The following is a 115,343-nucleotide window of genomic DNA, read 5'->3' on the forward strand; positions in this document are numbered from 1 at the left end:
CGCCAGAAGCGGTTACCCCCCCGCCATTAGGCATGATGAAACTTTTGTAAGTAACGATCTCTTTCATCAGTTCATCAACAGTGACTTCACGGCCAGCTTTTAAATCCCAAGTATCACGGTTGTGGCAGTACAAGCAACGCATCAAGCAACCCTGAAAAAAAACAATGAAACGTATACCCGGCCCATCTACAGTGCCAAATGACTCATAGGAGTGGATGCGACCTTTGATTGGTTGCTTTGTTGTCATAATAATATTTTGTTCCATAAAAATTCTCTAGTGCTTGCTCATATTACTTTTTTATTGTTTAAGATATTTTAACTCATATGATACTTTCTTACACCAATTGTATTAATTGGATAATCGCTTATTAAATTAATGATGAGAATAACAGTTGAAAAACGTTCTTTTTAATAATATTGATATGGAATCAATAAATCTTAATCTTATTCTGATAAAAAAATAGCGCCTCAAGTAGGCGCCATTTTAAATTAGTATCAGTTAACTAAAGTCGGGTAGCAGCGGCATATTTCTATGCCGCCGCCCCCTAAGAACTGTACGAGCGAATTTCTCCGCATACAGCTCAAGCCTTTCTATTAACTTATTGCTAAGTCGGTTTCAATACTTCTAACTTCAGTGCATGAACTTTAATGTGACATACTGGATGTAATAATATTCTGTTTTTCAGTTTATTATCTCCGCCCTGTATGCGGTATATGATATGGTGGTCGTGCCATCCCGTCTCTTTTGTGATAGGGAGATGACATAGTCCACACCGTCCTTTTTGTTCCTTATACAACCTTTGCCATTGACTTCTGTGCGAATAATCTTCGTACATCCGTTTTTGGTATAGTGTTTCGCCGTATAATTCCCATTCTGGTAAAAAGGGATTATATTCCGATTTTACCTTTATATGACGTCTAATTTCTGTCTTACTGCAACACAGTAATTCAGTCCATATCTTTTCTCCATGCCGATTCGTTGTATGTGTACCAAATATCCAGTCCCTGCTTTGTATCCTTGTGAAGTATTTCTCCTTAACAAATCGTTTCCGCCTGTTACTGTGTCTTCGGCAACACCATCGCCAAATCGCTTGCCAGATTAAATGGTCTACTTTACTGTACGTTTCTTTAGCCACAATGTTACGGTGATAGTTTGCCCACCCCCTTAACATCGGATTTAATTTTGCTATGAGTATGTCCTGCTTAACCATCTTCATTTTGCTTATCGTTTCTTTTACCTTGCGATAGAATGATTTCACATTCTTTTTACTCGGTTTAATCAACAACTTGCCTTTAAATGACCTCACAGTCCAACCTAAGAAATCAAACCCTTGCTTAATGTTCACAATGCGTGTTTTCTTTTCCGATAGGGTTAGTCCCCTCTCTTTCAAAAATTCTCGCATTACCGGAACAACTTCATCTTCAAGCAATACTTTCGAATTCCCCGATATGATAAAGTCATCCGCATATCGAACCATGTATACTTTGTTGGCACGCCGTTGTCTATTTCCAATTACACCAAAGTGTTTAGTTAATAGCTCGTCAATGCCGTCTAGTGCCATGTTTGCTAAAGTTGGTGAAATGATACCCCCTTGTGGTGTACCCTCTTCCGTCCGTCTAACCTGTCCCATATCCACTACGCCAGATTTTAACCATTTTGCTAATATTCTTTTATTCATTGGAATATTTGCTATTAACCAATCATGACTAATATGGTCAAAACAACCCTGTATATCCGCATCTAATACCCATTGCGCCGTTTGTCTCATTTGACGCCCTTTGCGTGAGAATATTTTATGCACGTGGCTTATCGCATCCGCCGTTGAGCGATTGATTCGAAAACCATACGAGTTTTTATCCGCCGTTGTTTCTGCAACAGGCTGTAAAGCAAATAAATGTAACGCTTGCATTGCTCTATCTTTCATGGTCGGAATGCCTAAAGGGCGCTTCTTTCCGTCAGACTTAGGAATATAAACCCGCCTTAATGGCATCGGTTTGTATCCTTTACTTGTCAACGTTGCAATTGCTTCCCATTTACTTTCAGGTGTTGACCATGTTACTTTGTCAACCCCTGCCGTTCTTTTACCTCTGTTTTCTGTCACTCTTCGTACTGCTAATTGCTTAGCGTACGTTGAGCGTGTTAGTAACCGTTGTAAGCGTTTAACCTTACGGTAGTCACCTTCAATTGTTGCCTTCGCAATCCGTACCTGCAATCCCTTAACATGTTTTGTTACTTTGACCCAATCAATATTGTGCCATTGCTCATTCATGTCAGGAGTCGCTGGAGCTGGACCACTTTCAACTTTTTCGTTAAACTTAGTGTACTCTTTCATACTTACTCCTGTAATAACAGAAATAAGCAGAAATCTACTTGGTGTTGTATGAATAATTTCTTCATCTGTGAAGGGAGGAAGAATTATTCAGTGTACCAAATAAATTCTACTTCTCTGTCACATGGTGAATTGTTAGAGTTGGGAAATGAGCTTGTTTTCACTTGCCTGTTTCCTTTCCCCATCCAATCATTCCCGAAGAAATGACCATAAAGGATTAGCCAACATCTTACGATGAAAGACCAGTTAAAAGTCTGCACCCTTTCGGATTAGGTCATGTTTCATACCCTATATTAGCCATTACAGCCAATCATTCGCTTTCTCTAACCTCCTTTACCTGCACTCCCAACAGCATCACTTACGCTTTACCTGCCCTAAGGCGGAAATACGGGCTTACCAAGTTCCATTATTATCACACAAATAGTTAAGATGTTGTCTTTTCGCCGATAGTGTTTATGATGACGTATCCCCAATGTAAAAAAGAGATAACCCACTATATACCTTTTTGGTTAGAGCTTATCAGTAGCTTAAGCTCTTTACAATTCACGACGTTTATCAACAATTCACTTACGTTCATCTTTCTATTTAGCCTAGCCCCTCATGACATGCTACTTGCCATTACTTAATGTTACCTCACGATACGCATTAACCTTGCTGTTCCTCAAGGGGGTACATTGTCAGGAAGCTCCACACCAAACCGTTGCCAGTTTCGCATTATCCCTAGGCTACTGTTAGTCATATAACAGGTTGACTCGCACTTTTACCTAATCTATAGGTAATTGTACTTCAACAATGATAATAACAGCTTATGCACTTATAAACTTCACAATAGGTCAATTCTAACTTAAACTATATACTGATGAATTCTTTCGTTTCCTTGGGCGATTCAATAATTTTATTGAATTCCTTGGTATCTTCCAGAATATCAGATAGGATTAATTGAATTGTCCAAAGAATTTTGTTCTTTAGATATGAGAGGTGCCTCTCACAGACTAAGATATATTCTTTACCGAATACAGGTTATACAATATCCTTTCGGACATGTGTAACGCCCTACTCGGATATTGTGAGGATGGCTAATTAAAGTTGTTCACTTTAATTAACCCACCTAACTTTTGATTAAAATCAAATAGTTAGGAGCATAAGTGCGCTCTTGTCGCACTTACATTGATTGTGTGAAAGTACGTGTAATAACGTCTTTTTGTTGTTCTTTAGTTAGTGAGTTGAAACGTACTGCATATCCAGAAACACGAATAGTTAATTGTGGATATTTTTCAGGGTGTTCCATCGCATCTAATAATGTTTCACGATTTAATACGTTAACATTTAAATGTTGACCACCTTCAATAGTAGCTTCGTGATGGAAGTAACCATCCATTAAACCAGCTAAGTTACGTTTACGAACATCATCATCTTTACCTAATGCATTAGGAACGATTGAGAAAGTATATGAAATACCATCTTTCGCATAAGCAAATGGTAGTTTAGCAACAGATGTTAATGAAGCAACCGCACCTTTTTGGTCACGTCCGTGCATTGGGTTAGCACCTGGTCCAAATGGCGCACCAGCACGACGACCGTCTGGAGTGTTACCTGTTTTCTTACCATATACAACGTTTGAAGTAATGGTTAATACAGATTGTGTAGGAATCGCATTACGATAAGTTTTAAGTTTTTGAATTTTCTTCATGAAACGTTCAACTAAATCAACTGCAATATCATCTACACGTGGATCGTTGTTACCGAATTGTGGATATTCACCTTCGATTTCAAAGTCCACTGCTAAACCATCTTCATCACGAATAGTTTTTACTTTTGCATATTTGATAGCTGATAATGAGTCAGCAGCAACAGATAGACCTGCAATACCACATGCCATTGTACGAATAATGTCACGATCATGTAGTGCCATTAATGATGCTTCGTAGCTGTATTTGTCATGCATATAGTGAATTGCATTTAGTGCAGTTACGTATTGTTTTGCTAACCAATCCATAAAGTGATCTAAACGAGCAAATACTTTGTCAAAATCAAGGTATTCGTCAGTGATTGGATCTTCTTTTGGTCCAACTTGCATTTTAAGTTTTTCATCCACACCGCCATTGATTGCGTATAGAAGAGTTTTAGCAAGGTTGGCACGCGCACCGAAGAATTGCATTTGTTTACCAACGATCATCGGGCTTACACAACATGCGATTGCATAGTCATCGTTATTGAAGTCAGGACGCATTAAATCATCATTTTCATATTGTAATGATGAGGTATCAATAGATACTTTAGATGCGAACTCTTTGAATCCACTTGGTAACTGTTCTGACCAAAGAATAGTCATGTTAGGCTCAGGTGATGGACCCATTGTATATAGTGTGTTTAAGAAACGGAATGAAGTTTTAGTAACTAAAGTACGTCCGTCAACACCCATACCTGCGATTGATTCAGTTGCCCAAATTGGGTCACCAGAGAATAATTCATCATATTCAGGCGTACGTAAGAAACGAACCATACGTAATTTCATAACGAAATGGTCAACAATTTCTTGAGCGTCTTTTTCAGTAATTAAACCTGCTTCAAGGTCACGTTGGAAGTAAATATCAAAGAATGTAGAAGTACGACCAAGAGACATTGCCGCACCATTTTGAGATTTAACTGCAGCTAAGTAACCGAAATATGTCCATTGCACTGCTTCTTGAGCTGTTCTAGCTGGTCCAGAGATGTCGTAGCCATATTTAGCTGCCATTTCTTTGATTTGACCAAGAGCACGATGTTGTTCAGCGATTTCTTCACGACGTTGCATAGTCATTGCTAAATCAACACCATTTTCAAAATCAGCTTGTAATGAATTGAATTGAGCAAATTTATCTTGCATTAAGAAGTCGATACCGTAAAGTGCAACACGACGGTAATCACCAATGATACGACCACGGCCATAAGCATCAGGAAGACCAGTGATAACACCTGATTTACGACAACGAAGAATATCAGGAGTGTAAATATCGAAAACACCTTGGTTATGAGTTTTACGATACTCAGTAAAGATTTTTTTGACTAAAGGATCAAGAGTTCGGTTGTATGCTTTACATGAGTTCTCGATCATTTTGATACCACCAAACGGGATAATCGCACGTTTTAATGGTTTTTCAGTTTGTAAACCAACAATCTTCTCTAAATCTTTTTCGATATAACCTGCATCATGAGCAGTAATAGTAGAGATTACACTTGTATCAAAATCTACAGGAGCATGAGTAGCATTTTCAATTTTAATGCCTTCCATGACTTTATCCCATAATTTAGTTGTAGCATCTGTTGCGCCAGCTAAAAAAGATTCATCACCTTCATATGGTGTGTAATTTTTTTGAATGAAATCGCGAACATTGACATTACTTTGCCAATCACCCTCTTTAAATCCTTTCCAAGCCGTTGCTTGTACTTCGTTTAAATTACTCATAGTTATTAACCTCAGGTTTACAAAAATATCTATCTACTCTTACATAAGGGTAAATATTATAAAATCAATGTGGCTTACGAAGATGTAAAGCCCAATTAGGGATAGCGACTAACAAGCCTCCTAAAATATTCCCGATAGTAACAGGAATTAAATTATTTACAATAAAATGCTCAACGGTTAATGCCTTAAATGAATCAGGAGATATTCCAACAGTAGTCCAAAACTCAGGTGATGCAAAATTATTAATTACAATTCCCATAGGAATCATAAACATATTTGCAATACTATGTTCAAAACCACTTGCAACAAACATTGCTACAGGTAATACCATAATTAGCATTTTATCAAGTAGACTGCGACCAGCATAACTCATCCAAGCAGCTAAGCAAACCATTAAATTAGCTAATAAACCAAGAAATACAGCTTCGATGAAAGTATGATGTAATTTATGATCTGCGGTTTGTAATACATTCAATCCCCACAAACCATTGGCTACCATATATTGCCCAGAAAACCAAATAATTCCTACAAATAGTATAGCACCGATAAAGTTACCAATATAGACCAAAATCCAATTACGGAACATTTTTATCCAACTAATTTTATGTGTCATTTTAGGTAAAATGGTTAAAATAGTTGAAGTAAAAAGATCTGTTCCACAACATACAACAAGCATCAAACCTAACGAGAAGCAAATACCGCCAACTAATTTAGCCAAGCCAAAAGCAACGGTTGAAGTCCCTGTTGTAGCAGTAATATAGAAAACGAATGCGATAGAGATAAAAACACCGGCAAGGATAGCTGATACTATAGTACTAGTAGGGTTTTTATTTACTTTATAGTTGCCAAGTTCCTCGGCGATTTGGGTCATTTGCGCGGGAGAAAACGAGTCCACAAGCTTATCATTACTCAAGTTGACATCCTCAAAAAAACTATGCTTTTATGAGGCGCATAGTATACTACTAATTTAAGTCAGATCATCAATTTTTTAGTTAAAAAAAACATTTTTTTTAACCAATTGTTTTTTTTAGTTACTTTTCAATGTTTTTTTTCTGCACTTAAATAGTTAATATTTAGAGATAAACAGTTATAAATCAATATAATTATCAGTTAGAAATAAAAAATTCCGCCCTTTTCCTAATAAATCAGAAAAGGACGGAAATTAAGGTGGTTTAAAATTTGGATCTTACGATCCAAATTCATTTGTTATTGACTCTTTTCCTCTGAAACTGTGAAGTCAACTTTACTTGGTAAGCCTGGTGATACTCTCACTACTTTAGGATTACGCCCAATTACTTCATAGCCTTTCGGTAGTGATCTTGTATCTAATTTAAGAACAAAATTCGCACCTCGTTCCCAACGTCCACCAGATACACCGACTATGTGATAACGACCACTAGCATCAGTTGTAATAATTTCACCACGTACAGTAACTAGTTTTACACCACCTAAGCCTTCTTCACCTTCGTCCTGAACACCATTACCATTTTTATCAACATACACTTTTCCGAAGATTAGTGCATCATCAAATAATGGATCAGCAGTAACAGTTACTGTTGCCTGAGAAGTATTAGATACAACTTTTCCATTTATTGAATTAACTGCTACAGCTGTATTAGTGTATTCACCTTGAGTGACACCAGCACCAACAACAAGCATATAGGTAAAGGTTAATTCACCTTTTGGTTTTAATTGAATAAGTTGTGAATTTACTGTTCTTCCTCCAGTAGGATCTTCAACTTTTTTACCATTAAGGCGAGTGGAGCCTTTAACAAATTTAAAGCCTGCTGGTAAAACGTCTTTGATCTTAATAGTTGAAACGCGTGAACTATTATTCGTTATTTTAATAGAGTAAGGAACAATATCACCAACCGTTACCTTATCTTTTAATGCAATTTTAGCAATAGTTATATCAGCATCTGAACTACGATAACCTAATAAAATTCCATATGCTAAATTACTTGTTCCATCATTTACCATAACTGGTACAGTATGTTCACCACCTACACCATTAAAGTTTATTGTAGCCGGTGGGTTAGAGAGATTAATTAAATCATGCTCTACTAAATTACCACTAGCATCTCTATACTTATCAAATGATGGTATTAGATCATATAAAGGATTACCTCGACCTACACTAACAGTTCCATCATTATAATCGCCATAAAGAACACGGATAAAGTAACGTGCGCTTGTACTACGAGTAGTATCACTGATTAGATTACGGAAATTAAATTTACCATTGTCATTGCTGGTCGAAACAATTGGACGACCATTTCTATCCATTATATGGTTTTTATTACCATCTAATAAGTAAACTTTAACTCCAGATAAACCTTTATAACCAGATACTCCAGTTAAACCAGCACCTTGATTATCATCTAGAACTTTACCTTCGATAATACCACCATTGATATAACCAAAGTTTTGATCAGATAACTTACCTGTAATATTTATGACGGCAATATTCGCAGTTTGCGGTAATTTTAATTCACCACTTGCATTATGATGGGCATCATCAGGGTCAAAGCTAGCTTTTAGTGTTGATGGTACGCCAGCAATTTCAATACTCCATTTGCCCGGAATAAGATTAGCAACATCATAATCTATATCACCAGCAGCTAAATTACGTGTGAAGTTAATTGACGGATTATTCACATTTTTAAAGGTAATTGTTATTGGAGCATTAATAGCTGTATCTATTGAAGGATTATATTCTCCATCATCATTATTATCCAAGAACACTTTACCTTTAATGCCACTAATACCACTCCAAGCAAATGTAACGTTTTTAGCTTGATCTGTTGCACTAGCAAACTGATAGGTTTCTTCCATCAAGTTATCTGTTTTATTGATTGTTGCGGCAATATTACTATCAGTAAGCATGAAGCTACTAATGTAACTATTACTTCCCATACTAACTTTAACTTTATAACTAATACCAGAAGCTAAATTGTCAAATTGATATTTACCAAGCTCATCAATATTTGTTCCAGTAGTAGTTGCGGCTTTCTTATCAATTAAATTATCGTCTACAAATAACTCAACTTGATAATTTGGAATTAGAGAATCAATACCGATATCCCGAGATGAAATAGCATTACCATCTTGAGTATCAACATCAATTACAACTTGACCGCTAATACTTGCTTGTCCCTTCAATCCAAAATCAACATTCGTGACCAAATTAGAAGATGTTGCTTCAATTTTAATTCTTGTTCCATTTGTTATAGATGTTGAATTTGAACCTTGAGGCTGAATCACATAACTGTAACTATAACCTGCAACGGCTGTTGCGTTTACAGTTACATCCCATTGACCTTCAGCTATATTATTAATTTCATATTGCCCATTAGGATCACTAATTGCAGTTAATACTATATTATGATCATTAACATCTCTTGCCTCAACGGTAACTCCCGCTAAAGTTGTATCGTATGTTTGATGCACACCTTTTCCAGAAACATCTTTATAAATAGTTCCTTTCAAGGTTTTTTGGCTCTTATAACCATAGTCAATCTGAGCAAGATCTTGAGTAGCAGATGTTAATGCTAATGTATCATGATTAATTGCAGACCCACCATTTATCATAGCTGGACTGAAACTGATTTGATAGCCAGCTCCAGTCAAGTTACTATCATTAACAGTCAATTCATAATCATTATATGCGGTAAGGTTTTCAAACTTATAACTACCGTCACTTCCTGTAGTTGTTGAAATAGCCGTTGTACCGTTTAAACCATTTGCTTTAAGGGTAACCTCTACACCGCTTAATGGTCTATCAATTGATGCTGCATGATAATTTAAACCGACATTATCATTTACATCCACGTCAACAACAACTTTACCTGATATTTTTGCACTACCTTTCAAACCGAAATTAATATTTTTTCCTACCGTATCATTTGACGCGATTATTATTTTCAATTCGCCAGGGTTAACTTCGCTAATAGTTGCATTACCTACGGCAGCATCAAAATAACTATAATTCCAACCTGACGGTGAATTTGAAATTTTAATTATCCAAGTACCAGCAATCAGATTGTTTAGTGAATAACTACCATCTGCAAGAGAAACTGCATTAATAGTTAAATTATTACTTTGATTAACTGCGGTAATTCCAACACCTGCTAGCGGAGGATAGTTAGTATTATGCTGACCATTACCCATAATGTCTTGATAGATATGTCCACTTATACCTAAATTAGATTTATAACCAAAGTCATTCCTATCTGATTGCGCAGCATCGCCTGAAATAGAAATTGTCGCAATATCCGAAGCAGTATTTGATGATGCTTGACCAGAAGGACTAAAGCTAATGACATAACCATTTAATTTATTAGATGGGTCAGTCACTCTAATTCGGTAGCTACCATTAGCTAAATTATCAAAAGTAAATTCACCATCACTATTCGATACCGCTTCCTTATAAATAACGGTATCACTATTTGGGTCTATCAATTTTATGGTTAAACCATCGACACCAGTATCGAATGATGACAATTGCTCATCCGCATCATTATCAAACACGACTTTACCAGTAATCTTAGCTTGGCCTTTCATACCTAAATCAAGTTTGATCTCATTGCCAGTATTTGAATCTACTTCATAAGTGATACTATTATTATTGACAGCAGTTGGGGTTACCACTTTTTCAACAAAATAACTATAGGTTAAATCAGTTCGTGTCGGATGAGAGACAGATACTGTCCATTTACCTTCAGTAATATTATTGAAGGTAAATTCACCGTTACTTCCTACAGTTTTAGTATGAGTTACATGCTTATTGTTACTCAATTCGCCTTCAACTTTAACTACCGCCCCATCTAGTTTTGGATTAAATGTTTTTTCAGACTCATTTCCACCGATATCTAAATAAACATTCCCTGATAATTTACGATCAAACTGATACCCAAACACTCTTGTATTTGGATTTGCTTCAAAACTTGTATCATTTGGTCCATTTACATTAAAAGTTGCTGTCTCAGATACAGGTGATGGATTTCCAGGACTAAAGACTAATTTATAATTAGAATCACTCACATTACTACTTATTTCATAATTATAAGCGCTCAATCCTGTTATTTCGAAAAGACCAGTTGATGCATCAACAGTAAATTCTTTTGTTTTAAATCCAGCTTTATTAGTTGCCGAAGTTAGTGTTATTTTCGGCGTTATAGGAGTAGCTAGCTGACCAAAGCTTATATCGTTAGAACTATAAACTCCATCACTATCACTATCAATAACGACATAACCGGTAATCTTACTATTACCTCGATAACCAATATCAATGTTATCAACAACATTTTGATCAGCTGTCACTTCAACTTCTAACGATAAATTATTACTTTGTTGTATTGGAACAACATTATTTCCAATAGCCGTATAATTTAGAACATAACTATTCCAATCAGTTATTGTTTGTGAAGATGCTGTTGAAATAGCCCATGTTCCTACTGGAATATTATCAAATACAAAGTTACCATTTGGATCAGTTGTTGCTTCAAATGAAGTTTGTTCACCACTGAAAGTTGAACTTGATACTTTCGTTAGAACCAGTTTAACACCTGCAAAACTAGTGTCTGCACCGGTTCTATCTTTGCTATCATCAACATCAATAACAACTTGTCCTGATACTCGTCCAGTATATTTGAAAGCTGTACTGCTATTAAAATCATTATCAGTTAAAGGTTCAAAATTGAATGTATTAGTATTATTCGGTATATCAGTCGCTGGTACTAATACAGTCGAATTAGGAGTACTAACCTTAATTTGATAATTATAATCTTTTGGTAATTTATCAAACAAATACTGCCCATTTTTCGATGCATTACCATTCAATGCAATGTTAGCCGTTTTTGTCTTCTTAAGCGTTTTAAAAGTATTTGTATTTGGTACTTGATAAGATAATTCAACCTCAACATCATTAGTCAGTTTTTGATCAGTTTTAATCTTATCATTATTATTATCTATCCAAACATCACCACCTAGTTGTTGTTTACCTAAAACTACATAGTGATTATCTAATGATCCCTCTTCTTTCAATGCTTTTACAGGAATAACAATATCTTGCGCCCTATTACCTGCTTTACTGAATTTAAAGTCATAGTCCGGAAGAGTGTTCATTTCAATTTTAACTGAGTAATCAACATCATTTCCATATAAAAGATCTGCAAAATGATAGTGCCCATTGGTTGTCAATTGTGTCATTAACAACTGACCTGTACCATTTAAACCATCATAAAGCTTAACTGTTACTTGGTGTGAACTATTGATTAAATGTGCATACTCATTCAATTGACTTGTATCAGTATTAGTATCATTAAAATCAACATAAATATCACCTTGGATACCATCATGGCTTGCTTTGCTATAGAAGAAGGTTTTATCCGTTACCCCTGAATTAGTAACAGTAATACCTGAAATAGTATCAATTGGTTGAGTAGTGCTCACACTATTTCTAACAACAACATAATATGCTGGTGGATGTTTCACGTTAACTTTATAATTTCCACTCGGTAAATTATAGAAATGATATTCACCATTAGCATCGCTATATTGGCGAGCCATCTCTTTACCGTTTTCATCAATCAAACTCAATAAAACATCTTTCAATGGTTTATAGTTTGTAGGATCTGGATCATCAATTAATGTTTTACCAGAAATACCACTATTTATTGCTGTAGGGCTAGTAATCCCTGCTGAAGGATTAGGGTTTGTTCCACCAGCTAACAAGAAGTATTTACTTTGTTGGTTTTGCCTTCCCGAGCTAAAGCTAATTGGCGATAAAACTGTATTGGTATTTTTATCGGCATTAGAAATAACACCATACCCACTAGGAGGCTCAATTTGAACAACATAAGTATCATTAAGTTGATTTTTATCTAAATCAAAACTATAAACACCAATTTGATTAGTTTTTACGGTCTTAAATGGACTACCAGTTGCCGTAGGTCCTTTATATAAATTGATAGTAACATTTTGTACTGGCACATCACCTGTTTTATCGAAACTAATATCTGCTTCACCATTATTATTAATATCAATTAACACATAACCATAAATAGAGGAATCACCTTCTTTTTTATAAAGAAAATCTAATGCTCCATTTGGTACAGTTGGATTGCTTTGTGTAATTTTAATATTAGAAATTGTGTCAGATAAACTTTTCAATTCATAACGACTTGTATCTAATCCTTGAGCTGTGACTTTAACTTTATAGTCATCATATAACAGGTTTGTAAACTTATAATTACCATTACTATCTGTCGTTGTGTATGAGTAAACATTATTAGAACCATTACGATATAACTCTACTCGAACCCCTGTCATTGGCACGTCACCATTATTAGGTTCAAAAATACCATTGTTATCATAATCGTAATAAAGTTTTCCACCAATTTCAGTGGTTTCTCTTAATCTTAGTAACCAATATTGATCTGGAGTACCATTTTGCAATATTTCTACCTGCATATACTCCAAACCGTTTTGTACTTTACTCGGTAAATAGTTGCCTTTCGTTTGACCGCTATTACCTACTATTTCGAATGCATTATCCAACCCTTTTAGTTTTAACATCATGTTGGAAATATATAATTTATTTCTGAACCTTGAATTTGTCTTGTTATAGACAAATCTACCGTTGTCTTTTACTCCCTTATCTATAAAATCTGGTGTATCGAATAATGATTCAAAATTTCCACTGTAATGATTATTATAAAGACGAGGAGTAAATACCCCTTCAACAGTTATTTTGGAAGGATTATATTTTTCTAGTTCTTCTTTAGTTAACAAAATTGACTGTTCATTCTTAACATTTGAACCAGTAACATCCAGATAGATATTACCTGAAACAGCTTCAGTTAACGCTTCTGGAGCTTTATTTGCTTGCATAAACCACTGTTTATCAGCTTGCATCCCATTAGCTAAAGATCCATCAGCTTGAACTTCAAACTGCAATGTACCAGGTTGAGTTGCAGGATCTTGATCGGCTATATCAATATAATCACCAGTGCTAGTCTTATGCACAATTTTATATTTACCTTTCGGTAAAGATTTTAAATCGAATGCATGATAATAATCACCAATATCTGCCCAATATTCATAATGATCTTTATCCCAATAATAGAGATCAAAATTTCCTTTACCTAGTTCAATTGTTTGATAGCCTGCATATTGCGTGTCACCATTTATATCATTAATTGGTGCACCAGAAATAGTACCTTTACCTTGCATAAGGAAGTTTCTAGTAATAGGCGCATCAAGTGTTGTAAATTTAACTCTATAAAATGGATATAAATTCTCACTCGCGTTCGTAACTGTTTTTATTCCATCATATTTTACCTTAATCATATAATCTGTATTAACAGTTACATTATTAAGTTGTCCATTAAATACGTAGTCACCTTTACCATCTGTGATTTGCTTATCAAGAAAGTTTATACCATTTTCCGTACAATCGCTTTCATTTCCATCACGGCAAAGTAGAACTGTTGCATATTTCAATGGCAAATCATTAGAGTTATAAAGTTCTCCTGTTTGGAGCTTACTGTCAGCTAACCATGTATCAAGGTATACTGTACCTCGAATAACATAATCATTGACTTTCAACTTATACCAAAAATTGGTATTAGTATCAAATACTCTACCGCCATTAACTGATAATTCAATTTGTGATATGGTTTTTTTGTTATTACCTGGATCTATACTAAACCCTTTATTTTGGTCATTATTTTCAAAAACTAGATCCCCGTCTTTTATATTACTTGCCAAACCATATGTTTGTTTAGCCGTAATTCGATAATCACCATTCGGTAAATTAGTAAATTCATATTTACCATTTTCATCAGTAGAAAAGTTAGTAAATTCGACCCATTCACCGTCAACTTTCCTATCCAAAACAACTCGATTATATTTAATAGCTGTATCATTATTAGGAGCATAACTACCTAAAGTACCTGGATGACTATTATTTAAATAAACATAACCTGAGATAGTATTTTTCTGTTTAGGTGCAAAAATAAGTCTATCGTCCCAAACTCTACCAGGGGTTAGCATCACCGTGAAATTCTGTAATGATGTAGGTTTTTCCAGAAGATTAGTATCATAATCTTCAACCGAATAATTAAACAAACCACAACGGTCAATATAATAATTCTGAAGGTCTCTTAAACCATAATACCCTGGTCTTTTATAAGTTACTTCAAGTTTATTATTTTGAGAGTCAGTTGCTTGGGTAACACCATCTTCTTCGTAAAATACTATCTTAGTATAGGTACTGGCTGAACTTGCCTCTAGTCCATTGTAAGTTGTACTCCAACTCCAATGTCCTCCAGCTGTTTCTAAATAGTTAACAACCATTAAATTACCTATAGCTTTTTGTACTGGTGAATACCAGAAGTTTTGATATTCTTTCTTATTATTTAAATTAGGTATAATAATTTCTTTTCCAGCAATATTATCTTTAGTATTGTTGCTTAATGTGACTTTACCTTTATGACTACTTCTTGAATTTGGAGAAGTACTCGTTGATTTTCCATCAGTATCATTGAGGAAATAGAATTTAGTCTGATCAATACCTGATTCAGTCAACGAAACTTTGTAATCTTTACCTTTAGTAAGACCTATAAATTGGTAGGATCCTGTTGTACCATCTGTTTTTGTAGTGGAAATTTTTTTCCATTCTGAACCAGTATGTTGATAAAGTACAACTTTTGTTGACATTCCTCGGCTACCAACCCTAGTATCATAAATATTATTATCCGATTTACCTGAATCGGGACCACTGCTAAGATATTGTTGTGGTCCGATAACAAAAACATTACCTGATATACTAGATAGAGTTGTATCATATGGGTCAATCTGAAATACGAAATTAGGACCTACTGGATTACCTAACTCATTAGGTATTTTCGCTTTCTTTCTCAGATCGCTTGGTAAGTATTTAAATGGAGGTGCAGGAACATTTGAAACTACAATATCATAAGTTGCTACAGCTAAATCACTGAAACCATAAAAACCATCATCTCCCGTAGTAACTGGATTTGTACCCATAACAGGGATAGTAGTATTCTCATAATAAATATCAACTCTTATTCCTTCTAATCCTGGATCGGTACCGACTGTGTAAAGTCCATCATTATCCATATCAAACGCAATGACACCATCTAGCTTATTCGGATTTCGCTTTTTGAGATTAAAAGAGCCACTTTGTTCAGCTCCTTTCATTGTAAACTTAATTTTATCATTATAGGTATTAATACCATTTAAAGTAACATCCCATAATTTATACTTTAAAGCCTTTAAAAAAGTATCAACATCAGAATCAAAGTAAACCGCATATTCATCATTCAATAATGTGTTTTTTATCTCAACATCACCATTAGAATTAGTATTTAATACTATTACATTTTTTGTTGATGCATTAAGCAATTTAACTGGAATACCATTAATTCCCTGATTATTATCATCTTTAACTTTAAGGTGAACAGTTCCACCATTACCTTTTAAAAATAGATTTTGACCCAATTCACCAGTCATACCATTAACTGAAACTGACTTGGATACACTTTCATTATTGCTTGTTTTTACTTCAACTTTATAAGAACCTAATGAGGATACATCAAATTCATAAGCCCCATCTTCATCGGTGTTTACACCAGCAATTTTCGCACCTGTATAATCCTTTAGTTCAACAGGTAAGTTTTTTAATGGGAAGTTGACATTATTAGAGTTACCATCATAATCCAGAAAGACTTTACCTGAAATCGGTATCGCATTTGCTACCGATAGAGCCATAAACGAAATAAAAAATGAGAACAACACTAAATTAAAGTGTTTTATTATCGCTTTATAATTAAAAACTTTTATTAATGATCTTCTTTTAGATTTTGTGTTATGCTCAGTTCGCATTATCTTTTCTCCTGATATGCGTAAATTCTTTTTAACGTTTTCGACTTTTTGATCTGATTTCACTTGCATTTGTAAATGCGGTTGACCATTTTTAACTTTTTGCCAACTGTTCATTAGAAACTCCCCACGACATTTACAAACCAACCATGTGAACGGTAATTCAGGTGTGTTAAGTTATCGTTATAATCAGTAAAGTTATAACCTACACCCATCTTGATATTGTCACCAACATTGCGATAAACACTGGTAACTAAACCATCTTTATGGTCATCGGCTAAACTTGTGCGTAAGGTTCTTCCTTCTACTTGATATTCCCAATCGCCAAGCTTGTAATTGACTCTTAAGGCATATAAGTCTGCGCCTGATGAGTACCAATTACTTTCGCCTTTGTAACGTAAATGCCCTTGACGGTGCGCCGCTTTAAACGCCGTTTCCCAATTTGCATTCCATTCATAAACCCCTTCTAACGACCACACCCAGCTCTTCTGATCATATAAGCTTGATGTGTAACTTTTACTGCCTGATGAGGTAGAGTTTGCGATTAGCTGATCGTCAGGATCTAATCCATATACATAGGTTAGTTTTCCAAACAGATTTAGGTTATTAATGACTTGGGGTCGATAAGCAAAACCAACCATAGATTCAGTATAATTGCTCACAACTTTATCATCGCGTTCACCTAATGTTTTAGCAAAATCAAACTGAGTAAGCCAACTTAAGTTCTCACTTACGATAGTTTTAGCACGGTTTGTCGTGACCCATTGTTTGATACGCTCACTTGCTTCATCTATACGATATTCAAGGCGGTTACGCATTTGAAATTTTTCATTTTTAAAGCCATAACCTACTGCATATACATCTCGGCGAGTTTCATCATTTCCTGTCAAACTGGTACTATTTCGATTACGGTTATTTACTCGACCTATAGAGTAAGACCCTTCGACATATTGCGCTTCAGTTGGTTTATAATTGACACCATAGATATCTGAAGTAGTGTGATCAATTTTGCTGGTTTTAAATTGACGCTCAGAATATAACTCCATTTTACTTGTCGCGTTGGTTTTTCCACCAAAAACAGTAGTTATTCCCCGACCTGAAGTTGAATCGACATCATTTAATAATTTAGTGTATAAACTGGTTCGTTCATTAACATCCCAGCTACCTTGTACACCACCTCCTGCACCTCGGTTAGAACCAAAAACTTCAGCACCGATATTGATGTTTTCTGTCACTTGCGAGTTATAACCTAGCGTTGTGCGGTTATCATCAGCAACATCACCTGATTTATTTAAGGTTAATTGTTGGATGATATAACCTTTATCTCGGCCATCAAAGAATGAACGTTCTAATTTTGCCGCTACTAATGTTTCTTTAGTTGAATCACTACCATAATTATGATCATTTCGTTGTTGTAGCTCTAAAGCGGTTTTATATAATTCACCTAAGGCAGTGTAATATTGTGCACGAGTAATTCGTTCAACGTAATTTGCTTTATCTTTTTCTTGGCTATGACCAACCAATACACCTTTTTTATCTGGTTCAAAGTCATAACGCAATTCACCGCCCCATTCTTCTAAATCACTACTACGTGCTTTAGCAAAAGATGAAAAACCTTCTTGTTGCATCGAGTAATAGCCTTTGAAACTTAGTGGAACATCTTTTTCGGTAAAATCATTAAAATCGATTTTTTGTTCTATTTTCCAAGCTGCTCCACGAGTATCACCTGATAGCACAGTTTCAGTAAATGATAGACCACCATTGCTCGATACAAATATATCATTCATTTTCGCTTTAGTTTTGGCGTATTCTAATTGAGTGTGTGTTCCTTGCGTTGGTCTTACAATTAAATCCACACCTTTCAATTCATAATTATCACCACTAGCCTGATCTTCACTTAGGTAAGTTCCCCCAATACGTAGATAATCGTTTAACCAGTGATAAGCTCTTCCACCAAAAACTTTCTGACCTTCAAGGTCAAATCCATCCGAGTAATATTCATATTCAGCTATAATCCAAACTGGATCACCACCAACTAAGTTTCCACCTTCGATAATGGAACTACCCGAGCCACCACTGGAGGTCATTGGTAATGGTTTAGTTAGCATTATACGACCTTGGAATTGGTTAACTTCATAATCCACACCTTCGGTTAAGGAACTGGTACTTAATACTCGTCCAGTGTTACGATCGCGTACTTCGACCGAAAGTTTTAAACTACCTTGAGTTACACGTTGATGTTTCAAAAAGTATAAGCTACCACCAGTTGAGGCTAATTCATTATGACTACCTCGTGTTTCACCATTTGATAAAAATATGGTAGCTAATGTACGAGTATCGCCATATTTTGTCGTCTGCTCACTTTCATGGTAAAGCTTAGCACCGTATAGACTTCGGTTAAAATTTGCAAATTCATTGCCAGTAATTTGGGTATTATAATTACCCCATAACCCGTAATTTTTTCCTTTCTCTAACTTAACATAGAATTTACCTTCGGTATCAACATCACTTTCAGTGGTTGAGTCATCACCATAAATTGGATAATAAGCTTGAGGATCGATTTCTCGAACAAAACGCGTTGGGTCTTTTTCACCTAAATGACCAAACGCATTTTTTAATTTGGTTTCGGTGGTATCTAAATGAGCTGTTAAACGATAATCTTCTTTATTGGCTTTTAAATAAAATGCGACTCGACCATCCCAACTACCTTTACCACTATAATGATGGCTATCAGCATCTTCCACTATTGATTGACCTTCACCACTAACATTATTTTGAGCATAAGTGACATCAACAATACCGACATAAAAAACATCATTTTCTTTTTGAACAACTAATTTTTCGTTTTGTGAATGAGTTTGACCAAATTCATCTTTCCAAGTTAAATCGAACTGATATTCTCCTGGCGATAAGATCATCTCTCGCATAGCACGACCACTATTATCCACCACCAATCGTTCACCATTTAACATCACATCTTTTTTATCTTTTAGTCCCGCCATTTGAATGACAACTTTACGATCCTGCGCACCACTGACAATGCCTTGATGATCGATCCGACTTTCTCCAAAACCAGGAATAGTACTATCTGATTTTAATTTACCAAAGGTCAAGTTAGTGGCTGGTGAGAAAGAAACATTAGATTTGCTATATGAAATAAATTCACTCTCTTGTTTTATACCACGCCCTAATGTACTAAAGTTAACGGCATGAACGTTATCTTTTAAACCGTCATGACTAGTCGTGGTTAAAATCGCTTTATAATCACTATCAATTGACAATGGTTCTCCATTGTCGGTATCACCTTGCCACAATAGTGCTTCATATGGGCTAATTTCATTAAACTTCAATGTTTTTATTGGATGTTGGTTATCGACATCAGATTGGCGATAAATAGTGATTTGATATTCTGCTATTTTACTCGGATAGTTGGTATAAACATAAAGCCCCATTGGGGTATTGAATAAACCTTGGGATGTTAATTTAAGTTTCGGATTATAGATACTTAAATTTAGTTTTTCCGCTGAATTAAATTCATCGCGGATAATATTTAATTTTGGTACGGTCTCTGTACTCGCATAAACACTATTTGAACCAAGTAAAAATGCAGCACTTATACTTAGATAAGAAATGTTACGGAAACGATTAAATTTGACCATGAACTATTATTTCCTTTCACTTAAATACATCTTGTTGTTATAAAAATAGAGCTGAAGAAATTTCAAAATTAAAGAAATGAAAATTTTCTATATGTTCATTTACAAACATATAAATATTAGAAATTTATTATAAAAATGTTGATATATTCTAGATTTGCCATTGATAGCCAGCAACTTCATATTTGATAAGAGTTGTAAGTCAAAATATTATTATAAAACAAATTATTATGCGTTATTTACAACTCTTGTGGTAAGCTATTTTTAAGAAATGAAAGGGGAAGGTTAAAATATTAAATTTTGCATAAGAAATTTAATATTTGTTAAAAGGACCATCACAATATTATTTATTTAAAATAATGTGATAGTCCTATAAAAAATAGATACTTTTTATTTATTATCTAGAATTCTACTAACTTTGATAAGATAATTTCGTGACTCTTGAGAAACATGTGAAGTCACTAATTTGCGATAAACTTGTTGAGGTGTCATGGAGTTAATTATATTGATCGCCTCATTTCGGTCATCAGAAAAAGTACGTAATACACTTCCAGCCCCACCATTATAAGAGGTGATCATTGCATATCGTAGTGATATTGGATTATTTATGCCTGCTAAATACTTCGTTTTTAGTAAAGATAAATAGGCAGTTCCCATATCAACATTATTACGAGGGTCAAGTAAAAACTGACGACTCGGTTCACCTGGTTTTCCACGCAACTTGAAGATGTCTCGACCAGCAGTATGTTGTTGTACTTGCATTAATCCTAATGCATCTGTACGACTTACCGCAAATGGGTTAAATGCTGATTCAACTTCCATAATAGCTAAAATCAATCGTTCATCAATAAAGTAACGATTTGAGGCTTCAGTCACTAAAGGTAAGAATTTTCTTGCACGTTGATTAATGTGGTTTGGAACAAGTTTGATTTCAACATAAGTGATTTTATGAGCTCCAGAAGAGCGTACTTTTAAATTATTGGCAAGCAAATAATCGGCAAAGCTATTTGCCCTACCACTCCAACGAATTGGTTGTCTTTCTTGATCAAGAACCTGGTTATATAAAAAAGGTTCTTGTGATAAATCCTGACTTATTTTATCTCGCCTGATAATATCAACAGGTTCTGGCATAAGTAATGTAGATACAATTGCGTCCTTCAAATTATTGATTGGTGTATCAGATAAAGTTTCAATGGTAATTATCCCAGAAACAAAATTGATATGAACTCGAGTTTGTAGATTATCTTCATATTGAACATAATCTTTAGGACCAGCAATAAGAACCTCTTTAGGTCCCCAGATTTGTTCTATATTATTAGCGTACTGACTTATTAAAATATTAAATGCATTAGTATCTTTTATATAATAGTCTTCATCAGTTTTTTTGTTATTTGAGCCAGGACAGGCTGTTAATAAACTTACTGAAATGAGTAATGTTAGAATTTTAAAATTGTTTTTCATTGTAATCTCTCAATTTTCAGGTTTATATCCATCAATAACCACATCTTCACCTTCAAACAAAAACTTTATCATTTCGGTTTCAATTTTTTTACGATGTTCTAAATTCATCATATTAAGCTTATTTTCATTAATTAACATTGTTTGCTTCTTAAGCCATTCTTGCCATGCTATTTTAGAAATTTCATTATAAATACGCTTGCCTAGCTCTCCTGGGTAAAGCTGAAAATCTAGACCTTCGGATTCTTTTTTTAAATAATGGCAATAAATAATACGACTCATATTTATTCCTATTTTATTAACGATTATTAATTAATCGCTAATTATACCCGAAAATAATTGCAGAAAAGAATAAAATATACAAAATATCCAACTTTTTTAAATGAATATAAATTCAGTATTTATGAATAAATATTTACTTTACTATCTTTATAAATAACATAAAATAGAAAAATACTGTTAGATAAGATAAGGATCGTATAATGCAGCCAGAAATAACACGAGAACTGTTTGACAAAGTAATCCTACCCGTTTACTCACCAGCTAAATTTATACCTATTAAAGGGAAAGGTAGTAGAGTATGGGATCAGCATGGTGAAGAGTATATCGATTTTGCAGGAGGGATTGCGGTTAACGCGCTTGGTCATTGCCATCCTAGGCTAATTAATGCCTTACACCAACAAAGTGAACAATTATGGCATGTAAGTAATGTTTTTACCAATGAACCGGCTTTACGCCTTGCCCAAAAAATTATTAATAATACCTTTGCTCAGCGCGTTTTCTTTGCTAATTCAGGCGCTGAAGCAAATGAAGCTGCTTTCAAATTAGCAAGATACTATGCGGCTCAAAAATATACTCCTTATAAAACTAAAATTATCTCGTTTTATCAATCGTTTCACGGTCGCACCTTTTTTACAGTATCAGTGGGTGGACAAGCTAAATATTCCGATGGTTTTGGTCCTAAACCTGCTGATATTATTCATGTCCCTTTTAATGATTTAAATGCCGTTAAGGCAGTAATGGATGATCATACGTGTGCAGTGGTGTTAGAACCAGTACAAGGAGAAGGTGGATTAAACGCAGCAACACCAGAATTTTTGAAAGGTCTGAGAGCACTTTGCGATCAATATAAAGCTTTATTGATCTTTGATGAAGTTCAATGTGGAATGGGGAGAACGGGTACTTTATACACTTATCAGCAATATGACGTGGTTCCAGATATTTTAACTTCAGCAAAAGCACTTGGCGGAGGATTCCCTATCAGTGCAATGTTAACAACCGATGACATAGCATCAGTAATGCACCCAGGTGTTCACGGCACGACTTATGGTGGAAACCCTCTTGCTTGTGCTGTTGGTTGTGAGGCATTTGATATTATCAACACACCTGATGTACTTCAAGGCGTTCAAAAACGCCGAGCAATCTTTATTGAACAACTAGAAAATATAAATGATAAATTCAAAGTATTTCGAGAATACCGTGGTAAAGGACTACTTTTAGGTGCTGAATTACAACCAGTGTTTCATAATAAAGCACGTGACTTCTTGAATGTTGCCTCCGAATTTAAAGTAATGATCCTTAATGCAGGACCAAATGTGCTTCGTTTTACCCCTTCGCTAATTATATCTGAAGACGAAATAAACGAAGGAATGAACCGACTTAGCAAAGCAGTCGAAAAAGTTGTCAATTCCTAAGTTTTTCTATACAGTAACGGCATTTTAAGTGATTAAGTGCCGTTAATGCACTTAAAGGACATTTTTTATGACCGACATTCGACCATTAAACTATGCTAAAACGCATTTTATTTTAAGTGCTCCCGATATTTCACATTTACCAATTGATAGTGGCGTTGAAGTTGCCTTTGCCGGCAGATCTAATGCCGGTAAATCAAGTGCACTTAACACATTAACCAATCAAAAATCTTTAGCAAGAACTAGTAAAACACCGGGACGAACGCAACTTATTAACCTATTTGAAGTGGAAGAAAATTGTCGTTTAGTCGATTTACCGGGCTATGGTTATGCACAAGTTCCGGAAGCGATTAAACGCAAATGGCAAAAATCATTAGGCGAATATCTGCAAAAACGAGAAAGCTTAAAAGGCTTAATTGTATTAATGGATGTTCGGCATCCGCTTAAAGATCTCGACCAACAAATGATTGAATGGGCTGTATCAGTTGATATTCCTGTTATGCTACTGTTAACTAAAGCCGATAAACTCGCTTCAGGCGCATTAAAAAAACAGGTTAACATGGTTAAAGAAGCTATCTTACCTTTTCAAGGTGATATTACTGTTGCACCGTTTTCATCGCCAAAACGTATCGGCTTAGAGCCTTTGAAACAGAAATTAGACCAATGGTTCAGCCAGCAATAAAGGAACGCTAAAATGGATAGTTCAGCCTTTTCATTTCAATCATTATCACCCGACGTTATTTTTGCTAGTTTGGCAACCGTTGGTATTCGGGTTGATTCCGGGCTGACTGCTTTAAATAGTTATGAAAATCGTGTCTATCAATTTTCTGATGAGGATCGCATACGATATGTCGCCAAATACTATCGCCCTTATCGTTGGAATCAGGCACAAATTCTTGAAGAGCATCAATTTACTAAGCAACTATCAGAAGCTAATATTCCTGTCGCTGCACCATTAACCTTTAATGGTCAGACTTTGCATGAATATGAAGGCTACCTATTTGCTCTGTTCCCAAGTGTAGGAGGACGGCAATATGAAAGTGATAATATCGAGCAAATGGAATCGGTAGCCACTTTGCTGGGACGTATTCATCAAATTGGTGCAAAACAACCTTTTATTTATCGCCCCACAATTGGACTGGAAGAATATCTTTATCAGCCTAAAGAAGTTTTGTTAACCTCTAATTTGATCCCTAAGAAAATCCATGACGAACTCAAGACCAGTTTAACCCACTTAATACAGATTGTTGAGCAGCATTGGCATACCGATTGGCAACCAATTCGCCTTCATGCTGATTGCCATGCGGGTAATATATTATGGCGTGATAGTGCCATGTTTGTCGATTTTGATGATGCACGTAATGGACCAGCGATTCAAGATATTTGGATGTTACTCAATGGCGATCGAAAAGCGCAACAATTGCAACTTGATAGCATTCTTGAATGCTATCAAGAGTTTTATAATTTTGATATGAACCAACTGAGTTTAATTGAACCACTTAGAGCAATGAGAATGGTGCACTACCTGGCTTGGATAGTTCAGCGTTGGCAAGACCGAGCTTTTCCAATCGCATTTCCTTGGATAATCGATGCTGATTTTTGGTATCAGCAATTAGCTGAATTTAATCGGCAAAGTCAAGCCATTAAAGCGCCACCGCTACAATTGATGTCAATGTTTTAAATTGAGCAGTATCAAGAATAAATTACGCCAAATAACCTCTATTGCAAATCAGGACAATAATATCATTCAATATTCTGCAATTGAGCAAATCATCGATTGATCAAAGTTAATAAATTCACTAAGTCGGGGGCGTTTGCCACCAGTTGCTCTTTTTTCTGTTTAGAAAGCTGTTTTATACGATACTCAAGTTTCAATGCGGTTGATCTGTCACCTACACTGATTTGATAAACAACGGTTAAATTATGATGCCCTTTAAGGTGTTTAGCTCCTTTACCATTTTGATGCTGGCGTAAACGCCTGGCGACATCAGTTGTGATACCGGTATATAAAGAGTGTTTAGCCGTTCTGATAATATACAAAATCCAAATAGCAGAATGATTACCCATAACCAAATTTAAAACGTAGATGTAATTTAGATGGATATAATACGCTGTTTAACCAATTTAATCAGTAAAGTCCTGTTCTATTATTAGAGATGATCGGTTTGGTAGATCGACATCTTTGTCAAAGAGCCACATTAATGTCATATCATCCTTTTTATATTTGACAATGCTAATACAAGGATTTAGCCTAATTTGTATAATTCTATCAACTGATAACAATAAACTCATTTGTATTTAATCGCTAAGCTAAATTGCATAATAGAGTAAAGATTGATTTAACTTTATTGACAATAAATACACTGAGACATAGCAAAAATGCTTTTGTAGTAAACGTTACTTGCCCGCTTTTTGCCAATTTTATGTAAAATAAACATCAGCTAACTAGTAACCAATATTTTTTCGCACGCATCACCTGTTAATATTGACTGTTTCATTTACTTTAAGCTTGATAGTGTTTAAGATAAACTCATTTTTTGATGTATCTTAGGACTTTAAAACTTGAATAACTTTGCAAACATTATTGAAATCGAGCGCGGCAATATGAAGTTCGCTTACGTACAAAATGATGAGATAAATTATTTGGAACTTTTTGACCAATTTTTGGCCGAAGAAGGACATCATGAGCTACTCGATCCAAGTGATAAAATTGAGAGATATACTTATCTAATTAATCACAATCAATCTAAATTTATTTTCAAAATAGATGGCGGTGTTGAGCATCGTTTAGAACGTCGACTTATTGCTAAAATAACTGGTGATTTTTATTTTAATCTAATCCGTAAGCTAGCTAAAATTTCGTTGGATAAATGCGATATCGCTTATGAACTCTATTTAGTTGCTTTTGATAAGACCACCAATCGCCACTATATGATCTTTAATTTTTTAGAAGGACGCTCATTAACATGGGATGAAATGCGTGAATATGGAGAGCAAGTTAAAGCATGTATTGAAAAACTGCATAGTTATAATCTTGTTTCAAACGATGTTCACGGTGGTAACTTTATTTTAACTCCAGAGGGTAAAATCAAAGCAATCGACTTAACTAACTCCGGTTTTATTTGGTTAACTAAAGCCAATGATGCAATCGAATTACGTGAACGCTTTGGTATTAAAATTAATGTTCCTTTCATGGCTATGGCAATTAAAAAATTTACTCACGGATTTAAACGTTTATCGCGTAAAATTCGCGGTAAAGAAGATTAATAAATTAAATGAGAGAAAGACAAGCTTCTCTCATTTTATTGCAAATAAATATAATTAATTCAATACATTAAATCATACATTTTAATACTTTTCAGCTCTAAAAAATATTTAAATCCTTCTGTTCTAAATACTGGTAAATACTTTTATAACCGTTTAGAATAAAACTAATCATGCAAAGAAGGATGAGTTATGAGAAAGTTAATTGGTTTTACTGTTTTAGTTGCGTTACTAACTGGTTGTTCTTCTCAGAAGATGTTGTCAATCTATCAAACAGAAGGTGTAGAAATTACTCAAAACACGTTTGGTGAGGATATCATAAATAAATACAGTACTTCACGACCTATCCTTCATTCTTCATTATCACTCTGTATTGCACAAGAACTTGATAATAGACCAGTAGTTTTGAACCGTGAAAACTATTTAAGTTCGGCATGGTGGCCATATTATAATATGCCTTCTCAACAAGCAATTACGATAAATGGTGGTGATACTATCAAATTAGTTGAAGGTAATAATGTTGTTGCTAACGCTGTTACCAATTATCAATCACAATCTAAATACTTTGTTAGTTATACATTAACCGCTACTCGCAATGCCAAAAATATCCGTTATCTATTTAGCAATATCAAACAAGCTCAACAATATACTGGTTCTATTGGCAATGAAGGGTTTGAAAATGTAAAAACCTTAGAAAGAGCCCACCCAGATTTAGTTATTGATGCACTCAATAAAGAGGTCGATAAAATTCAAGCTTGTTTATTACATTAATACTGCATCCTCAAAAAAATTACAGTTGAGGAACGGGGGTTTTGAATCTAAAATTGATACAAAATTCTTATCACAACATTTTAAAAAGTAAAACTCATCATGAAAAAAATTCTTTTTTTATTCTTGCTTCCATTTTTTTGCTTTGCACAAAATGACATAAATGACTTTTGGAAAAATGATCTTTGGCAAATTAATAAAGTAGTAAATCATGAATTGGATTTATTTGAGTTATCCAATCCCCCCGCTGAAAGATTACATATAAGTTCGGATGGAACGAAATATATTTACGGTAACTCGCTAACTTTTAATACTAATGGTACTTTCTTATCAAAATACTCTGCCTGGTGTGGTAACGATTGTTTTACCCGTTCAGAAGGTACTTTTGAAAAAATTGATGAAACACATCTTCGATTACAAATCAATTTATTCCATCGTTCTGGCGACTGTGAAGGCGTAGAAGATAAAACAGTTCGAGATTTAGGAACCTTTGAAATTAAACCAACTGAAAATGGCTATCAATTAGTTAAATTAAAGGATGAGTGAAGACTAGCTATAAAATAATAAACTAAGAAGCTAATAAGCAAGTAATATCCTTCTTTTCAGTATATTAATTAAACTAACTCCTTAATTTATTATTCCCTAAATTATTTGTTATCTATTAGATAAACAATACAAAAATTGTTGATTCATTGATGTATAAAAAAAGTTGAGGAGCGGGGTTTTTTAAGTCTAAAAATAGTCAAAATTTGACATCAATCCATTCTTTAATTAGATAACTGATAAAAGTCTTTCTAATAAATTAGTCATTACTAATTCTTCCATTTTAAAGGTGACTTTGTCATAAAAACCTATATAAATCAATCATAAAACTATTAAGATACTTACATTAGTTACAAAACTAGTTAGTTAACTTTCTTATTCTTCTGATTTCTTTCTGCATAACTATACTGCATATGTGCTATAAAAAAATAAAGAGGTTTAGTTATGAGTATGTTACAAGATATAAAAGAAAACAAAATGTATATAGGTTCACTTCCCCTCCCCATATTTTTAGTTTGTTCGATTATCGTTATTATTGCTGCACAATTAGATATGCTACCTAAAAGCCTTATTGGTGGTTTTGCTGTGATATTACCTTTAGGTTGGTTTTTAGGCACTGTCGGGCAGAATATTCCATTTTTCAAAAAATTTGGGGCGCCTGCCATTTTGTCACTTATCGTTCCTTCATTATTGGTTTACTACAACGTTTTTGATGAGAATACTTTATCAGCAACAAAGATGTTAATGAAAGACTCTAACTTTTTACTCTTTTATATCGCCAGTTTAGTGTGCGGTAGTATTCTTGGTATGCATCGAGTTATTTTAGTTCAAGGCTTTATTCGAATGATGATTCCGATGCTATTAGGTATGTGTTTAGCTGCGTTTGTTGGCGTCTGTGTCGCCGTAGCTTTTGGTGATGATTGGGAGCACGCCTTCTTTTATACAGTTTCACCAGTAATGGCAGGAGGAATTGGTGAAGGTGTTTTGCAACTTTCCAATGCCTACAGCAATATCCTTAATCAAGATTATAATGTTTTTGTTAGCGCATTAATTCCTGCAACTGTTGTAGGTAACTTTTTTGCAATCACTTTTACGGCGATTATGAGCCGAATTGGTGAAGTTAAACCTCACTTAAGTGGGCACGGTCAATTAGTAAAAATTGAATTTGATGGCTTAGCTGAAGCGTTAAAAGATGATAAGACACCTCTTGATGCTCGTGCAATGAGTGGCGCAGTTATGATTTTAGCTACACTATTTATCTTCGGTATGATTTTAGAAAAAGTAACTCATTTCCCTGGTCCTGTTTTAATGATTATTGCTACCGCTGTAGTTAAATATTTTCGTTTATTACCAGCGAGTGTCGAACGAGGAAGCCAACAATGGTACAAATTTATCTCAGGCAACTTTACCTTTCCATTAATGGCAGGACTTGGTCTACTTTATATAGATTTAAATAGCGTAGTTAAAGTATTAACTATCCCATACTTTATTACCATTATCTCTATCGTCTTCACTGTTTCAATGACAGGATTTGTTTGTAGCTTCTTCTTAAAAATGTATCCAGTTGAGGCATCTATTATTTCATCTTGCCAAAGTGGAATGGGTGGAACTGGTGATGTAGCAATACTTTCAACAGCCAACAGAATGAACTTGATGCCTTTTGCTCAAGTTGCAACACGATTAGGGGGAGCTTTAATGGTGATATGCACCACGGCACTGATGCGTTATTTACATATGTAGTTTTATAAACATTAAAGAATGAATTAGAAGTTTTAAAAGCAGTTTGAGATAAATATTGGTTTGATCTCAAAAAATATTAAATATAGTTTTAAGTATTTAAAAAGGTAAGCATTATGACAACAGTACAAGAAAAAGCGTTAGCAATCAGTAAACAAATGCACGGTAAATTTGAAACCCACTCGAAAGTCCCTGTTAATTCAATGGCAGATCTTAGTGTTGCTTATACACCAGGAGTTGCGGCAGTTTGCACAGAAATTGCTAAAAATCCCGATTCAGTTTATGAATATACCAGTAAACGTAATTTAGTTGCGGTTATCACTGATGGTTCAGCTGTTTTAGGGTTAGGAAATATTGGGCCAGAAGCAGCAATTCCAGTAATGGAAGGCAAGGCAATTTTATTTAAACAATTTGCAGATGTTGATGCAATACCTTTATCAATTAATACTCAAGATCCAGATGAGTTAGTTAAACATATAGCAGCATTAGCGCCCTCATTTGGCGGTATCAATCTAGAAGATATTAGTGCACCAAGGTGTTTTGAGATTGAAAAACGATTACAAGAATTATTAGATATTCCTGTATTCCATGATGATCAACATGGTACAGCAATCGTTGTATTAGCAGCGCTTTATAATGCACTTAAAGTTGCAGGTAAGTCGATCGAATCGGCCAAGGTGGTGATTAACGGTGGCGGAGCAGCTGGTTTAGCAATTGCCGATATGTTATTAGCCGCTGGAGTAACCGATCTTAAAATTGTCGATAAGATTGGTATTTTATCCGAAGATGATCTTTCTTTACCACCTCACCATTTGGCCATGGCGAAGAGAACCAATAAGAACAAACAAAAAGGTACATTACAAGATGCGGTTAAAGGTGCTGATGTGTTTATTGGTGTTTCAGCCCCAGGAGTATTAAAAGCAGATTGGGTTAAAACGATGGCAGAAAAATCAATTATTTTTGCTATGGCAAATCCAACACCAGAAATATTCCCAGACGAAGCTAAAGCAGCTGGTGCTTATATTGTCGGTACTGGGCGTAGTGATTATCCGAATCAAATTAATAATGTTTTAGCATTCCCTGGCATATTTAGAGGCGCTTTAGATGCTAGAGCAAAAAATATTACATTGGCCATGCAGCTTGCAGCAGCAAAAGGATTAGCCAATATCATTACACCTGACAAACTATCAATTGATTGTATATTGCCAAATGCATTTGAACCTAATGTAGCCAAGGTGGTTGCTGAAAGTGTAAAAAATGCAGCAAATAATCTTTAATAGTCGATTAAATTAGCTAAAAACCTGCTAATACGAAATTTATTAGTAGGTTTTCCTCCCTAATAAGTTATGATAGTAAGTGATCGCTTTTTATACAGTAAATGAGAATGAGATATTTATTTAATAAATTACCACTCAAAGTTAAGTTAATAAGCCTGATTTGCTTAGTGTTTATACTTTCAGTTATTGCACAAAATATTTATATTGTTCATGTAGTGAATAACGAATATCTTATCAACTCTCGCCAACGAGTTGAGAATATCGCAAATATTATCTCTACATCACAAAGTATCATTGACGAAATACAAAATCCAACACCACAAAATATTGCTTCCATTCAAAAAACAACAGAACAATCCAGAGTATTAACACAAACTGATTTTATTGTGATATTTAATATGCAAGGCGTTCGATATTCGCATCCCGATGAAAATAAAATAGGTCAAACTATAGTCGGTGGAGATGAACAGCGCGCATTAAATGGTGAGTCCTATACTTCAATTGCGAAAGGCACATTGGGAGATTCTGTTCGGGCATTTAAGCCAATTATGAATGATAAAGATCAACAAATTGGTGTAGTTTTAGTTGGTCAGACCTTGCAAAAAATTAATCATTTAGCCTCAAGAACAAGTCAGCCGATTTGGCTATCCTTGTTTGCTTCATTATCGATAGCTATTCTTTTGGCCTATTTGTTATCTCGCAATATAAAGAAAATTTTATACGGCCTTGAGCCAGTTGAAATGGCGCAGCTATTTGCTGAGCGAAATGCTATTATCCGAACGGTAAAAGAAGGTATTGTGGTTATCAACCGAGATGGATTAATTACACAGATCAATGATGAAGCAATTAGAATTTTGCGCATAAAAAAAGATAAAGAAAATATTATAAGCTTACCTATTGGTGACTTTATTCCAAATACTCGACTGCACGAAGTGATGATGAGTGGAAAAGCTGAATATGATTGTGAACAAAATATTAATGGGGTGGTGATACTAACCAATCGAACTCCATTATTTGTTAATGATATTTTAGTTGGAGCTATTGCTTCATTTAGAGATATGACAGAAGTACGTAGATTGGCAGAAAATTTAACAGGAGTTAATCGTTATGCCGATGCTTTACGTTCACAATCTCATGAGTTTAATAATAAATTACATGTTATTTATGGGTTAGCCTTTAATGACAATAAATCTGAATTAATTGATTATCTTGAAGAAATTATTGGCAATCAACAAGCGGAATCTAAACTTGTTAGTCAATATATTAAAGATCCAATTATTGCAGGATTTTTAAATAGTAAATTTAGCCGAGCACGTGAGCTAAATGTGACATTAACGTTTAATATTGATGGTATTTTGGCACCAATAACAGATACATCTGTGACACATGGTTTAGTTACAATACTTGGTAATTTAATTGATAATGGACTTGATGCAGTACAATTTTTAGATGATAAGCAGATAAAGGTGAGTTTAGTTATTGATAATTCTAATTTTCAGATTGAAATCAATGATAATGGTGAAGGTATTTCTGAAAATGATATTCAATATATTTTTCAAAAAGGCTATTCGACAAAGGGCGATAATCGTGGTTTTGGGCTTTATTTAGTGTTAGCTAGTATTGATGAGTTAGATGGGCAAATACAATTATGTGATTCTGATAATAAAAAAGGGACTTGCTTTAAGGTATTATTACCATTAGAAGAGATTTATAGGAAAAAATAATCATATGGTAGAAGTTTTAATTGTTGAAGATGATCCGATGGTAGCAGAGCTCAATAAAAAATATTTGCAAATGCTTCCTGGTTTTAATTTAGTGGCAACTGTTACTAATGGAGAACAAGCGCTACATTTTATCCATGATAATCATATTGATCTATTGTTGCTTGACGTTTTTATGCCAAAACTAAATGGTCTTGATCTGTTAAAATATATTCGAATTAGTTACCCTAAAATAGATATTATTATGGTAACCGCCGCATGTAATACCAATGATATCCAAACCGCATTACGTTTAGGAGTCATTGATTATATTGTTAAACCCTTTACTTTTGAGAGATTTCGTACGGCTTTAATTTCATATCAAGAACGGATTCGCCTATTATCATCTTCCGAAATACTAAACCAGAATCAATTAGATGATCGAATTTTCACTAAAAACTTTAATACTACAAATAGATTACCAAAGGGAATCGACTCACAAACTTTACAATCTGTTCGAGATGTTATTGTTAACTATCAACAAGATTTCTCTATGAGCGATATTATCGAATTGATTCCTTTATCTAGGATATCGGTTAAGAAATATCTTGATTATTTAGAAGAGTTAGGAGAAATAGAAAGCCATTTGACCTATTTACCAATTGGCCGTCCAGTAAAACGTTATATTTATCAAAAATAGTTTATTTAGTTTGTTATTAATTGTGCTGTAAATGATTACTAAGTTAACTAAAACTATTCATCCATTGTAATTTCATCTAATGATAAGCTGAAACTTGGGACAAATACATCTAAAAAATAATCCATTTCTGGAGTATTACGATCTGATAATGTTTTTTTTAATCGTTGTTCTGCTAACCTAAACTCATTATTACCCGCACTAAGCTCTTCAATTGTTTTAAGATATGCACACAAAGCATCTGCTTGTTTTACAATGCTTTTTTCATCTTCATCATAATAATCGTCATCAATTAGTGTTTTAAAGTCATCTTGTAACTCTTTTGGCAACATATTAATGAGTTTATTTTGAGCTATTTTTTCAATCTTTTTGTATTCAGATGTGATCTGTGGGTTGTAATATTTAGTCGGTGTTGGTAAATCACCCGTTAATACTTCTGATGCATCATGATACATAGCCAGTAATGCTATGCGTTCAGGGTTAACATTACCATTAAATCGTTTGTTTTTAATTATCGCTAAAGCATGTGCAACAAAAGCAACTTGAAGGCTATGTTCTGATACATTTTCAGTTCTCACGTTACGCATTAAAGGCCAACGATTAATTAGTTTTAAACGCGATAAATGAGCAAAAAAATGGCTGTTATTCATTATGATTATCTCATTGATTCTAAAATAAAAAACGCCTCCAAATCGGAAGCGTTAGTAAATTTATAATACGATTTTAATGACTTATGCTAAAACAAGCTGTCTTGTACCTAAAGCAACAGGAACATTTTGTTCTTCATCAAAGGTGACATATTCCCAAGCATCTTGTTTAGCTAATAACGCTTGCAATAGTTGGTTATTTAAAGCGTGACCTGATTTATAACACACTACTTCACCAATCATATTATGGCCACTCATGTATAAGTCACCAATGGTATCTAGCATTTTATGACGTACAAATTCATCTTCAAAACGAAGACCATCTTCATTAAGAACTTTATAATCGTCAACAACAATTGCACAATCTAAGCTACCGCCTAAACATAATCCTTTAGATTGTAATGCTTCAATATCTCGCATAAATCCAAACGTTCTTGCACGACTGATTTGACGAATAAAAGACTCTGAAGAAAAATCCAATTGGTAACGTTGTGAACTGTTATCAATAGCTGGATGACGAAAATCAATAGTGAAATCTAATCGAAAACCACTATATGGTCTTACTTCTGCCCATTTATCACCATTTTCGACACGAACAGTTTCTTTAACTCGTATGAATTTTTTCAGCGCATTTTGCTCAGTAATTCCAGCATCTAATAATAAGTAAACGAATGGGCTTGCACTTCCGTCCATAATTGGGATTTCGGGCGCATTTACTTCAATAATAATATTATCTATACCGAGCCCAGCTAATGCAGAATTGATATGTTCAACAGTTGAAATACGAACATTATCTTCATTAACCAAACAGGTACAAAGCATTGTATCACGCACAGATTTTACATCCACAGGAAAATCAACATACGGATTTAAATCTGTACGGCGATAAATAACACCTGTGTTCTCTGGCGCAGGACGTAAAGTCAAAGTAACTTTTTTGCCAGTATGTAAACCGACACCAGTTGCTTGAATTGTCTTTTTTAAGGTTCTTTGTTTCACTTCGCACCTACTCTTTTTATTCGCTTCCATTATCCATTAGACAATAAGAAATCAAATAAGTTCAATACTAATTAGCCTGCTTACGGATAAAAGCAGGAATATCTAAAATTTTATGTTCTTCCATTGGAGAAACCGCTGGTTCATTAACAACTTTAGGCATTGGTTCCTCTTGTTGCTGTGGCAAATGATTTGTTTGACCAAATAATGATCCATGTGATGTAACTGGTTTATTAATTTTAACTTCTGGACGTTTATCCATACCAATACCAGTTGCAACCACTGTCACACGAATTTCATCAGACATGTCTGGATCAAATGTAGTACCAACAACCACAGTTGCATTGTCAGAAGCAAAAGCTCTAACAGTACTACCAACAGTTTCAAATTCTTCTAAACCAAGATCAAGACCAGCTGTAACATTAACTAACACGCCACGTGCACCCGATAAATCAATATCTTCAAGTAACGGGCTTGAAATAGCCATTTCAGCAGCTTCTTCGGCACGGTTATCACCACTCGCACGACCAGAACCCATCATAGCGTAACCCATTTCGGACATTACTGTTCTAACGTCGGCAAAGTCAACGTTGATATGACCTGGTTTGGTAATTAATTCAGCAATACCTTGTACTGCACCTTTTAAAACACCATTAGCAGCAGCAAAAGCATCTAATAGCTTAACGCCTCGACCTAATACTTTTAATAATTTATCATTTGGAATTGTGATAAGAGAGTCAACGTGTTTAGCTAACTCAGCAATACCTTGCTCAGCAAAAGCCATACGTTTTTTACCTTCAAATCCAAAAGGTTTTGTAACAACAGCTACAGTTAAAATACCGAGTTCTTTAGCAATTTCTGCAACGACTGGAGCTGCACCTGTTCCTGTTCCGCCACCCATTCCGGCTGCGATGAATACCATGTCGGCACCCTCAATCGCACTACGAATAACATCACGATCTTCTTCTGCTGAATTCCTTCCCACTTCTGGATTAGCTCCAGCACCAAGTCCTTTGGTCACATTATTACCGATTTGGATAGTTTGACCAACTTTAATTCTTTTCAATGCTTGTGCATCAGTATTTGCTGCAAAAAACTCAACGCCTTCAATATGTTCAGCAATCATATGCTCAACAGCATTACCGCCGCCGCCACCTACACCAATAACTTTAATGACTGCTGCTGGCTCATCATCCGCAACCATAGGCTCAAACATAACTTATCTCCAAATTTACGATCTAACAACATTGTACAGATAACCAGCTACAATGTCTACGAAGTTATTAAATATATTAGCTAAAATTCTTTTTTAAACCAACCGGTCAATCTTTTAGCTATCCCTTTCAATGATGATTTATTGCTATCTTTAGTATCATCATTTAATAAACTTTGTTTTCCATAGTGCAATAAGCCTACGGTTGTAGAACAATAAGGCTTTTGCACATAATCAGTTAATCCTGAAATATTCAAAGGTTGTCCAATACGAACTTGATTTTGAAAAACTTTTTCAGCACATTCAACCATGCCTTTAATTTGAGCTGCTCCACCAGTTAAAACAATCCCTGCTGCCAACTGATATTTCACATTTTGTTTCTTAAGTTCATCTTGTAACACTAGTAATTCTTTTTGGACTAAAGATAAAAGTTCTGAATAGCGTGGTTCTATTACATCTGCTAATGTTTGTCTTTGTAATGAGCGTGATGGTCGTCCTCCAACACTCGGCACATCAATAACTTCATCTTTACCAACTAATGAACCGACAGCACAACCATAACGAATTTTGATATTTTCAGCATCCATTGGTGGTGCACCAAATGCATAAGCGATATCACTAGTAACAACATTGCCAGCATAAGGAATAACTACCGAATGACGTAATGCACCACCTGTATAAACAGTAACATCCATTGTTCCGCCACCGATATCAATAACACATACACCTAATTCTTTTTCATCATCAGTCAAGACTGCATAGCTAGAAGCCAACCCAGAGAAAATAAGTTGATCAACTTTTAAACCACAACGTTCAACAGCCTTAACGATATTTCTTGCCATATCATTATGACAGGTGACCAAATGAACTTTGGCTTTCATTCTTACACCAGATAATCCGATAGGATTTTTAATGCCTTCTTGTAAATCAATTGAATACTCTTGAGCAATAACGTGCAAAATACGATGTTCATCTAATATTCGAACGGACTTAGCTGTATGAACTACGTTTTCGACATCTTCTGCAGTAACCTCTTCATCAGCAATTGGCACCATACCTATTTCATTTTGACAACGAATGTGTTTACCAGATAGGCTTAAATAAACAGAAGATATTTGGCAATCAGCCATTAATTCAGCTTGGTCAACTGCTCGTTGGATTGATTTAACAACTGATTCAAGGTCATTTACACCACCTTTATCAACGCCTTTCGATGGACAATGTCCAACACCTATAATATTGACCACACCATCAGGAAGCACTTCACCGACAAGGGCAAGTACTTTGGATGTGCCAACTTCAAGTCCAACAACCAATTTTTTCTCTGTTGCTTTCATACTTAAGCCTTTATTTATTCCTTATTGCGATATTTTTTCTCGTTGTACTGCGATGCCGTTTTCATAACGCAAATCAGCAGCCGTTATTTTTTCATCAGCTGGCATTCTAGACTGAATTTCAGGAAATAATTTAATAAATTGTTGATAGCGTTGTTCTATTTTTTCACTACCAACTATCAATTTTATATCCTGACTTTCAGAACATAAATCAGCTGTACATTGTTTAATCAGCAATTGCCAAGCATTACGTTCATCAGCTATAGCTGCTTTAATTTCTGATGCAAACTTGTTATTAGCTAACTTTCTAGAAATTTCTTCTAGCTTAAAATACGTTTCTAATATTGTTTTTGCTTTACCTTCAGGGCCATATATCCTAGGTAATTGCAATTCACCCAAACGATCTAATGGCACACTAAATACATTGCCAGCATTATCAAGTAGATATAAATCATTCCAGTAAAATGCAGGTTTGTATTCTTCAATATAAACAATCAACCTATCCGGCCATTGCTTACGGATACTAGCTTGTTTAACCCAAGGGTATCGCATTATTTCTTGTTGAATATCGTCAACATCCTGTCCTATATAGGTATTTGGCAATCCTAAACCTAATATTGCTTGTCGAAGATCATCTTCAGTTGTGTAAGTATACTCTCCACTTAAAGTCAATTGTGATAAAACCATCTGATCTGGATCTTCCATCCAGTTCTTAACACAATTGATAGCCCAGGCACTAATACAAATAATTATAATAAAGAACAAAAAACCTATCATTTGTTCTGAATTACGAAAAACAAGCAACCTTCTTCTATTTTGATGTTCTCGTTTGTGCGCTGCTTGTCGGACTTTTTTCATAAAAATAAAGCCAATTATATGGTTGCTAATTGTAAAATACGTTTAACCAATTCACTAAATGACCATCCGTATTCTTTTGCTGCCATTGGTACCAAACTATGGTCTGTCATGCCTGGAGCAGTGTTTACTTCAAGTAAATATGGTTTTTCATTATTATCAAACATAATGTCCACTCTACCCCAACCTCGGCAACCAACCGCTTTATAAGCATCTAAAGCTAATTTACGAATCTCTTGTTCTTTTTCATCAGATAATCCGCTTGGACAGAAATATTGGGTTTTATCTGACAAATACTTTGCATCATAATCATAAAAATTGGTAGCAGGCTTAATGTAAATTGCTGGTAAAACCTCATCACCAACTATCGCAACGGTAAACTCAGGGCCAGATAAAAACGATTCAACCATTACGGTATTATCATATTTGAATGCAACATCAATAGCAGCTTTTAATTCTTCTGCCTTATCAACTCTTGTCATACCAACACTTGAGCCTTCATGGCTTGGTTTAACAAATAATGGTAATCCAAGATTTTTAACAATATTTTCAATGTCAATTAATTGCGATTTTTCAACCATAACGTAATCAGCAACAGGTAAACCAAGTGATTTCCAAACTAGTTTTGTTTTTAACTTATCCATGGTTAAAGCTGATGATAAAACATCACTTCCGGTATAAGGAATGTCTTGATAAGTTAAAATAGCTTGGGTAATACCATCTTCGCCACCTCGACCATGTAAAATAATAAAAGCTTTAGTAAACCCTTCTTGCTTCAAATTTGTTATACAATGATCTTTAGTATCGATAAGATGAGCATCAATACCATTTTCTTGTAACCCTGAAAATACTGCTTTACCTGATTTTAGGGATACTTCTCGTTCAGCAGAGGTCCCACCATACAACACAGCAACTTTATCAACCATTATTATAAAACCTCTTTTGAAAATAGTTGGCTACTGGCTAACTGACGGGCAACTCGGCCAACGCTTCCAGCACCTTGAGTTAATAACAAATCCCCACCTTGTAATAATTCTTTCATTATTTCAGGTAGAAGATCTAAATCAGAAACATAAATTGGATCAACTTTTCCACGATTACGAATTGAACGGCAAAGTGATCGACTATCTGCGCCTGCAATAGGCTGTTCACCAGCAGAATATACATCTAACATAACTAACGCATCAACTTGAGAAAGAACCTGCGCAAAATCATCAAATAAATCACGAGTACGCGTAAATCTATGTGGTTGAAATAACATCACCAATCTACGGTCAGGCCAACCATTTCGAGCTGCCTGAATTGTGGCATTAACTTCGCTTGGATGATGTCCGTAATCATCAACCATCATAATATCTTTTCCATTTCCATCAGGAAAAATACCTAATAGATCGAATCGACGGCTAGTTCCAGCAAATTTTGCTAAAGCTTGTATAATTGAATTATCATCAATACCATCTTCAGTCGCAGCAATAATTGCTGCTGCTGAGTTTAAGGCATTATGTTTGCCAGGTGCATTTAATTCAATTTCTAAATCGTTATGATCTGGGCGACATACTGTGTAGTAACTAACGCCTCTTTCCTGACGATAATTTTTAATAACAACATCGGCTTCTTCACTAAAACCATAAGTGATAATTTTACGACCAACAATCGGTAACAATTCACGATTAATAGGATCGTCATAACACATAACAGCTAATCCATAAAAAGGAAGATTACGTAAAAAGGAAATAAAGGTTTGTTTAAGATTCTCAACACTTCCTTGATAAGTATCCATATGATCAGGTTCAATATTAGTTACTATAGATACCATAGGCTGTAAGTGTAAAAATGAAGCATCACTTTCATCGGCTTCTGCAATAAAATATCGACTACTACCTAATCTAGCATGGGTTCCTGCTGCTTTAACCAAACCACCATTTACAAAAGTTGGATCGAGTTTAGCTTCTGCATAAATAGCAGTTACCATTGCTGTGGTAGTCGTTTTACCATGGGTTCCTGCAATAGCTATACCATATCGAAAACGCATTAATTCGGCTAACATTTCAGCTCGTTGAATTACAGGAATACGAGCTTCTCTAGCTGCAACGACTTCTATATTATCTTGAGAAATCGCTGATGAGATAACAACAACACTTGCACTAAGAACATTTTCAGCAGCATGTCCGATAACAATCTTTGCGCCTAATGTTTCTAAATGTTGTGTTACTGCATTTTCAGCAATATCAGAACCGCTAATTTGATAGCCTTCATTAGCAAGAACTTCAGCAATCCCTCCCATTCCGGCACCGCCAATACCCACAAAATGGATATGTTTGACACGTTTCATTTCTGGAATGATTGCTCTTAATTCAGCTAATTCCTTAGTATTCACTATTAAACCCCTGGTTAATTATTTATTAAGTAAAGTCATTTTTTGCTCTCAAACAGAACTTAACAAAACTGTTACTTAAAATTATAAATAAAATTCGTTATTTTACCACTGAAATCAGTGTTTCTGCCACTCTTTCTGTCGAATTTATAATGGATAAACTTTTCGCTTTTACAGCCATTTCAACTAATTCTTGTCGACTTAGGTTTGAAAGTAATTGAAATAATGAATCAACATTAAAATCAGGCTGTTCAATAATCTTAGCAGCATCAATATCAGCTAAAGATTTTGCATTCCAAAATTGCTGGCGATCTTTATGCATAAAAGGAACAAAAATAGCACCAATACCAACAACTTCTATTTCACTCACAGTTAATGCACCGCTTCGACAAATAACTATATCAGCCCAACTATAGGCTTCTTTAACATCACTAATAAATTCTGTTACTTGGTTAATGTTACAGTTCTGATAAGATTTAATTACATCATCTAACATTCCTTTGCCCGTTTGATGCCAAACAATAAATTTATCAGACAATTTTGAAATTGCTTGAGGAACAACAGTATTGATTACTTTGGCGCCTTGACTACCACCCATAACCAAGACTCTAATAGGGCCTTGTCTATTTCTGAGTCTTTCACTGGGTTCTTCAATTGTTAATAAGTCACTACGAACTGGATTACCAACCACTTCGGCATTTTTAAATGCTGTTGGAAAAGCTTGTAAAACTTTAGTTGCAATTTTAGCCAAATATTTGTTTGTTAATCCCGCAATGCCATTTTGTTCATGTAGTACCACTGGAATACCTAAACTTTTGGCAGCTATTCCACCAGGCCCTGAAACATACCCGCCCATACCTAAAACAACATCAGGACGATACGCTTTTAAAATTTTCCTAGCTTGTAAAACAGCTTTCAATATTTTATAAGGCGCTTTTAATAATGCTAGTTTACCTTTGCCACGTAGTCCTGATATTTGAATAAAGTCTATTTCAATTCCATTTTCAGGCACTAACTGTGCCTCCATACGATCAGCTGTACCTAACCATCTTACTTGCCAACCTTGTTTCATTAAATGATGAGCAACAGCAATACCAGGGAATACATGCCCACCAGTACCACCAGCCATGACTAATAACTTTTTCATTATTTAATTGACCTTATTCTTGCTTGAGCTTGTTGTTGTCTAAACTCAAAATCTATTCTTAGTAATATTGCAACTGCAATACTCATTACAATAAGGCTTGAGCCGCCATAACTAATAAATGGCAAAGTTAAACCTTTTGTAGGTAACATACCGGATGTTACACCAACATTAACAAAAGTTTGAAAACCAAACCAAATGCCGATTTCACAAGCCAAATAGCCTGAAAATTGAGATCCTTCGTTTAACGCCCGATATCCTATAGCTAATGCTTTAAATGTTAGAAAGAAAAGTAATAACAACAAAGCTACGACACCGATATATCCATACTCTTCTGAAATAATTGAAAAAATAAAATCAGTATGACATTCAGGTAGATAGCGTAATTTAAAAATAGAATTACCAATTCCTTGTCCAGTTATACCACCATTACCAATAGCCATTAATGAAGCAACAAGCTGATAACCGGCTCCAGTGGCATCTTGCCATGGATCAAGGAATGTCATTAAACGTGTCAAACGGTAAGATTCATATAAAATAAGGCAAGCAACTGCACCAACCCCAGTTAGTAAAATGGCAATAAATTGCCATAATTGTGCACCAGCAATAAATAAAATGCCAATTGTGACCATGAATAATACAATCACCGTACCTAAGTCAGGCTGTTTTAGTAATAAAATTGATAAAACAGCCATCACCACCATAGGTTTAAAAAAGCCCCAAAATCCGTTTTGAACTTCATCTGATTTACGAGCTAGATAACCTGCTAAAAATAGAAATAATGATAATTTAGAAAGCTCAGCTGGTTGAAAATTAAAAACACCTAACGGAATCCAACGCGACGCACCATTAATTGAAGAACCGATCCCCAAAACCACTATCAGCATAATAATTGAAATAATTAATAAAACTGATCCAAATTGTTGCCAACGTTGCATAGGAATATATAAAGCTATACACATTAAAAATAGCGACATTCCAATTTGGATTAACTCGCGTTGGGTATAAAAGAAAGGAGCACTTTCACTAAATGCCATTGATGAGGATGTCACCATAATTAAACCAAATATCATTAAACCAATCACTGTCCAAAGCAACTGGTTATCGAAAGGAATATTTGGATTTACTTGTTTTCTTATCCAAAAGAATGTCATTTTTCACCCCTTTGAGTATACTGCTTAGCAAGTTGTGCAAAAAGATTTCCGCGCTCAATGTAATTTTTAAACTGATCTAAACTTGCACAAGCAGGCGAAAGCAACACCACGTCTTTTGGTGCTACTTTTTTAGCTATACATTCAATAGTTTCAGCCATCGTTTCTGTAATCGTTGATATATTAGGCGCTAAATTAGCAAGTAAATTTCGATCTCGTCCAAAACAGAAAATTTCAATATTTCTATCTTTTAAATAAGGAATCAAAGGTGAAAAGTCTGCTGATTTTCCATCTCCACCTAGCAATAAAAACAATTTTCCATTACATATAACACTATTTAAAGCAGCTTCTGTGCTACCTACATTTGTTGCTTTAGAGTCATTAATCCATTTTACCCCATTACTCTCAAATACTAACTCAAAGCGATGAGGTAACCCCTGAAAATTAGCAATAGTTTTCAAACTTGAATCACGATCAATGTTTAAACTATCGGCAATAGCTAATGCTGCTAATGCATTCAAATAATTATGACATCCAATTAATTTCATTGCGTTAGTCGCTAGGACTGGCTTTTGTTGTGCAATCAAGTATTCATAATTATCATCTAAATGATAATCTCCAGCCTTTATCCCAAATGAAACACAGTGGTGATGATTATTCTTTGGTTTAGTTAATTTATCATCATGATTAATTACACAACATTTTGCATTGTGATAAATGCGTTGCTTAGCTTCAGCATACTGCATTAAACCAAGAGGATAACGATCCATATGGTCTTCGGAAATATTCAATATTGTTGCCACAGAAGCTTGTAAGCTTGATGTTGTTTCTAACTGAAAACTCGAAAGTTCTAACACATAAATATCACAATCTTGTTTTAATAGTGAAAGAGCAGGTTCACCGATATTGCCACCTACGCCAACTTTTAATCCAGCCTCTTTGACAATATCCCCAACCAATGTAGTAACGGTTGTTTTACCATTTGCCCCTGTAATAGCAATAATTTTTTTATTTCTATCTTGATTAACTTCACGACAAAAAAGCTCGACATCACCAACAATCTCAATACCTTTTTCAGCGGCTTTTTGTAATTCAGGTGTAGATAATGCAATACCAGGACTGGCAATAATCAGATCTGCATCAAATAGCCAGTCTATATTTAGATTTCCTAAATGATAAATAACACGATCATCTAATTGCTCTAATCCTGAAGGAGATAAACGTGTATCAATCACTTTCGGTATAACATTCTGAGCAAGAAAATAGTCAACACACGAAAGTCCTGTTATCCCTAATCCGATAATAACAACTTTTTTACCTTGATAGTCAACCATGATGCAATCCTACTCTATTTTATTTAACGTAATTTCAAGGTTAATAAACCAATTACGACTAACATCAATGAAATAATCCAAAACCGAACAATTACTCTTGGTTCTGGCCAACCTTTTAATTCATAATGATGGTGAATTGGTGCCATTTTGAAAATTCGTTTACCTCTTAATTTGAACGAACCTACTTGTAAAATTACGGATAAAGTCTCTATAACAAAAATTCCACCCATTACTAATAATAAAAATTCTTGTCTCAGTAGTACTGAGATAATCCCAAACACACCACCTAAAGCTAACGAGCCTACATCACCCATAAAAACCATCGCTGGATAGGTGTTAAACCATAGAAAGCCAAGACCTGCACCAATGATTGCAGTACAAACAATCATTAGTTCGCCACTAAATTTGATATATGGAATATGTAAATATGCAGCAAAGTTAACATTACCTGTCGCCCAAGCAACAAGAGCAAAACCAGCAGCTACAAACACAGTTGGCATAATTGCTAGGCCATCTAAACCGTCAGTAAGATTTACTGCATTACCTGCACCAACAATAACCACATAAGTCAGTAAAATGAACCATAACCCTAATTGCGGCATAACATCTTTGAAAAAAGGAACAACTAATACTGTTACGGAACTATCTTTCCCATATGCATAAAGACCAAAAGCCACAATTAATGCAATAACTGACTGCCAAAAATATTTCCACCTAGCAATTAAACCCGCAGTATTTTTACGGATAACTTTTAAATAATCATCAGCGAAACCAACAAGACCATAACCAAGTAAAACAAATAAGGTTACCCAAACATAAGGATTTCGTAGATCTGCCCATAGAAAAACAGAAAACGAAATAGATGCTAAAATAAGCGTTCCACCCATTGTTGGTGTTCCCTTCTTACTTAAATGAGATTCAGGACCATCGTGGCGAATAACTTGACCAATTTGTAATTTTTGAAGCCAATCAATTACTTTTTGCCCCATAATTAACGAAATTGCCAATGATGTTAATAACGCAAGAATAGCCCTTACCGTTAGATAAGAAAAAACATTAAAAAAAGTAAAATATTTAACTAAATATTCTGATATCCACACCAACATAATTTTTAATCCTGACCTGTTTTTAATTGAATTTCTGTGATTAATTCTTCCATTCTTGCACTACGCGAACCTTTGACTAACATAGTTAAGTTTGGATATTTTTGTAATAACGTTAACAAAAACTCCACTGCTTTATGTTTATCAACAAAATGGTGTCCAACACCACTAAATTGGCTAATCAATTCGCTTAAATCACCAATACTGACAACACAATCAATTTTTTGTTGTTTAGCTAATTCACCAATTTGTTGATGATAATTTTTTGCGTTATGTCCCAATTCCGCCATATCACCTACAACTAAAACTCGATAACCTGGTTGAGTTGCTAAAACATTAATAGCAGCCGACATTGACCCAACATTAGCATTATAGGAATCATCCCAAATTAATTGAGTTTGATTTAATTTAATTGGGTAAAGACGCCCTTTCACTGATTTCGACGTTGCTAATCCCTTCTTAACTTCTATTAAAGTTGCACCTACTGATATTGCTAAAGCTGCAGCAGCAATTGCATTAGATACATTATGCTCACCAACTAATGGTAAGGTGATTTCACTCTCACCAATTGGTGTGCACAATGTGAAAATAGTCTGATCCATTACTTTTATATTACTAGCATAAAAATCAGCAGAAGAATTATGTAAAGAAAAGGTCCAAACAGTTTTATTATTTAGCTCTTTTAACCAATTATCAGAACAACTATCTAAATTAATAATCGCGATGCCGTTTTCTGAAAGCCCTTCAAAGATTTCACCTTTAGCTGTTGCTACCCCTTCAAGTGAACCAAAACCTTCAATATGAGCTAAAGCAATATTATTAATGAGTGCACTATTTGGTTTAACTAAACGAGTGGTATAAGCAATTTCACCAATATGATTTGCACCCAGTTCAATAACTGCAAATTGATCTTGCTTTGATAATCTTAATAACGTTAATGGAACTCCAATATCATTATTAAAATTACCTTGAGTATAAAGTGTTTCACCACACTGCTGTAAAATAGTAGCAGTCATTTCTTTCACAGATGTTTTACCTGATGAACCCGTCAACGCGACAATTTTAGCTGAGCTTTGATCTCGCACAAATGAAGCGATTTGACCTAATGCTAAATGGGTATCATTTACTACTATTTGAGGAATATCATCGTCGAGTTTGTGATTAGCAATTACCAAACAAGCTCCATCTTTAATAGCTTGTTTAGCAAATAAATGACCATCAAATTTATCACCCACTAATGCAATAAATAGTGATTTATGAGTAATTTTTCGTGAATCAGTACAAATTTCTTCAATAGTTAATCTCTCATCTTGAATATGATAAGAAGTCCCATTAACTATTTTTTCAACTTGCTTAATATCTAAAGGAATCATGATTGATTCTCTACTCCTAAAATCTGTTTTACGGTTTCTTGATCTGAATAATGATGCTTTGTTATACCTATAATCTGATAATCTTCATGTCCTTTCCCAGCTATTAGAATAACATCATCAGGTTTGGCTTGAGCTAGGGTCTTTGTGATAGCCTCAACTCTATCAGTAATAACTTGTGTATTTTTAATGTCAGTTAGCCCTTCTTGTATATCATGAATAATTTTTATTTCATCTTCAGTACGAGGATTATCATTAGTTAATACAATTTTATCGGCAAACTGTTCAGCAACTTCCCCCATTAATGGTCTTTTACCTGTATCTCTATCGCCTCCACAGCCAAAAATTACCCATAATTTACCTTTGCAATGAATGCGGCTTGCTTGTAATGCTTTTTGTAGAGCGTCAGGTGTATGGGCATAATCAATGATTACCGTTGGGCTATTTTTCACGTGTATCACTTCCATGCGACCACATATTGGCTTAAGATACGATGCCATATTGACTACTGCAAAAAATGGATAATCAAGTGTTAGTAATGTTGCGATTGCTAATAGTAAATTTGATACATTAAATTCACCTAGTAATCGGCTATGAATAATGGCATTACCCCAACTTGATTCCATATGAATTTCGGCACCTTTATCATGATATTCAATCATTGACACACCAACAAAAGGGTTATCCATCATCTTCAAGCGTCGCAAGGACTTAGGTTGGCAAGATACTGCAGTAGCTTTTGATAATTTATCAATCCAACGTCGTCCATAAGCATCATCATAATTAATAATGGGTTTTCCTGAACTAGCTACCTGCTTTTCTTTTTCATCAGAACTAAATAGCGACCATTTTGCCTTAGCATATCTATTCATCGTTTTATGATAGTCAAGATGATCTCGGCTTAGATTAATAAATACTGTCGCTGCACAATGTAATTCTTTTACCCGATTCATCGATAACCCATGGGAAGAAATTTCCATTGCCACAACTTGAACACGTTTTGCTACAAAATCAGCTAGATAAGACTGAACTTCTACAGCAGATAAAGTTGTGTTTGGCGAGGGTTCGAGATGATTGTAAACACCATTACCAATCGTGCCTAACAATGCGGATTTTTTATTTAATAAAGTTGCACATTGTGCAATCAACTGCGTAATTGTCGTTTTACCGTTTGTCCCTGTTACTCCAATTACAGATAAATGTTTAGAAGGTGAATGATAAAAATCAGCTGCAATTTTTGATAATTTTTGAGAAAGTTGAAATACACTTATTTGAGGAATAACTTTCTCGTCTTTTTGATTTAGGTAATCAATTTTCAAATCATTTGATTTTCTGTTTGTTTCAGTTAAAACAAGAACAGCACCTGATGAAATTGCTTGAGGAATAAAATCTTTACCATTAACGGTATACCCTTTAATAGCTACAAACACATCTCCTTTTTGCACTTTCCGACTATCAATTACTAATTGATTAAGCGGGAAATCATCTACTGGTAGTTGATTCCCACCTAATAAGTTATATAAAGTTTTAAATGTGCTTGTTGCCATTATTTATTACCTATTAATATACAATCATTTGACCATCAACTTGACGATCTGGTTTTACATTCATTGTTCTAAGAACTCCCCCCATAATACGGCTAAAAACAGGGGCTGAAACAGAACCACCATAATATTGCCCAGCTTTTGGATTATCGATAACAACAACCAGTGAATATTTAGGTCCTGTTGCTGGTGCAATACCAGCGGTATAAGCTAAATATTGATTAACATATCGTCCACCAGATAATTTTTTAGCTGTACCCGTTTTAACACCTACACTATATCCAGGGACAGAAGCTTTGGTACCACCTCCAGTCACAGCAACCGCTTCCATTAATTGCACTACTGTTTTAGCTGTTTTTTCAGCTACAACTCGTTTACCTTCTACTGGCTCGTTAATTTTTAATATTGAAACAGGTCGATAAACACCATAGCTACCAATAGTTGCATAAGCCCTAGCTAGCTGTAGTGGGGTAACACTTAATCCATAACCAAAAGAAAACGTCGCTCTTTCTATATCAGCCCATTTTCTTGTTCTATCAGCAGCAATTGAACCACTCACTTCTCCGCCTAAACCAAGTTCAGTTGGTTGTCCTAACCCAAAACGGCTATAAAACTCAACAAGGTCACCTGATTGCATTTGTAAAGCTAACTTACTCACACCGACGTTACTTGATTTTTCAAGGATACCAGCCAAATTTAGGGCTTTTTGATAAGACACATCTTTGATTTCATAACGATTTACCAAAAAAGGTCTAGTATCAATAACCGTGTTTAAATCAGCTATTTTTTTCTCTAATGCAGCCATAACAACTAAAGGTTTAACTGTTGAACCTGGCTCAAATGCATCTGTTATCGCTCGATTTCGTAATAAACTATAATCAATTGAAGAGCGATTATTCGGGTTATAGGATGGACTGGTTGCCATGGCCAATATTTCACCCGTGTGAACATCAATTAAAACAGCTGTGCCACTATCAGCTTTGTTAAATTCCACAGCTTGACTAAGTTCACTGTAAACGAGCGATTGTAAACGTTCATCAATACTTAATGTCAAATCAGAAGCAACTTCACTTTCAGTCCTTTCTAATTCTTCTATAACTCTACCAACGCGATCTCGCCTAACAACACGTTGTCCTGATTCACCAATCAGCCATTTATTAAAGCTTTTTTCAATTCCTTCTGAACCTTTTTCCGTTCCATTTTCATCAATGTCAGTTAAACCGATTAATTGTGCTATATTTTCAGCTGCTGGATAATAACGTTTAGATGTTTTGGCAAACGAAATACCAGGTAATTTTAATTGTTTCAAATAATCCGATATTGTTGGTGTAATTTGTTTAGACAAATAAACAAAACGCATTGATGGATTACTCAATTTTTGCTCTAGTGTCGACATTGGAATATTCAATGTCTTTGCTAATCCTTGCCAACGGATATCATTAGGATCAACTCCGCCTTTTTGTACAACAATTTTCGGATCAGCCCAAACATCATACATAGGTACACTAACAGCCAATGCTCTGCCATTACGATCCGTAATCATTGCTCGAGGTGCGCTCATTTCTTGATGACGAATTGAACGTTTATTGGCTTCAGCAATTAACTTATCAGGTTCTATTATTTGTAAAATTGCCAATCGGACAAGTAAACCAATAATTGCTAAAATAATAAAACCATAAACAATATAAAATCGAGTGAGGGTAAAAATTTGTTTTTTACTATTTAATTTATTCCCTTTATTCGACTTTGTAGTATGTTTTACATTATCTCTTTTATTAGCAAACTTCATTATTTACTCTTTATCACAATAACGGTTTCATTTTGCGGTGTCACATATGACATGCCCAATTGATTTTTAGCTTTATCTTCAACACGTTTTGGATCAGCAAGTACATTTTCCTCAATAACTAAATTACGCCATTCACTTTCTAAAACATCTTGTTCGAGTAATAATTGTTCACGTTCAAATAATTGTTTACGGACTTGCTGGGTTATAACTAATACAGCTCCAGCAGAAATAATAATAAAAACCAATAACAATAATGAAATTTTTTGATGGCCGAGCAAATCACTAAGGATTAATCCAAATAAACTTTTGCTGGGTCTTTTTTGATTGTGTATATCTACACTTGTTCTTTGATAAATTTCATTGTTACTATTCATTTTTCCTTTCTGCTATCCTTAATATCGCGCTTCGAGAACGCGGGTTACCATATATTTCATTATTGCTTGGCTTAATTTTGCCAAGTGATTTTAATTTAGCATCACCATATTGTTTAATTTGTTGTTCTGTTAATGGTAAGCCAGCTGGTAAATTAGGACCTTTACTCTGTTTATTTATAAATTGTTTTACAATTCTATCTTCTAATGAATGAAAACTAATAACTGCAAGTCTTCCTTGAGCAGCAAGCACTGACAAACTACTATTTAAGGCTTGCTCAACTTCTTCCAATTCACTATTTATATAAATGCGAATAGCTTGGAACGAGCGTGTTGCTGGGTGTTTATTTTTGTCTTTTTTCGGTGTTGCTTTTTCAATTAGATTTGCTAATTCTAATGTACGAGTAATTGGTGAAACTTTATTCTGTTCCACAATTGCACGTGCAATCCTTTTGGCAAACTTTTCTTCCCCAAAAGTTTTTAAAACCCATGCGATATCATTTTCATCACTATTTAGTAACCACTCACTTGCAGTTACACCTTTGCGGTTATTCATCCGCATATCAAGTGGTCCATCTCGCATAAAAGAAAATCCTCTTTCAGGATCATCTAATTGTGGAGATGAAACCCCCAGATCTAATAAAAAGCCATCAATATTACCTAACAACCCTAAATCATTGATATATTGATGTACATTCGAAAACTCTCCTCGAATAAAAGTAAACCTAGGATCGGTTATATTAAGTGCGGCTTGTTCAGCACGTTCATCTCGGTCAATTGCAATTAGTTTCCCTTGTTCGCCCAATTGTTCAAGAATTAACCTAGAATGACCACCACGCCCAAAAGTACCATCAATATAAATACCGTTTTTTTTTATATTTAATGCAGCCACAGCTTCATTTAACAAAACAGTTTTATGTTGATAATCCATCTTTATTTACTCTTATTAAATTGTTAGACTTTTTAAATTTTCTGATAAGTTTTCAACATCTGTTGATAATGTGGCAATGTCATCACTAATTTGTTGATACCAAATTGCTTCATCCCATATCTCAAATTTATTAGATTGGCCAACAAACATGGTATGTTTTTCTAGTTTTGCATAAGTACGTAAAGTTGGTGGAAGTAAAATACGTCCTGCATTATCTAAATTACATTCCGTTGCATAACCTAATAATAGTCTTTTAATTCTTCGTTCTGCTTCAACAACTGTTGATAATGTTGATAGCTGTAATTCAATTTTTTGCCATTCAGTCATTGAATAAAGTGTCAAACAAGGGTGATATAAACCAATGGTACAAACTAAACCATCAGGCAAAAATTCACGATAACGAGTAGGGATTGCTATTCGCCCTTTGCTATCTAAATTGACTGAAATTGCACCACTAAACATAAAAGCACCGTAATTGTTAATTTTTATTGTTTTTAAATTATTGAAAAAATCAATATGTTAATTAAAAACCTATTTTTTACCACTTAACCCCACTTTTTACCACAAAAGTTACAAAAATAATAGATATTTAATCAATTAATTTCTAACAATTTAAGAAATTAATAAGATAATAAGTGAGCACTAACAAATTAAGTGAAGCGCTTAGAAATGGTAAGACGAAATTATTAACAGTGTTTATTAATATCCGAAACAAACTAATAATAAAAAAAGTCACAAATAATCAATTTATTAATGATTAAAAATAGCTCAATAGGTGTTTTAATATAAGACCAGAAATGAGAGCTTTGCCAGTAAAACTGGCAAAGTTGATTGTTCAGTTAAGATGCTGTCCAAAAACCAATTACATTGACTTTGTTTTGTTGCAGTATTGCACGAATTGGCATTTGATTAATATCATCTCCCTTTTCTGCTTGTTGTAATACCTGCATTTTGCTTTCTCCTACTAAATGCAGATAGATATTTTGACTATCTAAAATAGTTGGTAATGTTAAAGTAATACGGTCTAATGGAGCCGTCAATGGAGTCATTCCAACAACTTTGCGACCTGATTTCATATCCAAACCAGCCCGCAAATTTGCCGCACCAGGGAAAAGTGAGGCAGTATGACCATCTTCTCCCATTCCTAAGATTAAAACATCTAAAGGCATAGGAATTTTATTTAAAATTTTGTCTGTAATTTCTACACCATCAAATGGATTATCACAACTATTTTTTAAACCTACAAAATTGGCCAATTTAGCTTTATTTTGTAATAAGTAAGTTAACACTAATTTTTCATTACTAGCATCATCGGTATCATCTACCCATCTATCATCTACTAATGTAATAAAAACATTGTGCCAATCTAAATCTTGTTGGCTTAATAGTTTAAATAATGGAATAGGTGTTTTACCACCTGATACAGCAATAGAAGCATGTCCCTTTTTATCAATAGCTTGTTTCAAATCTTTGACAATATAAGCAGCTAAATCTTCAATTAATAATTGACTATTTGGATATTTTTTTAATGTAAACATATTGTTAAATTCCTCTATTCAAACTCATGCCATGAATGACCATCTTTAGTTATCAAAGCAACCGAAGCGACAGGCCCCCAAGTACCAGCAGGATAAGTTTTAGGTGGTTCATTATCTAATTTCCAGGCACTAATAATTGAATCAACCCATTTCCAAGCTGCCTCTACTTCATCTCGATGAACAAATAATGCTTGTCTTCCTCGCATCACTTCAAGTAACAACCGCTCATAAGCATCAGCACTTTGTTGATGAAAAGTTTCACTAAAACTTAAATCTAACTTAGTCGTTTGTAAATTATGTGTACTGTCTAATCCTGGCACCTTATTTAAAATTTCAATATCCATACCTTCATCTGGCTGTAGACGAATTGTTAGTTTATTCTGCGGTAGTTCAGAATAAGACTCACTAAATAAATTAAGGGGTAAAGATTTAAAATAAACTACTACTTCAGAACACTTGCTTGGTAAACGTTTTCCGGTTCGTAAATAAAAAGGCACACCCGCCCAACGCCAATTATCAATATCAACTCGAATAGCAACAAATGTTTCCGTATTACTTTGTTTGTTTGCACCATCTTCTTCTAAATAACCAGGAACATTGATACCATTAACAAACCCTGCAGTATATTGTCCTCTAACAACTTTTTCACGGATATTTGCTTTATTAATTGGACGTAATGCATTAAGTACAGCAATCTTTTCTCTACGCAAGCTATTATCTTCAAGATTTGCAGGTGGAGACATGGCAATCATCGTCAGAATTTGTAATAAATGGTTTTGCACCATATCACGCATTTGACCCGCTTTATCAAAATAACCCCAGCGACCTTCAATTCCTACTTGTTCTGCAACAGTGATTTCAACATGATCAATAGAATTTCTATCCCAAAGCGAAGCAAATACAGGATTAGCGAAACGAAGTGCAAGTAAATTTAAAACTGACTCTTTTCCTAAGTAATGGTCGATACGATAAACTTGTGATTCACTGAAAAATTTTGCAACTGAATCATTAATTTCCTTTGATGATTGCAGATCAAAGCCTAGAGGTTTTTCCATTACAATTCTATTTTGAGCCTGATTTAAACCTGCTTCAGCTAACCCTTGGCAAATCGTACCAAAGGCATTGGGATGCATCGCAAAATAGAAAATAGCAGGATGTGACTTTTCAAGCTTATCTTTTAATAAATTAAAACCGGCAATGTCATTAACATCTAATTTATGAAAGTTAAGGCGTTGGCTAAAACGTTGCCAAATACTTTCATCTAGTGGTTCAGTCATAAATGTGGTTAACGCATCTTTTGCAACCTCAGTGTAAGCGGCTTGATCCCAATCAGCTCTACCTACACCTAAAATTTTTGTCTGCTTTGGCAACTTTCCATATTTTTCTAATTGATATAGAGACGGTAAGAGTTTGCGCCTTGTTAAATCCCCTTTAGCGCCAAAAATTACCAAATCGCAAGCTGGGATATCAGACATGAGTTTCTCCTAAAATGGTGTAATCTACAATTTATTTTATTATGTTTGATACCAATATACATCAAGTTAATAGAATAAATTATAACAATAGGTATTTGTCGTTTTAAGACTATAGTAAAAAATAAAAGGTCACCATTTAGGTGACCTTTTATTTAAAGATATTGTTGAATGATTTTTCAACAAACATATGATTATGCGCGTACAAAATCCATGTGAACTAATTTTGGTTTAAATGGATGACGTTGTACTGCTTGCACTTTAGCTTTAACTGCTTTACCGTCAATTTCAATAGTTAGTACTTCAGAATAAAACTCTGGTTTTTCTTGCATATTGAAAATTTGATTGTGATCTAACACAATAGAAATTGCAGGTTCTGTTCCACCATAAACAATTGCTGGGAACTGACCAGCGTGACGCAGGCGGCGGCTCGCACCCTTACCATGCTCTTTTCTAACTTCTGCTTTAAATTTAAACATATTGATTTCTCTTGTTTATTCTAAATAAAAAACCAATTACAGGCGACCCAGTAGTTGGCTATAAAATTGATGCTCTAAAAAGCGCTAAGGATTATAAAGTGTTATGATTGTAAACGCAATCAAATAATCAGTTTAATAAAGATATAGTCTTATATTGATTGCGTTTGCAATATCAAAATCTAATGATTAAATAACTTCAATCTTAAATCCATATGTTGATTTCTGTATTGGCGATAATTTTAACGCCTTATTAATACGACACGTTTCAACACATACCATAGATTGATATTCTTCATCAGCAAAATCCGCCATTGCTTTAGCTTTATCTATCCAAGGATTCCAAGTAACAACATCACTTGCATTAACATTAGTTAATTTAATTGTTCGTTTACCATCGGTAATAAGGATTGAGTCATCCGCATGGGTGTAAATGCGATCAACCTCTTGATTAAAGGTAAGTTGCCCTGAAATTGATGGTTTATTTTCAACTGCTAAGCGTTCTTGATAAGAATCGCCTAAACCTTTAACAGTGACATCATTAATATTATTAACTTCAAAATAAGTATGTAATGCACTTGTTGCTTCGAAATCCCCAGTGCAAGATAAATTCACTTCACACGTTTGTCCAACATGAATGGTTAACCAAGCTTGGAAAGGTTTTGTGAAAAACTGTTCTGTTTGCTGATTATTAGTTAATGATAAAGTTAAATTCACTCCATTATTATCTTCTTTGCAAGAATCTAATTTCCATTCAACCAGACGCGCAAAACCATGCATAGGATCACCCAATTTACCAAACCATGGCCAACAAATTGGTACTCCCCCTCTAATTGCAACTTCTTTTTTAAAGTTAGCTTTTTGACTTAACCAAATAACCGGTGTCGGTTCTGTTGAAGGTTGCCAAAATAAAAGATGAGCACCTTGTAACGATACTGCTGCTGAACACGTTTTATGTTTAATCACTATGACAGGCAATTCACCAAATGTACATTGATTAACTGATGCACTCACTGATGTACTTGATAAATCACTATCTAAAATCTGCTTAATAATACTCATATTTACTCCTAACTATCTAATTTGCTTGGCGAACATCGTCTTTAGTCATTAATTGTACGCGCATTATTCGAATTATAAAAACGGAATAAAAGCTTTTTTTACTAAATTGGAGTAATATAGCCGGCTATTTCTTATCAGTTGCTGACACTTTTTTTAAAAATTTGAGGAAAGGTATATGGTTCAATATAAAATCCCGTTGAGTTTATATATACATATGCCATGGTGTGTACAAAAGTGTCCATATTGTGATTTTAATTCACATAACATGAAGAAAACGCCCGATTATTCAGCATATATAAATCATTTAATTAATGATTTAAAACAAGACGTCATGCTTTCAAATGATCGTTCTATTGACTCTATTTTTATTGGTGGAGGTACACCCAGTCTTTTCTCCGCGGATTTAATTAATAAATTATTAATGAGTATAAATAAAATTATACCAATTAATCACGACGCAGAAATAACAATTGAAGCCAATCCTAATTCAGTTGATGTAGAAAGATTTAAGGGATATCAACAAGCTGGAATTAATCGAATATCAATTGGTGTACAAAGCTTTCAAGCAGATAAGCTTGCAAAATTAGGACGAGTTCATAATCCGCAAGAAGCAATAGATGCTGGAAAATTAGCACAAAATTTAAACTTAAAAAGCTTTAATATAGATTTAATGCATGGCTTGCCTAATCAAACAGTATGTGATGCATTAAGTGATCTAAAACAGGCAATAGAAATTGCACCGCCACATTTATCTTGGTATCAACTTACAATAGAACCTAACACTTTATTTGGTTCTAAACCGCCTGTTTTACCTGATGATGATATGTTATGGGATATTTATCAACAAGGCCATCAATTATTAACTAAGCATGGTTACCTACAATATGAAACATCTGCTTATGCAAAGGCCAATTATCAATGCCAACATAATTTAAATTATTGGCGGTTTGGTGATTATATCGGTATTGGTTGTGGTGCTCATGGAAAATTAACCCAAAATGATGGCACAATTATTCGCACCGTAAAAACAAAACATCCTAAAGGATATTTAGAAGGACGCTATTTGGAACAATCTTATACTGTCCCTAAAGATGAGTTAGCATTTGAATTTTTTATGAATAGATTTAGATTATTTGAAGCCACACCTAAATCCGAATTTGAACAACGAACTTTTTTACCTTTACACTCTATTGATAAGCAGATATCGACTGCTGTTGAAAAAAAATATTTGATTGATAACAACCAATGTTGGCAAATCACAGAGCATGGGAAATTATTTTTAAATTCATTACTTGAAATATTCTTATAACGAAATCAGTTAAAAGATTTACTATTTATTAACAAAACAAATACTAACAATTTAACTAAACCTACGCATATCTTAACTAAAACACATCTGAAAAGAGTGCATAATATGTACAACAATGAATTTATTTCATTGTTTTCCTATTCCTTATGTTTTCCCAATAACATTGTTATTGGGATTTTTTTAGGGTTTGAAATAAGATTAATTATTTATATTTTCCGATAAGAATTTTTCAATCGCGATAAGGGATGATGTTCCTTCCATTGGCCCTTTATAAGATGAAGACAACGCATAACAAGCATTTGCATACATTAAAGTCTGTTCAACACTAAATCCTGACAGTAGTAAACTCACAAAAGTTGCATCAAAGCAGTAATCAGCACCCGAATGGTCAATCGCATCAATACTAAAACCCTTAGAATAAATTGTATTAATATTATTTTTATCATCGCAACAATAATAATTTGCACCATCACTGCCTTTTTTCACCACGAGATGTTTGATACCTTTCTCCAATAAAGCTTTAATCGTTTCTTCATCACTTTCATAATTTTCAGAAAAATACCTAACTTGTGTTTCATTAATCAAAATGATATCGGTAAATTCTAATATATAACTAAAAGACTGTTCTATCTCACGAATCTCCGACATTTCTTTATGCAAATTAGGATCAAAAGAAACAGTTCCACCATGGCTTTTAATAAAATTTATTACTTTGCACATTGCATCAATGGCTCGAAATGAATAAAGTGATGATCCCATAATATGTAAATGATTGCAGTCTTTTAATAAAGCTTCATTCACATGATCAAATGAAATTAAGCCACAGGCACTATTTAAAACGTTATAAATTAAACTTCGCTCTTTTGGACCAATTTGCGTTGAAAATGCGCTAGCTGTTTTTACTTTATTGTGAGAAGTGATCCCATTAACATTAACCCCATCTTGTTTAAGTCGGTTAATGCACATTTTTCCAAAAGGATCTTTTCCTACACAACTTAAAAAGATAACTGGAAAACCTAATTTGGCAACTTGATTTGCAAAGATAGCCGGGGCTCCACTAGGGTATGGTCCAATATATTCATTTGTATAATCAAACCGTTGATTGAATTCCTTAGCAACAAATTCAACAAACAATTCGCCCATTGTACAAATTTTAACATCCATGTTAATTAGGCCTCCAATGCATTATGGTAAGTCACAGAATATTTAGTTGTTGTATGTTGTTTAAAATTAGAATTAAGCAATAGTTGATGATATTCATTAACAGCGGAGCGGGATAAAATAATAACATCCATGTTTTTTAATTTACCAATAGTATGATTATCATTACTGCTGATTCTTGGTGGTAAAATACCTATAGAATGATCTGAACTTTTTAATATCTGTTGATAAAGTTCTTGATGTTCAATATCTTGAATAGCTAAATAATTGTTAGTATTAATAGCTGCGAATTCGAATATAAAATGTGATATTGGGAATTGCGTTAATATAGATGATGAAAAGTTAGGATGCTGTAGTACATTACCATTTATTAAAAAACCACCAACAAGAATCACTTCTGCATCTGAGAATTCTCTAATGAGTTTCGCGTTATTAATATCATTTAAAATAACTGTTAATGATTTTTTATTATGCAGAAAAGGGATCAATTTTCGAATTAAATGACCATGACTTAAAAAAATTGTATCACCATCTTCAATATAATTTAGACAGCTTTTTACTAAATTAACATCACTATTATCAGTATTAAGATATGATGCCAAACGACTTGGATACACACTATTTGAATTGCTAATAAAATCTTCAGGCGAAATATAGATTGCTCGCCCAAAAAAACGTTTTAAATACCCTTGATGTTCTAAATATGTTAAATCCTGACGAATAGTTACATGAGAAACTTGTAGCATGTCAGATAACTCATCAACTTTTATTTCTCCATTTTTGCGCACAATCGCAGCAATTTCCAATCGCCGCTTTAATTGTGCCGAAGATACTTTAGCCATTTCACATCCTATGTTAAAAGATAAATACCTAACTCAAAAACAGATAAAATTTATCATACAAGTTGTAAACGATAAACCCTAGAAAGGAACTGAACCGATTAAGTAGTGTAAAAATATACTCAGTTTGTACTTTATTTTTAAATTACAGAGATATAGTTAATCGTTAAAATAGAATATTAACAACTCAAAAATTATTAAATAGCACAATATATTTAAATAAAAGTTATCAAAAAACCCCGTTCCTCAACATTATTTTCAGATCATCACCCACCATTTCAACAGATTCAAATCGGAACTGAGGTGCTAACGAAAGTTTTTGTAAGTGAGGTAATACAAACATATCTTGTGCATTATGACCAAGTAATTTAGGTGCATAATAGATGATTAACTCATCCACGAGATTTTGCTCAATTAGCGCACCGGCTAAATGAGATCCAGCTTCAACCCATACAGAATTTATTTGCTGCTTGGCTAATATGGATAATAATTCTAATAAGTCGACTTGATGACTGTTTGATGATTCAATGATAAGTTTTGTATTTGGTGATGATATTAGAACATTTTGCTTTCTAACCAACCAAGTTTCACCAGGCTGATTAAAGATATTTTCATCACCCGTCATTTGATTTTTGCTATCGATTATCACTCGTATAGGTTGACGAATTTCGGTAGAAGGGTAAATTTCTTTAATTGAATTAGGTAATTCATTATATCTAACCGTTAAACTCGCATTATCTTCCTGAACTGTTTTTCTGGTACTTAAGATACAACTTGCCTGAGCTCTATATTGCTGAACATCTTGTCTTGCCGCAACGGAGGTTATCCATTTACTTTCGCCTGATGCCATAGCTATTTTACCATCTAAAGAAACTGCCATTTTTAGTTGTACAAATGGCAAACCTGTTCGCATCCGTTTTAAAAAGCCTTTATTAATGGCTTCGGCTTGATCAGCTAACACGCCAACACAAACTTCAATGCCTGCATCAGTTAATCTCTTTATACCTTGTCCTGCGACATTGGGATTAGGATCCTGCATAGCAATAACAACTCGTTTAATTCCCGATTTAACCAGTGCATCTGCGCAAGGAGGCGTTCTTCCATAATGGCTGCAAGGCTCTAGCGTTACATAAGCCGTAGCATCTTTAGCTTCATCACCAGCCATTTTTAGCGCATAGACTTCTGCATGAGGTAAACCAGCTTTCATATGAAAACCTTTACCAATGATGTGATCATTTTTAACAATGATACAACCGACATTAGGATTAGGGGTAGTAGTGAAGCGACCAAGTTTAGCAAGCTCAATAGCTTGCTGCATATAAAATTGATCTTTATTCATAGTCATAATGAGGATTACTTTTGTTGTAACTTAGCAATTTCATTACTGAATTGTTCAATATCATCAAAGCTAAAATAGACAGATGCGAAACGAATATAGGCAACTTTATCAAGATTTTTAAGCTCTTCAATAACAAAATTACCAATTAATTTGGCCGGTACTTCCCTTTCTCCTGTTGCTCTCAGTTTCGATTTAATTCGAGTAATTGCATCTTCAATTGCATCAAAACTAACAGGGCGTTTTTCTAGTGCTCGTTTTATACCATTGCGGAGTTTATCTTCATTGAAAGGTTCGCGAACTTTATTGCTTTTAATAACATTAGGCATAATTAATTCAGCCACTTCAAATGTCGTAAAACGTTCATTACATTCGACACATTGTCGACGACGACGAACCTGAAACCCTTCACCAACTAAACGAGAATCAATAACTTTTGTATCATCTGCATTACAAAACGGACAGTGCATAAATATATCCTGATAACGTTTTAACTTACATTACAATAGCCGAAATTAGCCATTTAAACAAGTTATCAACAAAGTAATATAAACTAGCTCTATTAATTAACTTATAATTCAAAAAAGCTAAAAACCGTCACCAATCTGGTGACGGGAATTGAATTTACCATGTCAATGAGATTAAGAAATCACGTAATTTATTAAAATCATCAGGCATATGGTGAGAAAGTAAAGGCATATCAGCTCGTTCAGCCAGAGGTTGTGGTAGCGAGATTGATCGGCCAAGGATATCCTCAACTACTTCTTTAAACTTAGCTGGATGAGCTGTACCCAAAAATAAACCATACTCCCCTTCTTGCAACTGGTCTCGTAATGCACGATAAGCAATAGCACCATGAGGCTCGGATAAATATCCTTTTTTATCTAATTCCTTAACCGTTTCTACGGAAACGGAATCAGAAACAGCTGCATGCCCTAATGATTTAAGTACCCAACCTTCTCGTTTATAAATTTCTTCGATTCTTGGCCAGTTGTTTGGCTGACTAACATCCATAGCATTTGATAATGTTGCCACAGTTTTATGGGGTTCCCATATTCCTGTTTCTAAATAACGTGGAACCGTATCATTAGCATTAGTAGCAGCAATAAAGCGTTTAATTGGTAACCCCATCGTTTTAGCTAGTAAACCAGCAGTTAAATCACCAAAATTACCACTTGGTACTGAAATAACTAATTGTTCGCGTTGTTTTGGCGTAAGCTGTGCATAAGCCTCAAAATAATAGCAAATTTGAGCTAAAAGCCGACTGATATTAATCGAGTTAGCTGAGTTTAAACCTATTGTAGTTTTTAGCTCTTCATCATCAAACGCTTTTTTAACTAAAGCTTGGCAGGCATCAAAATCACTTTGAATAGCAATTGTGTGAATGTTATCGCCTAAAGTACAAAATAGTTTTTCTTGTAACGGACTAATTTTACCTTCCGGATATAAAATCACTACACGAATATTGGGTAAGTGATAAAACGCATGGGCGACAGCAGCACCAGTATCACCAGAGGTTGCTGTTAAGATAGTAATCTTTTTATCTGCTGCCACTTGGACTAAAGCCTGAGCCATAAAGCGTCCACCAAAGTCTTTGAATGCTAATGTTGGGCCATGATAAAGTTCTAATGTTCCAATATCATCTTCTACTGATTTAACTGGAGCTGGAAATTGGAATGCGTTTTGCACTAATCGATGCATATCATTATCGCTAATTTCATTGCCAATAAACGCCGATAAAATTTTGGCACTACGTGTTATAAAGTCCATTTTTAAAAGTGCTTCTATTTCTGCAGATGAAAATTTTGGCAATTGTTCTGGAAAAAATAAACCTTGTTCTTTCCCTAAACCTTGTTGTACCGCCTGCGCGAAACTAACTTGCTCTGAATGATCTTTTAAGTTATACAGTTTCATAATGTGTTCCAATTCTTTTATGCTTTAATTGTTTTCTTATTGATTTAATATTATTGTTTTGTTTAATAACTTAAATCTCTCTTGCACCTTGTGGATCTATTTTACAAATATGAGTAAAACCTTCTTCATTTTGTAGATAAGAACTTTTTAACAACGACTCAATCTGCTGCGCAGTTTCAAGGTTGTCGGCCACCACAAACATCGTCGGCCCTGAGCCTGATATACCCGAGGCTAGTGCACCAAGTTGTTTGACCTTTTTTTGTGTTTCATCGAAATTAGGTAGCAATTGTTTACGATAAGGTTCTGCAATATTATCAATCAACATTGCTGCTGCAAGTTTTGGTTGTTTAGTATAACAAGCATGTAAAAAACCACCTACGTAACGACCGTGCGCGACACAATCGGCTTTTTGATATTGAGCTGGTAATATTGCTCGAGCTTCAGCTGTAGAAACTTTAATACCAGGATAAGCCATCACCCAATACCAATTTTCAAAATGAGGTATTGACTCACTTATAATGCCCATTTCGTCGAGAATAAGTTGCATTCCACCTAAATAGCAAGGAGCAACATTATCATAATGCACACTACCAGAAATGCAGCCTTCAAGTTCGCCCATCATGGAGAGCAATTCAAATTTATTAAATGGTTCATTAAAAAACTTATTTAACGCAACAAAAGCACCAACAACAGAGCAAGCGCTTGAACCTAATCCAGAACCAATAGGCATGTTTTTTTCAAGCGTCATTTTTATCGGTAATGTTTTCCCTATGGCTTTACAAAAACGCTGCCAACATTGATAAACAATATTTAATTTGGGATCCTTTGGTAAATTTTTAACAAATTGACCTTGGCTGGTAAAGCTAAACTCAGTTGCAGACTCGATAGTAATACAGTCGCCCAACATCGCACCACTAATTGGATTGATTGCTGCACCTAAAATATCAAAGCCAACACTAATATTTGCCATTGATGCAGGTGCATACACAGTTAATGATTTTTGACTCATTTAGCCTCCAATTTTTCCAGATGTGGTTCGTAAAATATCGGCAAACACACCCGCAGCTGTAACGTCATTACCAGCACCATAACCACGTAATACTAATGGAATTGGTTGATAGTACCTAGTATAAAATGCTAAAGCATTTTCACCATTTTTAACTTTATAAAGTGGATCATCATTATCAACAGATTCTATCTTAACGCTACATTGGTTTCCATCAATACTACCAACATAACGTAACACTTTTCCTTCTTTAGCTGCCTTTTCTGATTTTTCTTTAAACTGAGCGTCTAATTGTGGTAGTTTTGCCATGAATTCATCGATACTACCTTTAGAATATTCAGCTGGTAATACTGACTCAACTTTAATTTGATCAAGTTCTAGTTGTAATCCAGCCTCCCGAGCTAAAATCAATAGCTTTCTTGCGACATCTGTTCCTGATAAGTCATCTCTAGGATCAGGCTCAGTAAAACCTTTTTCTTTCGCTAATTTAGTTGCTTCTGACAATGACATACCTTCGTCTAACTTACCAAAAATGAAAGACAATGATCCAGATAAAATCCCTGAAAACTTGATTAATTCATCACCCGCGTTCAGTAGATTTTGTAAATTTTCTATCACAGGTAAACCTGCACCAACGTTAGTATCATATTGAAATTTTCGCTTACTATTAGCTGCTTCTTGCCGTAAACGATGGTAATAAGCCATCGAACTTGTATTGGCTTTCTTATTTGGCGTTACAACATGAAATCCATTAGCTAAAAAATCGACGTATTTATCTGATACATCGCTACTTGAAGTACAATCGACTAAAATTGGATTGAGGAGCCGGTTATTTTTGGCAAAATCAATAATGCTATTTAGAGTATAATTGGTCTCGCTTTGTTTTATTTGATCGCGCCAATTTGTTAAATCAATACCATCCCGATTAAGTACAGCGTGTTTGGAATTAAATAAACCACAAACACGTAAATCGATTTGTTTGTTTTTAAGCCATTTTTGTTGCCGACCAATTTGATCAACCAATGCACCACCAACACCACCAACACCAATAACAAACACATCTAACATTTTGTCAGTACCAAATAGCATTTGATGCGTCACACGTACACCCATTACGGCAACATCATTATCAACAACGACCGAGATTGAGCGTTCCGATGAGCCTTGAGCAATTGCTACGATATTAATATTGGCTCGGGCTAATGCAGTAAAGAAATTAGCCGATAAACCACGTAAAGTACGCATACCATCACCAACAACTGAGATAATTGCTAATTTTTCGATAACTTCAATTGGTTCAAGTAAGCCATCCTTTAACTCTAAGTAAAATTCTTCACTTAATGCCTCTTCAGCTCGGTAGAGTTCGGTTTGAGGCACACAAAAACTAATACTATATTCAGATGATGATTGCGTAATAAGTACCACAGAAATACCAGCATAAGACATAGCGGAAAAAACACGCGCTGACATACCTACCATGCCTTTTAATCCTGGACCTGATACATTAATCATAGCCATGTTATTTAAATTAGTGATACCTTTTACTGGTGTTGAGCTATCAACAACATTAGCGCCGATTAACGTGCCTGCTGCATCTGGATTATTAGTATTTTTAATTAAACATGGAATTTGAAATTGAGCGATAGGTAAAATTGTTCTTGGATGAAGTACTTTTGCACCAAAATACGATAGTTCCATAGCTTCTTGATAAGACATCGTTTTTAGTAATTTAGCATCAGGCACAATTCGAGGATCACAAGTATAAACTCCGTCAACATCAGTCCAAATTTCGCAGCTGTTGGCACGTAAACACGCTGCTAATACTGAAGCTGAATAATCAGAGCCATTACGGCCAAGAACAACTAATTCTCCTTTTTCATTACCAGCGGTAAACCCTGGCATCAAAATTATATTTTCTGGAGGTATATGCATTTCACTGATTCGATGCGATGACTCGACAATATCAACTGTAGACTCTAGATAGTCCCCCTCAGCAATCAGCATTGCCACAGGGTTAATAACTGTTACAGCATGACCTTTCGCTTTCAGCAATTCTTGCATAATTGCAATCGAAAGTTTTTCACCTCTGCAAATGATACTTGCATTAATACTATCCGGACATTGACCTAATAGCCGAATACCTTCTAATAGTTGTTTAACGTTATTTAACTCATCTAGAGCAAACTTTTTCATTTCTTCATAGGCAAAATTAGGTACCGCTTTCGAAATACCTTCTAGTAAGTCTGCAAAGATTTTTTCAGCATCGTAGATATTAGTTTGGATATCTTGTTTTGCAATGGTTTTTTCAACCATTGCCACTAGATGATTAGTAATTTTAGCTGGTGCAGATAAAACCGTTGCCGTTTGTTCTTGTTTAGCATTATTTTCAATAATCTCTGCTACACGCAAAAAACGTTCTGCGTTGGCAACAGATGTTCCTCCAAATTTTAAAACTTTCATATCACACCTTACTTATTTTTCTAACTTATGCCAATGATAATTCAAAATGCAATTTTTAAAAAATACTGATAAAACTAATATTTTGAATTCTTTTTACTTTAATTTCTATTTAAGAACTTTTTTATTTCACAAAGTAAAAAACCCGCCTTTGGAGGCGGGTTTTTCGATATTTTTAAGGAAAAATCAACCCGCCCTATATTTCATAATAGTGCCGGTGGTACCAATAATGCCTGAAATCATCATTACCATTTTCATTATTTTTCCTTAACTAAACCCTAAACAAAACAGCCCGACATTTTCATGTCAGGCTGTAAATAATTAAAATACCTTTTTGCTGTTTTCGTATTCATTCACTACCTTATTTAAGGCTTGATAGATACTTTCGGCATTTTGTTTTTGTAATGCCTCATCAAGTATGTTGAGATACGATAACATTAATTTTTGATTGTCTTCAGCAAATTGTGGTGAAACTTCCTGATCTTCATATAACATCACATAAGTGCGAGCAAATCCAAAAATTAAAAAGTAAACCGATGCGTTATTCGGATCTTCTTGGATTAATGACCTCATAGCCTTACGTAGTTTTACATACGAATCGGTACCAGGTAAGCTTGTCGCAAATGTTTTTGTTACTTCTGAAAATGTCATTGCTAAAACCTCAATCAAAATCACAAATAAGAAGAATAGCAATCCATTAACATAAGTGCAAGTCTATTTTGTTTTTCAATTCACTTTTTTATTATTTTTTTAAAACCTCGGTATCATATAATGGTAATTTAATTTCACCTTAAACTTCTTTGCAAACTGATAACCCTGCTGAAGCTTGTGCGACCGGCATAATCTCAATTGAATTCACATTAAAATGATTTGGTGTATTAACTAACCATGAGACGGTATTGGCAATATCTTCTGGTGTAATAAAATCCACATCTTTATATACCGCAGCAGCTTTTTCGTCATTACCATGGAATCGGACATTGGAAAACTCTGTTCCTCCACATAATCCGGGTTCGATATTTGTTACTCTGATTTTTTTACCCAATAAATCTGTTCTTAAATTAGCACTAAACTGCTTAACAAATGCTTTTGTTGCACCGTAAACATTTCCACCTTTATACGGATATGTACCGGCTACTGATCCAAGATTAATAATATAACCATAGTTACGCTCTACCATGCCAGGTAATATTTGATATGTTAAATGCACTAATCCAATAACATTGGTTTCAATCATTGTTTCCCAATCATTGTAATCAGCTTCATATGCGGGTGCTAAACCTAAAGCTAATCCTGCATTGTTAATTAATATATCGATAGGCTGAAACTCTTTAGGCAGCTGTAACAAAATTGTTTCAACAGAGTCTTTTTTTGTCACATCAAGAGTTAGCGGTAAAAAATTATTACCTAATTCTTGTGCAAGTTTTTGTAATTCATCAAGTCGTCTGGCTGCACCAATTACTTTATAACCATCAGTAATAAGTTTTCGGCAAATTGCTTTACCAAAGCCAGAAGAAGCACCAGTAACTAAAGCAATATTCATATCCAATCTCCTTCATAATAATTACAAGTGTATACCGATATTGAATGAAAAGAAAAATAGGTGCCAAAATATATACAACTTGTTTGAAAACATAACTATCTAAATTTTAGATAAAAATATATAAAAAAACCCGCTACAAGGCGGGTTCATATCGTATGTTTCATTTAGATGGTTCTTCGGATGGCTCATCATCTTTCAAAGGAACAATCAATGTATCGATATGGGTATTATTAATTAGCTGGCGAGCTGAAGACATTAATTTACTCCAAAAATCTTGGTGATGACCACAAACAACTAGATCTGCCCCATATTCGTGGATAGCTTCAATTAATACTTGTCCAAATTCACCATTACCAGAAAGAGTATGTGCAATTGGATAACCTGCATCATCAGCTAATTTATTTAATGCAATATGGGCATCTTCAGTGATACGATCTTTCATATCATTCATATTAATATCAACTAGGCCTGTATAAAGGTCAGAGTAATTGATGCCCACATGAATGAGTGATATTTGAGCATTATATGGTCTAGCCATTGAGACTGCTTTTTCAACAAGAACTTCACTTTCAGGTGATAAATCCACTGCGACTAAAATGTGTTTATAAGCCATAATATTCACTCCTTCCTATTTTGACGCTCTAATTAAATTAAGATTTTATACTTCCTTTTTACTACTAAATTAATTTTTGAGCAAGCCAAAAAAGTGACCCAGATAACAAAATTGAAATAGGTAAAGTAAGAACCCAGGTTAATGCAATATTTTTAATCGTTTTACTTTGCACTCCTCCACCATCGACAATCATCGTACCGGCAACAGATGAAGAAAGGACTTGTGTTGTCGATACAGGCATTCCTGTATAGCTTGCTATACCAATTGATAACGCTGTAGTAATTTGAGCTGAAACCCCTTGTGCATAAGTCATTCCCTTTTTACCAATCTTTTCACCAATAGTAATAGCTACTCGCCGCCAACCAATCATTGTGCCAACTGCAAGTGCTGAAGCTACTCCGATAATTATCCAAATTGGTGCATATTCAATTGTTTTTAATAAATCATTATTTAATGATTTTAGGTACTGTTTATCTTCTGCTGATACATTTGGTTGTTTAGCAACATGAGATACCGTATCAGATAAACATAATAAAATACGTCTAGTTTGAGAACGTTGATCTACATTAAGCGAACCATAATCGTTAATTTTATTGAACAAATTGTTAGCAATACTTAACGTAGTGAAGGATCGAGAATAATCACAATGATATTTATTTAAATCATTTTCAGGAGTTGCAGTATCAACTGCTGACTGTTTACCAATTACTGTATTGAGATCATCATTATGAGTGATAAAGTACTCTTCAATATTATGAATCGCATTTCTGGTATTGGTAATTTCATAAGTTGATGCCCCCATGTTAACAATAAAACCAGCGGGTGCAATGCCCATCAATACTAACATCAATAAACCAATACCTTTTTGCCCATCATTTGCGCCATGCGAGAAACTTACACCAGCGGCTGAAATAATAAGCATAATCCGAATCCAAAATGGCGGTTTCTTTTTACCATATAGCTTTTCACGCTGTTCTGGTGTCATAAAAATTCGTTCTCTTTTTTTACTACGTTTTTTACCTTGACCTTTACGGGTCCAATATTTTCGTAATAAAAAAATCATTAATCCAGCAATAACAAGACCAACAATTGGTGAAATGATTAATGATAGAAAGATTTGTATCATTTTTGGAATATTAAGTGCATCAATGATTGATGTATCCATAATAAATGCATTGGCCAATGCAACACCAATAATTGCACCAATTAAAGTATGAGAACTAGAAGCAGGAATACCTACATACCAAGTACCCAAATTCCAAATGATAGCAGCAAATAAAATTGAAAAGACCATTGCAAGTCCATGAGAAGAACTTACATTAAGTAATAAATCAGTAGGTAAAAGGTGAACGATTGCATAAGCAACACTAAGCCCGCCAAGTAATACCCCAAAAAAGTTAAACATACCAGCCATAAAAACAGCGAGCTGTTCTTTTAATGCTCTAGTATATATTACTGTCGCAACAGCATTTGCGGTATCATGAAATCCATTAATTGCCTCATAAAAAAGAACAAAAAATAGCGCTAAAACTAGTAATATAATCGTAGAAAATTCTAAATCAGCAAATAGATGAAACATAATATATCTTTCTGTTGTTAATAGCGCTTCTATTATCCTTGAGAATAACCCAATGAGCAAAACAATTTTTATATTTTTCTTTTCGCGTAATGAGAAGCTAAAACAGCGCAGATCATTAATTGTACTTGATGGAAAATCATTAGCGGTAAAATTATTATGCCTGTTATAGACATAGGAAAAATTACACTAGCCATTGGAATACCACTCGCTAAACTTTTTTTAGAGCCACAAAATACAATAGTAATTTCATCCTCTTTGTTAAAACCCAAGAATCTCGAGCTATAAGTCGTAATTAATAACACAATAGTTAATAAGATGATTGAATACACAATGATTTCTAAAAGAGATAAAAAGCTGACTTTCGACCAAATACCATTAACCACTGCATCACTAAAAGCCACATAAACAACTAATAATATCGATATACGATCGGTCTTAGAAATTACACCTTTATATTTATCTACCCATTTACCAATAAAACGTCTTGATAAATGACCGACAATAAATGGCACCATCAGTTTAAGCATAATAGATTCAATGGCATCTAATATATTCATTGAAGCAGCAGCTTGAGTATGAATTAATAATCCAACTAATACCGGTGTGATAAAGACACCTAATAGGGTCGATGCAGAAGCACTACAGATTGCAGCAGCAACATTGCCTTTTGCAATTGATGTAAAGGCAATGGCTGACTGAACGGTAGCTGGTAGGACACAAAGATATACAAAGCCTAAATAAAGATCTTCTGATAAAAAAGTTGGAACCAGTACCTGCATCATCACCCCTAAAATAGGGAATACTACAAAGGTAGTAGTAAATATCAACAGATGCAATCGCCAATTTTTTATACCAACAATTATCGCATCAAACGACAGTTTTGCACCATGCATAAAAAACAATAGACCAATAGCAAAAGTTGTAAGATTCTCAAATAACACTTTTGCTTGTCCTTTACATGGAAAAATACTTGCTGTAGTCACAACGCAAATCAAAGTCAGCAAGAATGGATCAATTTTAAATCGTTGAAGTATATTCATGACATTAGCTTGATAAGTTAAAAAAATCGCCACATAAGTGGCGATTTAGCTAAAGTTATAATTTATTCCAAGAAACTTCTAAGAACATCAGATCGGCTAGGATGACGTAATTTACGTAATGCTTTAGCCTCAATTTGACGGATACGTTCACGCGTTACATCAAATTGTTTACCTACTTCTTCAAGAGTATGGTCTGTATTCATATCAATACCAAATCGCATACGTAAGACTTTTGCTTCACGTGGTGTTAGACCAGATAAAATATCACGTGTTGCACTACGTAAACTTTCCGATGTAGCTGCATCTAGTGGTTGCTCAAGTGCAGTATCCTCAATAAAATCACCTAAGTGTGAATCTTCATCATCACCGACTGGTGTTTCCATTGAAATTGGTTCTTTTGCGATTTTTAGTACTTTACGAATTTTCTCTTCAGGCATTTGCATGCGGTCAGATAACTCTTCTGGTGTTGGTTCACGCCCAATTTCCTGAAGCATTTGACGAGAAATACGATTTAGTTTATTAATTGTCTCAATCATATGCACAGGGATACGAATTGTTCTTGCTTGGTCAGCAATTGAACGAGTGATCGCTTGTCTAATCCACCACGTTGCATAGGTTGAGAATTTATACCCTCGGCGATATTCAAACTTATCAACCGCTTTCATCAATCCAATATTACCTTCTTGAATAAGGTCCAGGAACTGTAAACCACGATTAGTATACTTTTTAGCAATAGAGATAACTAAACGTAAGTTTGCTTCAACCATCTCTTTCTTGGCTCGACGAGCTTTAGCTTCACCAATAGACATTCTTCTATTAATATCTTTGATTTGTTCGATAGAAAGATTAGTTTCTGTTTCAATTTGCTGTAAAGCTTTAATTTGCTCTTCAATTGATGATTCAAATTCTTTTAATTTAGCAGCAAATGCACCTTTACCAGTACTCGCTTTTTTATACCAGTCCATGCTATTTTCATTGCCAGTAAAATGAGTCATAAACTGTTTTTTCGGCATTTTACATTGTTCAACACAAATTCGCATAATAATACGCTCATGAGATCTTACTCGATCCATCATGCTTCTCATATTATTAACAAGAATATCAAACTGCTTGCCAACTAATCGGAATTGTTTGAAAACTTCAGATAGATTTTCAATTTCTTGTTGTGCTTTTTTATGAGCACGTCCATATTTTTTAATTGCAGCAGAAGTTTTATCATGTTGCTCTTGTAATTCAGCAAATTTCGCTTTTGCTACTTCTGGATCGATAGAGACATCATCATCAGCTGAAGAATCGCTTTCTTCTTCACTTTCATCATCACTATCGTCAATATCAATCTCTTCTTCACCGTCTTCCAATTCTTCAGGAAGTTCTTCTTCTGACTCTTCAGCATTCGGATCGACAAAACCAGTAATAAGGTCGGACAAGCGAACTTCGCCGCTTTCGATTAAATTATATTGTTCTAAGAGATAAGTAATGGCTTCTGGATATTCAGATACTGAGGTTTGAACTTGATTAATCCCATCTTCAATACGTTTTGCGATATCAATTTCGCCTTCACGGGTTAATAGTTCAACCGCACCCATTTCACGCATATACATACGTACTGGGTCAGTAGTTCGACCTATTTCTGATTCTACATTAGATAAAACTAATGCTGTTGCTGCTTCAACTGCCTCTTCATCTGGAACATTATCTGAAAGTAATAATTCATCTGAGTCTGGAGCTTCTTCAAGTACTTGAATCCCCATATCATTGATCATTTGGATAATATCTTCAATCTGATCTGAATCAATGATTTCTTCAGGCAAGTGATCATTGACGTCAGCATAGGTCAGGTATCCCAGCTCCTTACCCCGTATAATTAGGAGTTTTAACTGTGATTGAGAATTTTGCTCCATAAAGTATCACCATTTAGTTATTCGGTCATGTGTATTATATGTGCAGAATAAAAAGTATTTTTCTACACATACCCTATATATTTAGTCTTTTTTTGATAAAACAAGTATTAGTGTCGCTAATTCTTTTTTCTCTGCGGTACTCAATCCGGAGACTCTCTCTTTTGCGATCAGTTCATCTTGCCTTTGGGCGAGTATATTATCATATAACTCTTTTAAAGTATTAGAAAAAATTGATTCTATTTCATCATCTTGGTAATGGTACTCCCAGGTTGCTAAACGAGTTAGCTGTTTATAATATGGTCGGTTAATACATTCAGTTAATATTTGTGCTGTAGTTATATTTGGATATTGTTGGCATAATTCAAGTAGTTCAATAAATATATCAATTCCCGCTAAGTTAACTTGCCTCATAACGTTAATATCAGATACCATCTTAGCTAGATTTGGATATTGAAGTAACAAACCAATTAAAATCCGCATAGTGGTCAATTTCATTTTTGGCACAGGTGCTGAATCAATAGTTCTATTTTCGCTTATATTATTATTCGCGATTAATTGTTCAATTTGGGATAGATCCAATAGCCCCAAATAACGCCCTAATTTTTGAAGTAAATTAAGTCTAAATACTTTTGCTTTTACCTGTTCAAGTAAAGGAATAGCAAGTGAACTCAATTTAGCTTTACCTTCAGCTGATTTTAAATCGACCTGTTTTAATAACTCATCGAACAAAAATTCAGATAAGTTAGGCGCCTTTTTTATGTAATCTTCAAAGCCATCTTTTCCGACTTTACGCACGTAACTATCTGGATCTTCATCTTGTGGTAAAAAAGCAAAAGTTATATTTTTACCATCAATCAAACAAGGTAGTAATACATTAAGCGCTCGCCATGCAGCATTTCGCCCGGCTTTATCACCATCGTAACAAAATATTACGGAATCTGTTGCTCTAAATAGAAGCTTAATATGCTCTTCTGATGTTGCTGTTCCTAAAGCAGCTACAGCGTAATCAATACCGTACTGTGCAAGAGAAACAACATCCATATAACCTTCAACAATTATTAATTGCTTTAAATTACGATTAGTTTCTTGAGCTTCATAAAGTCCATATAATTGAAAACCTTTATGAAAAATAGGAGTTTCAGGTGAATTTAGATATTTCGCCGACTCATTGAAGATCGTCCTTCCACCAAAAGCGATAACATTACCTTGTCTATCGCGAATCGGGAACATGATACGCCCACGAAAGCGATCATATCGATTACCTATATCGTTATTGACAGACATCCCTGCCTTGTCATATAGCACCACTTCATTTTCAGTCTTAACTATATTTTGAAAAGTTAGTTGTTTTGAATTAGGTGCATAACCGATTTTATACCTAGCTATAATCTCTGCGTTTAATCCGCGTTGTTCAAGATACTTTTGAGCATCTACCGAAGTCGATAATGCTAATTGCTGCTGGTAGAAATCAGTTATTTTAGACATCAATGAATAAAGATCTCGACGAACATTACGAGATTCAATTTGCTTTGATGCATCAGCTTGATTATTTTCGTTATCCGTGTATGGAACACGGATTCCTTGCATACTAGCTATCTCTTCAATTGCCTCAGGAAAAGACAATCGCTCATATTGCATCAAAAAATTTACTGCAGATCCAGTAGCGCCACATCCAAAACAATAGTAAATCTGCTTTTTTTCGCTTAATGAGAAAGAAGCGGTTTTCTCATCATGAAAAGGACAACAACCAAAATAGTTATTTCCTTTTTTTTTCATTTTAACGCGCTTACCTATCACATCAAGGATATTTGTGCGGGCAAGCAAATCTAAAATAAAATCGCGAGGAATAAGACCTTTCATGATAAAATTCAACCATTTATGGCATTACACAAAGACAACAAGCCGTAGTAAAAGTACGGCTTGTTAAAATTTTTATATTAAAAAAATAAATAAATTAAATTTTCAGTATAAATATTAATATAGACGAGTGCGACGAGCGTTTTCTCTTTCTAATTTCTTAGCGTGGCGTTTAACAGCAGCTGCTTTTGCGCGTTTACGAATAGTTGTTGGTTTTTCGTAAAATTCACGGTTACGAACTTCAGCTAAAACTCCTGCTTTTTCGCAAGAACGTTTAAAACGACGTAATGCTACATCGAAAGGTTCATTTTCACGTACTTTAATTACTGGCATGTGCCTCTCACCTCAAATTTGGTTAATATCACAAGGGACTAAAAATTAGTGCGCAATTTTACCTCTAAATCATATAAGTTGTAAAGTAAAATATCGTATAATTACGACATAACAAATTATTTGCTAATCTTACTTTTGAGTCAGATAATAAGACCGTTTAATCAAAAATATAGGTATTTATATGTCATCAGTCTTTACCGGTCAATATCCCCAAAGACGATTACGTCGTAATCGTGCTCATGATTTTAGTCGTCGCCTAGTTGCAGAAAATCGTTTAACAGTTGATGATTTGATTTATCCAGTATTTATCGTTGAAGGGAAAAACATTATTCAATCTGTAACATCAATGCCCAATGTTAAAAGAATGAGCGTTGATGTATTAGTGAAAGAGGCAGAGCAAGTTGCCAAATTAGGCATTCCTATATTGTCTTTGTTTCCTGCTATTGAGCCTTCTCAAAAATCACTGTTAGCTGAAGAAGCTTATAACGAAAATGGATTAGTTCCTAAAGCAATTAGGGCACTAAAAAAAGAGTTACCAGAACTCGGAATTTTAAGTGATGTTGCACTCGATCCTTATACCACTCATGGCCAAGACGGTATTATTGATGATAGTGGTTATGTTTTAAATGATACATCTGTTAGTACTTTGGTTAAACAAGCATTAGTTCAAGCTCAAGCAGGTTCTGATATTATTGCACCCAGTGACATGATGGATGGTCGAATTGGCGCAATTCGTAATGGGCTAGAATCACATGATTTTATTAATACGCAAATAATGGCTTATTCAGCAAAATATGCCTCTAGCTTTTATGGACCATTTCGTGATGCTGTAGGTTCAGCAAAAAACATTAAAGGTGGTAATAAAAAAACCTATCAACTTGATCCGGCCAACGCTAATGAAGCATTACAAGAAATTTACCAAGATTTAAGTGAAGGTGCTGACATGGTAATGGTTAAGCCTGGGTTGCCTTACCTAGATATTGTTCGTAAAGTAAAAGACACTTTTGCGGTACCGACCTTTGCCTATCAAGTATCTGGAGAATATGCAATGTTGATGGCCGCAATTGGAAACGGTTGGTTAGATGAAAAATCTGTCATCATGGAATCATTACTCTGTTTTAAACGCGCGGGTGCAGATGGGGTTTTAACCTATTTTGCCAAACAAATAGCTCAATGGCTCAATAACCCAGAGCATTGATGGTTTTATCTGATTCATATCAATCGGCAACTTATCGCAGATTGATATGATCAATATTTAAATTTTCTTACCTCATCATTTTTTTCGAAGTAATCTGTTAATTTAAAAATAATAATTCTGACGAAAACTATATCTTTGACCTCCAATTTGCTAATATTTGTAAAGCTTATCTATAAGAAACGAATACAAATGAAATTCAAATTTATGCTCTAAACAGACTAAGATTGCAATAAAATACTGAAGTTGATTAAGCTTTTTTATTAGATATAAATAAAACTCTAACTCTAACATTAAGAGACTAATATTATGAAAAATTATATCTATCTATTCTTTTTGACTATTTTTTTATTAACGGGATGTGATAATCAAAAAAAGGCAGAAACAAATGCCGCCTCTAGTACAAGCAAAAATCAAGAGGCCCAAACTGAGAATAATGCTGTAAACAAAAATATAAATAATGAATTTAAATCCCAATCATCAATATTGGTAAGTAATAGTTATCTTTTTCATACCGAACCAGAACTCCTACCTCATAAAAAACTGATCAAACACCAAAAAATCCAAGGACCGACAGAAAAAACGATCAATTATAATGCTCAAGGTTATGTACAGAATTATGATCTTGAAGGTTTATATGGCGAAATAAACTATGATACAGCCAAATATATTTATGGCATGAAAGATGTTAGGAATAATTACGATGTTTCTTTTGACGATTCAAAAAATATTATTGGTATGAAAGATGATAATGGTGACATTGTTGCCATTAATGAATTTGATGAACAAGGTCATTTAGTTGAAACAACCTTATCCAACTTTGCCGATAATAATATTGTTTTTAATAGTAAAATTATTTATAACGGCGATCTGGTTGAACAAGTTTTATATAATGCTTATATAAAATCAGATGAACGAACTAAACTGCCCGTTTTAGTGAGAGAGAAAGATATAGTTTATAACACTAATAATCAGCTCGAAAAAACAATTACTAGAACATATAAATTATCAGCAAAAGGTAATGTAATCATCAATGATAAAAATGAACAAGAGTTAGAATCAACTGAGACTTGTACCTATTTCGCTTATAACGAAAATAACGACTGGACTAAAGCTGTTTGTGAAACAGTAGGAGAAGGTTCAAGTAAAATTGATTTAACCAGAACCATTGAATATTTATAAATTGTTAATTAAGTGAATATGATGAATTTTACTCACCAAACTCATCATATTCACGACAAAGTATAATTGTATCTTCAATCAAACGTCTTGCTATCGTGCCATATTCGGGTATTTTAGGTAATTGAGAATAATGATACCAATTTGCCTCGACTAACTCATTTTTATCGATAGTAATTTCACCACTCTCATAATCAGCTAAATAGGCCATCATCATGGAGTTAGGAAACGGCCAAGGTTGTGAACCAATATAACGAATATTTTTAATTTTTATTTTTGACTCTTCGTACACTTCTCGGGCAACCGTCATTTCCATTGTTTCACCAATCTCTGTAAAACCAGCTAAAACGGTATATAAATTTTCTTGATTATGCCTAACATGCTTTGCCAATAAAATTTTATTTTTATCTCGAATAGCAACGATAATTGAAGGGGAAATTTGTGGGTAATAACGTTGGTGACAATTACTGCATAAACAACACCACTCTGTTTTACTAATATGCATCTCATGACCACAATAACCACAATATTTATGAGAACGATAAAACTCAGACAATTGTACCGCCCTGCCAGCCATATTAAATAATGATTGATCAGCATTATTAAGTAAGGGGCGAATCGTTGACATAGAGTTTTTCATTTCTTGGCAAATCAACCAAGCGGTTTGCCCATTCCACTCACCAATTGGTTGAGCTAGTTTGTTGGTAAAACCTAATTCACTAGCAATACCATGAGGAACTTCGCCATTTGGCAACCATAATCGCCCATTTTGACTAACAAACCAATAACCTTTTTCGTTACCAATTAAATTAAATTGTTGTTGTATATTCATCACATCAATACCAAAAAATAACTATTAAAAAGGAGGATCTTAATCCTCCTTTTTGGCAATACTATTTCTTTTTCTTTTCGTGTAGACCTTTTTTCTCAAGCTCCCAGTAAATTATACGTTGCTGAGCAATCGTAAATAAATTACTTACAATATAGTATAAAACTAAACCTGATGGGAACCATAAGAAGAATACCGTAAAGATTAATGGCATATAAGTCATTAATTTTTGTTGTAAAGGATCGGTAACCGGTGTTGGTGACATCTTCTGAATTAAGAACATAGTTGCACCCATTAACAATGGGAAAACATAATATGGATCTTGTGCAGATAAGTCATGGATCCAAAGAGCGAATGGAGCATGACGTAGCTCAACCGTATTACCTAACATGTAAAATAATGACAAGAAGATAGGCATTTGAATCAATAATGGTAAACAACCACCAAGAGGATTAACTTTCTCTTGTTTATAAAGTGCCATTGTTTCCATACTCATTTTTTGTCTATCATCACCATAACGCTCTTTTAATGCTTGTAAACGAGGTTGCAATAACTTCATTTTAGCCATTGAACGATATTGTGCTCGTGTTAATGGGAATAAAATACCACGCACAATAAAAGTGATCACAATGATCGAAAAGCCCCAGTTTCCAATAAAACTATGGATAAATTTCAATAAGTAAAAGAGTGGTTGAGATAAGAACCATAACCAACCATAGTCAACGATTAAATCAAGATGATTAGCTGTTTCTTTTAATTCACTTTGAATTTCAGGACCTAACCATAATTTGGCATTAATTAATTTCGTTTCACCTGGTTGAATAACTGTTGTTTCACCTTTAAAACCAATTGTTGCTTGTGAATTGTTAGCTGTTGCACGTGAATAGAATAAATTATTTTGTTCCTGCGTAGGAATCCAAGCTGAAGCAAAATAGTGTTGCAACATAGCAATCCAGCCAGTTTCAGTTTTGACTTCTAAAGCATCATCTTTGATATCACTGAAACTATATTTACTATAATTAGTGTTGGCACTGGAATAAGCTGTACCGCGAAATGCGCTTAGTCCTAATCCGCCACCGCCTTCAGTAACGGCATCTTTAGGGAGTTCAATAGTCTGCTTCAACTGACCATACATTGATACTTCTAACGGACTTTGGGTTTGATTGTTCACGTCATACTGTACATCAACAGCATAATTACCACGATGTAAGATGTAATATTTAGTATAAGTTACACCATTAACTTGATAGGTAAATGGAACCTTCAACTCATCTTGACCATCAGCTAAAACATATTCAGATTGATCAGTTTGATATAATGGTCTTTTTGAGCCTTGAGTTGCATTGTCTGGACCATCTTTACCTGTTAACCCACTTTCAGCAATGTAAATAAAATCAGGTTTAGAAGTAAGTAGTTGGAAAGGTGTACCTGAATGAAGAGACTGCTCATATTTCAACAATTGAGCAGATTGCACATCGCCACCATAGGTATTAACCGTTAATGACAATACATCAGATTTTATTATGATAGTTTTACCTTGCACTGAATCCGCTGTTGAACTATCTTCACCTATTTGTTGTGTTAATTGGTTAGCAACTGGGGGTTTTGGTGCATGATCATCTACCCACGCTTTCCAAATCAGGAAAGAAACGAAAAGTAAAGCAATGACTAATATATTACGTTGAGATCCCATTAGTGTTTTTCTCTATTGGTTTTAGTTTTCTTAGGAGGAACAAAATCTTCACCTCCTTCATGTAAAGGGTGACATTTTAATACACGTTTGACCGTTAGCCAACCACCTTTTATCAATCCGAATCGCCTTAATGCGATTATGGCATACTGTGAACAGCTGGGAGTAAAGCGACATTTAGGACCAAATAACGGACTAATGATACGTTGATATAAACTAATAACAAAAACAAAAACATTAATAATCAAAGCCTTAACCGCATAAACATGCTGTTTGACAATTAATATTAATTTACTTAGTTTTTTTTGATGATTTGCTGACATAGTTTATCTAATGTCTCAACTAATTGTTGATTATTCAATTGTATAACAGGCTGTTTAGCCATCAAAATAAAATCGATATTAGGAAACTGATGTTGGTTGTGACGAAAATATTCTTTGACTAACCGTTTAATACGATTACGCTCATGGGCTCTTTTAACCTGTTTTTTAGCTATAGCAAAGCCTAATCTGGGATGACTTAGATTATTTTTACGTGTAACTAGAGTCAGGAAAGGCGAACCTGCACGAATAGATTCTTGAAATACATGATTAAAATCAAAGGGAGTTAACAAGCGTAACTCCCGAGGAAAAGTGAGTTTAGTCACTCAACTTTAAATTAGCTAGCAACAGTTAAACGAACACGGCCTTTAGCGCGACGGCGAGCAAGAACTTGACGACCGTTTTTAGTAGCCATACGAGCACGGAAACCGTGAGTTCTATTGCGTTTTAATACTGATGGTTGAAATGTGCGTTTCATGACGATTTATATCCAAATCTAATTTATCAACAAGTTGTAGAGTATAAACTCCACAGCATTAATTAAAGAGGTCCGAATTATAGAGTCTATTTTATTTTTCGTCAACGGGATTTTGAAACATAAATTGTAAGGACCTTTTCAAATTTCATTAATCACTAATAGCTAAAACTCGCTTACTTGCTTCACCACCAACTTCACGCGCTAATTTTGGAACTAAATAACCCGATAGTTTTTTTGTCAATTGCCGCATGATTTTTTTGGCCTCATCATCATCGACTAAAAAATGAGCCGCACCTTGTACTTTATCTAATAAATGGATGTAATAAGGTAAAATACCAATTGAAAATAACTTATTACTTAACTTCGCTAGCACATCAGCATCATCATTAATATTTTTTAATAAAACACTCTGATTTAGTACTGTTACCTCACTTTTCTTTAAATCTTTGATGGCATGAGCTACATTATTATCAATTTCATTCGGATGATTAATATGGGTAACTAACACAACTTGTAAACGTGTTTTTGCAAATAATCGACACAACTCAGAAGTAATACGATTAGGTATCACCACCGCTAAACGACTATGAATACGTAAACGCTTAATATGACGAAATTTCTCTAATTCAGCTATTAAAAAAGCTATTTCATGATCTTTTGCCATTAAAGGATCGCCCCCCGAAAGAATAATTTCATCAAGTTCGGTATGCTGTGCAATATACTCTAATGCGATACTAATATTCTTTTTGTTACTTTGATTATCATGATAAGGAAAATGTCGCCTAAAACAATAACGGCAATTAATCGCACAAGCAGTTTTAGTCATTAATAATGCGCGATTATGATATTTATGTAGTAATCCTGGAATATTGTTATGTTGCTCATCAAGAGGATCTTTAGTAAAACCCTGTACGTTTATTAATTCCTGTTCATCACAAAGTACTTGAAGCAGTAAAGGATCTTGAGGATCACCTTTTTTCATTCGATTTATAAAAGCCATAGGCACACGAAGTGGAAATTGTTTTCTTGCCTGTAACATGGGTAAAGAAATTTCCTCAGAATCTAAATCCAGACAATGATAAAGCTTTTTGATATCTGTCACTACATTAGCGAGATCAAAAATCCACTCATCTTTATTTGGTTGTTCAACATTTTGCTGTATAATATGGCTCATTTTTGTAATTCAGAATGATAGTTGGAGCTTTTATGGCATCTTATAGTACTAATGAGTTTAAAGCTGGTCTTAAAATAATGCAAGATGGCGAGCCGTGTGTAATTGTTGAAAATGAATTTTACAAGCCAGGTAAAGGACAAGCAATTAACCGTGTAAAAATTAAAAAATTACTTTCTGGTAAAACTGTTGATAAAACATTTAAATCAGGAGAATCTGTTGAAGCGGCTGATGTCGTTGATATGAACTTAACTTATCTTTATACCGATGGTGAGTTTTGGCATTTTATGAATAATGATACATTTGAACAACTTTCTGCTGATGCAAAAGCTGTAGGTGACAATGCTAAATGGCTAGTCGATCAAGCGGAATGTATTTTAACCTTATGGAATGGTCAACCAATTGCTGTTACTCCACCAAACTTTGTTGAATTAGAAGTTATTGAAACTGATCCAGGATTAAAAGGTGATACAGCGGGAACTGGTGGTAAACCAGCTACATTATCAACTGGTGCAGTTGTACGTGTTCCTTTATTTGTGCAAATTGGTGAAGTACTTAAAGTTGATACACGTTCAGGTGAATACGTTTCTCGCGTTAAATAGTAATTCATCAAAATAATTATTTAAATAATGAGGTCGATATGACCTCTTTTTTTAAGTAAAAAAATTTAAGTTAAATTTTTGAGTTGAGGAACGGGGTTTTTGAGTTAAACATCTGCAAAAATTTTTCATTTATTTGGTAATTAAAAATCAAAATTTAAATTTATTTAGCCCCGATATAATTAAGCTGTCGCCATGACTCATAAACAACTACTGCAACTGAATTAGACAGATTCATACTTCGGCTATTAGCAACCATTGGAATCCGAATTTTTCTATCTTGCGGCAATGCATCAAGAATTTTTGCTGGTAAACCTCTCGTTTCTGGGCCAAACATCAAAAAGTCAGCTGATTTATAATTTACTTCACTGTGTGGTTTTTGACCTTTTGTCGTTAAGGCATAAACTTGAGAAGCTAAATCAAGTTGGTTCTCATCTAAAAAGCACTCAATATTTTTATAACGTTTTACATCAACAAATTCTTGATAATCTAATCCTGCTCGTCTCAATTTTTTATCATCCCAATAAAATCCCATTGGCTCAATAATATGTAAATTAAAACCAGTGTTAGCACACAAACGAATGATATTACCAGTATTAGCAGGAATTTCAGGTTCAAATAAAACAATATTTAAAGATGCATCTGACACAATTATTTCTCTTAGCTGTTAATATTTTTGAAGAGGTAATACTATCACAATTCTAAGTCCACCTAAGTGGCTTTTCTCTGCTTTAACAGTGCCATTATCTCGAGTAATAGCGTTAGAAACAATGGCTAAACCTAAACCTGTGCCACCTGACTCACGATCACGAGCTTCATTAGTACGATAAAACGGTCTGAATATTTGCTCTAACTCACTATCAGCAACACCTGGCCCATCATCATCAATAGTGATAATTGCAGTTTGTTGTTGAATAACAAAATTAACATCAATTCGCTGATTTGAATAACGAAATGCATTCCTTACTACATTTTCAAGCGCGCTACATAACGCCGTTGGATAACACAAAATTGTATTATTAGTTGGGGGAGTAAGAATTGAAAATTGTTTTGAAATTTGATTAGCTTCAAAAGTCGCATTATCTAAAACATTTTTAAATAATTCATCTAACTGTTTATATTCACGAATTTCGTTATTATCATGCTGATTCCTTGCTAATGACAATAAATCACCAATCATTGAATCAAGCTTTATCGCTTCATCACTTATTCGTAAAACTTCGTTACTTTCACCTTGTTTACGACGTAGCAGTGAAGTTGCTAATTGCAATCGAGTTAATGGTGTCCGCAATTCGTGAGAAATATCAGAAAACAATTGTTGCTGTAACTCTTGCATCCTTTTCAACTCTCTAAGCATGCGGTTAAAACTTGCCCCCACTGCTTTATATTCATACGATCCAACTTTTTCGAGTTCAGGCCACTGTTGTAGATTACCTTTGGCTACTTGCTCAGCAGCCAACCGCAATCCACGTGCTGGCCTAGCAATACTCCAAGATAGCCACAACAAGAATGGTGTACTTGCCAACATGGTTAATGTCAAAAGCAAGAAAGGATGATCAAATATTAAATTAACAAATTGAGACTGAATATCCGATGCAGGTTGTAATAAAAATAATTGATAGTCTTCATTAGCATAATGAAGCAAGAAAGGACCAATAATTTCTTGGTTATCATAGATTTTCTTAGCTGGATCATCAACATCGTGGGATTTTTCACTAAAACTTTTTACTAAATCAATATTATTAGTATCTGCTGTGATAATTTGTTGATTGGGTGTAACAATAAATAATAGTTGCCCAGCCTTTTGATGATTATCCATTACAACAATGAATCTCATCCACCAACGGAAACTATCTTTAGGAATCTTGGTTAAATCTTTTTCAATTTCTTTAGCCAGTAGATTGCCACTTTCTTTATCTTTATTGGCTAAATAGGTTAAATTTCGGGAGTCTAGCTTTGGCAAGGCCATTACCAGAATAAGAAAAAAAGCAATAGTAAGTAAGAATATTGTGAAAATTCTAATTGTTAGGCGATCAAAGATCCACATATATTCTTACCATATAAAGAAATAGCTAGTTTTGTAATACATCATCATTTTGATCTACAACAAACAGATATCCTTTTGAACGTAATGTTTTAATCCATGGTAAACCATCGCTACGAGGAGGAAGTTTTTTACGCAAATTAGAAACATGAACATCAATTGAACGAGCTAAAGGTAAAAATTCTTTACCTAATACGTTTTCGCTTAAATCATCTCTTGAAATGATTTTTCCAGCATTTTCAAGAAGTTGTAATAATATTTGAAATTCAGTACCCGTTAATTCAATATATTTATCATCAAATGAGACAGATTGCTGTTTTCGATTAACGGTAAGTTTATCAATGGTATATTGAACTGACTTCTCACCAGAAGTTACAGCCATATTATCCCAACGTTTCCTACGTAATAATGCGTTGATTCGAGCAATAAGCTCCCGATCATTAAACGGCTTTAAGATATAATCATCAGCACCAAGCTCAAGCCCAATAATTTTATCAAATTCGTTATCTTTAGCTGTTAAGAAAATTACTGGAACAGTATATTTATTTCTTAGTTGAGATAATACACTTAACCCATTCATTTCTGGCATCATAATATCAAGTAAAATAAGATCAATGCTATCATCAAATTTATCTAAAGCCTGAACACCATTATTAGCTATTACGACTTCAAACCCTTCTAATTCTAATAATTCACATAACATTGAGGCAATTTCTGGATCATCATCAACTACGAGCAATTTGTTCATTACTACCCTCATTAATTAAGAAATTTATAATTTTTCTATTGGTTTTTTATTATTGTAAATTTATTTTATATTTTTAGAAATATTATATAGATAAAATGCATTAATGTCGTAAATAATTGTTAAGATTTATAGTTTAAACACTTTTATATTACTAAATCCTTGTTCAATCAGATAAAGTGCTTGTAATTTACTCATAATACCTTTCGCACAATACAATAAATATTGTTTTGATTGATCTAGATCGCCAAATTGTGTCGCCAATTTATAAAAAGGGATGAGCTTAACATCGACATTTTCAATTTCTAATGGGTTATCCTCTTGTTCCTCAGGTGAACGGATATCAATTATAATTTGATTCTCTTCTAATGTTGAAACCATATCGACTTGTGTAATTGTATTGTCAGTCTGTTTAGCAATTTCACGAATATCAATATTTTCGGCTTCTTCAACTGCTTTATCTAATATAGAGAAATCAAAATGTTGTTCTTCCTCTTCTATTTTCTCTTTCACCGCTTTTACAGTAGGATTTTTTGATATCACACCACAAAATTCTGGCATTGTCTTAGCGATATCTTCAGTACCGATTTGACGAGCAAGATTAATTATAGTTTCTTTATCATACGTTATTAGTGGACGTAAAACTAAAGTATCACTCACATTATCGATCAAACGTAAATTAGTTAAAGTTTGGCTTGATACTTGCCCCAATGCCTCGCCAGTAATCAACGCTTCAACATTATAACGTCGAGCAACCATTGAAGCAGCACGAATCATCATCCGTTTTAAAATAACGCCCATTTGCCCATCGTCAATTTTCTCAAGAATCTCACCTACTACATTCGAAAAATCAATGGCGATAAAACGAACTTTATGAGAAGAACCAAATCTCTTCCACAAATAATGAGCCATTTGTTTAACGCCAATTTCATGAGTTTTTCCACCTAAATTAAAGAAGCAATAGTGGACTCGGCAACCTCGTCGAATAAACATATAGCTCGACACACCAGAATCAAATCCGCCAGAAATAAGAGAAATAACATCTTCTTGAGTTCCTGTAGGAAAACCACCAATTCCTGCATGGCGCTCTTTAACTAATAATAGCTTATCTTTATCTATCTCAAGATTAACTGTTACATCCGGACGGGTTAATTTTACTTTAGCTGTCGAAACATGTTGATTTAGCCCACCACCAACATAACGCTCTACATCAATTGAAGTAAACTCATGCTTACCACGACGTTTTACTCTGACACAAAATGTTTTATTCTCAATTAAAGGGGCAAAATGATTAAACGCTTTTTCATATATATCATGCAGATCGACAAAACTAAGCTCCTCAACTACTAATATATGGTGAATACCAGGAATTCGAGTTAATAGTTCTAAGATTTGACTTTCACTATTAATAACTTTAGGGCGAACTTCAATAAAATCCCAATGACGAATAACGGCAACATCATCAATTGAATGTTTTAAAATATTACGAATGTTACTCGTTAATATTTTAATAAAACGTAAACGAACAGATTCACTTTTGATCGTGATTTCAGGAAAAAGTTTAACTATAAATTTCATACAACAGAATTTGCGAGACTAAAAATTGCGACATTATACTTATTTTTCCCTAAAAACGTACAATTGATTATGATAAATACAGAAAATAACAAAATATACTTGCTTGTTGCTCACTCTTTCGCTAATATTTCGCATCAATAAATTCTGTTCTATAACATAAAATTGACAGGTTGAAATGTACGAACTATTAATTATAGGTTATTTAATTATCGCACTTGCGATAATCGTTTTAGTGTTAATACAGCGCGGAAAAGGCGCTGACATGGGCTCATCTTTTGGTGCAGGTGCATCTGCGACTCTATTTGGCTCATCAGGTAGTGGAAACTTCCTTACACGTACAACGACAATATTAGGTGTATTATTTTTTGCATTAAGTATTATTTTGTCCAATATTGGTAGTTCAAAAACAACTAATATCAGCGATGATTTCAAAAATATTGGCGATAATACAACTACACAGCAAAGTACAGATGACTTGAACAGTAATAGACAAGTAATTCCAACTACTGATCCAGTTATACAGCCACAGAGTATTAATCCGACTTCAGATATTCCAGAATAAAAACGGCGCCGTGGTGGTGAAATTGGTAGACACGCTATCTTGAGGGGGTAGTGCTCTAAGGGCATGCGGGTTCAAGTCCCGCCCACGGCACCAATTCAATATTCAGTAACATTCTTTAAAATCCTTTAAATCACATCAAAACTAGTACAAATAAGGCTTATAGCCTATTTTACTATTCTATAAGCATCAGTAAGATACATTTACATTCATATTTTTGGGGACTATATTAAGGACTACGTGAACATAGTCCTATAATTTCATAGTCCCAAAAGGTGAAAGTATGCCTAAAAGAATAGCTCCAATGACTGATACACAAATTTTGTAGTTATCTTGATGCGCTTGATTATCCTAATGGGATGTTTATGGGCGGTTTGGGGATGATCACCCCTTTAACCCAAGAAGATATTTGTATCATGCTTATATTGAATATATACGCAATACAGGCTTAAACAACCCTTTATCGCTCACACAATTTGGTACATCACTTAATTATGCAATGAAAGAAAACGGTAAAAATTATATCCGTAAAAGATCAAATAAAGGAATGAGTACAAACGTAGAGATTAATACCTATACTAGTCAGGATTAGCTACCAAGAGCAGAAGAACCTAGTTAGTTGTTATTATTTGTTATCATATAAATCGCTTAATTTTGGCGTTTTTTTGTTATAATTAACGAAATAAATAATAATGGCTTTTCTCTATAATGAAAAAAATAACTAATTGTATTTTTATAATTTGTTTAATTATTCCTAATATTCTTTTTGCAGACGATAGAAATAAAAGCGTTGAACTTAGAATAAAAGTATTCAATGAACATAAAAATATTACGACTTGTATTTGGGGATATGCATCTGAACAGATTAAAAAAACTCAACATTCATCAGAACAAATCGCTTTTGAAGCTATTGTTTCTTGTGATGATGTTATAGAAAAAATGAGGCTATATAATCGAGAATACATTAAATTAGCTTATAAGGATGATCTGAGAAGTAAAGGATTGTTGTTATACAGTGCGGAGAAGCAACTTTGGGAGCAAAAACAAGCATGGATAAATAACATCCAAAATTATATTGATCTTAAAAGAAAAAATGGTGATTAATTACTAATATTGGGCTAAGTCATAAGTTCTATTTCCAACTAAAATAAAAAAGTGAATACCTAAAGTGAACACTAGTGAATAACAAATCCTAAAATGTTAACCGCCTAAAGCTTGTTTCACTATTTTGCAAGTATCAGTAAGTTACATTTATAACCACGTTTTTAATTATATGCTTATTTATGTGAATCTTGTATAACTAAAAATTTTATAACGATAGAAAGAACCGTCAAATAAAGATAGGAATAAATCAAATCACTAGAAATACCCTTTGACTGAAATTGAAAGTCTACATATTGATAAGGTTTGATAGAAAATGAAAATTTCATTAATGCAGAGTCTAACATATAATTGATATTGAATAATAATTCTCATATTATTATTCAAAAACAAAGGAATGTTATGAAAAATTTTATTCTTAGCATGGTTAGTCTAATTCTATTCGGTTGTGGTGAGAGTGATAATAAAGTTCTCAAAGAATATCTTGTGGGCGATTGGCAATGCACTATGATATATAGTATAGCGCTAAATGTATCCCCAGAAGAAGAGCTTAAACATACCACTGAGCCTGAAGATTTTACAATTAAATTTAGAATATTAGATGATAAGCTTTATGAAATTAAAAATGATGGAACAAAACAAGCTATCGATGTCAACGGCTTTAACAGTACAGTAAATGAAATATGTTATGAAGCAAATTGTACTCTGAAACAATATTTAGAAATCAAGGATGACGACTCATTTAACAACATAATAACGAAACGCATAAAAAAACTCAATAATCACACAGATACTATTGATTTTAGATCTAAAATCGAAACAGTTTGTAATAGAATAAAATAAGTATCAGAAATAACACTTTATTTGCTTATAGATACTTTAATATTTATTAGTAACAAATTTTGTGCAACTATTATTAATAGATAGGATACATACACTAGTAAAAAATTTGGCCATTGGCTAATTATGCTGCATATGTTATTGTTCTGAAGTATTCATGAGATTTAAAAGATCCGCCACCCATTCACCAATTCAATATTCAGCAGCATTCTTTAAAATCCTGTAAAGCACATCAAAAAGAGTATAAATAGTTTGTAGCCTATTTTGTTATTTTAAACGAGGCAAATACCAATCATACTTTTTGATTAGATTGAACGCTACCATATATCGCCGACATAAAGTCGGCGAATTAGTTTGTTAAATTAAATTATGCAAAACCTTTTAAACCAACCACATGAACATGTTCTTGGTTATTAATGACTTTACGTACTAATTTATACGTTGTGCCTTTTTCCGGACTGATATTTTCTGGCGCTGCAATAATAAGTTGCATTTCCAATCTTTCGCAAAGTTCAAAGAGCGTTGCAATTGATTTAGCATCAAGTCGGGCTGCTTCATCTAGGAATAATAAGCGACAAGGTGATATGTCTTTATTACGCAAGCGTTTAGATTCTTCTTCCCAACTTTGAATCACCATCAATAGGATCGACATACCTGTACCAATTGCTTCACCTGTTGATAATGCACCACTTTCAGCACGTAACCAGCCATCAGCGCCACGATTAACTTCAACATCCATTTCCAGATAGTTTCGATAATCAAGCAATTCTTCACCTATATTTTGCGCAGTTCGCTGCCCCATATCAATATGAGGATTCAAGCGTTGATAAAGTTTAGCTAATGCTTCTGAGAAAGTAATACGATTATTACTAAACAGATCTTGATGCTCGTTTTGATCATCAGCTAATGCTGCTAATAATGAAGAGTGAGCTTCCCGGATACTAACATTAAGACGTACACCATTTACCTGACCAAATGCCACCGCTTGCAGACCTTGATTAAGCATACGAATACGGTTTTGCTCTCGTTGAATAGTTTTACGAATAATATTAGCCACACTTTTTGAGCTAATTGCCAATTGCTGCTCACGTGAGGTAAGTTCTTCAGTTAATCGTGATAACTCAATTTCCATTTGCTCAATAGCTTCAATTGGGTCATCCGTTTTAACAATATCTTGACGAATTCGTTCACGAAGATGTTTATAAACCGCAATATAAAATTGTATTTTACGTTCTGGTCGTTTTGGATCTTCGGATAATCTTAATACATCACGTAAATGTTCATTATCATTTACTGCTAGACGCAATGAACCGAGTGCCTTATCTGACATAGAGCGCAATTCATCAGCACTTAGATAAGCTAATTCTCGACGATGTAACCTTCGTTCAAAGCTATTTTCTTTAACTAATCGTAAAACTAAACACCACCCTGCTTTCGCTTCCACAACTTGTTCACGTAATTGTTTATAATCACGTAGTGTTTGTGCTAAACGTTTTTGCATTTGCGTCATTTCGCTTTCGCACATAATAAGTTGTTTTTCAAGCGATGTGCATTGTTGCCGATTAGTGTTAAGTTTTTGATGAATTTCATCACGACGAATACGTGCTCGTTCTTCGGTTGCTGCATCCGCTTTAACACCTATTTGTTCAACCTCTTGATGCAACTCATTGAGCATGTCACGTTTAGTTTCAAAAGCACTTTTTAAAGAAGCAAGAGTTTGATTATATTGATTGTATTTATCTTGGTACTGTTGCATCTGGCTACGTGCTTCAGTACGCTGTGCTTCAACCACCTCAAGTCGAGAACGTAGTTTTTCATTCAAATCACTATTTTCATTTAGCATTCCAGCCGAATCTTCATAGCTAAAATGCGCACGGCGTTGCATGACTTCGGTTAAGGCAAAAACTTGTTGACGAATAGTTTGTTGCTGAGCTTTGATAGTATTATATTGCTCACGTAGTGAATCATTCTGTTCAGGATCACTTTGTAACACAGCAATAATTGGTTCTAATTCCGAAACAGTATGGCGATGACGACTCACATATTGCGCAGCTTCTTGCGCTTCAGCCACTTGTTCACGTAAATCATCAACTCGATCGGCTAAATCATCATCAGCCAATAAATGCATCTGAGCAACTAATCGATTAACTGTAGCTAGCTGCTCTTTACAAATTGCCACTTGCTGTTGGTTTTGTTTATCAATGCTTTCTTGTGCTAATAATTGGCGTTCAATTTCATTGCGTCGTGTTGTTAGTTTTTGTACTTCGGCTTCTGGATCGATATCAAAAGCTACAGATAAATATTCACCAATAAACTGCCCAACATTTTGCTCAATACGTTGCAATTTTTGAAGGTCAAACGAAATTGTTGCATAAAGTTCATGTAGCTCATCACGTTCAGCTGATAATTTCTCAAGATGTATTTCACGTGCAGCTCGACCAAACAAAGGAACTTTAGGAAAACTTGAGAAACGCCATTGACGATCACCTGTTTTAACAAGAACCGATTTATTCATCTCTTCACAATCAAATACGCTATCATCAAATGATGATGGATCACCTTCGATAAAATAGATATCTTCAGGATAATCTTCTTCACTGCTAGTAAGGCTTTCGAGTTGTGCTTTGACTAATGATAAATCCGGTACCACAATGGCTTGCCTTGACGGACCATACAATGCTGAAAAATAAGGTGCATCATCAATTGTTACATCTTCATAAATTTCAGAAAGTAAAACACCATTGAATCGTTCAGCTAAAACAGATAAACGTCCGTCATCAACACCACTTGGTTGATTAAGTTGTTCTATTTGCGTATCAAGTTGATTTCGTTTGAAGTTTATTTGATCACGCTGAGTAACTAAAGCTCGTTCCTGTTCAAGCAGTTGTTGCATATGCTGAGTAACTGATTGACTATTAGTAAAAGTTTGTTGTGTTTGTTCTTGCAATGCAATAAGTGCATCTTGAGCTTTTAACCATAATGGGGCTTTTTGACGATAGTCACTTATTTTTGTTTGTATTTGCTCAAATTCTTGCCTAAATTCAATTCGTTTTTCACTTGATTCGTTAGCAAGCTCGGCATTTTGATCCAATTGAACTTCAAGTTCTTGTTTAAATTCATCAAGTTCATCATAATTGATTTGACGACCAAAACGCTTACAGAATTGAGTTAGTAATGATTCAGCTTCTTTTTGTTCAAAAAAGCGTTGTTCTAATTCATCTAATTGTAGCTGTAAATGTTCTGCTTGCTCAGCTTGATAACATTGTGAAGGCCATTGTTTTAATGCTTCTCTAGCAGCACTCCATGCTTCACTTCGTACTACATCGCCAACCAACTTAACAACTAGTTGATACGCTCTATCAAATTGACTTATTGCAGCATCAGAAACACTAACTCTCTGTTCCAATTCTAATAATTTTTCAGTAACTTCTTTTTGTTTTTCTTGAAAAACTTCATAGTGATTTTCAACATTGCTTATACCTAATTTAGGCAATTGGCATAGTTGTTGGGCATTTTTCAGAGCTTGAATTGCTTGCTGATATTGAATAGCTCGAGTTTGTTGTACATCTAAAGCTTGTTGATAATCTGCCAATTGAGTTTTAATCTCATCAACTTCTTGTTCTGTCTGTTCAACTTGATCTCTGTAAGTTTGATAATGTTCATTTGCTTCAAATACAACTTCATTTTGCTCTTCAAGTTTTATATTAAGATCATCTAAATCTGCTTGATAGCGGTCAATTTTTTCTTGTTGACGCAAAGCAGTTTGTGCAAGATTAAGATGATCATTTGCTGCCTGAAGGTCGGTCTCTAAATCGCCTTGAGCATCTTGATATTCTTTAAGCTCTTTTGCCATCTCAACTTGCCGATACTGATTACTGATAAGCAGATCTTGCGTTTTGAACATATCTCGACGTAGTCCTAAAACGGATTCGATATGAACTCTACGCTCATTAGCATGACGCATATAATCAGCAGCCACATAGTTTGTAGATTCAGTAATGAGATGTTTGAATAAATCACGATCTGATTGTGTAACTCGAATAGCTTCAAGTGTCATCCGATTTTCACGAAGTGCTGCTTCCATATCTTGGAATGCTTTCCTAACACCACTATTTTCTGGTAATAAATAATCACGTAATGATCGGGTGATAGCACTAGAAATCCCACCATAAAGAGAAGCTTCAATTAAACGATAATATTTACTTCGATCAGATGAAGAACGTAACCTTTTAGGTAAAATACCAAAATCAAACATGACTGAATGATAATCAGTAATGGAATTAAATTGCTTAAAGATAACCCCTTCCATTGATTCAATCTTATCTTTTAATTCCGGTAAAGATAAAATTCTAGCCTGTTTTTCATTTAAGCGCTCTGTTACTAATTCTGTTGGAGTAATATTGACAGGCAAACCTTGTATTAAAAAAGGCTTAATATCAACTTTTTTATCACGACCAGCAACCTGCTGTAAACGCACACCACAAATAATCCGTTGATTACGAGAATTAATTACATCCAGCATCGAGTAACACACGCCTGGCTTTAATTTACCATGTAAACCTTTATCTCTAGAACCCGAAGTTGCTCCTGCTTCAGTTGTATTTCTAAAATGTAATAAGGTTAAATCTGGGATTAATGCAGTGACAAATGCTGCCATAGTGGTTGATTTACCAGCACCATTACCACCAGAAAGTGTGGTGACAAGCTGATCAAGCTCAAACGTTCGAGCAAAAAAACCGTTCCAATTAATTAAGGTTAATGAGTGAAATTTACCGTGTCCCATTATCATTATTCAATCTCCTCATTAACATCCTCATCATCACTATTATCATCATCTAATATAAGTGATGATTCAATTTTAATCGCTTCACCATCGCGAATCAGGCGTAATTGTGCTTCTTGAGCATCATCACTGCTACGCACATCAGCTCCAAATCGGAATATAGATTCATTAATACGAAAACGGCTACTATCATTACCTACAATAAAGAAGATCATACCAAGTCGACGTAATCGATTTAATGCAGTTTTTACTTTATCAAATAATTTTTGGCGATCTAAATCCGAGCCTGTAGAACGCTGATTGACTAGTTTCAATAATTTACTTTCATCCGCTAATGAAACAAGCTCATCAAAAAGTTCTTGTAAGGTAAAAATGCCTTCATGTGCTAATCGCTCTGGACTTAAATAGAGATAACAAAGCACTTTACCGACTAACATATCAAGTTCAGATAATACTGAACGTGGAATCAGAGTAGTTGAACGAGGACGAAGATAGAAAAATCCTTCCGGTGCGCGAATAAGCTCAACATTATAACGTTGATAAAACTGTTCAAGCTCAAGTTGGAAATCCATTAAAAAAGCATGATTATCAAGCTCATCGATACCAATATGACGACCTGACCTTAATAGACTGTCAAGTTCCGGAAATATTGGATTGGCAATAGCTTGAGCTAATTTTACCGGCATAAACTTATCTATCGACGCTTGAGAGCTTGCTGCAATACGCCCCATAACCTCATCAAGATGATGGGAAGTTTGTTCTATTTCTAAATCATTAATATCTGTTGATGACATGTGCTTGTACCTTAGCTCCATAATCGTTAATAGGTTTCCATTCGGCTGGGATACCGAGTAAATCGCCTTCGGCAACACCTAATCGAATAGCCTGATCAATAAACAATCTTGCAATATCAAAATGTTGTTCACGTGGGAACTGTGCTAAATAACTATGAATTGCATTACTCATATCAAGTGGTTTATTTTCTTGTTTAAAGATCAATAAATTTTGTTCTATATGCGAAATAATATGTTCTTGAATTTCTTCAATCATTTCAAACTCAAGCTCGGATGGTAATTCACCCGTCACTTCTGCTTCATGCAGTGCTAACTCTTCATCACGCATATCAAGTAAACGCTCAGCATTAGCAAAAGTGAGTGACCATGGTAAATCAAAATAGCTTTGAATCGATTTACGTAATCGCTGAGAAAAAACTCGATTCTTATCTAAATCGATTGCTGTACGAATAAATTTATGAACGTGTCTATCATAACCAATCCATAGGTCTATTGCTTTTTGTCCCCAGCCAATAATTCGGTCTAGTTTTCCTTGCAGATCCATAACAACATTGTTAATTTTATCAAGATCTGGATTATCTAATGTGGCATCTTGTATCAGAAGCAAACTGGCTTGTAGCTTATCACCTGCAGCTGCCAACGTATCTTGCAGCTCACGCAATGTTTGTGATGTTTCGGTAAGTAAACCTTCACAACTACTGATGGCTGCTTGCCAATCTTGACTTAACAATGCTGAAATATTTTGTTTAACTTCAGCTTGTTGTTCATCCATTACTCTCTGTGTGATATCAATACTGTCAAAAATTTCTGCAACAGAATATTTCAATGGAGCAAAAACATTTCGATGCCAATGTAAATCATCGCCACCTTCAAGGGCCGCATCTGCTGCACGCTTTAATTCTTGTGCAACAATAGAAAGCTGAATAGATAAGCGTAAAGTCGAAAATTCTCGTTGGCGTATATAGTAATCAGAAATGCCGATTCCTAGTGGAGTCAAACGGTAAATAGAATAACCATCGGTCATTTCGCTAGCAAAGCGAGTAATTAAACGTTGGCGCACTAGATCATTAATGGCATTGTTAGCTCGAACAGTAATTGTATCTTCACTTTGCTCAAAGATCTGAGAGACATGTCTAAATCCGTCAATTAATTCAGATTCAGTCATTTCGCCATCAAAGCGCTCACTGTTTAATACAGCAATTGCTAATAAAAAGGCTAATCGCTCAACAGGTAAAGCAATCGAAAAATCATTCTTTTTTGCCCAAGAGACCAGTTCTGGCACTGATTGGGAAAAATCCATCATAGTGATTCCTTAATTAAAGATGCACAATATCGCGACATCTTAAAATAATATGAGAAACACAATATATTGTGTTATGGACAAAATTTTATCGATTATATAACAAATTGTAGTAGTTAAAAATAGCTAAGTTTAGGATTTATTATTAGATGTGATAACCAATATTTAATTTTCTTAAATAAACTTGTTACCAAGACAAAAAAGACCATTTTATTAGCCAATTAACTTTATATTTAAATTGACTTATATAAATATAAAAATGATAATAATTATCGTTTTCATTTAAAATATTGAGGTATCTATGCATAAAGTATTATTATCAGTTTTATTGGGGACTTTAATGGGTTTAATTTCACAATCCGTGACAGCTCATGGTATATGGATTACTGATCGAGTCGATCAAAAGCAGATTATTTTAGGTGAAGGACCTTTAGATAATGGCTATCAACCTGAAATGGTGAAAAAAGTTAAAGCTTATAATAGTGATTGGTCGGTACTACCCGTTTCAAAAACAGCACATAATAACTTTGTGACCATCGAACCTGCAAAAGATACAGCTGTAGTAACAGTTGATTTTGATTATGGTTATTGGACCAAAAATTCGGATGGTAAATACGTTAATATGCCAATGAATCAAGTTAAAGGTGCAGATAAGGGCACTCATGCCATAAAATATAGTGTCAACTATTTATCATCCGTTAACAAACCCAAAATAATAGAAGATATTCCACTACAAATTGTTCCTTCTATTGACCCAACAAAATTAAAACGAGGCGACAATTTACCGATAACCGTTTTCAAAGATGGTAAACCACTAACCAATACACCTGTCATCATCGATGTTGTAAATAATTTAGACAAAACAGTGAAAACTGATGATAAAGGCCAGGCTACTATTATTGTGCCAAATCAAGGTTTAAACGTTATAGGTGTTGAAATTGGTTTCCCGCTTAAAGATAATCAATTAGCTACCCAAGACAAATTTTTTACTACATTAGTTTTTACATTAATTCCTGAAGAAGATTAATTTATATATAAAAAACGGGATCATTATCCCGTTTTTTATAATTATCTTTTTAAACTTCAGCACTAATCGGACGAGGTATAAGAAAACTACAAAATAGAGCTAACACCGTAATGATTAAACCTAACAACATACCATTAAAGTAACCATCAATTGTGTTTCCATTTATCATCTGAATTGCTGGTAATAAAGCAAAACTCAAACCAGCACCTAAATTAAATGCCCCTGCATTCATACCAGGTAAAAATCCTGGATTATCAGTAGGAGATAAGACGATACCTAATCCATTTAAAATGATATTAGCCATTCCAGCATAAAAAATACCTAAAACAATCACGCCAACCGATAAAATAGGTAAAGAATGAATGCCATAAAACATAATAACCAAAATACCAATAATACAACCCACTAAACCTAATTTGAGCACTTTATTATAGCCCATTATTGGTGCCAATCTTCCTGAAAATGGCCCAACAAACCAACCAATTAAAGCATAAGGCGTGAGAAAAATTAATGATGCCCAATCTGCTTCTAACCCAAAACCTATTTCATGATTTTGGGCTATTGACATCACTAAACCATTAACGATGGCAAAAATCCCAGTCATGGTTAATGTGGTTGTTAATAACAACGCCCAGGTGGCACGCTTTTTCAAATGATTGATTGTAACTAAAGGTTGCTTACTTCTTTTTTCTACATTCCAAAATAAAATAAAACATAAAAAAGCCAATAAACTTAATCCACTAACAATCAGCCAATTGGCATTGTCAAGTTTACCGGCTTCATTAAGTGCAAGTAATAACGCAGCTATTGTTAAAACAATTAACAAAACGCCTAGCCAATCCATCTTGGTACCTTTAGAGGGCTGAGATTCTGACGCAAAACGATGAACAAAAAAAGTCGAAATTGCTGCAACAATAGCTATAATCCAAAATACAGACCGGAAGCCAAAATGCGTAGCAAGTAAACCGCCCGCAATAGCATCAACACCAGCAATACCACCATTAACTGCTGTTATGATACCCATTAACATACCATATTGCTTAACGTCTTTTACTTCAAAACTTAACATTAACAAACACAATGGAACAACTGGCCCTGATACACCTTGAATAATGCGAGCAACATACAAAACTTCAATATTAGGCGCAATAGCAGCAATGACTGTACCGAAAGTCATTATAATCAACATGGCTGTTAATACTTTTTTTCGCCCTTTTATATCACTTAATCGGGGCAAGAATAGTGAAAATAGTGCAGCTGCTGTAAAAAAAGAAGTTTGAGATAGTCCGACAGCTGCATCATTAGTTCCTAATTCTTTCGCTATAGTAACTAACACTGGGCTTAACATGCTTGCATTAAGTTGGAAAGCAACACATGCAGCAAGCAAAGCAACCATTAAAGCCAAGATATTATTTTTTTTCTGGCTTAGATCTGCCATATATTTACCTCATTAAATGTTTTAATTGATCGGCATTTGAATATCATTAGTAACTATACTCAAATGAGATGATTCTTTATTTGTATCTATTTGATATATAATTAAATATCAATAATTTTATTTTCTCACGTATAAAACCAATAAAAGGTTATTATCAGAGATCGTGCTGTCGTTGATGTTTTCAGCTGACTATGAAATATTAATTAAAGTTCAAATTAACCTTGTTGAATTATCAGATAATTGCAAAACTTAGTCTGATAACTCACTCACCAATTGAAATATCTAATTAATATTTAACCATAGGTAGAAAAACAATTTTTTGGCAAACAGAGGTGTTCTTAATGGCGATTAAGATAGTTCACTTTTAAAACAAACTATTCACACTGATTACAAGAGAAATATTCTAATTTCAATTCTCAGATTTAAAATCCACTTATTATTAAATTTAATATTAAGATTTCGATAATAAAAAATAAATTACCTACTCGCACTGTCGCTAATTTGTGCTAAAATCGGGAGACATGAATAATCTTTTTTAACATAAGGATGTAACGTAATGCATATCGGTATACCAAAAGAACGGTTAGCCAATGAAGCTAGGGTTGCAGCAACACCTCAAACTGTTGGACAACTATTAAAACTTGGATTTACAGTTTCAGTAGAACAAGGTGCTGGACACGCTGCTCATTTTGAAGACCAAGCTTTTATTGATGCTGGAGCCACTATTCAAAACACAAAGGATATTTGGCAAAATGATCTTATTTTAAAATTTCACGCGCCAACTGATGATGAAATCGCTCTGATGAAAGAGGGATTAACACTCATTAGCTATATTTATCCAGCTCAACATAAAGATCTTTTAGAAAAACTTGCCACTAAAAATATTACTGTAATGGCAATGGATTGTGTACCTCGTATTTCACGAGCTCAATCACTAGATGCATTAAGTTCTATGTCTAACATTGCAGGTTATCGCTCTGTTATTGAAGCTGCGAACCAATTTGGTCGATTTTTTACCGGTCAAGTCACTGCTGCAGGTAAAGTACCACCAGCAAAAGTATTGGTAATTGGAGCTGGTGTTGCTGGTCTTGCAGCAATTGGTGCAGCAGTTAGTTTAGGTGCTATTGTTCGTGCATTTGATACACGTCCAGAAGTTGCTGAACAAATCAATAGTATGGGTGCTGACTTTTTAGAATTAGATTTCGAAGAGGAAGCTGGTTCTGGAGATGGCTACGCAAAACAAATGTCTGCAGCCTTTATTGAAGCTGAAATGGCTTTATTTGCTGAACAAGCAAAAGATGTTGATATTATTATCACTACAGCATTAATTCCAGGTAAACCTGCGCCAAAACTTATCTCTAAAGAGATGGTTGAGTCAATGAAACCAGGTAGTGTTATTGTTGATTTAGCAGCCTTAACTGGTGGTAACTGCGAATTAACCAAACCGGGTGAAGTATTCGAAACAGATAATAATGTTAAAATAGTTGGTTACACAGATTTAGCTAACCGAATGCCGGCACAAGCATCACAACTATATGGAACTAACATTGTTAACTTATTAAAATTACTCGCCAAAGAAAAAGATGGTAACATCGACATTAATTTTGACGATGTTGTGATTCGTGGCGTAACTGTCGTTAAAGATAAAGAAATAACATGGCCAGCTCCACCAATTCAAGTTTCTGCACAACCACAGAAAAAAGCGGTTGAACCTATCGCCAAACCAGAACCCACACCAATGCAACCTGCAAAAAAATTTGGCATTTTAGCTTTATTGATTATTGCTTATTTCTGGTTAGCTAATGTGGTTCCTGAAACCTTTTTAGGACACTTCACTGTATTTGCTTTGTCTTGTGTAGTAGGGTATTACGTAGTATGGAATGTAACTCATTCATTACATACACCATTAATGTCAGTTACTAATGCTATCTCTGGTATCATATTAGTAGGTGCAATACTGCAAGTCGGTGATGATAATGGCTTAACTACGGCAATTGCCTTTGTTGCTATTTTAATTGCTAGTATCAATATTTTTGGTGGATTTTTTGTTACACAAAGAATGCTAAAAATGTTTCAACGTGGCAAGTAAAGGAGATTATTGATAATGTTTAGTCATGGAATAATTCAAGCAGCCTATGTTCTTGCTGCATTACTTTTTATATTTAGTTTACGAGGACTATCAAATCAAGAATCAGCCAAATCTGGAAACATTTATGGCATGGTTGGTATGGTAATTGCACTTATTGCTGCTATTGCAAGTATTAAAGGCGGACTACACTGGATCATTATTGCTATGGTCATTGGTGCAGCTATTGGTCTTTATCTTGCTAAAAAAGTAGAAATGACACAAATGCCAGAGCTTGTTGCACTACTCCACAGTTTTGTTGGTATGGCTGCAGTTCTCGTTGGTTTCAATAGCTTCTTAGATTCTAATATTATGGTTTTCACTGGCAGTGAACTTACTGTACATTTAGTAGAAATTTTTATTGGTATCTTTATTGGTGCAGTTACTTTTTCTGGATCAGTCGTTGCATTTGGAAAACTAAATGGCCGCATTAGCTCTAAACCACTTTCTATTCCTTATAAACACTACTGGAACTTAGCGGCAATCGTTGTTTCAGTAATTTTGATGTTTACTTTTATTGGTGTGAAAAGTGGCGCAGGCGCACTTGTTAGTCTACTTGTTATGACGATCATCGCATTAGTATTTGGCTTCCATCTTGTGGCATCAATTGGTGGTGCAGACATGCCAGTAGTTATTTCAATGCTTAACTCATATTCTGGATGGGCAGCAGCTGCAGCAGGATTTATGTTAGGTAATGATTTACTTATTGTAACCGGTGCTTTAGTTGGTTCTTCAGGGGCAATTCTTTCTTACATCATGTGTAAAGCAATGAATCGCTCATTCATCAGCGTCATTGCCGGTGGTTTTGGTAGCGATGGTAGCGCATCAAGCTCTTCAGAAGAAGAACAAGGTGAATACCGTGAAATGCAGCCAGCAGAAGTTGCTCAAACATTAAAAGAAGCACGTTCAGTTATTATCGTACCAGGTTATGGTATGGCTGTTGCTCAAGCACAAGGTGCTGTAAGCAATATTACTGAAAAGCTTCGTGGTATGGGTATAGAAGTCCGTTTTGGTATTCACCCAGTTGCAGGGCGTTTACCTGGTCATATGAATGTATTATTAGCCGAAGCAAAAGTACCTTACGATATTGTATTAGAAATGGATGAAATCAATGATGACTTCCCTGATACAGATGTTGTTTGGGTAATTGGTGCAAATGATACCGTTAACCCAGCGGCAGAAGAAGATCCAAATAGCCCTATCGCAGGTATGCCTGTTCTTGAAGTTTGGAAAGCAAAAACGGTTATTATATCCAAACGCTCAATGAATACCGGATATGCTGGAGTACAAAATCCACTATTCTTTAAAGAAAATAGCTATATGTTATTTGGTGATGCTAAAGATAGTGTTGAAAAAGTGCTACAAAATCTTTAATAACGTTATGTTGTTAAAAACAAAAATTACTGCGGTTTAACCGCAGTAATTTAATAAAAAATGAATTATGTTCATTCAAATTTTGTTTAGCTAGAAAATCCGATATTAAGCTTATTCTTTCATGATGTATTTCGTTTCTACTTTTATTCCCACCATCCATACAAATAATGTCTTCTCCTTTTTAATCTTTCTCTAAATTATCTATTGCGCCTGATTTACAAACTTGTATGAAGCTCAAGTGCATTGCATCTGAAATGATAAGATGATAAAGGCTTTGTTAAAAATCGTTGTAAATAGCCAGATTCTAGATTTACATCCATATCTCCAACATCAATGCCAGCACCAATAATTAAAGAAGGAAATTGAATATAACAAATAGTGTACTTTAGGCATTATCTTAACCCTTATTTAAAAGTACAAATATAATCTAGATTAATCAAGAAAATACCTTTATGGTAAGTTAAAATGTCAATATCAACCTACCATAATTATTCATTATTATTTTTGATTTTTTCTTTATGATAAAGGTAATAAGCGCCACGAGAAACCATACGAAGTTGAAAAATAAGATCTTCAATTAGTTCTTGGCGTTGTACTATGTCGAAATCAATTGCTTCCGCGCCGGCATTAAATGCGATAGTCACCATTGCTTCGGCTTGAGCTTCATTGTAATGATGTGGCATTTGATTGGCATTGTCTAAATAATCAACAAGCTCCACAATAAAGTGCTGAATTTCGCGTGCAATTGCCGATCTGAATGCTGAAGAAGTCCCAGCTTTTTCTCTGAGCAACAATAAAAATACTTTAGGGTTTTTATCAATAAATTCAATAAAGGTGGTTACCGAAGTTCGAAGAACGCTCCCCCCCTTTTCAATACGTTTTCGAGCTTGGCGCAATAATTGACGAAGAGTTAAACCACTCTCATCAACCATCGCTAAACCTAACTCATCCATATCACGAAAATGGCGATAAAATGATGTAGCAGCTATACCTGCCTCACGGGAAACTTCGCGCAGACTTAAACTTGCAAAACCTTGTTCCGCATTGAGTTGATGAAACGCAGCATCAATTAAACTTCGACGAGTTCTCTCCTTTTGCTGCGCTCTAACACCACAGGTTTTAACATTTTTCATTTTTTAAATTCTGCGCTATAAGAAATATAAATTATTTCTGGCCTAACAATCGTTCTTTTTCAGCAAAGACTTTTGGCATATGGTCACGAATAGTTTTAGCGATAGTTTCATAACGTGAACGTAATGGAGAACCAGGTCGATAAATTAAAGCGATGCTTCTTGTTGGGACAGGATCAGTACATGGAATATAGCAAATATTATCACGAGTACGTTCATTTGGAGCAGCTAACTCTGGAAATAAAGTAATTCCACGTCCTGCTGATATCATACTACGCAATGTTTCTAAACTCGTCGCTTTAAATTGTTTATCTTCATCAATTCCTACCTGAAAACAATACCCCATAGCATGTTCACGTAGACAATGACCATCCTCCAACATTAAAAATTTCTTCCCTTTCAGACTAGAAAGCTTAACTGTCTGTTTACTAGCTAATTCATCATTTGCAGGAACGGCTAAAAACATAGGTTCATTGAATAAAGGTAGTTCAATAAATTGTGCGGTTTCTTTTACTTGAGCGATAATAGCACAATCCAATTTTCCACTTTCAAGTTGAGCAACAATATTGGCAGTTTGCGCTTCATGTAAATAAAGTTCTAGTTGAGGAAAGGATTCATGTAATACGGTAATCACATGTGGTAATAAATATGGAGCGATAGTCGGAATTAATCCAATATGCATAGGACCCGCCATCTCTTCCCCTTGACGACTAGCCATCTCTTTTAAAATCTGTATATTACGTAAAATTTCTTTAGCTTGCTCAACAAGCATCATGCCAGTTTGAGTAAATAACACTTTACGACTAGTACGTTCAAGTAACATTACGCCTAATTCGTCTTCAAGTTTTCTGATTTGACCACTTAGTGTTGGTTGACTAACATTACAAGCATCAGCTGCTTTACGAAAGTGCCGGAATTCAGCTAATGATACAAAATATTCCAAATCTCGAATATTCATAGAGTCCCCAATAAGTTATCAGTTAATATTTTTATACTCTTAATTGTAAACCAAATTAATAATTATTTTTATCAAAAATCTTTTTTTAAAAGAGTATAAGTTTAATTAAATCAATTAGTCATTAATAAAATAAATAAGATAATCTATTTTGAATTAATTTTTATTAAGTTAAAAAATAATCTAACTAATTGTACTATATAAATTACTATTGTTGATAATTATGTTCAAAAAATCAAATAAAATATTTAATTAATATAAAGAAATTCCCTTTATTTTACTTGGCGCAAGTATTTCAAGAAAAATGGAAAGTTAGATTTAATTGCGATATAATCGCGCGCTATATTTCAGTATAGACCATTATTAATTCGAGGTGCGCTATTTTTAAACAAGTTTCTCGCTTTTATCGTAAAATGTTCCATCACAAAGAGCGACAAGAGTCGCATTATATTTCCATCTCACGTAATGAGCATAATATTTCTCGTAAGAATATAAGCGAAAATGCGTTGAAAGTACTTTATCGATTGAATAAACAAGGATATGAAGCCTATCTCGTAGGTGGTTGTATTCGCGACCTTCTATTAGGTAAAAAACCAAAAGATTTCGATATTGCGACAAATGCTACACCAGAACAAATTCAAAAGATTTTTCGAAATTGCCGCTTGATAGGTAAACGCTTTCGTTTAGCTCATATTATGTTTGGAAAAGAGATAATTGAGGTTGCAACGTTCCGAGGTGATCATGATGATCAGAGTGAACAAAAGAACATATCAAAACGATCACAAGCAGGTATGTTATTACGAGATAATGTCTATGGAACGATAGAGCAAGATGCCGTTCGTCGTGATTTCACAATGAATGCGCTTTATTATAGCGTCAAAGATTATACAATTCGTGATTATTGTGGTGGACTAAAAGATTTACAAAATGGCATTATTCGATTAATTGGTGAGCCACAAACAAGATATCGTGAAGATCCAGTCAGAATGTTAAGGACAATCCGTTTTGCAGCAAAACTTAACATGAAAATTGACCCAGCTACTGCTGAACCAATAAAAAAACTGGCTCCATTATTAAGTAATATTCCTTCAGCCCGTCTTTTTGATGAATCGTTGAAATTACTACAATCAGGATATGGTTACGATACTTATATATTATTAAAGCAGTATCATTTATTTAAACAATTGTTTCCAGTGGTTGAACGTTTATTTACACATAACCACGAAGGAAATATGGAAAAAATGATTGCTCAAGTGTTAAAAAATACTGATTACCGTATAGCAAATGAGCAACGCATTAACCCTGCTTTTTTATATGCAGCATTTTTTTGGTATCCAATTATAGAACAAACTCAATTAAACTGCATTGAGAGCGGTTTGCAATATTACGATTCTTTTTCTATGGCAATTAATGATGTACTAAATGAGCAATGCCGTATTATCGCTATACCAAGACGTTTTACAGCGGTTATGGGTGATATGTGGCGATTACAATTAAGAATGAAAAAACGAGAAGGAAAACGTGCATTTGTCATTTTAGAGCATCAAAAGTTCCGAGCAGCTTATGATTTATTAGAAATGCGAGCTTCAATCGAAAAAGGTGAGCTTTTAGATTTAGCTAAGTGGTGGGATGAATTTCAACAAGTATCGACAGAAAAGAAAATAGCCATGGTAAGACAACTTGGTAAAACGAATAAACGACGGACTAAACGTTAATTTTCATTCGCACTTTTATAAATAACCGCTATAATGTTTCAATTAAAATAATCATAATCATATTCTAATCATTAATGAAAAAATTATCGCTTTCTCGTATTGCTATAGCTGTAGCATTTTCTTTGTACAATTATAGCAGCCCAAGTTATGCAATAGATTTACCAAAAAATGACACTACTAATCCGCAGTGTCTTGTTGGTGTACCTAAATTTGAGCGACCAATTGTTAATGGAGATATAAATACATTACCTATTAATACAGATGCAGATGAGTTTGAAGGAATTTATCCTAATTTAGCTATTTATAAAGGTCGTGTTTATGTAGAGCAAGGCAATCGTACAGTTTTAGCTGATAAAGTGACGATTGACTCAAAAGATGCAAATAATCGGATGGTTACACTCGATGGTGATATCACTTATCAAGATAATATAATACAAACCAAAGGTAACCACGCATCAATGAATCTAAACAGCAATGATGCAAATATGAATCCAAGTGAGTATCAATTAGTTAATAGACTTGGGCGAGGTGAAGCCGATGAAATCAAACTTGAAAAGAATCGCTATGTAGTTCTCAAAAATGGTAGTTTTACCTCCTGTCCTGTAGGTGATAGTGCTTGGAATATTAAAGGTTCAACAATTATTCACGATAATGAAGAACAGTTGTTAGAAGTTTGGAATGCGGTATTTAGAATAGAGAACGTACCTGTTCTTTACTCACCTTATTTACAATTGCCTACAGGCAATAAAAGACGATCAGGGTTGTTAATTCCTAATTTCGGTTACGATAGTGTTGATGGTATTGATTTTTCATTACCGTATTATTGGAACATTGCGCCAAATTATGATGCAACTATAACACCGCGAATACTACAACACCGTGGTGTACAATTACAAACTGAGTTTCGCTACTTGAATCAATTAGGATTAGGGACTTTCGCTTTTGACTGGTTACAGCATGATAATCAATACAGTGACGATAGAAAAAAATCAACAAATGGCAACAGATACGATAACAATCATAATCGATGGTTATTCTATTGGAAAAACGACGAATTAATTAACTACAATTGGCGTTTTATAGCTGATACTACACGAGTCAGTGACAATCAATATTTAACAGATCTCAGTTCTAAATATGCATCTCAAACAGCTGGATATCTGACTCAGTTTTATAAATTAGCATACAATGATGAAAATTGGGATGTTGCTTTAGGTTACAAACATTTTCAACCATTTCACTATGATATTCTTTACCAAACTCAGCCTCAATTAGATATCAACTATTATAACTACGAGCTGGGACCATTAAAATTTAAGACTTTTTCACAACTTTCTCATTTTATAAATTCAACAGATAATGAACCCGAAGCTTGGCGAGTCCATATAGAACCAACTATCAATTATACAGTTACAAATTCTTGGGCAAATTTATCTGCAGAAACTGGTTTTATGGCAACTCATTACAACCAGAAAAACATATTTAAATATAATAATAATCTTGAACACATAAAAGAAGGGATAAAGTTAGATCGCACTGTAAATCGTTTTATACCGAAATTTAGTATTGATGGTAAAGTAATTTTTGAAAGAGACTTTGATCTAATCGATGGGTATAGCCAAACACTCGAACCTAGAGTGAAATATACTTATAACCCTTATCGTAACCAATCAAATATTGGAAATTACGATTCCACACTCTTACAAGCTGATTATATTGGTTTATTTAGAGATCAAACATATAGTGGTTTAGACCGTATTGCATCGACAAATAAACTTTCAACGGGTGTAACTACACGTTTTTATGATAGTAACAAAGTTGAAAAATTTAATATGTCCTTAGGGCAAATTACCTATTTTACAAAATCTAAAACCGGTGATCACAATAATGAATTAGATAAAAATTCTGATACAGGTAGTGTCACTTGGGCAACAGATAATTTCTGGCGAATTAGTGACGATATTATTTTCCGAAGCGGGATTCAATACGACACCCGTATCGATACTATTTCGCTAGCCAATACAACGTTTGAATATCGACCATCGGGTGACAAATTAATTCAATTATCTTATCGTTATGCCAATCGTAACTATATTGACACTGTAGATGACAGGTATAAGTATTCCGCATATAAAGGTTACAAACAAGATCTTTCTCAAGCCGGTATTATGGTTAGTTGGCCACTATCTGAAAAAGTGAGTGCTGTGGGATCTTATTATTATGATATTAAGCAAAAACAGATTTCAGACAGTTTTATTGGGGTAAATTATAGCGACTGCTGTTGGGGAGTAACCGTACAATATGGACGCAAATTAACCGACTGGGATAACACAGAACATATAAGTAAATATAAAAACAAACTGTCAATTAACTTTGAACTTAAAGGTTTAGGAAGTAATCGTGACACGCAAGCCAAAATGTTAAACTTTGGTAAATTACCTTATACAACAACATTTGAATAAACATACTAATAAATTTATTGTGGTAAATTTAATACCGCAACAACATAATGAGTTGAGTAAATATGAAATTATTAAAACTTTTTATTGCATTAAACTTGAGTGTTAATTTAGTGCTCTTTACACCTTTTTCAGCAAATGCAGCTCCCAAAGTGGTAGAACAGGTTGCAGCTGTTGTGAATAACAACGTCATTTTAGAAAGTGATGTTAGTGACATGCTCAAAACGATTAAAGCGAGCGCCGATCCTAAATCTTTACCTAATGATAAAATACTTAGAAAACAAATTATTGATCGCCTTGTTGTTGAAAAATTAATTTTACAAAGAGCGGCTAAAGCAAAAATTACTATTAGTGATGATGAAGTTACCGCCGCAATCGATAGAATAGCTGCTGAAAATGGTATGACAATAGATCAACTAAGAAGCAGATTATCAACTATGGGCATGAGCTATAGCACTTATCGTGATCGTATTCATACTGATATGCTAATAGAACAAGCGCGCTTGCATGAAGTTCGACCTAGAATCAAAGTCTCTAACAGAGAAGTAGAACATTTAACCAAAACAATAGCTAACCAACCAACTAACAATATTGATGTTAAAATTAGTCATATTCTCATTACTATTCCAGAAAAAGCGTCTAAACAACAAGTTGATAGTGCTACCAATAAAGCGATGGACATCATCAATCGTGCAAAAAAAGGGGAAAATTTTGCTAAATTAGCCGCGTCATACTCAAATGATGATCTTGCTTTAAAAGGTGGATCAATGGGCTGGAAAAAGTTAAATGAGTTACCTACTATTTTTGAGGAACGACTAATTCGAGCGCCAAAAGGAAGTATTATAGGACCAATTCGCTCTGGAGTTGGGATTCACATATTAAAAGTTGACGATAACCGTTCTGAAACACCACAAAAAATTACACTTCAAGAAGTTAATGCTCGTCATATTTTAATTAAAACCAACGTATTAGTTACCGATCAGGTGGCTAAACAAAAATTAATTAACATTCGCAAAGCCATTACCAGCGGAGCAACAACTTTTGCTGCAGCAGCAAAAGCTAACTCAGAAGACACAGGTTCAAAAGATAGTGGTGGTAATTTAGGATGGAATAGGCCAGAAGTTTATGATGAAGGTTTCAGGACTGCATTATCACAATTGAAAAAGGGTGAAATCAGTCAACCAATAAAATCATCTTATGGTTGGCATATAATCCAACTAATTGATACCAGACAAACTGACGGTACAAACTTAGTTAAAAAAGATCAAGCTTATCGTATGATTTTCAATAGAAAATTTGCTGAAGAAGCACAAGTTTGGATTCAAGAGTTAAAAGGTGATGCATATATCAAAATTACAGGTGAAGGTAAGAATGAATAATCGTGTTCATCAAGGTCATTTTGCCCGTAAACGATTTGGTCAAAACTTTCTACATGATAATTATATTATTGAAAGTATTGTGGCAGCCATACAACCTAAGAAAGGAGAAGCACTGGTTGAAATAGGACCAGGGCTTGCCGCATTGACAGTACCTGTAAGTAAATTGGTAGATCATTTAACTGTTATTGAGATTGATAGAGATTTAGCTAGCCGATTAGTTGAGAATCCTTTTTTACAAAATAAAATCAGTGTGATTGAACAAGACGCACTAAATTTTGATTTCAACAAATTGTCCGATACATTAGGTCAACCTCTGAGAGTTTTTGGTAATTTACCTTATAATATTTCAACACCATTGATGTTTCACTTATTCGAATATGCACCAATCATTACTGATATGCATTTTATGCTGCAAAAAGAGGTTGTTACTCGTTTAGTTGCTGCACCTAACAGCAAAAGTTATGGTCGATTGAGTGTTATGGCACAATACTACTGCCAAATCATCCCTGTTTTAGAAGTACCACCTACAGCTTTTAAACCAGCACCTAAAGTTGATTCAGCTGTAGTTAAACTAATACCTTACAAAGAAAAGCCCTATTTAGTTAATGATATTAAAGTACTATCACGTATTACTACCGAAGCTTTTAACCAAAGACGTAAAACAATTCGTAATAGCTTAAGTAATTTATTTAACAGTGAGCAAATAGATGAATTAGGTATTGACCCGAATTTACGTGCGGAAAATTTGACAGTACAACAATATTGTCTATTAGCAAACGCTTGGAAATAACCTTATGGCAAATCTAATAATTGGTGATATTCACGGCTGTTATGATGAGTTTATGCGACTATTAGAGAAAGCTGATTTTTCATCATCAGATACCTTATGGCTTACTGGAGATTTAGTTGCTAGAGGACCAAAATCACTTGAAGTTCTTAGATTTGTAAAACAAAACAGCGAACAAATAAGATTAGTTTTAGGTAACCACGACTTACATTTACTATCAATTTACGCCAATGTTACACCATCAAAAAAGAAGGATAATCTTGACGAACTCATCCACGCTGATGATTTCGATGAACTAATGAATTGGTTGCGTAAACAACCATTAATTCAAATAGATGAAAAATTAAAACTTATTATGACTCATGCCGGAATATCTCCACAATGGGATCTTGAAACATTGAAAAAATGTGCTAATGATCTTCATCAGGTTTTAAGTAGTGACTCATATCCCCTCTTTCTTGACAAAATGTATGGTAACTTTCCTGATGAATGGTCATATGAATTACAAGGGTTAGATCGATTACGCTTCATTGCTAATGCTTTAACAAGAATGCGTTACTGTTACGAAGATGGACGGCTTGATTTTTATTGTAAAGATCAACCAGATGAGGCTCCATCGAAACTTAAACCATGGTTTTCATTACCAAGTAAAATTCCATCAGAATATAGTATTGCTTTTGGTCATTGGGCAGCATTGAATGGAAAAGGAACACCTGAAAATATTTACGCACTCGATACAGGGTGCTGTTGGGGTGGCAAATTAACATGTTTACGATTTGAAGATAAAAAATATTTCAAAAAGAAGAACATGAAAAATTAAAAATAAAAGAATAATTAAAGGGTTATTTTATTATGTCTGTACTAACTGTTATAAAAGCAATATGGAAAGGTATCAATTTAATTAGAGAAATATTTCTTAACCTAATTTTCTTAATCATAATCCTATTGATCTTTAGTGGTATTGCATTATTTAAAGAATCACAAAAGCAAGACATCATTCCTCAATATGGCACATTAGTTATAAATCTTGAAGGCGTTATTGTCGACAACTCGCTTTATAGTGATGAATTGTATGAAATACAAAATAAATTATATGGTAAAAGAGTAAATCTATCACGCGAAAATAGTTTATTCGATTTAGTGCAAAAAATATCACAAGCTACATCAGATCCTAATATAAATAACATAGTCCTAAAATTGGACAACTTTGTCGGAGCAGACTTAAGTTCTTTGCAATATCTTGGTAAATATTTAAACAAATTCAAAGAGGCAAATAAGCCTATTTACGCTATCGGTTCAAGCTTCAATCAAAGCCAATATTATTTGGCCACTTATGCTAATAAAATCTATTTAACTCCATTAGGTGCAGTTAATGTTTTTGGATTATCCGCCAATAATTTGTACTACAAAACATTACTAGACAACTTAAAGATTAATACTCATGTTTTTCGTGTAGGAACTTATAAATCAGCTATTGAGCCATTTATCAGAGATAATATGTCAGAAGAAGCAAGAAGTAACACATCTCGATGGTTAAACTTAATGTGGAATAACTACCTTAATGACATTTCTGCAGAACGCAAAAAAGCACCAACACAACTAGTTCCCCCAACTGGTAAAATGTTATCAGAACTAAAATCTGCTAATGGTAATATGGCCCAATACGCTTTAGCAAACGGTTTAATTGATGCTATAAGTGATGAATTTGATTTTGAACTTGAACATAAAATAAAGCAAAAAGTCAGTATCTATGATTATAGACTTAAGGAAGATGCTGAAGAATCAAATAAAGAACCCAAAATAGCTATTATTTTTGTGAATGGAACTATTACTAACGGCGCAAATAGCAGTAATGTAGCTGGTAGCCAAGATATTGTTAAACAATTAAGAGATATTCGTAATAAATTACAAAGTAATAACATACAGGCTATCGTACTCAGAGTAAATAGTCCAGGAGGAAGTGTCGAAGCTTCAGAAGCAATTCGCAGTGAACTAGAAACTTTACGTCGTTACCAAATCCCGGTTGTTGTTTCTATGGGTGGTATGGCTGCTTCTGGAGGATACTGGATATCAACTGCATCTGATTATATTATCGCTAGTCCGAATACGATTACAGGTTCTATAGGTATTTTTGGCATTTTACCAACCTTTGAAAACTCACTTTCTCATATTGGTGTTTATAACGATGGGGTTTCAACCTCACCATTGGCAAATAACAGCCTAACTCAAAATTTATCCGATGAAATGAATCAATTCATTCAACTGAATATTGATAATGGTTACTTGAATTTCATCTCTTTGGTAGCAAAAGCTCGTAATATGACGCCAGAACAAGTAGATCATATAGCTCAAGGGCAAGTTTGGCTCGGCTCCGAAGGAAGTAAAAATGGCTTAGTGGATAAATTAGGGGATTTTGACGATGCGGTTGACATGGCTGCAACATTAGCCAATATTTCTAATTATAAAATAGATTGGCAAAAGCCTGAAGGAAGCTGGTTCAATGCACTTTACTCAGATATGCTTGCTATGATGCCAAAATCAACAGCAGAGGTATTTTTTGAGCATATCCCAGAAGTAAAACAAATCAAGCAGCAAGTTTCACTATGGGATAAGTTCCAAGATTCACAAAACCGTTATATCTACTGTCTAAACTGTGCTGATGTTCGATAATAAAAATCCACCTTACGGTGGATTTTTTTATTTTTGTGCCTGGAAAAAATAACGCATATTATTCATTGCCGACTGGATCGTTTTATAATCAGGTGTCTTATCGACCTGATTATTATGGCAATCAAAATAGTGGCTTATACCAAGACGATTAACAAAATAGATGTTATCTGTGGTCCGAACTGCATAAGAACTATAATTTGACATTAATAGCCAATCTCGATCGATTATTGGGCTAAATAAATCATAACCTGTCGAATAATCTGAAATATCATTTTCCACATGCAAATAATGTCGCATTATTGTTGGAACGACATCTTCATGGCTGGTAAATTTATTTATATTATCTGTGATATATTTAAGATCTTTTGCTCCAACTATGATAAAAGGCACTTTAGTTTGAGCATCAGTATAGTTACCATTATGTCCCCAAAAACCCAGTTTATTGTCATTCATTTCTTGTGAATGGTCACCGGTTATAAAAATTAACGTATTATCTAGCGAGCCTGATCGTTCAAGTTCATCATAGACCTTTTGAAGCAAATAATCATCATAGTTGACACTTTGTTTATAACGATTAAAAATGGGAACAGGATCTGTATCATTGCTTAATGCCATATAATTTAGCTCGCCAATTGGGTTGAATTTAACTTCAAAATAATTAGGAAAATCATAAGCATGTGGTGCATCAAAAAATAAAAATGAAAAACTTGGTTTAGATGTATCTCTACTCTTATACCAGTTTAGCCAATCATCAGTTAACTGTTTATCTCGACTCGATGCAGATCCATCTTTACTACTAATTCTTAAGTTTTTAATGGTTAAAAATGCCGTACGATCGAATTCTGGCGCAGTAACTTTGGCTGAAGTAAATATACCTATATTATAATTTTCTTTTTGCAATGTTGTTACGAATAACGAGGGAACTCTATTTCTTAAAAAAGCATCCCAATACGTGCCGGGGATACCATAAAAAAGTCCAAAAATACCAGTTCGAGTTGCATTCCCTGTTGAGTAATGATTATTAAAAATTATTCCATTATTCTGTTTCACAAAATGGTAAGTATTGGGTGAAATTTCTTGACTAAAAGTATCATAACGCCAAGAATCTAAGACAATAAACATAATATTGGGTGTTGTAGTATTATGAGGGTTAATCATCAGCTCATTTTTAGGATAATAGATAGTTGCGTGTTGGTTCTCCTTTTCTATAAGTGTCTTACGTTGCCCTGATTTATCAAACAATCCCATTATCTTTTTCGAGGTAAATGGACGATATAATGGAATATATTCTTTAACAATCATGATGGGGGAATAGGCATAATAAAACGCAACCATATGGATTAAATGGCTAATAAAAAAACAACCGAAAAGAAATACTGTCGATACGATTAATATTCTTGAACGTTTTTGGCTAAATTTTTTATCTAACAAATAAAGAATTAAATATTCTGCTTCAAAAGATACTAATATTAACAAAAACATCAAAACATAAGTGATCGTTGAAAAATCGACAACTTGCCCCGAGAAAACCATTGATAGCACAGATTCATTGATATGAAATCGATACTGCTGAAAAACAATAGTATCAACATACAGCACAATCTGTAACAAACTAAATAAAGCAGCTAAACAAATATTACTCAACGTTCTCTTCACCCAAATAAACGGAAAACATAAAATAAAAAGTAATAAATAAACAGAGAAAAAATGGCCTAACACAGCAAATAGAGAAAAAAAACTTCCATCCCAACTAAACGATGAACCCGGCACCCAAAAATATCGGATAGTAATGATAGACGAAATAAAAATATTTATTAATACGAACGAATAGAGTTTTTTCATATAGCTCCACGAGCAATAGGATTAAAAATTTTTAATAATAGCGATTTTTCTACTTAAAATTAGTACTTTCCTCAAAATTTTTAACAAAAAAAGATAAATATGAAGAGATTAATATAAGCTTAACAAAAAAGGCTCATTTTTGAGCCTCTGAAGACATTTTGATGATGAAAT

At 34.3% G+C, this 115,343-nt stretch carries 88 protein-coding genes, 1 tRNA gene and 1 pseudogene (1 of these 90 cut by a window edge); 28 read left to right on the forward strand and 62 right to left on the reverse strand.

All coding sequences use genetic code 11. The features are described 5' to 3' along the window. The 8 genes from pflA to A9G08_RS03265 form a co-directional block, all read right to left on the reverse strand. A protein-coding gene (gene pflA / locus A9G08_RS03230) for a pyruvate formate lyase 1-activating protein (protein WP_065562466.1) crosses the window boundary here: on the reverse strand, nt 1-247 show its start. It extends 512 nt beyond the left edge of the window; the window shows 247 of its 759 coding nt (coding positions 1-247); its start codon is at nt 245-247; its stop codon lies off the left edge, out of view. A gap of 358 nt (nt 248-605) precedes the next feature. Beyond that, on the reverse strand, nt 606-2,270 hold the full coding sequence (gene ltrA, locus A9G08_RS03235) for a group II intron reverse transcriptase/maturase (RefSeq protein ID WP_065562467.1): 1,665 nt from the start codon (nt 2,268-2,270) through the stop codon (nt 606-608). A gap of 1,222 nt (nt 2,271-3,492) precedes the next feature. Beyond that, entirely contained in the window at nt 3,493-5,775 is a 2,283-nt protein-coding gene (gene pflB / locus A9G08_RS03240; RefSeq protein WP_065562301.1) for a formate C-acetyltransferase, read from the reverse strand. Between the two features lie 64 nt (nt 5,776-5,839). Continuing rightward, a complete protein-coding gene (gene focA / locus A9G08_RS03245) occupies nt 5,840-6,688 on the reverse strand; it encodes a formate transporter FocA (RefSeq protein ID WP_218058385.1) in 849 nt (282 codons plus the stop codon). 293 nt (nt 6,689-6,981) lie between these two features. Beyond that, nucleotides 6,982-16,800 carry an SdrD B-like domain-containing protein gene (locus A9G08_RS03250; protein WP_065562302.1) on the reverse strand — a complete coding sequence of 3,273 codons (9,819 nt, stop codon included), beginning with the start codon at nt 16,798-16,800 and terminating at the stop codon, nt 6,982-6,984. After that, nucleotides 16,800-20,342: a hypothetical protein gene (locus A9G08_RS03255; RefSeq protein ID WP_065562303.1), complete on the reverse strand. Its 3,543-nt coding sequence runs from the start codon at nt 20,340-20,342 to the stop codon at nt 16,800-16,802. Before A9G08_RS03255 ends, A9G08_RS03250 begins: the two co-directional genes overlap by 1 nt. A 387-nt stretch (nt 20,343-20,729) precedes the next feature. After that, on the reverse strand, nt 20,730-21,800 hold the full coding sequence (gene mltC / locus A9G08_RS03260) for a membrane-bound lytic murein transglycosylase MltC (protein ID WP_065562304.1): 1,071 nt from the start codon (nt 21,798-21,800) through the stop codon (nt 20,730-20,732). A gap of 9 nt (nt 21,801-21,809) precedes the next feature. Beyond that, nucleotides 21,810-22,079 carry an oxidative damage protection protein gene (locus A9G08_RS03265; protein ID WP_065562305.1) on the reverse strand — a complete coding sequence of 90 codons (270 nt, stop codon included), beginning with the start codon at nt 22,077-22,079 and terminating at the stop codon, nt 21,810-21,812. 200 nt (nt 22,080-22,279) lie between these two features. Here A9G08_RS03265 and A9G08_RS03270 point away from each other — a divergent pair, with 200 nt between their 5' ends. The 3 genes from A9G08_RS03270 to A9G08_RS03280 all read left to right on the forward strand — a co-directional run bounded on the left by A9G08_RS03270 (nt 22,280) and on the right by A9G08_RS03280 (nt 25,169). Further along, entirely contained in the window at nt 22,280-23,491 is a 1,212-nt protein-coding gene (locus tag A9G08_RS03270) for an aspartate aminotransferase family protein (protein ID WP_065562306.1), read from the forward strand. Nucleotides 23,492-23,558: 67 nt separating this feature from the next. Beyond that, nucleotides 23,559-24,170, forward strand: coding sequence for a ribosome biogenesis GTP-binding protein YihA/YsxC (gene yihA, locus A9G08_RS03275; protein WP_065562307.1), 612 nt, complete (start codon nt 23,559-23,561; stop codon nt 24,168-24,170). A 12-nt stretch (nt 24,171-24,182) separates the two neighbouring features. Then, a complete protein-coding gene (locus A9G08_RS03280) occupies nt 24,183-25,169 on the forward strand; it encodes a serine/threonine protein kinase (protein WP_065562308.1) in 987 nt (328 codons plus the stop codon). A gap of 89 nt (nt 25,170-25,258) precedes the next feature. Here A9G08_RS03280 and A9G08_RS03285 read toward each other — a convergent pair whose 3' ends face one another. Continuing rightward, nucleotides 25,259-25,555 (reverse strand): GIY-YIG nuclease family protein, encoded by a 297-nt coding sequence (locus A9G08_RS03285; protein ID WP_065562309.1) that lies wholly within the window; start codon nt 25,553-25,555, stop codon nt 25,259-25,261. A gap of 495 nt (nt 25,556-26,050) precedes the next feature. Between A9G08_RS03285 and A9G08_RS03290 the strand changes: the two genes are divergently transcribed. The 7 genes from A9G08_RS03290 (at nt 26,051) to A9G08_RS03320 (ending at nt 33,477) form a co-directional block, all read left to right on the forward strand. Next, on the forward strand, nt 26,051-26,755 hold the full coding sequence (locus A9G08_RS03290) for a lipopolysaccharide core heptose(II) kinase RfaY (RefSeq protein WP_065562310.1): 705 nt from the start codon (nt 26,051-26,053) through the stop codon (nt 26,753-26,755). 189 nt (nt 26,756-26,944) lie between these two features. Beyond that, nucleotides 26,945-27,523: a hypothetical protein gene (locus tag A9G08_RS03295; protein ID WP_065562311.1), complete on the forward strand. Its 579-nt coding sequence runs from the start codon at nt 26,945-26,947 to the stop codon at nt 27,521-27,523. A 99-nt stretch (nt 27,524-27,622) separates the two neighbouring features. After that, nucleotides 27,623-28,066, forward strand: coding sequence for a hypothetical protein (locus A9G08_RS03300; RefSeq protein ID WP_065562312.1), 444 nt, complete (start codon nt 27,623-27,625; stop codon nt 28,064-28,066). Between the two features lie 441 nt (nt 28,067-28,507). Beyond that, nucleotides 28,508-29,803, forward strand: a complete 1,296-nt coding sequence (locus A9G08_RS03305) for a 2-hydroxycarboxylate transporter family protein (RefSeq protein WP_065562313.1) — start codon at nt 28,508-28,510, stop codon at nt 29,801-29,803. A 113-nt stretch (nt 29,804-29,916) separates the two neighbouring features. Further along, the gene (locus A9G08_RS03310) at nt 29,917-31,077 is read left to right on the forward strand and encodes an NAD(P)-dependent malic enzyme (RefSeq protein ID WP_065562314.1); all 1,161 of its coding nucleotides are present in this window, start codon (nt 29,917-29,919) and stop codon (nt 31,075-31,077) included. A 107-nt stretch (nt 31,078-31,184) separates the two neighbouring features. After that, nucleotides 31,185-32,801 carry a DcuS/MalK family sensor histidine kinase gene (gene dcuS / locus A9G08_RS03315; RefSeq protein ID WP_065562315.1) on the forward strand — a complete coding sequence of 539 codons (1,617 nt, stop codon included), beginning with the start codon at nt 31,185-31,187 and terminating at the stop codon, nt 32,799-32,801. Between the two features lie 4 nt (nt 32,802-32,805). Then, nucleotides 32,806-33,477 (forward strand): response regulator, encoded by a 672-nt coding sequence (locus tag A9G08_RS03320; protein ID WP_065562316.1) that lies wholly within the window; start codon nt 32,806-32,808, stop codon nt 33,475-33,477. Between the two features lie 53 nt (nt 33,478-33,530). Here A9G08_RS03320 and yfbR read toward each other — a convergent pair whose 3' ends face one another. From yfbR to A9G08_RS03425, 21 genes are all read right to left on the reverse strand, one after another. Then, nucleotides 33,531-34,124, reverse strand: coding sequence for a 5'-deoxynucleotidase (gene yfbR / locus A9G08_RS03325; RefSeq protein WP_065562317.1), 594 nt, complete (start codon nt 34,122-34,124; stop codon nt 33,531-33,533). Nucleotides 34,125-34,205: 81 nt separating this feature from the next. Continuing rightward, complete coding sequence (lpxC, locus tag A9G08_RS03330; RefSeq protein ID WP_065562318.1) at nt 34,206-35,150, reverse strand: UDP-3-O-acyl-N-acetylglucosamine deacetylase; 945 nt, start codon at nt 35,148-35,150, stop codon at nt 34,206-34,208. 37 nt (nt 35,151-35,187) lie between these two features. Further along, nucleotides 35,188-36,321: a cell division protein FtsZ gene (gene ftsZ, locus A9G08_RS03335; protein WP_370632624.1), complete on the reverse strand. Its 1,134-nt coding sequence runs from the start codon at nt 36,319-36,321 to the stop codon at nt 35,188-35,190. A gap of 92 nt (nt 36,322-36,413) precedes the next feature. Continuing rightward, a complete protein-coding gene (gene ftsA, locus A9G08_RS03340) occupies nt 36,414-37,667 on the reverse strand; it encodes a cell division protein FtsA (RefSeq protein WP_065562320.1) in 1,254 nt (417 codons plus the stop codon). Nucleotides 37,668-37,688: 21 nt separating this feature from the next. Next, on the reverse strand, nt 37,689-38,522 hold the full coding sequence (locus A9G08_RS03345) for an FtsQ-type POTRA domain-containing protein (RefSeq protein ID WP_081299464.1): 834 nt from the start codon (nt 38,520-38,522) through the stop codon (nt 37,689-37,691). 14 nt (nt 38,523-38,536) lie between these two features. After that, nucleotides 38,537-39,445, reverse strand: a complete 909-nt coding sequence (locus A9G08_RS03350) for a D-alanine--D-alanine ligase (protein ID WP_065562321.1) — start codon at nt 39,443-39,445, stop codon at nt 38,537-38,539. 2 nt (nt 39,446-39,447) lie between these two features. Continuing rightward, a complete protein-coding gene (murC, locus tag A9G08_RS03355) occupies nt 39,448-40,896 on the reverse strand; it encodes a UDP-N-acetylmuramate--L-alanine ligase (RefSeq protein ID WP_065562322.1) in 1,449 nt (482 codons plus the stop codon). Nucleotides 40,897-40,993: 97 nt separating this feature from the next. After that, entirely contained in the window at nt 40,994-42,040 is a 1,047-nt protein-coding gene (murG, locus tag A9G08_RS03360) for an undecaprenyldiphospho-muramoylpentapeptide beta-N-acetylglucosaminyltransferase (protein ID WP_065562323.1), read from the reverse strand. Next, the gene (ftsW, locus tag A9G08_RS03365) at nt 42,040-43,191 is read right to left on the reverse strand and encodes a cell division protein FtsW (RefSeq protein ID WP_065562324.1); all 1,152 of its coding nucleotides are present in this window, start codon (nt 43,189-43,191) and stop codon (nt 42,040-42,042) included. The genes murG and ftsW overlap by 1 nt, the downstream gene beginning before the upstream one ends. Beyond that, on the reverse strand, nt 43,188-44,522 hold the full coding sequence (gene murD / locus A9G08_RS03370) for a UDP-N-acetylmuramoyl-L-alanine--D-glutamate ligase (RefSeq protein WP_065562325.1): 1,335 nt from the start codon (nt 44,520-44,522) through the stop codon (nt 43,188-43,190). Before murD ends, ftsW begins: the two co-directional genes overlap by 4 nt. A 23-nt stretch (nt 44,523-44,545) precedes the next feature. After that, on the reverse strand, nt 44,546-45,628 hold the full coding sequence (gene mraY, locus A9G08_RS03375; RefSeq protein ID WP_065562326.1) for a phospho-N-acetylmuramoyl-pentapeptide-transferase: 1,083 nt from the start codon (nt 45,626-45,628) through the stop codon (nt 44,546-44,548). A 5-nt stretch (nt 45,629-45,633) separates the two neighbouring features. Further along, the gene (murF, locus tag A9G08_RS03380) at nt 45,634-46,998 is read right to left on the reverse strand and encodes a UDP-N-acetylmuramoyl-tripeptide--D-alanyl-D-alanine ligase (protein WP_065562327.1); all 1,365 of its coding nucleotides are present in this window, start codon (nt 46,996-46,998) and stop codon (nt 45,634-45,636) included. Next, entirely contained in the window at nt 46,995-48,542 is a 1,548-nt protein-coding gene (gene murE / locus A9G08_RS03385) for a UDP-N-acetylmuramoyl-L-alanyl-D-glutamate--2,6-diaminopimelate ligase (RefSeq protein ID WP_065562328.1), read from the reverse strand. Before murE ends, murF begins: the two co-directional genes overlap by 4 nt. Before the next feature lie 13 nt (nt 48,543-48,555). Beyond that, the gene (gene ftsI / locus A9G08_RS03390; RefSeq protein ID WP_081299465.1) at nt 48,556-50,328 is read right to left on the reverse strand and encodes a peptidoglycan glycosyltransferase FtsI; all 1,773 of its coding nucleotides are present in this window, start codon (nt 50,326-50,328) and stop codon (nt 48,556-48,558) included. Further along, nucleotides 50,328-50,702 (reverse strand): cell division protein FtsL, encoded by a 375-nt coding sequence (gene ftsL, locus A9G08_RS03395; protein ID WP_065562329.1) that lies wholly within the window; start codon nt 50,700-50,702, stop codon nt 50,328-50,330. The genes ftsI and ftsL overlap by 1 nt, the downstream gene beginning before the upstream one ends. Further along, nucleotides 50,695-51,636, reverse strand: a complete 942-nt coding sequence (rsmH, locus tag A9G08_RS03400; RefSeq protein WP_141673911.1) for a 16S rRNA (cytosine(1402)-N(4))-methyltransferase RsmH — start codon at nt 51,634-51,636, stop codon at nt 50,695-50,697. The genes ftsL and rsmH overlap by 8 nt, the downstream gene beginning before the upstream one ends. Before the next feature lie 9 nt (nt 51,637-51,645). Then, complete coding sequence (gene mraZ, locus A9G08_RS03405; protein WP_065562331.1) at nt 51,646-52,092, reverse strand: division/cell wall cluster transcriptional repressor MraZ; 447 nt, start codon at nt 52,090-52,092, stop codon at nt 51,646-51,648. Nucleotides 52,093-52,469: 377 nt separating this feature from the next. Beyond that, nucleotides 52,470-53,168 (reverse strand): 6-phosphogluconolactonase, encoded by a 699-nt coding sequence (pgl, locus tag A9G08_RS03410; protein ID WP_065562332.1) that lies wholly within the window; start codon nt 53,166-53,168, stop codon nt 52,470-52,472. A 14-nt stretch (nt 53,169-53,182) separates the two neighbouring features. Continuing rightward, nucleotides 53,183-54,643 (reverse strand): glucose-6-phosphate dehydrogenase, encoded by a 1,461-nt coding sequence (gene zwf, locus A9G08_RS03415; RefSeq protein ID WP_065562333.1) that lies wholly within the window; start codon nt 54,641-54,643, stop codon nt 53,183-53,185. 191 nt (nt 54,644-54,834) lie between these two features. Beyond that, on the reverse strand, nt 54,835-55,119 hold the full coding sequence (gene rplY / locus A9G08_RS03420) for a 50S ribosomal protein L25 (RefSeq protein WP_065562334.1): 285 nt from the start codon (nt 55,117-55,119) through the stop codon (nt 54,835-54,837). Between the two features lie 186 nt (nt 55,120-55,305). Continuing rightward, nucleotides 55,306-56,178 carry a D-hexose-6-phosphate mutarotase gene (locus tag A9G08_RS03425; RefSeq protein ID WP_065562335.1) on the reverse strand — a complete coding sequence of 291 codons (873 nt, stop codon included), beginning with the start codon at nt 56,176-56,178 and terminating at the stop codon, nt 55,306-55,308. Nucleotides 56,179-56,353: 175 nt separating this feature from the next. Here A9G08_RS03425 and hemW point away from each other — a divergent pair, with 175 nt between their 5' ends. Beyond that, on the forward strand, nt 56,354-57,487 hold the full coding sequence (gene hemW, locus A9G08_RS03430; protein ID WP_065562336.1) for a radical SAM family heme chaperone HemW: 1,134 nt from the start codon (nt 56,354-56,356) through the stop codon (nt 57,485-57,487). A gap of 198 nt (nt 57,488-57,685) precedes the next feature. Here the strand turns inward: hemW and A9G08_RS03435 are convergent, their stop codons facing one another. The 15 genes from A9G08_RS03435 to rpsU all read right to left on the reverse strand — a co-directional run bounded on the left by A9G08_RS03435 (nt 57,686) and on the right by rpsU (nt 75,066). Further along, on the reverse strand, nt 57,686-58,651 hold the full coding sequence (locus A9G08_RS03435) for a sugar kinase (RefSeq protein WP_065562337.1): 966 nt from the start codon (nt 58,649-58,651) through the stop codon (nt 57,686-57,688). Between the two features lie 5 nt (nt 58,652-58,656). Continuing rightward, nucleotides 58,657-59,490, reverse strand: a complete 834-nt coding sequence (locus A9G08_RS03440; protein ID WP_065562338.1) for a DeoR/GlpR family DNA-binding transcription regulator — start codon at nt 59,488-59,490, stop codon at nt 58,657-58,659. 226 nt (nt 59,491-59,716) lie between these two features. Continuing rightward, nucleotides 59,717-60,826 (reverse strand): bifunctional diaminohydroxyphosphoribosylaminopyrimidine deaminase/5-amino-6-(5-phosphoribosylamino)uracil reductase RibD, encoded by a 1,110-nt coding sequence (ribD, locus tag A9G08_RS03445; RefSeq protein ID WP_141673915.1) that lies wholly within the window; start codon nt 60,824-60,826, stop codon nt 59,717-59,719. Between the two features lie 14 nt (nt 60,827-60,840). Then, nucleotides 60,841-61,293 (reverse strand): transcriptional regulator NrdR, encoded by a 453-nt coding sequence (gene nrdR / locus A9G08_RS03450; RefSeq protein WP_034882816.1) that lies wholly within the window; start codon nt 61,291-61,293, stop codon nt 60,841-60,843. Between the two features lie 154 nt (nt 61,294-61,447). Next, nucleotides 61,448-62,737: a threonine synthase gene (gene thrC, locus A9G08_RS03455; protein WP_065562340.1), complete on the reverse strand. Its 1,290-nt coding sequence runs from the start codon at nt 62,735-62,737 to the stop codon at nt 61,448-61,450. Between the two features lie 70 nt (nt 62,738-62,807). Further along, a complete protein-coding gene (thrB, locus tag A9G08_RS03460; protein WP_065562341.1) occupies nt 62,808-63,746 on the reverse strand; it encodes a homoserine kinase in 939 nt (312 codons plus the stop codon). Next, entirely contained in the window at nt 63,747-66,203 is a 2,457-nt protein-coding gene (thrA, locus tag A9G08_RS03465) for a bifunctional aspartate kinase/homoserine dehydrogenase I (RefSeq protein WP_065562342.1), read from the reverse strand. It abuts the gene before it with no gap. A 318-nt stretch (nt 66,204-66,521) separates the two neighbouring features. Then, nucleotides 66,522-66,851, reverse strand: a complete 330-nt coding sequence (locus A9G08_RS03470) for a hypothetical protein (protein WP_065562343.1) — start codon at nt 66,849-66,851, stop codon at nt 66,522-66,524. A gap of 139 nt (nt 66,852-66,990) precedes the next feature. Next, complete coding sequence (locus A9G08_RS03475; protein ID WP_065562344.1) at nt 66,991-67,743, reverse strand: SDR family oxidoreductase; 753 nt, start codon at nt 67,741-67,743, stop codon at nt 66,991-66,993. Nucleotides 67,744-67,903: 160 nt separating this feature from the next. Beyond that, nucleotides 67,904-68,356, reverse strand: coding sequence for a universal stress protein UspA (gene uspA, locus A9G08_RS03480; RefSeq protein WP_065562345.1), 453 nt, complete (start codon nt 68,354-68,356; stop codon nt 67,904-67,906). Between the two features lie 64 nt (nt 68,357-68,420). Further along, nucleotides 68,421-69,935 (reverse strand): inorganic phosphate transporter PitA, encoded by a 1,515-nt coding sequence (pitA, locus tag A9G08_RS03485; RefSeq protein ID WP_065562346.1) that lies wholly within the window; start codon nt 69,933-69,935, stop codon nt 68,421-68,423. Nucleotides 69,936-70,003: 68 nt separating this feature from the next. Further along, nucleotides 70,004-70,975 (reverse strand): bile acid:sodium symporter family protein, encoded by a 972-nt coding sequence (locus A9G08_RS03490; RefSeq protein ID WP_065562471.1) that lies wholly within the window; start codon nt 70,973-70,975, stop codon nt 70,004-70,006. Nucleotides 70,976-71,037: 62 nt separating this feature from the next. Further along, on the reverse strand, nt 71,038-72,876 hold the full coding sequence (gene rpoD / locus A9G08_RS03495) for an RNA polymerase sigma factor RpoD (RefSeq protein WP_065562347.1): 1,839 nt from the start codon (nt 72,874-72,876) through the stop codon (nt 71,038-71,040). 81 nt (nt 72,877-72,957) lie between these two features. Further along, nucleotides 72,958-74,736 carry a DNA primase gene (gene dnaG / locus A9G08_RS03500; RefSeq protein WP_065562348.1) on the reverse strand — a complete coding sequence of 593 codons (1,779 nt, stop codon included), beginning with the start codon at nt 74,734-74,736 and terminating at the stop codon, nt 72,958-72,960. A gap of 114 nt (nt 74,737-74,850) precedes the next feature. Then, entirely contained in the window at nt 74,851-75,066 is a 216-nt protein-coding gene (gene rpsU, locus A9G08_RS03505; protein ID WP_034882800.1) for a 30S ribosomal protein S21, read from the reverse strand. 181 nt (nt 75,067-75,247) lie between these two features. Between rpsU and hemB the strand changes: the two genes are divergently transcribed. Continuing rightward, nucleotides 75,248-76,264, forward strand: coding sequence for a porphobilinogen synthase (hemB, locus tag A9G08_RS03510; RefSeq protein ID WP_065562349.1), 1,017 nt, complete (start codon nt 75,248-75,250; stop codon nt 76,262-76,264). A 306-nt stretch (nt 76,265-76,570) separates the two neighbouring features. Next, nucleotides 76,571-77,443 carry a hypothetical protein gene (locus A9G08_RS03515; protein ID WP_065562350.1) on the forward strand — a complete coding sequence of 291 codons (873 nt, stop codon included), beginning with the start codon at nt 76,571-76,573 and terminating at the stop codon, nt 77,441-77,443. Between the two features lie 28 nt (nt 77,444-77,471). On the opposite strand, the gene nudC is transcribed toward A9G08_RS03515, so the two are convergent. The 6 genes from nudC to epmB all read right to left on the reverse strand — a co-directional run bounded on the left by nudC (nt 77,472) and on the right by epmB (nt 81,931). Then, entirely contained in the window at nt 77,472-78,272 is an 801-nt protein-coding gene (gene nudC / locus A9G08_RS03520; RefSeq protein WP_065562351.1) for an NAD(+) diphosphatase, read from the reverse strand. Between the two features lie 61 nt (nt 78,273-78,333). Then, nucleotides 78,334-79,962 (reverse strand): membrane protein insertase YidC, encoded by a 1,629-nt coding sequence (yidC, locus tag A9G08_RS03525; RefSeq protein ID WP_065562352.1) that lies wholly within the window; start codon nt 79,960-79,962, stop codon nt 78,334-78,336. Further along, a complete protein-coding gene (gene yidD / locus A9G08_RS03530; protein ID WP_081299466.1) occupies nt 79,962-80,282 on the reverse strand; it encodes a membrane protein insertion efficiency factor YidD in 321 nt (106 codons plus the stop codon). Before yidD ends, yidC begins: the two co-directional genes overlap by 1 nt. Continuing rightward, nucleotides 80,255-80,605: a ribonuclease P protein component gene (rnpA, locus tag A9G08_RS03535; protein WP_065562353.1), complete on the reverse strand. Its 351-nt coding sequence runs from the start codon at nt 80,603-80,605 to the stop codon at nt 80,255-80,257. Before rnpA ends, yidD begins: the two co-directional genes overlap by 28 nt. 11 nt (nt 80,606-80,616) lie before the next feature. Continuing rightward, the gene (gene rpmH / locus A9G08_RS03540; RefSeq protein WP_025314679.1) at nt 80,617-80,757 is read right to left on the reverse strand and encodes a 50S ribosomal protein L34; all 141 of its coding nucleotides are present in this window, start codon (nt 80,755-80,757) and stop codon (nt 80,617-80,619) included. A 148-nt stretch (nt 80,758-80,905) separates the two neighbouring features. Beyond that, nucleotides 80,906-81,931, reverse strand: a complete 1,026-nt coding sequence (gene epmB / locus A9G08_RS03545; RefSeq protein ID WP_065562354.1) for an EF-P beta-lysylation protein EpmB — start codon at nt 81,929-81,931, stop codon at nt 80,906-80,908. 32 nt (nt 81,932-81,963) lie between these two features. Here epmB and efp point away from each other — a divergent pair, with 32 nt between their 5' ends. Beyond that, complete coding sequence (gene efp / locus A9G08_RS03550; RefSeq protein ID WP_034882790.1) at nt 81,964-82,530, forward strand: elongation factor P; 567 nt, start codon at nt 81,964-81,966, stop codon at nt 82,528-82,530. A gap of 160 nt (nt 82,531-82,690) precedes the next feature. Here efp and trmL read toward each other — a convergent pair whose 3' ends face one another. The 4 genes from trmL to thiI form a co-directional block, all read right to left on the reverse strand. Further along, entirely contained in the window at nt 82,691-83,176 is a 486-nt protein-coding gene (trmL, locus tag A9G08_RS03555; protein ID WP_141673912.1) for a tRNA (uridine(34)/cytosine(34)/5-carboxymethylaminomethyluridine(34)-2'-O)-methyltransferase TrmL, read from the reverse strand. An 18-nt stretch (nt 83,177-83,194) separates the two neighbouring features. After that, complete coding sequence (gene cpxA / locus A9G08_RS03560) at nt 83,195-84,568, reverse strand: envelope stress sensor histidine kinase CpxA (protein WP_081299481.1); 1,374 nt, start codon at nt 84,566-84,568, stop codon at nt 83,195-83,197. Nucleotides 84,569-84,599: 31 nt separating this feature from the next. Further along, a complete protein-coding gene (locus A9G08_RS03565; RefSeq protein ID WP_065562357.1) occupies nt 84,600-85,319 on the reverse strand; it encodes a response regulator in 720 nt (239 codons plus the stop codon). A 126-nt stretch (nt 85,320-85,445) separates the two neighbouring features. Then, on the reverse strand, nt 85,446-86,894 hold the full coding sequence (gene thiI, locus A9G08_RS03570; RefSeq protein ID WP_065562358.1) for a tRNA uracil 4-sulfurtransferase ThiI: 1,449 nt from the start codon (nt 86,892-86,894) through the stop codon (nt 85,446-85,448). 175 nt (nt 86,895-87,069) lie between these two features. Here thiI and secG point away from each other — a divergent pair, with 175 nt between their 5' ends. The 5 genes and pseudogenes from secG to A9G08_RS03590 all read left to right on the forward strand — a co-directional run bounded on the left by secG (nt 87,070) and on the right by A9G08_RS03590 (nt 89,397). Next, a complete protein-coding gene (gene secG / locus A9G08_RS11825) occupies nt 87,070-87,456 on the forward strand; it encodes a preprotein translocase subunit SecG (RefSeq protein WP_065562359.1) in 387 nt (128 codons plus the stop codon). A gap of 7 nt (nt 87,457-87,463) precedes the next feature. After that, nucleotides 87,464-87,549: transfer RNA gene (locus A9G08_RS03580), tRNA-Leu, on the forward strand. 298 nt (nt 87,550-87,847) lie between these two features. Beyond that, nucleotides 87,848-88,045, forward strand: a pseudogene (locus A9G08_RS11840) (primase-like DNA-binding domain-containing protein); the annotation flags it as partial. A gap of 116 nt (nt 88,046-88,161) precedes the next feature. Continuing rightward, nucleotides 88,162-88,557, forward strand: a complete 396-nt coding sequence (locus A9G08_RS03585) for a hypothetical protein (RefSeq protein ID WP_065562360.1) — start codon at nt 88,162-88,164, stop codon at nt 88,555-88,557. Nucleotides 88,558-88,956: 399 nt separating this feature from the next. Then, the gene (locus A9G08_RS03590) at nt 88,957-89,397 is read left to right on the forward strand and encodes a hypothetical protein (protein ID WP_065562361.1); all 441 of its coding nucleotides are present in this window, start codon (nt 88,957-88,959) and stop codon (nt 89,395-89,397) included. A gap of 364 nt (nt 89,398-89,761) precedes the next feature. On the opposite strand, the gene mukB is transcribed toward A9G08_RS03590, so the two are convergent. From mukB to mukF, 3 genes are read right to left on the reverse strand one after another with little or no spacing between them, the layout of a single operon-like run. Continuing rightward, on the reverse strand, nt 89,762-94,180 hold the full coding sequence (gene mukB / locus A9G08_RS03595) for a chromosome partition protein MukB (RefSeq protein ID WP_065562473.1): 4,419 nt from the start codon (nt 94,178-94,180) through the stop codon (nt 89,762-89,764). Nucleotides 94,181-94,182: 2 nt separating this feature from the next. After that, nucleotides 94,183-94,908, reverse strand: coding sequence for a chromosome partition protein MukE (gene mukE, locus A9G08_RS03600; protein ID WP_065562474.1), 726 nt, complete (start codon nt 94,906-94,908; stop codon nt 94,183-94,185). A 43-nt stretch (nt 94,909-94,951) separates the two neighbouring features. Further along, the gene (mukF, locus tag A9G08_RS03605) at nt 94,952-96,274 is read right to left on the reverse strand and encodes a chromosome partition protein MukF (RefSeq protein WP_065562362.1); all 1,323 of its coding nucleotides are present in this window, start codon (nt 96,272-96,274) and stop codon (nt 94,952-94,954) included. Between the two features lie 298 nt (nt 96,275-96,572). On the opposite strand from mukF, the gene A9G08_RS03610 reads away from it, so the two are divergent. Further along, a complete protein-coding gene (locus tag A9G08_RS03610) occupies nt 96,573-97,298 on the forward strand; it encodes a DUF4198 domain-containing protein (protein WP_065562363.1) in 726 nt (241 codons plus the stop codon). Nucleotides 97,299-97,347: 49 nt separating this feature from the next. Here the strand turns inward: A9G08_RS03610 and uriT are convergent, their stop codons facing one another. Then, complete coding sequence (gene uriT / locus A9G08_RS03615; protein WP_065562364.1) at nt 97,348-98,736, reverse strand: uridine transporter UriT; 1,389 nt, start codon at nt 98,734-98,736, stop codon at nt 97,348-97,350. 556 nt (nt 98,737-99,292) lie between these two features. Between uriT and pntA the strand changes: the two genes are divergently transcribed. Both pntA and pntB read left to right on the forward strand, forming a co-directional pair. Continuing rightward, nucleotides 99,293-100,825 (forward strand): Re/Si-specific NAD(P)(+) transhydrogenase subunit alpha, encoded by a 1,533-nt coding sequence (pntA, locus tag A9G08_RS03620; protein ID WP_065562365.1) that lies wholly within the window; start codon nt 99,293-99,295, stop codon nt 100,823-100,825. A gap of 15 nt (nt 100,826-100,840) precedes the next feature. Beyond that, the gene (gene pntB, locus A9G08_RS03625; protein WP_065562366.1) at nt 100,841-102,235 is read left to right on the forward strand and encodes a Re/Si-specific NAD(P)(+) transhydrogenase subunit beta; all 1,395 of its coding nucleotides are present in this window, start codon (nt 100,841-100,843) and stop codon (nt 102,233-102,235) included. A gap of 488 nt (nt 102,236-102,723) precedes the next feature. On the opposite strand, the gene fabR is transcribed toward pntB, so the two are convergent. Together fabR and oxyR are read right to left on the reverse strand one after the other, a co-directional pair. Further along, nucleotides 102,724-103,368 (reverse strand): HTH-type transcriptional repressor FabR, encoded by a 645-nt coding sequence (fabR, locus tag A9G08_RS03630; protein ID WP_065562367.1) that lies wholly within the window; start codon nt 103,366-103,368, stop codon nt 102,724-102,726. Between the two features lie 31 nt (nt 103,369-103,399). After that, entirely contained in the window at nt 103,400-104,323 is a 924-nt protein-coding gene (gene oxyR, locus A9G08_RS03635; protein ID WP_065562368.1) for a DNA-binding transcriptional regulator OxyR, read from the reverse strand. A gap of 410 nt (nt 104,324-104,733) precedes the next feature. Here oxyR and pcnB point away from each other — a divergent pair, with 410 nt between their 5' ends. From pcnB to sppA, 6 genes are all read left to right on the forward strand, one after another. After that, complete coding sequence (pcnB, locus tag A9G08_RS03640; RefSeq protein WP_065562369.1) at nt 104,734-106,035, forward strand: polynucleotide adenylyltransferase PcnB; 1,302 nt, start codon at nt 104,734-104,736, stop codon at nt 106,033-106,035. A gap of 74 nt (nt 106,036-106,109) precedes the next feature. Beyond that, complete coding sequence (gene lptD / locus A9G08_RS03645) at nt 106,110-108,497, forward strand: LPS assembly protein LptD (protein WP_065562370.1); 2,388 nt, start codon at nt 106,110-106,112, stop codon at nt 108,495-108,497. Nucleotides 108,498-108,559: 62 nt separating this feature from the next. After that, the gene (gene surA / locus A9G08_RS03650; RefSeq protein WP_065562371.1) at nt 108,560-109,873 is read left to right on the forward strand and encodes a peptidylprolyl isomerase SurA; all 1,314 of its coding nucleotides are present in this window, start codon (nt 108,560-108,562) and stop codon (nt 109,871-109,873) included. Beyond that, entirely contained in the window at nt 109,866-110,663 is a 798-nt protein-coding gene (gene rsmA / locus A9G08_RS03655) for a 16S rRNA (adenine(1518)-N(6)/adenine(1519)-N(6))-dimethyltransferase RsmA (protein WP_065562372.1), read from the forward strand. Before surA ends, rsmA begins: the two co-directional genes overlap by 8 nt. 4 nt (nt 110,664-110,667) lie before the next feature. Continuing rightward, a complete protein-coding gene (apaH, locus tag A9G08_RS03660; RefSeq protein ID WP_065562373.1) occupies nt 110,668-111,480 on the forward strand; it encodes a bis(5'-nucleosyl)-tetraphosphatase (symmetrical) ApaH in 813 nt (270 codons plus the stop codon). Nucleotides 111,481-111,512: 32 nt separating this feature from the next. Next, nucleotides 111,513-113,330 (forward strand): signal peptide peptidase SppA, encoded by a 1,818-nt coding sequence (gene sppA / locus A9G08_RS03665; RefSeq protein WP_065562374.1) that lies wholly within the window; start codon nt 111,513-111,515, stop codon nt 113,328-113,330. 27 nt (nt 113,331-113,357) lie between these two features. Here the strand turns inward: sppA and A9G08_RS03670 are convergent, their stop codons facing one another. Then, entirely contained in the window at nt 113,358-115,172 is a 1,815-nt protein-coding gene (locus A9G08_RS03670) for a sulfatase-like hydrolase/transferase (protein WP_065562375.1), read from the reverse strand. Nucleotides 115,173-115,343 lie beyond the last annotated feature (171 nt).

Origin of the sequence: Gilliamella sp. wkB195 (assembly GCF_001690445.1) — a bacterium.
GTDB lineage: Bacteria > Pseudomonadota > Gammaproteobacteria > Enterobacterales > Orbaceae > Gilliamella > Gilliamella apicola_E.

What these genes read in the sequence shown, in the direction of transcription:
- ltrA (WP_065562467.1), bottom strand. Translation starts at nt 2,270, where the DNA reads ATGAATGAGCAATGGCACAATATTGATTGGGTCAAAGTAACAAAACAT.
- pflB (WP_065562301.1), bottom strand. Translation starts at nt 5,775, where the DNA reads ATGAGTAATTTAAACGAAGTACAAGCAACGGCTTGGAAAGGATTTAAA.
- A9G08_RS03250 (WP_065562302.1), bottom strand. Translation starts at nt 16,800, where the DNA reads ATGAACAGTTGGCAAAAAGTTAAAAATGGTCAACCGCATTTACAAATG.
- A9G08_RS03255 (WP_065562303.1), bottom strand. Translation starts at nt 20,342, where the DNA reads ATGGTCAAATTTAATCGTTTCCGTAACATTTCTTATCTAAGTATAAGT.
- mltC (WP_065562304.1), bottom strand. Translation starts at nt 21,800, where the DNA reads ATGAAAAACAATTTTAAAATTCTAACATTACTCATTTCAGTAAGTTTA.
- A9G08_RS03265 (WP_065562305.1), bottom strand. Translation starts at nt 22,079, where the DNA reads ATGAGTCGTATTATTTATTGCCATTATTTAAAAAAAGAATCCGAAGGT.
- A9G08_RS03270 (WP_065562306.1), top strand. Translation starts at nt 22,280, where the DNA reads ATGCAGCCAGAAATAACACGAGAACTGTTTGACAAAGTAATCCTACCC.
- yihA (WP_065562307.1), top strand. Translation starts at nt 23,559, where the DNA reads ATGACCGACATTCGACCATTAAACTATGCTAAAACGCATTTTATTTTA.
- A9G08_RS03280 (WP_065562308.1), top strand. Translation starts at nt 24,183, where the DNA reads ATGGATAGTTCAGCCTTTTCATTTCAATCATTATCACCCGACGTTATT.
- A9G08_RS03285 (WP_065562309.1), bottom strand. Translation starts at nt 25,555, where the DNA reads ATGGGTAATCATTCTGCTATTTGGATTTTGTATATTATCAGAACGGCT.
- A9G08_RS03295 (WP_065562311.1), top strand. Translation starts at nt 26,945, where the DNA reads ATGAGAAAGTTAATTGGTTTTACTGTTTTAGTTGCGTTACTAACTGGT.
- A9G08_RS03300 (WP_065562312.1), top strand. Translation starts at nt 27,623, where the DNA reads ATGAAAAAAATTCTTTTTTTATTCTTGCTTCCATTTTTTTGCTTTGCA.
- A9G08_RS03305 (WP_065562313.1), top strand. Translation starts at nt 28,508, where the DNA reads ATGAGTATGTTACAAGATATAAAAGAAAACAAAATGTATATAGGTTCA.
- A9G08_RS03310 (WP_065562314.1), top strand. Translation starts at nt 29,917, where the DNA reads ATGACAACAGTACAAGAAAAAGCGTTAGCAATCAGTAAACAAATGCAC.
- dcuS (WP_065562315.1), top strand. Translation starts at nt 31,185, where the DNA reads ATGAGATATTTATTTAATAAATTACCACTCAAAGTTAAGTTAATAAGC.
- A9G08_RS03320 (WP_065562316.1), top strand. Translation starts at nt 32,806, where the DNA reads ATGGTAGAAGTTTTAATTGTTGAAGATGATCCGATGGTAGCAGAGCTC.
- yfbR (WP_065562317.1), bottom strand. Translation starts at nt 34,124, where the DNA reads ATGAATAACAGCCATTTTTTTGCTCATTTATCGCGTTTAAAACTAATT.
- lpxC (WP_065562318.1), bottom strand. Translation starts at nt 35,150, where the DNA reads ATGGAAGCGAATAAAAAGAGTAGGTGCGAAGTGAAACAAAGAACCTTA.
- ftsZ (WP_370632624.1), bottom strand. Translation starts at nt 36,321, where the DNA reads ATGGTTGCGGATGATGAGCCAGCAGCAGTCATTAAAGTTATTGGTGTA.
- ftsA (WP_065562320.1), bottom strand. Translation starts at nt 37,667, where the DNA reads ATGAAAGCAACAGAGAAAAAATTGGTTGTTGGACTTGAAGTTGGCACA.
- A9G08_RS03345 (WP_081299464.1), bottom strand. Translation starts at nt 38,522, where the DNA reads ATGAAAAAAGTCCGACAAGCAGCGCACAAACGAGAACATCAAAATAGA.
- A9G08_RS03350 (WP_065562321.1), bottom strand. Translation starts at nt 39,445, where the DNA reads ATGGTTGATAAAGTTGCTGTGTTGTATGGTGGGACCTCTGCTGAACGA.
- murG (WP_065562323.1), bottom strand. Translation starts at nt 42,040, where the DNA reads ATGAAAAAGTTATTAGTCATGGCTGGTGGTACTGGTGGGCATGTATTC.
- ftsW (WP_065562324.1), bottom strand. Translation starts at nt 43,191, where the DNA reads ATGACATTCTTTTGGATAAGAAAACAAGTAAATCCAAATATTCCTTTC.
- murD (WP_065562325.1), bottom strand. Translation starts at nt 44,522, where the DNA reads ATGGTTGACTATCAAGGTAAAAAAGTTGTTATTATCGGATTAGGGATA.
- mraY (WP_065562326.1), bottom strand. Translation starts at nt 45,628, where the DNA reads ATGTTGGTGTGGATATCAGAATATTTAGTTAAATATTTTACTTTTTTT.
- murF (WP_065562327.1), bottom strand. Translation starts at nt 46,998, where the DNA reads ATGATTCCTTTAGATATTAAGCAAGTTGAAAAAATAGTTAATGGGACT.
- murE (WP_065562328.1), bottom strand. Translation starts at nt 48,542, where the DNA reads ATGGCAACAAGCACATTTAAAACTTTATATAACTTATTAGGTGGGAAT.
- ftsI (WP_081299465.1), bottom strand. Translation starts at nt 50,328, where the DNA reads ATGAAGTTTGCTAATAAAAGAGATAATGTAAAACATACTACAAAGTCG.
- ftsL (WP_065562329.1), bottom strand. Translation starts at nt 50,702, where the DNA reads ATGAATAGTAACAATGAAATTTATCAAAGAACAAGTGTAGATATACAC.
- mraZ (WP_065562331.1), bottom strand. Translation starts at nt 52,092, where the DNA reads ATGTTTAGTGGTGCAATTTCAGTCAATTTAGATAGCAAAGGGCGAATA.
- pgl (WP_065562332.1), bottom strand. Translation starts at nt 53,168, where the DNA reads ATGTTTACATTAAAAAAATATCCAAATAGTCAATTATTAATTGAAGAT.
- zwf (WP_065562333.1), bottom strand. Translation starts at nt 54,643, where the DNA reads ATGTCTGATATCCCAGCTTGCGATTTGGTAATTTTTGGCGCTAAAGGG.
- rplY (WP_065562334.1), bottom strand. Translation starts at nt 55,119, where the DNA reads ATGTTTAAATTTAAAGCAGAAGTTAGAAAAGAGCATGGTAAGGGTGCG.
- A9G08_RS03425 (WP_065562335.1), bottom strand. Translation starts at nt 56,178, where the DNA reads ATGAGTATTATTAAGCAGATTTTAGATAGTGATTTATCAAGTACATCA.
- hemW (WP_065562336.1), top strand. Translation starts at nt 56,354, where the DNA reads ATGGTTCAATATAAAATCCCGTTGAGTTTATATATACATATGCCATGG.
- A9G08_RS03435 (WP_065562337.1), bottom strand. Translation starts at nt 58,651, where the DNA reads ATGGATGTTAAAATTTGTACAATGGGCGAATTGTTTGTTGAATTTGTT.
- A9G08_RS03440 (WP_065562338.1), bottom strand. Translation starts at nt 59,490, where the DNA reads ATGGCTAAAGTATCTTCGGCACAATTAAAGCGGCGATTGGAAATTGCT.
- ribD (WP_141673915.1), bottom strand. Translation starts at nt 60,826, where the DNA reads ATGAATAAAGATCAATTTTATATGCAGCAAGCTATTGAGCTTGCTAAA.
- nrdR (WP_034882816.1), bottom strand. Translation starts at nt 61,293, where the DNA reads ATGCACTGTCCGTTTTGTAATGCAGATGATACAAAAGTTATTGATTCT.
- thrC (WP_065562340.1), bottom strand. Translation starts at nt 62,737, where the DNA reads ATGAAACTGTATAACTTAAAAGATCATTCAGAGCAAGTTAGTTTCGCG.
- thrB (WP_065562341.1), bottom strand. Translation starts at nt 63,746, where the DNA reads ATGAGTCAAAAATCATTAACTGTGTATGCACCTGCATCAATGGCAAAT.
- thrA (WP_065562342.1), bottom strand. Translation starts at nt 66,203, where the DNA reads ATGAAAGTTTTAAAATTTGGAGGAACATCTGTTGCCAACGCAGAACGT.
- A9G08_RS03470 (WP_065562343.1), bottom strand. Translation starts at nt 66,851, where the DNA reads ATGACATTTTCAGAAGTAACAAAAACATTTGCGACAAGCTTACCTGGT.
- A9G08_RS03475 (WP_065562344.1), bottom strand. Translation starts at nt 67,743, where the DNA reads ATGAATATTGCTTTAGTTACTGGTGCTTCTTCTGGCTTTGGTAAAGCA.
- uspA (WP_065562345.1), bottom strand. Translation starts at nt 68,356, where the DNA reads ATGGCTTATAAACACATTTTAGTCGCAGTGGATTTATCACCTGAAAGT.
- pitA (WP_065562346.1), bottom strand. Translation starts at nt 69,935, where the DNA reads ATGTTTCATCTATTTGCTGATTTAGAATTTTCTACGATTATATTACTA.
- A9G08_RS03490 (WP_065562471.1), bottom strand. Translation starts at nt 70,975, where the DNA reads ATGAATATACTTCAACGATTTAAAATTGATCCATTCTTGCTGACTTTG.
- rpoD (WP_065562347.1), bottom strand. Translation starts at nt 72,876, where the DNA reads ATGGAGCAAAATTCTCAATCACAGTTAAAACTCCTAATTATACGGGGT.
- dnaG (WP_065562348.1), bottom strand. Translation starts at nt 74,736, where the DNA reads ATGAAAGGTCTTATTCCTCGCGATTTTATTTTAGATTTGCTTGCCCGC.
- rpsU (WP_034882800.1), bottom strand. Translation starts at nt 75,066, where the DNA reads ATGCCAGTAATTAAAGTACGTGAAAATGAACCTTTCGATGTAGCATTA.
- hemB (WP_065562349.1), top strand. Translation starts at nt 75,248, where the DNA reads ATGTCATCAGTCTTTACCGGTCAATATCCCCAAAGACGATTACGTCGT.
- A9G08_RS03515 (WP_065562350.1), top strand. Translation starts at nt 76,571, where the DNA reads ATGAAAAATTATATCTATCTATTCTTTTTGACTATTTTTTTATTAACG.
- nudC (WP_065562351.1), bottom strand. Translation starts at nt 78,272, where the DNA reads ATGAATATACAACAACAATTTAATTTAATTGGTAACGAAAAAGGTTAT.
- yidC (WP_065562352.1), bottom strand. Translation starts at nt 79,962, where the DNA reads ATGGGATCTCAACGTAATATATTAGTCATTGCTTTACTTTTCGTTTCT.
- yidD (WP_081299466.1), bottom strand. Translation starts at nt 80,282, where the DNA reads ATGTCAGCAAATCATCAAAAAAAACTAAGTAAATTAATATTAATTGTC.
- rpmH (WP_025314679.1), bottom strand. Translation starts at nt 80,757, where the DNA reads ATGAAACGCACATTTCAACCATCAGTATTAAAACGCAATAGAACTCAC.
- epmB (WP_065562354.1), bottom strand. Translation starts at nt 81,931, where the DNA reads ATGAGCCATATTATACAGCAAAATGTTGAACAACCAAATAAAGATGAG.
- efp (WP_034882790.1), top strand. Translation starts at nt 81,964, where the DNA reads ATGGCATCTTATAGTACTAATGAGTTTAAAGCTGGTCTTAAAATAATG.
- A9G08_RS03565 (WP_065562357.1), bottom strand. Translation starts at nt 85,319, where the DNA reads ATGAACAAATTGCTCGTAGTTGATGATGATCCAGAAATTGCCTCAATG.
- thiI (WP_065562358.1), bottom strand. Translation starts at nt 86,894, where the DNA reads ATGAAATTTATAGTTAAACTTTTTCCTGAAATCACGATCAAAAGTGAA.
- secG (WP_065562359.1), top strand. Translation starts at nt 87,070, where the DNA reads ATGTACGAACTATTAATTATAGGTTATTTAATTATCGCACTTGCGATA.
- A9G08_RS03585 (WP_065562360.1), top strand. Translation starts at nt 88,162, where the DNA reads ATGAAAAAAATAACTAATTGTATTTTTATAATTTGTTTAATTATTCCT.
- A9G08_RS03590 (WP_065562361.1), top strand. Translation starts at nt 88,957, where the DNA reads ATGAAAAATTTTATTCTTAGCATGGTTAGTCTAATTCTATTCGGTTGT.
- mukE (WP_065562474.1), bottom strand. Translation starts at nt 94,908, where the DNA reads ATGGGGCGTATTGCAGCAAGCTCTCAAGCGTCGATAGATAAGTTTATG.
- mukF (WP_065562362.1), bottom strand. Translation starts at nt 96,274, where the DNA reads ATGATGGATTTTTCCCAATCAGTGCCAGAACTGGTCTCTTGGGCAAAA.
- A9G08_RS03610 (WP_065562363.1), top strand. Translation starts at nt 96,573, where the DNA reads ATGCATAAAGTATTATTATCAGTTTTATTGGGGACTTTAATGGGTTTA.
- uriT (WP_065562364.1), bottom strand. Translation starts at nt 98,736, where the DNA reads ATGGCAGATCTAAGCCAGAAAAAAAATAATATCTTGGCTTTAATGGTT.
- pntA (WP_065562365.1), top strand. Translation starts at nt 99,293, where the DNA reads ATGCATATCGGTATACCAAAAGAACGGTTAGCCAATGAAGCTAGGGTT.
- pntB (WP_065562366.1), top strand. Translation starts at nt 100,841, where the DNA reads ATGTTTAGTCATGGAATAATTCAAGCAGCCTATGTTCTTGCTGCATTA.
- fabR (WP_065562367.1), bottom strand. Translation starts at nt 103,368, where the DNA reads ATGAAAAATGTTAAAACCTGTGGTGTTAGAGCGCAGCAAAAGGAGAGA.
- oxyR (WP_065562368.1), bottom strand. Translation starts at nt 104,323, where the DNA reads ATGAATATTCGAGATTTGGAATATTTTGTATCATTAGCTGAATTCCGG.
- pcnB (WP_065562369.1), top strand. Translation starts at nt 104,734, where the DNA reads ATGTTCCATCACAAAGAGCGACAAGAGTCGCATTATATTTCCATCTCA.
- lptD (WP_065562370.1), top strand. Translation starts at nt 106,110, where the DNA reads ATGAAAAAATTATCGCTTTCTCGTATTGCTATAGCTGTAGCATTTTCT.
- surA (WP_065562371.1), top strand. Translation starts at nt 108,560, where the DNA reads ATGAAATTATTAAAACTTTTTATTGCATTAAACTTGAGTGTTAATTTA.
- rsmA (WP_065562372.1), top strand. Translation starts at nt 109,866, where the DNA reads ATGAATAATCGTGTTCATCAAGGTCATTTTGCCCGTAAACGATTTGGT.
- apaH (WP_065562373.1), top strand. Translation starts at nt 110,668, where the DNA reads ATGGCAAATCTAATAATTGGTGATATTCACGGCTGTTATGATGAGTTT.
- sppA (WP_065562374.1), top strand. Translation starts at nt 111,513, where the DNA reads ATGTCTGTACTAACTGTTATAAAAGCAATATGGAAAGGTATCAATTTA.
- A9G08_RS03670 (WP_065562375.1), bottom strand. Translation starts at nt 115,172, where the DNA reads ATGAAAAAACTCTATTCGTTCGTATTAATAAATATTTTTATTTCGTCT.